This window comes from Sphingobium sp. FW305-3-2-15-F-TSA7, assembly GCF_058787155.1.
On record NZ_JBYSZM010000016.1, the window covers coordinates 1 to 112,050 of the forward strand.

Here is a 112,050-nt window from a genome sequence, read left to right on the forward strand (position 1 = left end):
CCCCTCTCCCGGCCTCGCTACGCTCGACCTCCCTCTCCCCCTAAAGGGGGCGAGGGGAAGTTACCCAACAGCGCACGCTAAACGGAATCCCTGTCACCAGTGGGCGAAAGCCGGACGCTCGTGCTCTATGTCGAAGAAGATTCCGGCTTTCGCCGGACTGACGGCGCAGGTCGCCTCAATTCACCATTCTCGACATCCTGCCAGAACGGCTTCCGATCCGCGCTATCGCGACAGAAATTCGAGCGCGGCCGCATTCACCGCGTCCGGCCGTTCGGTCATCGGCCAATGGCCGACTCCCGAATAGACGATCACGGTCGCGTCGCTGCAGCCGGTCGCGAATTTCAACGCCCCCGAGACCGGGCAGACGCCGTCCTCCGCGCCCCAGATCACAAGAACCGGCTGGTTCAATGCACCAAGGCGGACGGTAAGATCGGGCAATCGCATCGTCCCCAGCACTTCGGGCGGCTGCGTCCGCGCCACCAGCGCACGCGCGGCCACGGCCTCGTCGCTGACGGCGGACCGATCGCTCACGAAGCTTTCCAGCATGGTTCGCATGCGGGCTTCGTCCATCTCGCCCGGCTGCGGCACCAGCATGCGCTGCACCATCGGCTGCGCGAAATAGGTTTCCCGGCTTTCGAGCGCGCCGGGTGCGATCAGCACGGCCCGTGCCACCAGATCGGGATAGCGCAGCGCCGCATCGATCGAGATCGCGCCGCCGAGCGAGTTTCCGAAGAACGCGCTCCGGGTGATGCCAATGTGCGTGAGCGCTTCGACCAGAGCGTCGGTGAAGCGCTCAAGCGGATAGCCATCGTCATCGACCGGTTTGCTGGAGGCGCCGAAACCGATCAGGTCCGGAACCACGACCCGATATCCCGCATCGACGAATGCATCGATATTGGCGTGGAAATGCACCACGCCGCCGGCGCCGAGGCCTGCGCCATGCACCATCACGACGGGCACGCCCTGACCGAATTCGGCCAGGCGGATATCCCCGCCGCTTGCGAGCGGCACATCGCGAAGCCGCGGTTCCGCGCGGATCCTCATTACGACGCGATCCCGGCCGCCTTGCGCTGCTGCTCCCACAGCGCGAATTCCTGCGCCACGCCCTTGTTGCGTTGTTCCATGCCGTTCAGATGATTGGCTTCGGCCCAATCCCAGGAGCGCCGCCGCGCCTCGCTCGACCGCTGGATATGCGGGATCACATATTCGGCGATGAGTTCATAGTGGCGCTTGGTCGCGGGATAATCGGCCCAGTTATGCGCGCAATCGAGAATGGCGCCGAAACCCCCGTTCGATTGCTCCCACAATTTGTCGATGCGCGCGATCAGATCGTCGGGCGTGCCGATCACGGTATGCTGCGCGATCATGGCGTCGATCTGTTCGTCGAGCGTCGCCGCATGGGCGCCCGGCTTGGCCACCGGGAAGGTGGCGACGCGCTGGAAATAGTCCAGCCACTGCCCCAGCCCATGGCGCACATTGGCCCGCGCCTGTTCGCGCGTTTCGGCGATGTGGAAGTTTCCGACCACGCGCCAGTCCGCCCGATTGATCGTCTGGCCGTTCTGCTGCGCCGCATCGCTCCAGATATCATAGGCGGCCTGGAGGGCGTTGAACGCCGCGTCGGACGAGGTGGTCGCCGACAACAGGCCCAGACCATAGGTGCCGGCGATGCGCGGCCCGCCCGGGGAGACCGCCGACGACATGAAGATCTGCGGATGCGGCCGGGTATAGGGAAGGATGTGGCAGCGCGCATCCTTGAGCTCCCAATGATCGGTCTTCATCGTCACCGTCTCGCCGCGCAGCAGCGGCAGCAGGGCATCGAAACCCTGCATGACATTGGTGCGCAGCTCGGTCTGTTCCCGGCCGATCATATGCACGTCCGACGGCAGCGCGCCGGGGCCGAATCCGAACATCACACGGCCGCGCGTCTGATGGTCGAGCTGGATGATCCGATCCGCCGCCATCAGCGGATTGTGATAGGGCAATGAGATCACGCCGGTTCCGAAGCGGATATGCTTGGTGCGTTCGGCCGCGGCCGCGATGAAGATCTCGGGCGAGGCGATCACTTCCACGCCCGCGGAATGATGCTCGCCGATCCATGCTTCGTCGAAACCGAGCCGATCGAGATGCTCGACGAGATCAAGATCGCGATGCAGCGCGAGATGCACGCTCTTGTTCAGATTGGCGTGATAGGGCGCCATGAACGCACCGAACCGCAGACCCTGTTTTTCCAACACCTCGCGCATCGCGCCACTCTCCCATGATGCCGGTCGCTCCTCGACGACGGCTCAGGAAAGTTATGTCGCCCCGTCCAAATCGTCAACCCGGTTTATCTATCGTGAAATTAACCGCCGATTTCCGGGCCCTTGATCAGCCACGGCCGACAAAGGGCATGGTGGTCGGCATGATCATCAGCGACGCGATGTTCGCCTCGACCGGCAGGGCCGCCATCTGCGCGACGGCCTGGGCGACGAGGTCCACGGGGATTGTCGGTTCGCTGGCGATATGGCCGTCCGCCTGCATCACGCCCGACACCATCGCGCCGGTCATGGCCGTCGCCGCATTGCCGATATCGATCTGGCCGCAGGCTATGCCGTGACGGCGCCCTTCGAGTGCCGTCGCCTTCGTCAATCCGCTGACCGCATGTTTGCTGGCGGTATAGGCCGCGGCATCCGGACGGGGCGAATGCGCGGAGATCGATCCGTTGTTGATGATGCGGCCACCCTGCGGATCCTGTGCCCGCATCAGGCGCATCGCGGCGCGCGTGCACAGGAAGACGCCGGTCAGATTCGTGTCGATCACCCGGCGCCAGTCGGCGGGATCGAGGTCCGCGATCGGGGTTGGCGCCATGCCCGTGCCGGCATTGTTGAACAGCAGATCGAGCCGCCCGAAGCGCGCCGAAACATCGGCGAAGAGCCGATCGACCGAGCCGGCATCGGTGACATCCGCGGCAATGGCATGCGCGCCCGGAATCTCGCGGGCGGCGCGATCGATCTTATCCCGGTGTCGGCCGGTGAGGATCACGGCGAAGCCCAGCTTCGCGAGTTCCACGGCAGCCGCCCGGCCAATCCCGCTGCCGCCGCCCGTTATCAGTGCAACCTTCATCCTGCCGCCTCCTCTGTCGATCGCGGATCGGTGGCACCGGCGTCCGCGAAAGTCGATCAAAAAGACATCCGGGTTGACGAATCGATATTCGGCGACTTCATGTGGCGATCGGCAAAGGGGAATGACATGACAGGAAATCGACGCGACAGACGTTCGGCGGCATGGTTCGGCCTCGACAGTCCGACGGGGCTGATCCACCGGTCCTGGCTGCGCAATCAGGGCATCCCGGCATCGATGCTGGACGGCCGCCCCGTCATCGGCATCTGCAACAGCTGGTCGGAACTGACGCCCTGCAACGCCCATCTTCGGGATCTGGCCGATTATGTGAAGCGCGGCGTCTACGAAGCCGGGGGATTGCCGCTGGAGTTCCCCGTCATGTCGCTGGGTGAAACGCTGATGCGGCCGACGACCATGCTCTACCGGAATCTGGTCAGCATGGATGTCGAGGAATCGATCCGCGCCAACCCGATCGACGGGGTGGTGTTGCTGTGCGGCTGCGACAAGACCACGCCGGCATTGGCGATGGGGGCGGCAAGCGTCGATCTGCCGACCATCGTGGTGTCCGGCGGGCCGATGCTCAACGGAAAATTCGAAGGCGCCACGATCGGTTCGGGAACCAGCCTGTGGAGCATGTCCGACGCGGTCCGCGCGGGGCGGATGACGATGGCGGAGATGGCGGGCGTCGAAGCCGGGATCTCGCGGTCTCCGGGAAGCTGCATGACGATGGGCACGGCGTCGAGCATGGCGGCGATGATGGAGGCCATGGGGCTTGCCCTGGCGCAGAATGGCGCGATCCCGGCAGTCGATTCGCGCCGCCGCATGCTCGCGCATGAATCGGGCCGCGCGATCGTCGGCCTGGTCGAACGCGATGTCCGTTTGTCGCAGTTGCTCGTGCGCAGCGCCTTCGAGAACGCGTTGCGGCTGAACGCGGCGCTCGGCGGGTCGACAAATGTCGTGATCCATCTGCTCGCCATCGCCGGGCGCGTCGGCGTACCGCTCGATCTCGACGATATCGACCGCCTCAATCGCGACATACCGCTGCTCGCCGACGTGATGCCGGGCGGAGGCCGGTTGATGGAGGATTTCTATTATGCCGGCGGCGTGCCCGCGGTGATGCGCCGGCTGGGGGAATTGATCGATCGCGACGCCCCCGCCGTCACCGGCACGATCGGCGACATGATCGCGGATGCCCCCTGCTGGGACGACACGATGATCCGGCCGATGGCGGACCCGATCAAGCCCGCCGGCGGCATCGCCGTGCTGCGCGGGAACCTCGCGCCCGACGGCGCCGTCCTCAAACTCTCGGCCGCGACGCCCGCCCTGCTGACGCATCGCGGCCCCGCGCTCGTGTTCGACGGCGTCGCCGATCTCAAGCGCCGCATCGACGATCCGGCGCTTGGCGCCACCGCAGACAGCGTCCTGGTCCTTCGCGGTGCGGGTCCGCGCGGCTATCCCGGCATGCCGGAGGCGGGCAGCCTTCCCATTCCGGCGGCGCTTCTGGCCCAGGGCGTCAGCGATATGGTGCGCATTTCAGACGCGCGGATGAGCGGCACCTCGGGCGGTACGGCGATCCTTCACGTCACGCCGGAAGCCGCCATCGGCGGACCGCTGTCACTGGTCCGCGACGGGGACATGATCGAGCTCGACGTCGCGGCACGGCGCCTGCACCTGGACGTATCGCAGGAAGAACTGGCGCGGCGCGGTGCGGAAAACTGGCAGGCGCCGTCACCGGTCTATGCCGGCGGCTATGCCGATCTCTATCAAATGCATGTGCAGCAGGCAGATCGCGGCGCGGACTTCGATTTCCTGCTCGGCTGCCGGGGTTCGGACCCGCCGCCCGCCTACTGATCGCCAGGGGCGGGCTTTACCCGATCGTCGGCAACCTCAGGAACGGCTGGCCGCCACGGCGCGCGCCTGCCCGCCCGAGCGCGCCGGCCCTTGCTGCGTCACCTCTTCCGCATTCCAGCTATCCTTCGCCAGGTTCGGCGCGGCGGCGATTTCGACCATCACTTCCGCCCATATCTCCATCTTCTCCGGGCCGACCCGTTCCGCAACCGCTTCGAGCACGCTTTCCTGGCAACGATCGAGCGCCGCCTCGAACTTTCGGCCGGCGGGGGTGAGCTTTACCGATTTGGCGCGCCGATGCAGCGGATCGACCTCGACCTGCACCAGATTTGCGCGAAGAAGCCCGTGAATTGATTTGTGAAGCGCCTGTTTCGATGTGCCGTTTCGCACCGCGAGTTCGCTCAGCGAGCGAGCAACGCCCTTGCTCAGGGAATCGAGCACACGATGATGGTTGCGCCACAATTTGCGGCGTATGAGCAGAACGTCTGATTCCTTCGCGACATTCATGAGCGCGAACCAGACGAGATTTACGTAGCGCTTGAGGTCGTCGCTACCACCACTGCTCTGCACGATTCATTGTCCTGTAAGACGAATATCACCCGATGCGATACGGCAGTCGCATGCCGTTGTCGATTGAGCGCCACCCCGCATCGCGAAACCCGCCGAACGACGCGCGGGTCATGGACCAGGTCTATTCCCGGCCCGCCCGGATCGCCGCACCGGCCGCAAAGGGTGCCATGCCCACCAGCAACAGGCTGGCCGCCGCAAGCAGTTTCATGCCGCCGCCGCCGAATTCGCCGAGCGAACCGGCGCCGAAGATGATCAGCGGCACCGCCAGCGGCAGCAGCAGCAGCCCGGCAAGCGCGCCGGCGCCGCGCAGTCCCGCGGTGATCGCGCCGATCGTCACGCCAAGCGCGGCAAGACCCGGCGTGCCGAGCGCCAGCCCCAGTTCCAGCCGCCACAGCGTCGGACCATCGAGATTGAGCAGCGCCGCGGCGGGCAGGGTCGCGATCATCAATGGCGGGCCGAAGCTCAGCCAATGCGCGACGATCTTGGCGGCCGCGACCGCTTCGTCGCTCACGCCGCGTATCGCGATCTGGTCGAGCACGCCTGCCTGCGCGTCGGGCTCGATCAGCCGCTCGATCGGCAGCAGCGCCGCGAGCAGCGCCGCGATCCAGACCACCCCGCCGCCCGTGCGCGCAAGAAGCTGCGCGTCCGGCCCGACCGCGAAGGGGAACAGGATCGCGACCAGCAGGAAAAAGGCGACGGGCAGCAACGCCCCGCCCGCGCGATAGGCCAGCGCGACATCACGGCGCACGAGCAGGAACAGCAGCGTCACAGGCCGATCTCCCGTGCCCCATCGAGCCGGAGCGGCTGATGCGAGGCGGCGAGGACGAGGCCGCCCGCGGCACGATGCGCCGCCATCGCGGCTTCGAGCCGGGCGATCGAATCGACATCCAGCCCATTGCCGGGCTCGTCGAGCAGCCAGATCGGTGCCGCGCTCGCGATGACCCGGGCCAGTGCCGCGCGCTTGCGCTGGCCGGTTGACAGCATTCGCACCGGCACCGGGGCAAGATGCGCGAGGCCCATCGTGTCGAGCCCCTGCGCGACCCGGCTGGCGTCGCCATCGAGCTTCGCCCAGAAAGCGAGTGCCGCGCCAAGGCTCGCCTGACGGTCGAGCGCGCCATTCTCGTCGGCCAGCGCGATACCGCCGACCCGCAGGATATCTCCGGCCACGGGGGTGAGCAGGCCCGCCGCAAGCCGCAACAGGCTCGACTTGCCGACGCCATTGGGGCCGGTCACCAGCGCCGCTTCGCCGGGGGCAAGCGCGAAGCCCAATCCCTCGAACAGCAGCCTGCCGCCGCGCAGACAGGCGACGTCACGAAATTCGAGCCGGGCTTCGCTCACCCGGGCTCGACCTCGCGCACCTGATCCTCCAGCGCATGCATGTCGGCGTCCGACAGGCCGAAATGATGGCCGACCTCATGGATCAGCACATGCGTGACCAATGCCTCGAGCGAGACGCCGGTTTCGACCCATTCGTCGAGCAGCGGCCGGCGATAGAGATGGATGGTGGCGGGCATGTCGCCGGTCGCGGCGGGCTGGCCGATCGGCCGGCCCGAATACAGGCCGGTCAGGTCGAACGGATCCTCGATCCCCATCTCGTCGAGAATCGCCTCTTCCGCGAAATCCTCGACGATCAGCAGCACACCCGCCAGATGGACGCGGAACCCCTCGGGCAGCCGCTCCATCGCGGTGCGCGCCAGCGCCTCGATATCCGCAGCACTCGGCGCGTAGCGCGCCTGTTGACCTGTTCCCGACATGCCGCGACATAAGCAGAATAGCCGGGAATTGCCTAGGGAGAGACGCATGGTGGATCAGCTCAGCGAAGCGGAGCGCGAAGACGCGCTCGACGGGCTTCCCGACTGGGATCACGACGAAGCGCGCGACGCGATCTCGCGCAGCTTCACCTTCGAGAATTTCTCCGAAGCCTTCGCCTTCATGACGCGCGTCGCCATGCTGGCCGAGGCGGCCGATCATCATCCCGAATGGTCCAACGTCTACAACCGCGTCGACATCCTGCTCACCACCCATGATGCGGGCGGGCTCTCCGAACGCGATATCGAAATGGCCGAAGCGATCGACGCGCTGGTGGATTGACCGCCCCTATTCCTTCGCCCCCAGCCGCACGCCGAGCTTCTTGCGGAGCATGCCGGGCATCCAGCGCGCCGCAAACGCCAGCGACTTCGCGGTCTTGCCGATAATTGTATGGACCCTGTCGCCATGCGCGGCATCCCATGCCGCCTGCGCCACCTGTTCGACGGGCGTGAATTCGAGTCCCGCGGCCGCTACATTCTCGCGCGCGGTGCCGTTGCTGCCCGCCGTCACCACGCTCAGCAACGGCGTATCGATGAAGCTCGGCATGATCGAGCGCACCTTGATGCCCAGCGGACGCCACTCGATGTCGAGCGCCTCGGTGAAGCCGCGCACCCCGAACTTGCTCGCCGCATAGACCGCCAGGCCGGGACCGCCATAGATGCCGGCGGCCGAACAGGTGTTGACCATGCAGGAACCCGGCGTCGCCTTGAGCAAGGGCAGCGCCATATGCGCGCCGTTGATCACGCCCTTCAGATTGACGTCGATCAGCCGGTCGCTGTCCTCGGGATTGCTCATCTCGAACTGGCCGCCGCCGGCGATCCCGGCATTGTTGAACAATATGTCGAGCCGGCCGCCGCTCGCCACGGAGAAGCCGTCGAGCGCCGCCTGCCACTGGGCGCGATCGCGCACGTCCATCCGATGCGTGCTCGATCGGCCTTCGGGCAGCATCGCCGCGGTTTCGGCAAGGCCCGCCTCGTTGACATCGGCAAGCCCGACGAACCAGCCACGCTCGGCGAACAGCAGCGCCGCCGCCCGCCCGATGCCCGATCCGCCACCGGTGATGAAGATCGACTTCATGCTCCTCTCCCAATTGAACGCAGCAAACCACAATGACGATGCGGGTGCCAGCCGGATTCCCGCCATTACTTACATAATGGTCAGTTAGATCAAGCGGCACGATGTTCCAGAGCCTTTCCTGGGCGCTTCCCAGCCGAAAAACCGGTTCCCACTTTTTCGGGAAGCGCTCTAGAACATCGCGATGGCCGACGCCCCCGCAGTCCGTTTCGACGCCGTGACCAAGGCCTATGACGGCCGGGCGGCGGTCGATTCGCTGTCGCTCTCGATCGCGCGCGGCAGCTTCGTCGCGCTGGTCGGCGGATCGGGATCGGGCAAGACGACTTTGCTCAAGACCGTCAACCGGCTGGTCCAGCCCGATGGCGGCAGCGTCTCGATCGATGGCGAGGACATTGCCGGCCTCCCGCCGCCCCTGCTGCGCCGGCGGATCGGCTATGTCTTCCAGAATGTCGGGCTGTTCCCGCATATGAGCGTCGCGGAGAATATCGCGATCGGTTTCCGCCTCGATCGCCGCGATCCGGGCGACCGCGTCGCGGCGCTGCTCGATCTGGTCGATCTGCCGCGCGACATGGCGGGCCGTATGCCCGATGCGCTGTCGGGCGGCCAGCGCCAGCGCGTCGGCGTCGCGCGGGCGCTCGCGCTCGAACCCGCGCTGATGCTGATGGACGAGCCGTTCGGTGCGCTCGACCCGGTGACCCGCGATCAGCTGGGCACCGCCTATCGCGCGCTTCATGACCGGCTGGGGCTGACGACCCTGCTCGTCACCCACGATATGGCCGAAGCCTTGCTGCTCGCCGATCGCGTGCTGGTGATGGCGGCGGGGCGCATCGTCGCCGACGCGACGCCACAGGCATTGCTCGCCGGGCGGGCAGGCGCTGGCGCCGATGCACTGGTCGCGGTGCCCCGCGCGCAGGCCGAGCGGCTGCGCCGGCTGGAGCAGCAGGGGTGAGCGAGGCGCTGGCCCGCCTGCCCGGCCTGCTTGCGGCGCATGTCCTGTTGTCGGCGGCGGCGTTGCTGCTGGCGCTCGCGATCAGCCTGCCGCTGGCCGTCGCCGCGGCGCGGCGCCCGGCCCTGGCCCGGATCGCGCTCGGCATTGCCAGCCTGATCCAGACGATTCCCGCGCTGGCCTTGCTGGCGCTCTTCTATCCGATCCTGCTCGGTCTCTCCGCGCTTGTCGGCGGCGGCATTCCCGCGCTCGGCTTTCTGCCCTCGCTGCTCGCTCTCACGCTTTACGCATTGCTCCCGATCCTGCGCAACGCGGTCACCGGCCTGACCGGGCTCGATCCGGCGGTGATCGAGGCGGCCGACGGGGTCGGCATGACGCCGGGGCAGAAATTGCGGCTGGTCGAAGCGCCGCTGGCGGCGCCGGTGGTGATGGCGGGCGTCCGCACCGCCGCGGTCTGGACGATCGGCGCGGCGACCCTGTCCACCACCGTCGGACAGCCCGGTCTGGGCGATCTCATCTTCGCGGGTCTCCAGACACAGGATTGGACGCTGGTCCTCACCGGCTGCCTCGCCTCCGCCGCGCTGGCGCTGACCGCCGATGCGCTGCTCGGGCTCATCGCGCTCGGCCTGGCGAAGCGGCGCCGGTTCCTGGTCTGGACAGGGCTGGTCCTGCTCGCAGGCGGCATCGTCGCGGCTGCCCTGCCCCGGCTGATGCCCGCGTCGGCGCGCGACACGGTGGTGATCGGCGCCAAGAACTTCTCCGAACAATATATATTGGCGCGGCTGATCGGCGACCGGCTGAGCGCGGCCGGATATCGGGTCGAATATCGCGAAGGACTGGGCTCGGCCGTGATCTTCCGGGCGCTCGCGGCGGGCGATATCGACGTCTATGTCGATTATTCGGGGACATTGTGGACCAACGAGATGAAGCGCGGCGACGTGCCCGCGCGCGGCGCGATGATCGCCGCGATCGGCGACTGGGCGAAGCGCGTCCACCACGTCTCGCTGATCGGTCCGCTCGGCTTCGAAAATGCCTATGCGCTGGCGGTGCGCGGCGCCGATGCGCAGCGGCTCGGCCTCAGGACGATCGACGATCTGGCGCGGGTGAGTGCGGAGATGACGCTGGGCGCCGATCTCGAATTTCTCGAACGCCCCGAATGGGCGATGCTGCGCCGCGCCTATCCGCTGCGCTTCGCCGCCCAGCGCGCCTATAGCCCCACATTCATGTTCCGCGCGCTCGAAAGCGGACAGGCCGATGCCATCTCCGCCTTTTCCTCGGACGGGCGGATCGCCGCGATGAAGCTGATGGTGCTGGCCGATCCGAAGGGCGCGATCCCGGGATATGACGCGCTGCTGCTCGCGGCCCCGCGCCGCGCCGGCGATGCGCGCTTCGTCGCGGCGTTGCGGCCGCTGGTGAATGCCATTCCGGTCGAAACCATGCGCGAGGCCAATTATCGCGTCGACCGCGACACCGACAAGCAGAGCCCGCAGGCCGTCGCGCGCTGGCTCGACGCGCGGATCGGCGAACGATAGAAGGCCGCCGATGCGTTCGTCCGTCCTGCGCCTGGTGTTCGCGCCGCTCGTCCTGCTGCTGCTCGCTGTGTCGCAGCCGGCGGCGGCACAGGTGGTCGCCACATTCTACAGCCACGAATTCGGCGAGCATTTCCCGCACGCCTTCTTCACGCTGAAGGGCAAGACCATCGCAGAGGGCGCGCCGGTCGACACCAATTACGGCTTCACGCCCAAATCGGTGACGCCCGCAATCCTGTTCGGTTCGGTCGCCGGCCGGCTCGATACCGCCGACCCCCATTATATCGCGCAAAGCGATGCGCAATTCATGGTGACGCTGACCGACGCGCAATATCGCGCGATGCTCGCGGTGGTCGAACGGTGGCGGGTGCGCAAGAGCCCGAGCTACAATCTGGGCAGCGCCAATTGCGTGCATTTCGTCGGCGAGGCCGCGCAGGCGGCCGGGCTGAAAGTGACCTTTCCCAAGCCGCTGATGAAGAAACCGCGCAGCTATCTCCAGTCGCTGATCGCGCTGAACCCCCAGGTGACCGTCCTCAGGCGTTGATCGCAAGAATCGGGATGTTCCCCTCCTGTTCTTCTGCTATACGCGACTCATGAGCACCGCACAGATCGAGCGCGCCCGCGCCTTCGCCGCCCTTCACGTCAAGGGCGATCCCGTGATCCTCTATAATATCTGGGACGCCGGCAGCGCCCTGGCGGTCGTCAAGGCCGGCGCCAGGGCGCTCGCGACCGGCAGCGCCTCGGTCGCCGGCGCCAGCGGCTTCACCGACGCGCAGGGGCTGCCGATGGACGCGGCGCTCGCCAATCTCGAACGGATCACCGCCGCGGTCGACCTGCCGGTGACGCTCGATTTCGAGGGCGGCTATGCGACCGATCCCGCCGAGGTGGCGGCGAATGTCGCCAGGGTGGCGGCGGCCGGCGGCGTCGGCATCAATTTCGAGGACCAGGTGATCGGCGGCGAAGGACTTCACGGCATCGCCGACCAGTCGGCGAAGATCGCGGCGATCCGTGCGGCGGCAGGCGGCGACTTCTTCATCAACGCCCGTACCGACATCTTCCTGAAGGCCGGGGCCGACACGCATGACGAAGCCATGGTCGACGCGGCGCTGGAACGCGCCCGCGCCTATGAAGATGCCGGCGCCAGCGGCTTCTTCGCGCCGGGCATGAAGGACGAGGCGCTGATCGCGCGGCTGACCGAGGGCACGGCATTGCCCGTCAACATCATGGACTATCCCGGCGTGCCCGACGCCAAACGCCTCGCCGCGCTCGGCGTCGCACGGATCAGCCACGGTCCCTTCCCCTGGCGGCTGGCGATGAAGGCGCTCGAGGAGGGCGCCAGGGCCGCCTTCGCCTGACTATTTTCCGGTGACCCGCTCCAGCGGGTTGCTGTGGCTCCAGACGCGGACCGGCTTGCCGTCCTTGCCCATTTCGAAGGTCAGCGGCTCCGCCAGGCTGTCGTCCGGGCGGATGCGGCGGAAGACATTGCCTTCGACATGGCGATAACGGTCGAGGTCTTCGACCGGATTGCCCGCATAAAGGCCGATGCCGACCAGTTCCTCGCCATAGGGCAGGAAATAGGTGTCATAATCGTAGCCCGGCCGGTTGTAGACGCCTTCATAGATCGAGAGATCCACCTTCGGCGCCGCCTTGGGCGTCGCGGGGGCAGCCGGCTTGTCGGGGAACGCCGCCTTGATGTCGCCCGCGACCAGATCGTAGAGCCCGCGCGTGATCGCCTCCGGGCTGACGTCGTTGACGTTGACCATCGCGATCACTGCGACCTTGTCCTGCGGGCGCATCATCAGGCTGGTGCGATAGCCGGGGCAGTAGCCGCCATGCCCGATCATCGTCTTGCCCTTGTAGGTGTTGACCGCGAAGCCGAGACCCCAGGTCTCGTCTGCCTTGTCCGGCGTCATCCAATGGACGCGCTGCATCTCGCGCAAGGTCGACGATTTGAGCACCGGATCGCCGCCGTCGAGCACGCGGAACTGCCATGACGCGAAGCGGCCGAGATCCTCGACGGTCGAGGCGAAACCCGCGGCCGGTGCGATCGCGTTGACGGTGTAGAAGGGAAAGGCCGCGCGCTCGCCCTTGCCGGTGCGCGCCTTGTATCCCACCGCAAATGCCTTGCCGTGAAGCGCCCGGGGCAGTTCGGACGTGGTGCTCGAAAGCCCGATCGGATCGAGCAGCCGCGCCTTCACATAGGCATGATAATCCTGGCCCGACGCCGCCTCCACCTGCTGGCCGAGCAGAGTCAGGCCGAGATTCGAATATTGGAGATAATCATAGGTCCGGTAGAGATTGGTCTGCTCCGACAGGCGCTTTTTCACCGTGTCGAGATCGGGGAAGGAGGCGGTCGTCCAATAGGGCGTGTCCGATTCGCGCGGCAGCCCCGCGACATGCGACATGATCGCGCGCGCCGTGACCGGCCCGTCGGGCTTGTCGACGTCATGGATGCTGTACCAGGGCAGATAGTCGGCAACGGGCCTGTCGATGTCGAGCTTACCCTGGTCGCGCAGCTGCATCGCGGCGATCGCGGTGAACAATTTGGAGACCGAACAGATGCTGTAGCGCGTCTGCGGCGTCGCCGGCACTTTCGCCGCCAGATTGGCGTAGCCGAATCCCTTCGACCAGAGGATCTTCTGATCATGGACGATCGCGACCGACGCGCCGGGAACCGCTTCCTGCTCCAGATAGGTTTCGAGCCATTTTTCCGCAGCGCGCAATTTGGCATCGAGCTTGGCCTGGCCCGCCGCATCCTGTGCTTGTGCCGGAACGGCGAGACCCAAAGCGACCACCGTCGAAAGGAAATGCCCGAATTTCATGCGTCCGCCCCCTTGATCGATGACCAAGGCTAAGCCGTGGCCATGTCGATGAAAAGTGGGGATTGTTACAATTTGCGACCGAGCCTTTCGCAAAGCTGACCGATCCGTTCCCGGAACGTTCAGCGCGAATCACGCATTGAGTGTGCGTGCCGGCGGTACCGGCTCCCGAATCGGGGGGCGGCCGGCAGGAGAATGAGGAGTAAGATCATGCGTAAGTTGATCATCGGTATCCTGATGGCGGCCACCGTCATGCCGGCGGCCGCAATGGCCCAGTCGCCGGGCGAATTGCGCCGCGACCGCCAGGACGTCCGCGAGGAACAGCGCGAGCTGAACCGCTCGATCCGTCGCGGCGACCACCCGCGCGAAGTCCGCGAACAGGCTCGCGACGTGCGCGACGCCCGCCGCGAATATCGCGAGGACCTGCGCGACCGCGACCGGTCCTGGGGCCGCAACGACTGGCGCAACCATCGCCAGGGCAATCGCGGGCTCTATTCGCGCGGCAACTGGCGGGCGCCGTTCCGCTACCAGCAGTTCCGCGCCGGCGTGCGTATCCAGCCGACCTATTACAATCAGCGCTACTGGATCGCCGATCCCTGGCGCTATCGCCTGCCGCGCCCTTCGATGAACCAGCGCTGGGTGCGCAACTATGACGATCTGCTGCTCGTCGACATCCGTCGCGGCATCGTGATCGACGTGATCCGCGGCTTCTACTGGTAAGGTAGAGCCACGACATGGCGGCCCCGGGAGGACACTCCCGGGGCCGCTTGCCGTTGTGCGACAGGGCGTTATATCCGGGCAATACACGAGTTCCGGAGTCCCCATGACCTTGCTTCCGATCCGCGCGCTGCTGCTCGCTGCAGCGGCCACACTTCCCGTTCCGCTATTTGCCCAGGCCGCACCCGCGCCGGCCGTTGCAGAATCGCCCGACGCCGCGCTCAAACGACTGTTCGCCGAAAGCGACGAGGCCAGCCTGAAGCGCAACCCGATCTCCGCGATCTTCCGCGGCGACCTGCGCTATGCCGACCGGCTCGGCGATTTCGGTTCAGATGCCTATTTCGACGCCGAACGCGCCGCCGCGCAGCAGGATCTGAAGCGCCTGAAAGCGATCGACCGTGCCGCGCTGACCCCAGTCAACCAGATCGCCTATGACGTGTTCGAATATAATACGCTCGACACGCTGGAGACGCTGACCCCCGAATATCTGGCGGTGACCGCGGTGCGGCCGATCGACCATTTCTTCGGCCTGCACGTCTTCTATCCCGGTTTCGCCTCGGGCAAGGGCGCCGCGCCGTTCAAGACGCTGGTCGATTATGAGAACAACCTGAAGCGTCACAAGGATTATATCGCGGCGCTCGACCGTTCGATCGCCCGTTTCCGCGAGGGCATGAAGAGCGGCGTCACCCAGCCGAAACTGATCGTCAACAACATGATCGACCAGTTCGACCTGCAGATCGCGCAGGGCGTGGAAGGATCGACCTTCTACGAACCGGTCAACCAGTTCCCCGCCGGCATCTCCGCCGCCGATCAGGCGCGGCTGAAGCGCGACTATGCCGCCGCCATCCGCGACGGCATCCTGCCCGCCTATGTGCGGCTGCGCGATTTCCTCAAGACCGAATATCTGCCCGCCGCGCGCGAGGGCGTCGGCCTGGTCCATATGAAGGGCGGCGCCTGGCTTTATGAAAAGCTGATCAAGAGCAACACCACGTTGCCGATGACCGCCGATCAGATCCACCAGCTCGGCCTGTCCGAAGTCGCGCGGATCCGCGGCGAGATGGAGACGATCAAGACCAAGGTCGGCTTCAAGGGCACGCTCGCCCAGTTCTTCGACCACATCCGCAGCGATCCCAAGTTCAAGATGACGTCGCGCGACGCGATGCTCCAGGCCTATTACGACATCGGCAAGCGCGTCGATGCGCGGGTGCGCGAGCAATTCTCGACCATCCCCAAAATGCCGCTCGAGATCCGCTATTACGAGGCCTATCGCGAAAAGACCTCGGCGGGCGGTTCGTACGAATCCGGCCTGGCCGACGGCTCGCGCCCCGGCGTCTTCTATTTCAACGCCTATGACCTGCCGTCACGCACGACGCCGGGGATGGAGACGCTCTTCCTGCACGAAGGCGTGCCCGGCCACCATTTCCAGATCGCGCTGTCGATCGAGAATACCGAACTGCCCGCCTTCATGCGCTTCGGCGGCAACACCGCCTATAATGAAGGCTGGGGGCTGTACGCCGAGTCGCTGTGGAAGGAGCTCGGCATGGAGACCGACCCCTATCAGCGCTTCGGCGGACTCGACGACGAGATGCTGCGCGCGATGCGGCTGGTGGTCGACAGCGGCATCCATGCCAAGCGCTGGACCCGCGATCAGGCGATCCAGTACATGCTCGACAATTCGAGCATGGGAAAGACCGACGCCACCGCCGAGGTCGAGCGCTATATCGCGATTCCCGGCCAGGCATTGGCCTACAAGATCGGCCAGCTCACCATTTCGCGGCTGAAGGCCAAGGCACAACAGGCGCTGGGAGCGAAATTCGACCCCCGCGAGTTCCATGCCGAAATATTGATGACCGGATCGCTGCCGATGCCGGTGCTGGAGAAGAAGATCGACGACTGGATCGCGTCGAAGAAATAGGCATTTCGACTCAATCCCGTTCGGGCTGAGCTTGTCGAAGCCCTGTTCTTCTTGGCCACAGAGGCAGAAGAAAGGACAGGGCTTCGACAAGCTCAGCCCGAACGGTTGCGATATCCGTACGAAATTCCGTCCGTCATATTGCATTTCATCGACGCCGATCTGTCGTCGATCGACCAGCGCTCCCCCTATTGCGGCAATGGCGCTATCCGCGCGCGCATCATGAGACCGCAACCGGCCCCGACCTCGCATCCGCTGATCCGCGCGCTGATCGCCACGGCATTGCTGCTGCCGATCGCGGCGCTGCCACTCGCCTATCCCGACGATCGGCCGGCTGAAATGGCCCGCGGCTGATCCCATGCGTCACCCCAGCGAAGGCTGGGGTCTACCAACCAGATCGCGCCATTCCTGTGGGAGATGCCAGCCTCCGCTGGCATGACGGTTTAGGGCAATGCTTCAAACCCGCTTATAGAAGATCGTCGTCGCTTCCGGCGTACCGCCGACATTCAGCGCATAGTCCGGAATGCTTCCGACCTCGACCCAGCCCGTCCGGCGATAGATGCGTTCGGCTGCCGCGCCTGCGGTATCGAGCACGAGCAGGCGCAATCCCATGACACGCGCCTGGATTTCGGCCGCGTCCATCAGCGCCTGACCGGCGCCCTGCCCGCGTGAACCGGGGTGGACGAGCAGCTTGGCGATGTCGCCGCGATGCGGTTGATTGTCGGTGCCGGCGCGGACGACCATCACCGTACCGACCGGCGCATCACCGTCGAACGCGACGAGCAGCGCACTGCCGCCATCGGCGACGCCGGCGCGGCGCGCACGCCAGAAGGCCGTCGCGCGATCCTGCGTCAGATCCGCCAGGAAGCTGACCGAAGCTCCGTCCGCCACACAGGCGAGCAATATCGCGCCGAGCGCGTCCGCATTGGCGTCGATCCACGCGGCATCGACGGTGCGGACCGCGATCACGCCGCCAGCGCCTCGGCGATCAGCTTGCGGCTATTCTCCATGCCGTAAAGCGCGATGAAGCTGCCCATGCGCGGCCCCTGTTCGGCGCCCAGCAGCGTCTCGTACAGCGCCTTGAACCAGTCGCGCAGGTTCTCGAACCCGCCTTCCTTGCCGACGGCATAGACCTCGTTCTGGATCGTCTCCGCATCGGCGTCGGTGGGCAGCGCCGCCAGCCGCGCGTCGAGATCGCTCAGCGCCTTGGCCTCCAGTTCGCTCGGCGCGCGGCGCTTGAGCGTCGGCGCGACGAAATCGCGGTGATAGGCCAGCGCATGGTCGATCAACCGGTCGAGCGCGGGATATTTGGCGGGATCGGCATCGGGCACATAATTGGCGAGATAGCCCCAGACCTGATCCTTGCCGGCTTCCCCCATCACGCCGACCAGGTTGAGCAGCAGGCCGAACGTGACCGGCAGCGCTTCCGACGGAACATCGCCATTGTGGATATGATGGACGGGATTGCCGAGCTTCTGCTCGATCGGCTGGTTCGGCCAATTGGCGCGGAACTGCCAATAATCGTCCACCGCACGCGGGATCACGCCCATGTGCAGCGCCTTCGCCTTGCGCGGCTCGCGATAGATGTAAAAGGCGAGGCTCTCGTCGGGGCCATAGGTCAGCCATTGCTCGAGCGTCAGGCCGTTGCCCTTGGACTTGGAGATCTTCTCTCCCTTCTCGTCGAGGAACATCTCGTAATTGAAGCCTTCGGGCGGGCGGGCACCGAGCACGCGTGCGATCTTCGAGCTTTGCGTGACCGAATCGATCAGGTCCTTGCCCGACATCTCATAATCGACGCCCAGCGCGACCCAGCGCATCGCCCAGTCGACCTTCCATTGCAGCTTGGCCGCGCCCGACAGGATCGACTGCTCGATCGTCTCGCCCTCATCCTCGAAGCGGACGATACCGTTCTCCGCATCGACCACGGTGACAGGTACCTGGAGCACGATGCCCGACTTCTTCGAGATCGGCAGCACCGGCGAATAGGTCACCTGGCGTTCCTTGCCGAGCGTCGGCAGCATTACGCCCATGATCGCGTCATAATGCTTCAGGATCAGCTTCAGCGTCTCGTCGAAGCGGCCCGAGGCGTAGATTTCGGTCGAGCTCATGAACTCGTAATCGAAACCGAAGCGGTCGAGGAATTCGCGGAGCATCGCATTGTTGTGATGCGCGAAGCTCTCATGCGTGCCGAAGGGATCGGGAATCTGCGTCAGCGGCTTGCCGAGATGGCCGCGCAGCATCTCCTGATTCGGCACATTGTCCGGCACCTTGCGCAGGCCGTCCATATCGTCGCTGAACGCGATCAGCCGCGTCGGCACGTCGGAAATCGCCTGATAGGCCTGGCGCACCAGGGTCGTGCGCAGCACTTCGTTGAACGTGCCGATATGCGGCAGGCCCGATGGGCCATAGCCGGTCTCGAACAGGATATGGCCCTTGGCGGGCGCACCGTCGGGATAACGCTTGAGCAGCTTGCGCGCTTCCTCGAACGGCCAGGCCTTCGAATCGATCGCTGCGGCACGCAAGTCACTCACTGGTGTTGCCCTTTCGTTCTTGTTCGTCATAACGGGGTGAATGGCGGCCTCTTTGCCCTATCCCGCGCTGCATGCAAGCCATGCCGGCATCTGGATCGCATCTCCCGACGGGGAGACGCGTGGGATGAGCCGTGGCGAAGCGATCGCGCGCGCCGCCGAAACGCCGATGATCGTGCTCAATGCACCATTGGTCGGCCAACGGCTGGGCTATCCCGAATTGTCGGGACTCGACCTGCTCGAACTGTTCGCCTTCGTCCATCCGGCGCGATTCGCGGTGCCGACGCCCAAGGGGCTGGCGCGCGCGATCGGCCTGGCCCCGCCCAGCGACGACACGAGCGCGGCGGGTTTTCTGCGCAATGCCGCACAGGCCCTGCTCGAACGCCCCGACGATCCGCATTGGATGGAACGCGAAGGCGCGTGGAGCATGGCGCAATCGCTCCACCGGCTGGGCTGGCCCTGGGGCCGCGTTCTGGGCGAGCGCCTGAAACAACCCGAGCGTAGCGAACGCTGGCTGTTCGCGCGGCTGCCGGAATGGGAGGAGAAGGCGCCGCGCGCGGCGCCGCGCACCGTCTCGCTCCCGATATCGGACGTCACCGACCGGCTCGACCTGCTCACCGGCCACGGCGCGGAGGCGCGCCCCGGCCAGCGCGGCTATGCCGAAGCAGTGACCGAAGCGTTCGAACCCCGCGCGCGGCGCGACGAACCCAACATGATCCTGGCCGAAGCGGGCACCGGCATCGGCAAGACATTGGGCTATCTCGCCCCCGCCTCGCTCTGGGCCGAGCGCGCCGACGGCGCGGTGTGGATCTCGACCTATACCAAGGCGCTGCAGCGCCAGCTCAACCGCGAAAGCGAAAGGCTGTTTCCCGATCCCGTGCTGCGCCGTCGCAAGGTCGTGGTGCGCAAGGGGCGCGAAAATTATCTCTGCCTGCTCAATCTGGAGGACGCGCTGCAAGGCGGCTTCAACGGCCGTGCCGCGATCCTGGCGCAGCTCGTCGCGCGCTGGGCCGCCTATTCAGCTGATGGCGACATGGTGGGCGGCGATCTGCCGGGTTGGCTGCCATCACTGTTCCGCCGCAACGGATCGACCGCGCTCACCGACCGCCGCGGCGAATGCGTCTATGCGGGCTGCCCGCATTACCGGAAATGTTTCATCGAGCGCGCGTCGCGGGCCAGCGCCGATGCCGATATCGTCATCGCCAACCATGCGCTGGTGATGGTCAACGCCGCACGCGGGCGCGAAGCGGCGAATCGCCCGAGCCGAATCGTCTTCGACGAAGGCCATCATCTGTTCGACGCCGCCGACGCGATGTTCTCGACCGCATTGTCGGGACAGGAAGCGATCGAGCTGCGCCGCTGGATCACCGGCCCCGAAGGTTCTGCGCGCGGGCGGCGGCGCGGGCTGGCGGCGCGATTGTCCGACGTCGCAAGCTATGACGATGAAGGCAGCCGCGCGATCGTCGCCGCGGTCACCGCCGCGCAGGCACTGCCGTCGGACGGCTGGCTCCAACGGCTGAACGAAGGCGCCCCGTTCGGTGCGATCGAGGCCTTGCTCGCGGCGGTGCGCGGGACGGTTTTCGGGCGCGATGCCGGCGAGGATGCCGGCTATGGCCTGGAAACCGAAATGGCCGAGCTCGACGGCGCGATCGTCGCCGCCGCGCAGCCCGCGGCGGCAGCGCTCGATGCGATCCTGCGCCCGCTGGTGGCGCTTGGCCGCCGGCTGGAAGCGGTGATGGAGGACGGCCCCGACTGGCTGGACGGACAGGCACGCGCGCGCGTCGAAGGCGCGATCGCGAGTCTCGGCTGGCGCGCCGATATGCTCGGCGGCTGGCTGTCGCTGCTGTCGCGGATCGGCGGCCCGGCGGATCCCGATTTCGTCGACTGGCTGGCGGTCGACCGGATCGAGGGGCGCGAGATCGATATCGGCCTGCATCGCCACTGGCTCGATCCGACGCGGCCGGTGGCGGAGATCGTGCTGAAACCCGCGCATGGCGTGCTCGTCACCTCCGCGACGCTCAAGGGCGGCGGCGACTGGGATACCGCCGAAGCGCGCACCGGCGCGCCCCATCTCGCCCATCCGCCGCACCGGTTCGAGGCGCCGAGCCCATTCGACTATGCCGCACAAGCCGAAGTGCTGATCGTCACCGATGTGAAGAAAGGCGATATCGCACAGCTTGCCGGCGCCTTCGGCAAACTGATCGTCGCGGCGGAGGGCGGCACGCTGGGCCTGTTCACCGCGATCCGGCGGCTGCGCGCGGTCCATGCCCGCATCGCCGACCGGCTGGCGCGCGACCGGTTGCCGCTTTACGCCCAGCATGTCGATCCGATCGACACCGGCACATTGGTCGATATCTTCCGCGACGATCCACGTGCCTCGCTGCTCGGCACCGATGCGCTTCGAGATGGCGTCGACGTACCCGGCGATTCGCTGCGCATGGTGGTGATGGAAGGGGTGCCCTGGCCCAAGCCGACCGTGCTCCATGCCGCGCGGCGCCTGGCCGGCGGCGGCAGCGCCTATGACGACCGGCTGATCCGCGCGCGGCTGGCACAGGCGTTCGGGCGGCTGATCCGGCGCACCGACGATCGCGGGATCTTCGTCATGCTTTCATCCGCAATGCCGTCACGGCTGCTGACCGCCTTTCCCGCGGGCACGCCGATCAGCCGCGTGACGCTCGACGAAGCGGCGATTCGCGTGCGCCAGCGACTTTCATCCGTCACGATTTCGGGGCAAGAGGCCGCGGAAAGCATGACGGAGAGGGAATGAAGACGCTCAGCCTGTTGCGGCACGCGAAATCGAGCTGGGACGATCCGGTGGCGCGCGATTTCGACCGCGCGCTCAACAAGCGCGGTATCCGGGGCGCGCGACTGATCGGCGAATATATGCGGCGCGAGGGGCTGGAGTACGACCATATCGTCTCGTCGCCCGCGGTCCGCTGCACCGAGACGCTCGACCATCTCTGGGAAGGGCTGGGCCGTACGCTGCACGCGTCGTGGGACCGGCGCATCTATCTGGCGTCGTGCGTCACATTGCTCGACGTGGTGAACGACCAGCCCGATTCGGCCGCGCATGTCATGATGTGCGGCCACAATCCGGGACTGGAGGATCTGATCCTGCTGCTGGTGCCCGATCGGGCCGGCGACCCGTTGCGCGATGCGGTCGAGGAGAAATTCCCGACCGCGGCGCTTGCCGAAATCCATTTCGACGTCGAGCGCTGGGCCGATGTGAAGGCCGGTACCGGCCATTTCGTCCGGCTGATGCGGCCGCGCGACCTGGATGCCGCGCTGGGGCCTGAAATCGATGGCTGACCCGACACTGCGTCGCGCCACCGCGGCCGATGCGGCCAAGCTCGAGCTGCTCGGACAGGCGACATTCCTCACTGCCTTCGCCTATGATCATCCCGGCGACGCGCTGGTGACGCACTGCCGGGACCAGCATTCATCGGCATTCTATGCCGCCTGGGCCGACAGCGCTGATCATGCGCTGTGGCTGATCGAAACCGAACTGGGTGCGCCGATCGGCTATGCCGCGCTGACTCCGCCCGCGCTCGATATCCCGGTGGCCGATGGCGATCTGGAACTCAAGCGCATCTATACGCTGACCGGCTGGCAGAATGCGGGACTGGGGCGGCGGCTGATGGACGCCGTGACCGCCGAGGCACGTCTGCGCGGCGCAAAGCGCCTATATCTGTGCGTGTACGAGATCAACACCGCCGCCCAGCGCTTCTACGCGCGCCTCGGCTTCGAACGCGTCGGACGCCAGGATTTCAGGGTCGGCGACGTGATCTTCCACGACTGGATCCTGGCGCTGGAGCTTTAGAATCTGCTCCGATAGCGGAGTCGACGCGACAGCGCCGCCGACACGGCGTTTATTCGAGTGAAACGCGACCTTAGCGGTCTGGCGCCGACTCAGGCGTCGGCGAGCGCGCGAGCGAGGTCGGCACGGACCTGCCGCAGCCCCGGCAGCATGCTGACGGCTGGCAGTGTCGCGGGTGCCGGCGTTATGACGGGCGCGGGTGTCACCACGGTCGATACAGGCGCAGGTGCCGATTCCGCCATGGGCGCGGAACGCTGGCTCAGCAGCTTCTGCACACCCTTGATGGTGTAGCCTTCCTGGTTGAGCAGCCGGTTGATCCGCTGCGCCAGCGCGACGTCCTCCGGCCGGTAATAGCGGCGTTTGCCGGCGCGCTGGAGCGGACGAAGCTGGGGAAAGCGCGTTTCCCAATAGCGCAGGATATGCTGAGGCAGACCGAGCGAATCGGACAGCTCGCCGATGGTGAGGAAAGCGCCGGCAGCCTTGTCGCTCATGCCGCGCTCACCCGGCCTTGACGATGCGATCGCGCAACATCTGGCTGGCACGGAAGGTCAGCACGCGCCGCGGCGCGATCGGCACCTCGATGCCGGTCTTCGGATTGCGGCCGACGCGTTCGCCCTTGTCGCGCAGCACGAAGCTGCCAAAGCCCGAAATCTTGACGTTCTGGCCGTCGGCCAGCGCGCCGCACATATGGCCGAGGATCTGCTCGACGAGCTTCGACGACTCGGCACGGGAAAGGCCGATTTCGCGATGCACCGAATCCGCAAGGTCGGCCCTGGTCAAAGTGGGTGCAGCCATCGTGAATCCCTCAGTCTAAGCGCCGATTTTCATCTTATCGTTACAGGGCCGCACGTCAATTCATCGCCGCATGTGCGCAAAGACTGTCTCACCAACGGACAACCGCGGCACCCCAGGTGAATCCGCCGCCCATCGCCTCGAGCACGACGATGTCGCCCCGCTTGATTCGGCCGTCGGAAACCGCGACGTCGAGCGCAAGCGGCACCGACGCGGCGGACGTGTTGGCATGCTGGTCCACCGTCATCACCACCTTGTCGGGCGACAGGCCGAGCTTGCGCGCGGTGGCATCCAGGATTCGGGCATTCGCCTGATGCGGCACCATCCAGTCGACATCGGCGGTCGTCAGCCCGGCGGCGGCGAGTGATTCGCCGAGAACCGAGGCGAGATTGACCACCGCATGGCGAAAAACCTCGCGCCCCTTCATCCGGAGCTTGCCGACGGTGCCGGTGGTGGAAGGCCCGCCATCGACATAGAGGAGCTGGTTATGGCGGCCATCGGCATGGAGCTTGGTCGAAAGCACGCCGCGGTCGCCGTCTTCAGCCGCCATCACGATCGCACCGGCGCCGTCGCCGAACAGGACGCAGGTATTGCGATCCTCCCAGTCGAGGATGCGGCTGAACGTCTCGGCACCGATGACCAGCGCATTGGTCGCCGAGCCCGAACGAATCATGCTGTCGGCAACCGAGACCGCATAGAGGAAACCCGAGCAGACCGCCTGGACGTCGAAGGCGACGCAATCGTCGATGCCGAGCGCTGCCTGGACCTTGGTCGCGGCGGCGGGAAAGGTCTGGTCGGGGGTCGCGGTGGCGAGGATGATCAGGTCGATCGCCGCCGGCTCCATGTTCGCGACCGCCAGTGCCTTGCGCGCGGCATCGGTCGCCAGCGTCGCCGTGGTCTCGTCGGGGCCGGCGATATGCCGGAAACGGATGCCGGTACGTTCGACGATCCATTCGTCCGAGGTATCGACGGTCTCGGCAAGCTCGGCATTCGATACGCGGCGCTTGGGCAGCGCCGATCCGGTTCCCAGAATCGCCGCGCGTCGCGTCATGCCGTTTGTGTCTCCGGGCGCTGATGCGCCTTGAAATTGGCGAGATCCTCACTGATCCGCGCCGTAAGATTGTCACGCACCATCCGCGCGGCAACGCCGATCGCATTGGCGACACCGATCTCGTTGGCGCTGCCATGGCTCTTCACCACCAGCCCGTTGAGGCCGAGAAAGACCGCGCCATTGTGATTGTTGGGATCGAGATGATGGCGCAGCAGCTCCGCGGCGGGCCGCGAGATGATGAAACCGAGCTTGGAGCGCAGCGAACTGGTGAAAGCGCGGCGCAGCAGGTCGGTCACGAAACGTGCCGTGCCCTCGGCGGTCTTGAGCGCGATATTGCCCGAGAAGCCATCGCAGACGATCACGTCGACTTCGCCGCGCGACAGGCGGTCGCCCTCGATGAAGCCGGTGAAATCCATCGGAAGGTGCGTCGCTTCGCGCAACAGCGCGGCGGCATCCTTGATCTCGTCGGTGCCCTTCAATTCTTCGGTGCCGATATTGAGCAGCGCGACGCGGGGGCGCTGCAGCTCCAGCGCCGAACGCGCATAGGCGGCGCCCATCACCGCGAACTGGACGAGATTCTCGGTGTCGCACTCGGTATTGGCGCCGAGATCGAGCATCACCAGATCATTCTCGCCCAGGCTGGGGAGCAATGCGGCAAGCGCCGGACGATCGATGCCGGGCAAAGTGCGCAAGGCGAGCTTCGACATCGCCATCAGCGCGCCGGTATTGCCCGAAGACACGGCGGCGCCCGCCTCGCCCGATTTCACCGCGTTGATCGCGAGACCCATCGAAGTGGTCTTGGCGCGACGAATCGCCTGGCTCGGCTTCTCGGCGCCGGCCACGGTCTCGGGAGCATGAACGATCTCGGACGCGGCGCTGAGATTGGGGTGAGACTTCAGCCCCTCACGGATCTGCGCCTCGTCGCCCACCAGCAGGAAGCGCATCCCGTCATTGGCGCGGCGCGCACGCGCCACACCCGCCAGCATGACCGCGAGGCCCTCGTCGCCGCCCATCGCGTCGACTGCGATCCGCGGCGATGTGGCCACCGGTCAGTGCTCCTCGAAAAGGTGCGGCGTCAGCCTTCGGCCGAGATGATCTCGCGGCCGTTATAGTGGCCGCAAGCCGTGCACAGATTGTGCGGACGCTTCAGTTCGCCACAATTCGGGCATTCCTGAAAGGACTCGACCTTGAGCGCATCATGGCTACGACGCATGCCGCGCTTGGACGGCGAGGTTTTTCTCTTGGGGACAGCCATTGCGGCACCTGTTCCAGTTCTTCAAAGCCTTGGGTGCGACTACGCCTGTGCCATGGATAACCAACGGCATATGAAGGCCGCAGGCCATTGCGGCCGGCTCGTCGCGAGCGAACCGCGCCTATAGCGATTCTGGCCACGGTTGCAAGGGCTCAGCATCCATGCGAGTTTCCGATCGCAACGGACGGGGTGTGCGGAATGATCATATTGCCAGTGACGCTGACGATCGCGGCGGCCGCGGCGTTGCTCAACATATGGCTGGCGATCCGCACGGGCCGCGTCCGCACGAGCGAAAAGGTGTCGATCGGCGATGGCGGCAGTCCGCGACTGCTCGCCCGGATGCGCGCCCATGCCAATTATGTCGAATATACGCCTTTCTTCCTGATCCTGCTCGGGCTGATCGAACTCGGGCGGGGCACCTCGCTCTGGCTGTGGGGAATCGGCGGCGTCTATATCCTTGCCCGTATCGCGCATGCCTTCGGCATGGATGCGGAGAAACCCGGCAAGCTCCGGATGATCGGCATCGCGGTGACCTTCATCGCGTTGCTGGTGCTTGCGATCTGGGCCCTGACGATTCCCTATGTCGGGTTCAAGCCGACCGTGACCGATATCGCCTGAATCGATTCACAACCGGAAGGCGATGCTTTCCAGCCGCCAGCGGTCGTCGAGCCCGGGTATGTCGAGCGTCTTCGCATCGAAATTTTTTGGCGGAACCGCACCGACCACTTCCGCGCGGATATAGCGCCCGGTCTCACGCATCAGGATGCGTGCGCCGGGAAAGCGCTTGCGTAACGCCCTGGCGACTGCAGCAGCCTCCTCCGACGGTTTCGAACTGTCCAATGCGCACGGCACGCCGTCGACCAGTTCGGACGTCGCGACGCGCAACGCCTTGATGCCGTCGGAGATGATGCTCAGCGAGATGACCGCGGCAGCGATCGAATCGGCCCACCACCAGCCCATGCCAAGCCCCGCCACGCCGAGGAAGCCGGCAACGCCGGTCTGCCAATTGGCCTTGTTCATCAGCGCATCTGTGTGGAGCAGCTTGTCGCGCAGCCGTTTCGCCAGCGGCAATTCCATGCGCCCGATGATCAGCGGCGGAATCGTGGCATAGGCCTGCGCCGCAAGCATGAACCAGCCCAGCCAGATATCATGCCCCATGATCCGCGCCGACCCCACCGAGACATGCTCGGCGGAGGCCAGTGCCATCACCGCATCGCGCAGCAGGAACAGCCCGACCGCCGCCAGGGCGACCGCGGCGATCAGGAAACCCAGGCCGTTCACCCGGTCGAAACCATAATGGAAACGCGTATTGGAAGGGCGTATCTCGAACCGTGTGGCGACCAGGAAAGCGATCGGCGGGACCAGGCCGAGCATATCCTCGACCCAGGCGGTTTTCATCGCCTGGCTCGATCCCATCGCCAGCCCCATCGCCGCGATGATGCTGATCGACCAGCCGATATTCCACCATTCGAGGCGGACGGCGGCCGCCATATCCTTGCGGATCTCCACGGGATGACCGCGCCGCTCGCTCACGCGCCGGCCCCTTTGCCATCGTCACGGACCGCGCGCTCGAGCAGCATGATCCAGCGATTCTCGCCATTGCGCGCGATCGGGCTGAGCAGGACCCGGTCCTTGCCGAGCACGGTTTCCGAAATCGGCTCGATCACCATGACGTCGGTGACCCAGGGCGAGCCTTCGGACATGTCGCCGATGACGAGATCGAGCGCGCCCTGGTCCAGCCGGAGCAGCAGCGGTTCCGCCGCCCCGCGCGTCACCACCGGCCTCGCGCCCGTCATCCGGCTCACCCGGTCGAGATAGGTCGCGATCTTCGCGCGATCGCGCGTCTCCGCCTCGCCCGCGACCAGCCCCACGCGCATGACGTGCTCGGCGCGGACACGTTCCAGCGTCCCCGCCACGTCGCGCGGATAATTCTGGCATGACGCCAGCATAAGCATCGGGAGGCAAAGCAAGTATTTCATTGCGCAAGCCCAACGGCCCGCGTGACGAGTCGGTTCCGCTAGAGCAGGTGATCCGATGGAAGCGAATCACCTGCTCTGGCTGTTTGTTTGCCGCGATTTTCGAGTCGTTCGATGATTCCATCGAACTACAAATCGCTCTAGCGGCCGATCACGGCGTCTCCGACAAAGGGATTGCTCCGCCGCTCATGCGCGAAATTGCTCATCGGGCCATGGCCGGGGACGAACGCGGTCTCACCACCCAGCGGCCAGAGCTTGCCGGTGATCGCATCGAGCAGATCCTGATGATTGCCCATCGGGAAATCGGTGCGGCCGATCGAGCCCTGGAACAGCACATCGCCGACGATCGCCAGCTTCGATTCGGGATGATGGAACACGACATGGCCCGGCGTGTGACCGGGGCAGTGGATCACGTCGAACACCAGATTGCCGACGGTCACGGTGTCGCCGTCGTTCAGCCAACGATCGGGCTCGAAGATCTTGCCATTGACCCCATAATTGCGCCCGTCATCCTCAAGCCGGGAGATCCAGAAGCGATCGGCCTCATGGGGCCCCTCGATCGGAACGCCCAGCTCCTTCGCCAGCGTGCCGGCCTCGCCGCAATGATCGATATGCCCGTGGGTGATCAGGATCTTTTCGATCTCGACACCTGCCTGCGCCGCCGCTGCCTTGAGCCGCGGCAGGTCTCCGCCGGGATCGACAAAGGCGGCCTTGTTGGTCTCGGTGCACCACAACAGGGTGCAATTCTGCTGCAGCGGCGTGACCGGAACGATCGCGGCTTTCAACGGAGGCGTGGGCTGGTTCATGCCGCTGGACATGGCGGCGAACGCCATGGGATGCAAGGCGGGGCGGAAGGCGGGACCTTGATCGATATCGACGACATGGCGTTTCGCGGCCACCCACACCGTCATGCTGAACTCGTTTCAGCATCCAGGCATGCGACCGCGCCTCAGTGCGAGGCCGAGCATGGCCCCTGAAACAAGTTCAGGGTGACGGCACGACCTTGTCCGAATGCCATGCCGACGACGACCGGTCCTAAGGCGCGGTCCGTTCGGCATGTGCCCCCGCCAGGATCAGCGCGAACATATTGTCGGGGTCGGTCCATTCCTGGAGCGGCGTCCAGCCGCCGGCGCGCAGCAGCAGCCGGGCGTCGCGCTGGCCATATTTATGGCTGTTCTCGGTGTGGACGGTCTCACCCGCCTTCATTGAAAAGCACGCGCCCTCGATGCCGAATTCGACATCGCGAATCGCCTCCAGATGCATCTCGATCCGGGCATAGAGGTCGTTCCAGACCGCGCGATGACGAAAGGCGTCAACCGGAATCGTGCCGTCCAGCTCGCGATTGATGCGGTGGAGGAGATTGAGGTTGAACGCCGCGGTGACGCCCTGGGGGTCGTCATAGGCGGGAATCAGCACATCCTGGCCCTTCACCCGGTCCATGCCGATCAGCAGCAGCGATCCGACGCCGAGCGACCCGCGCATCGCACGCAGCAGGTCGACCGACGTGCGCGCAACCATGTTGCCGATCGTCGACCCCGGAAAGAAGCCGAGCTTGGGCATGGCCTCGACCGCCGCCGGCAGCGCGATCGGATGGGTGAAATCCGCTTCGACCGGCTCGACCCGCAATCCGGTGAAATCGCGCGCCAGCGCCGCCGCCGATTCGCGGAGAAAGGCGCCTGAAATATCGATCGGCACATAGGCGCCGGGATCGACCGCGCGCAGCAGATGCGGCGTCTTGGCCGAAGACCCTGATCCGAACTCGACCACCGCACGACCGGCGCCGGCAATGGCGGCCACATCGGCGCAATATTTTTCGAGCAGCGCGGTCTCGACGCGTGTCGGATAATATTCGGGCAGCGTCGTGATCTGTTCGAACAGCTCCGATCCGCGCCGGTCGTAGAACCAGCGTGCCGGAATGGCGCGGCGGCGTGTATCGGCAAAGCCCTTGAGCACGTCGGCGCGAAAGGCGGGATCGGCGGTCTCCGCGGGGCGCGGCGGGGCATCCTGCTCGAGCAGCATGTCTAGAGATCCTTCGCGAGCCGAACGCCGGCGAACTGCCAGCGCTGGTGAGGGTAGAAGAAATTGCGGTAGGAGGCGCGCGAATGGCCACGCGGCGTGGCGCAGCTCGCCCCCCTCAGCACGAACTGTCCGCTCATGAACTTGCCGTTATATTCGCCGACCGCACCGGCCGCCGGCCGGAATCCGGGATAGGGAAGATAGGCCGATCCCGTCCATTGCCAGACGTCGCCGAACATCTGGCGCAATCCGGTTCCGGGCGTCCGGTCCCGCGCGGCCGCGCACGGACGCACCGGCCCTGCATGATCGAGCTGGTTGCCCGATGCGGGATCGAGCGCTGACGCCGCACTTTCCCACTCGGCCTCGGTCGGCAGCCGCGCCCCCGCCCAACGTGCAAAGGCATCGGCTTCATAATAGCTGATATGCGCGACCGGCGCCGCCGGCCGGATCGGATGCAATCCATCAAGCGCGAAAGCCGCCCAGTCGCCGTCGGTGCGACGCCAGTAAAGCGGTGCCTCCACCGCCTCACGGCGGACCCAGGCCCAGCCGTCCGACAGCCAATGTTCGGGGCGTTCATAGCCACCATCGTCGATGAAGGCGCGCCATTCGCTGTTGGTCACCGGCCGATCGGCCAGCGCGTGGCGACGCAGCAGGGTCGGATGGCGCGGCCCTTCGCAGTCGAATGCGAAGCACCCCTCCCCCCCATCCAGATCGCACCCGATCTCGACGATGCCGTGCACCCCTTCGATCCAGCGGATCGGCGCGGGTGGCGGGGCCGGGGGATCGCGCTCGGCACGCCACATGGCAGGCGCCAGCGGATTGAGCGCGAGCAGGCTCAAAATATCGGTCTGGAGCAATTCCTGATGCTGCTGCTCATGATGGCAGCCCAGTTCGACCAGCGCGCGCGCGGCATCGGGCAGACCCGGCAGCGCCACCTCCAGCGCCGCATCGACATGCGCGCGCCAGGCGCGGATGTCATCGAGCGACGGCCGGGTGAGCATGCCGCGCATCGGGCGGGCATGACGCGGCCCTTCCACCTCGTAATAGCTGTTGAACAGAAAGGGCCAGCGTTCGTCGTACAGCCGGTAATTGGCGACATGATCGCGCAATATGAAGGTTTCGAGGAACCAGGTCGTATGCGCCAGATGCCATTTGGCGGGCGACGCATCCTCCATCGACTGGACGGTGGCATCGGCGTCCGACAGCGGCGCGGCAAGCGCCTCGCTCAGGCCGCGCACCTGCCTGAACAGCGCATGCAGCACATCGGGAAACGCGGTGTCGAGACGAGTCGCCATGTCACTTCCCCTATTTCCAGGATCCCCTTCGCGCCGGATCGGCTGCAAGATCAGTCGTTTAACGCACAACCGATCCAAGGGGTCCTGCCATATGGCACGCGCCGCTTCTAGCGCGCGAACATATCAAGAACAAGAGCCTTGAACAGGCAGCCTCCGCGATCAGCGCGAGGCGCCGGGAACCCACAATATATCACCGCCATCCGCCGCATTGATCGCGCGCGTCATGACGAAAAGATGGTCCGACAAGCGGTTGAGATAGGCGAGCGCCTGCGGATTGAGACTGACGGCCATGGCCGCGCCGACCGCCGTGCGTTCCGCGCGGCGCGCCGTCGCGCGGGCGAGATGCAATGCCGCCGCCGCCTGGCTGCCGCCGGGCAGGATGAAGCTCCTGAGCGGCTCCAGTCCCTCGTTCATCGCGTCGATCTCGACCTCGAGCCGGGCGACCTGGGCGGGGACGATGCGCAGCTCCATCTCGGACGGCTCGAAGCTTTCGCCGGGCGTCGCGAGATCGGCGCCCAGGTCGAACAGGTCGTTCTGGATACGGCGGAGCATCGTGGCATATTCGCCCGTGCCCAGCGCCGCCACGGCGATCCCGATCGCGCTGTTCGTTTCGTCGACATCGCCGATCGCCTGCATGCGCGGATCGTGCTTGGCCGTGCGCGATCCGTCGACGAGGCCCGTCGTGCCGTCGTCGCCGGTGCGCGTATAGATCTTGTTGAGCTTGACCAGCGGCTCAGCCTTTGCCGCCGGCCGCCACCATCACCAGCACGACCAGGATGACCGCAAGCGCCTGGAACAGGATGCGCATCTGCATCGCCTTGTTCTGCTTGCGCCCCGAAATGCTGGGGCCCGTGCCGTTCAGATCCGCCTCGGTCGTGCGCAGGAAAATCACGATCCCGCGCACCAGCGCGCCGACCGTCGCGATCATGGCGAGGATGAGGAGGATGGCGAGAAAGGTGGTCATTGCCATGATGTAGGCGTTTCAGGCCTCGAATCCAAGCGGCTACAGCAAGCGATATCCGTCGGGAAACTGCCCTTCGCGCATCGCGCCGATCAAGGCTGCGGCATCGGCACCTGCCGCGCGCAAGTCCGCGATCGCGGGCGCGCCGGTGCGCTTGGCCAGCCGTTCGCCCGCCGCCGTGACGAGCAGCCGATGATGGACATAAACGGGCGTCGGCAGGTCGAGCAGCGCCTGGAGCAGGCGATGGACATGCGTCGCCTCCAACAGGTCGCGGCCGCGCACGACGTGGCTGATCGCCTGCGCCGCGTCGTCCACGGTCACCGCGAGATGATAGGAAACCGGCGCATCCTTGCGCGCCAGCACGACATCGCCATGCGCCGCCGGGGTCGCAATATGCGTCGCACCGGCGCCATCAATCCAGTGAAGCGGGCCGGCCTCGTCGATCGCCGACGCCATGGAGAGCCGCCAGCAATGCGGCTCCGCCGCCATCCGGCCGATGCGGGTTTCCGGATCGAGCGTGCGACAGGTGCCGGGATAGACCGGCCCGTCGGGGCCATGCGGTGCGCTGGCGCTCGCCGCGATGTCCCTGCGTGTGCAGAAACAGGGATAGGCAAGGCCACGCCGCTTCAGATCCTCCAGCGCCATCGCGTAAAGCGCGGTCCGTTCGGACTGGAAGACGATTTCCCCTTCCCAGTCGAGCCCGAGCCACAAAAGATCCTCGATGATGCCGGAGACATGCTCGGGCCGCGCACGGCCGGGATCGATATCCTCGACGCGCAGCAGGAAATGGCCGCCGCGCGCCGATGCGAAATCGTGCGCGCATAGCGCCGACCAGGCATGGCCGAGATGCAACCGGCCGGTTGGCGACGGTGCGAAGCGGGTGGCGATCTCGGTCAAACGTCGATCATCCAAATTGGCTCTTGACCGCGAGTCGCGTGAGATGCTGTCATGACCACGTCATCATTTTACCCGATTGGGGCGATGGCAATGGGGGAGCGTGTGGCGTCATGTACCATCCCGACCTGATCCGACATCCGGACAGCTGCCCGGCGCTGGTCCTCAATGCGGACTATAAACCGCTTTCCTATTACCCGCTTTCGCTGTGGCCCTGGCAGACCGCAGTCAAGGCGGTGTTCCTCGATCGCGTGGCGATTGTCGACGAATATCAGCGGGAAGTGCGAAGTCCCACCAGCGTGATGCGGCTGCCATCCGTCATCGCGCTCAAACAATATGTGAAACCGTCAGAGCACCCGGCCTTCACCCGTTTCAACCTGTTCCTGCGCGATCGCTTCCAGTGCCAATATTGCGGCGTCTCGAACGATCTGACCTTCGATCATGTCATCCCCCGCGCACAGGGCGGCCGCACCACCTGGGAAAATGTCGCCACGGCATGCGCGCCCTGCAACCTGAAAAAGGGCGGCCGCACCCCGCGTCAGGCGGGCATGCAGCTTCATATCGCGCCGATCCGGCCGACGAGCTGGCACCTTCAGGAACATGGCCGGTCTTTCCCGCCCAATTATCTCCACGAAAGCTGGCGCGACTGGCTCTATTGGGACATCGAACTGCTGGCTTAGGCAGGTCGCCCTGACGTTGAATCGTTTCGGCTGAAACCACCTGAAATCCGGCCTTTGCGATCTGCAGGCGGTCCAGCGCGCAATGATATTGACCTGACGGTTGTTGCGGTGCAGCAACGTGCCATGCCACGTCCCACGATCAGCCAGAACCCCGATATCCGCTATCTCGGCAAGCTGCTGGGCGACGTGATCCGCGCCTATGGCGGCGATACGCTGTTCCGGCGCACCGAATATATCCGATCGACCTCGGTCGACCGCCATCGCGGGGTGGTGGGCGCCGACGCGATCGATCCGGGGCTCGACGCGCTCGACCTCGACGAAACCACGGCATTCGTGCGCGGCTTCATGCTGTTCTCGATGCTCGCCAATCTCGCCGAAGACCGGCAGGGCATCGCCGCCGAGCCCGGCGCGGACCTGGCGCATGCGCTGGAACGGCTGGCGGCCGAGGGGATCGGGCATGATCAGGCGCTCGACCTGCTCGGCCACGCGCTGATCGCCCCGGTGCTGACCGCGCACCCGACCGAAGTGCGCCGCAAGTCGATGATCGACCATCGCAACCGCATCGCCGAGCTGATGAAGCTGCGCGATACGGGCGCGACCGAAACCCCCGAAGGCGACCTGATCGAGGAAGCGATCCATCGCCAGATCGCGCTGCTCTGGCAGACGCGCACGCTGCGCCGCGAGCGGCTGTTCGTCGCAGACGAGGTCGAGACCGCGCTTGCCTATCTGCGCGATACCTTCCTGCCCGTCCTGCCCGCACTCTATGCGCGCTGGGAACGCGCGCTGGGCAAGCGGCCGGCGAATTTCCTGCGGCCGGGAAGCTGGATCGGCGGCGACCGCGACGGCAATCCCTTCGTCACCGCCGAATCGCTGACGCTGGCACTCTCGCGCTCGGCGGAGTCGGTGATCAGCTGGTATCTCGAGGCGCTGCACGGGCTGGGCGCTGAACTGTCGATCTCGACCGAGCTGGCCGAGGCCAGCGACGCGGTGCTGGCACTGGCCGAGGCGAGCGGCGACACCGCAAAGAGCCGGCAGGACGAACCTTATCGTCGCGCGATCACCGGCCTCTATGCGCGGCTGAGCGCGACGCACCTGACACTGACCGGCAAGGCGCCACCCCGCCCCTCTCCGCTCGCGGCGGAAAGCTATGACGGGCCCGAGGCATTCCGCGCCGACCTGGTCGAGATCGCGCATGGCCTGGCAGGCGCCGGCGGCGGCGCGCTCTCGTCGGGCGGGGCGCTCGGCCGATTGATCCGCGCGGTCGAAACCTTCGGCTTCCACCTCGCCACGCTCGACATGCGCCAGAACAGCGCGGTCCACGAACGCGTCGTCGCCGAATTGCTGAGCGTCGCCGGCGTCGAAGCCGACTATGCCGCGCTCGACGAGGAGGCGCGCGTCGCGCTGCTCCGGCGCGAACTCGCGACGCCGCGGCCGCTGTCCAGCCCGCATTTCGCCTATTCGGAGGAGACCGCGGGCGAACTGGCGATCGTGCGCGCCGCCGCCGAGGCGCATCGCCGCTACGGCGCGGACTGTATCCGCAACTATATCGTCTCGATGGCGCAGGACGTATCCGACCTGCTCGAAGTCCATATCCTGATGAAGGAAGCCGGACTCTACCGGCCCGGCGAGACGCCGCAGGCCGACATCATGGCGGTGCCGCTGTTCGAGACGATCGGCGATCTCGAAAATGCGACGATCGTGATGGGCAAATGGTTCGCGCTGCCGGAGATCGCCACGATCACCACGGCGCGGGGCCATCAGGAAGTGATGATCGGCTATTCCGATTCGAACAAGGATGGCGGTTATCTGACCTCGACCTGGGGCCTGCACGAGGCCAGCCGCGCGCTTGCGCCGGTGTTCGCCAAGGCCGGCGTCGCCATGCAGCTGTTCCACGGGCGTGGCGGCGCGGTCGGACGCGGCGGCGGTTCGAGTTTCGCCGCGATCCTGGCGCAACCGCGCGGCACGGTGCAGGGCCGCATCCGCATCACCGAACAGGGCGAAGTGATCGCCGCCAAATACGGCACGCGCGAGAGTACGGCGGCCAATCTGGAGGCGATCGCGTCGGCGACATTGCTCGCCAGCCTGGAGCCCGAGGCACTGGCCGAGGCGGATCGCGTGCGTTTCGGCACGGCGATGGACACGCTCTCGTCCGACGCATTCCGCGCCTATCGCGGGCTGGTCTACGAGACCGAGGGGTTTCGCGGCTTTTTCCGCCAGATGACACCGATCGCGGAGATCGCCACGCTCAAGATCGGATCGCGCCCGTCGAGCCGCAAGAAGACCGATGCGATCGAGGATCTGCGCGCCATTCCCTGGGTCTTCTCATGGGCGCAGGCGCGGGTGATGCTGCCGGGCTGGTATGGCGTCGGCCAGGCGCTGACCGGGTTCAAGGATCAGGGGCTGTTGCGCGAGATGGTCCAGTCCTGGCCGTTTCTCCAGGCAGCGCTGGCCAATATGGAGATGGTGCTCGCCAAGTCCGATATGGGAATCGCCGCGCGCTATGCCGGGCTGGTCGAGGACAAGGCGGTCGGCGAGGCGATCTTCGGGCGCATCAAGGATGGCTGGCAGGCCGCGCATGACGGGCTGCTGTCGATCACGCGGCAGAGCCGGCTGCTCGCCAAATCGCCTGCGCTCGACGCATCGATCCGCCTGCGCCTGCCCTATATCGAGCCGCTGAACCTGCTCCAGGTCGAACTGCTCAAACGCCACCGTGCAGGCGAGGCCGATCCACGGATCGGCGAGGGCATCCAGCTATCGATCAACGCGATCGCGACCGCACTGCGCAACAGCGGTTAGGGGCTGATTCGGTAGCATGAAGCGCCCACCACACTATTTCTTCGCGGCGCCGCAATAGACCTGCCCCGATCCCACCGCGCTGACGGTGCAGGCGGGGGTGCCACCGATCCGGACTTCGCCCGAGCCGCTTGCCTTGACGCTCGCACTGGTGCGCGCGGCGAGCGCGACATTGCCCGCACTCTCGCTGGTGACACGCAGATCGTTGGCGACGAGCGTCGCGCCGTCGATCGCGGCCGATCCGCGGACAATGGCGCTGGCGGCCTTGGCGGTGCCGGCAATGACGATCGCGCCCGAGCCGAGCAGCGTCAGATCGAGCCGGTCGGCTTCAGCGCGGCCGACCGTCAACCGTCCGGATCCCTCGACCGCGAGTTGCACGAGCGGACCGCGGATACGGTCGATGGTGACGGCGCCGCTACCGCCAAGCGACACCCCGCGCAACTCGCCGGCGGTCAGCCGCACCGTGACGGGCCCCGATTTGTCGTCGCCCGGCCAGCCACCGGTCCAGCCGGTCCGATTGGCACGGATGATCAGCGTGCTGCCCTGAACGAGCACCGATACGCGATCGAGCGCCTCGCGCGTTCCCGACAGCCGCGCGGAGGCGCCGCGCCCGGTGACGACCTCCACCTGATAGGGGCCTTCGACGCGGATGCGATCGAAGCTGGTGATGGTCTCGACGCGCTCGGCCGCGGCCAGCGGACCGGCGGAGGCCATACCGAGAAGGGCAGCCGCGAAATGCCTGATGCTCATGCCGACACCATGACGGCGCGGCACGTGGCGGGCAAGTGTAGAGCATTTCCAGTCAGGTGAGATCACCTGACTGGAAATGCAGAAAACAAAGGAATCCTATTGCTTGGGCGTCGCCGGTGCGACCGGCGTGCAACGGACATCACCCGAGCCGATCTTCGAAACCTTGCATTGGGCATCGCCGATGATGTCGACATCGCCCGAACCGACGATCGAGACGTCGGCGCGTTCGGACACGGCGGCCCTGACGCCCCCCGATCCCGCGACGGAAATGTCGGCGGTGCGCGCCGCGACTCCCACCGCGTCGAGATTGCCCGAGCCGGCGACCGAGACATCGGCCTCGCCCGCAGTGCCCCCGGCGAAGGTCGCATTGCCCGAGCCGGCAACCGAAACATCGAGCCGATCGGTCTCCAATGCGCCCACCTTGAGCGATCCCGAGCCCGCGATCGAGGCCTTGAACTTGGGCGATGCGGCGCGATCGACATCCATGTCGCCGGAACCCGCGACCGATGCGCCGGCGAGCACCGGCAGGGTGACGGTGACGACCGCGCCCTTGTCCTTGCCCCAATTGAAATGGACGCCGTTCTTGCGCTTGCGGCCGACGCGCAACGTGCCGTCGACCACCTCGATCTCGAGCCGATCGAGAATGGCGGTGTCGCCCACCGCCTTGACCGAAACCGCCTTGCCCACCTGGACGATCACATTGTCCGGCCCGCTCAACGAGACCGAATCGAAGCCCGCCGCGTCGAAGCTGCGCGTGCCGGAAACGCCGCTCAGCTTGCCCGCGCTGTTATCGGCCGAGGCCGAACAGGCGGTGGCGAATGCAAGGATCGGAAAGGCGAGATAGCGCATGGCATCGGCTCCTGCTGTATTGTTTCAATAATACAGCTCGGCGGCGACGGTAGCAAGCGCAAAAGAAAAGGCGGCCCGAAAGCCGCCTTCCCCATTGCTGCGATGGACGTTCGGACGCCGTTATTCGCCCTTGTCCTTGTTGTGGATCAACGCCGCCTTGTTGAGGATCTCGAGGATCTTCTGCTGCGCGCCGGGCTCGTCGGTCTCTTCCATCGCGGCCAGTTCGCGTGCGAGGCGGCTGGTGGCGGCTTCGAAGATCTGACGCTCGGAATAGCTCTGCTCGGGCTGATCGTCGGCCCGGAACAGGTCGCGCACGACTTCGGCGATCGAAACGAGATCGCCCGAATTGATCTTGGCTTCATATTCCTGGGCACGGCGCGACCACATGGTGCGCTTCACCTTGGGCTTGCCCTTCAGCGTGTCGAGCGCTTCCTTCAGCGTCTTGTCGGACGACAGCTTGCGCATGCCGACGCTCTCGGCCTTGTTGGTGGGGACGCGGAGCGTCATCCGCTCCTTTTCGAAACGCAGCACATAAAGTTCGAGCTGCATGCCCGCTATGTCGGTGCTCTGCAGTTCGATGACACGGCCGACTCCGTGCTTGGGGTAAACGACATAATCGCCAACGTCGAAGGACAAGGCCTTGGATGCCATGCTTTACAACCTTTCCGTGGAATACCGCCGATATGGAGATGCCGGCCCGCTGCGATAGCCAGTGGCCGGTCCAATCAGGGCTTGCAGGTGGTGAGTCTCCTCTAGCGGCGCGGTGACACCGCGCGCTCGCAGTGAGTCTCTTTAACAGAGTCGCAACAAAAATGCCAGCCCGCAGTCTTTTGTTGCAATGCAGGACAAAGCCGGCCCGGTATCACCCGGCCTGCGCAGAGTCCGGATGATATCGGCGACGCTACGGAAGCGGGGGGCAAGCGCCCCCTATGGCGCGGCGATTCAGTCGCCCGCGCCGGGCTCCGGCGAGAAATATTTGTCGAACTTGCCCTCTTCGCCCTTATGCTCGTCGGCATCCGCGGGAGTCTGGTCGCCCTTGCGCGTGACGTTGGGCCATTGCGCGGAGAAGCTCGTATTGAGCTCGAGCCACTGCTCAAGGCCGTTCTCGGTATCCGGCAGGATCGCCTCGGCGGGACATTCGGGCTCGCAAACACCGCAATCGATGCATTCGCTGGGATTGATCACCAGCATGTTCTCACCCTCGTAGAAGCAGTCCACGGGGCACACCTCCACACAATCCATATACTTACAACGGATACAGGCATCGGTGACGACATAGGTCATGGAACAGCTCCCTCCAATTCGGCCCTGCTATGGATGCGATTCGTCCGCGTCAATATTCCCTGCACTGATGCAAGTCGTTCGCATTTCCTGCGCCGCCGTCGCGAGGTCGGTATAGCAGGCCCGCGCCTCGGGCGCGGGGCCGCGCCGCACCGGCAGCGCATCGATGCGAATCGCGCGAACGCGGTCATGGACGAACAGGCTGACGACATTGCCGACGCGCACCACGGCATGCGCGCGATCGATCCGGCGCCCATCGACGCGGATATGCCCCTGCGCGCAGAGCGCCTGTGCCTGGCTGCGCGTCTTGGTCAGCCGTGCGAACCACAGGAAGCGATCGATGCGCTGCGCCGGCGCCGCGTCACCGGCCATGCGCGACCAGTCTTTCGAGCTCGGCAAAGGCGCTGCCGGGGCGCACCGCCCGATCCGAGCGCGGCTTGACCCGTCCGCGATAGCGCCAGGCCTGTTCATGCGCCTCGAAGCCGAGCAGCCGCATCAGCCGGGCAAGCGCGTCGGCACCCAATCCCATCGACACCGCGAGTGACGGATCGGGCACGAAAGGACGCCTGCCGTCACGCGCGTCATGCGCCGCGCGCGCGATCCGCTCGACCAGGTCGACGCGCAGTGCCTGACCGCCCAATGTCCGGAAATCCGGGCTGGGCGCGACGCCGGAAAGAACGGCGGCGCCCGGCGATGCGAGTGACGGCATGACGTCATTGGCGCGGATCGCGGCCAGCGCGGCGCGCCAGCGCATCGCTTCGGGTTTCAGCAATTGCGGGTGGAACAGGTCGAGCGCACCGATCGCCAGGCCCAGCCGACGCGCGCCGTGACGACCGGGCTTGTCGAGCGCGGCAAGCGCCGCGTCGAGCGTCGCGCGGGGCATCACCCCGCCCGCCTCGGCCAGCGGCGCGAGCAGCGCGCGCAGCGGCGACGGCGTGGCCGGATCCCCCGCGGCGGCGGTCATCCGCGCCAGCGGCTTGATCGCATGGTCGATTCGCCCGGCCAGCCAGCGCGCGAGTCGTGCCGCGATCGCCTTGCGCGCGACTTCGTCGAGCATATCGAGAGCGCGATCGAGCCGGATTTGCGGCGTGAGGAGCGATCGACCGGCAACCGGCTGCGCGACGACATGACCGTCCCAGACGATCGCAGGCCGCTCACCAATGGTCGTGACGAGCGCGATGGCCGCATCGGGCGCATCCGCCAGTGCCCGCGCGCGGCGCGCCAGTTCGCGGCCGAGCCGGCGCTCCGCGACCGCGAGCAGCTTGCGGCGATCGGCCATGCGCGCGTCCGCCGCGACGCTGAAGCGGAAGCCGTCGAGTCGCCCGATCGGTTCGTCGTCGACGCGAACCTCGCCATTTTCGGCGATGGTGACCGGCATCGCGTCGGGATCGCTGCCGATCTCGCGCATCAGCACGGTGGTTCGCCGGTCAACGAAGCGCTGCGTCAGCTTGGCGTGGAGCGCATCGGACAATTTCTCCTCGACCGCGCGGGTGCGCTCGGCCCAATGGACGGGGTCGGCCAGCCAGTCGCCGCGATGCGCGATATAGGCCCAGGTGCGGGCCGCCGCGATACGGTCGGCCAGCGTCTCGACATCGCCCTGGATCGTGTCGAGCCGCGCGATCGCGTCGGCGAACCACGGCACCGGAATATGGCCGGTGCCCTCGCTCAAATGCCTGAATACGCGGCCGACCAGCCGCGCATGATGGTCCGCACCGGTCTTGCGGAAATCGGGCAGGCCGCACGCGGCCCATAGCCGGTGGACCATCGCCGTATCGCGGACGCGTTCGCGAACCCAGGACTCCTGCGCGAGCCGGCGGAGCACCGCCAGATCGACGGCCTCGGGCGCGGCGCGCAGCAACGGCTGGACCGGCCGCGCTTCGAGCGCCGAGATCAGCGTATCGATGCTCGACAGGTCGGGCAGGCCGTCGCGCCAGAACAGATGGTCGAGCGGCGGGAAGCGATGCTCCTCGATCCGTTCGATCTCCTCGGGGGTGAAGGCGATCCCGCCTTCCTCCGCGCCCAGCGTGCCGAAGGTGCCGTCGCGCTGGTGCCGGCCGGCGCGGCCCGCGATCTGCGCCATTTCGGCCAGGGTCAGCCGCCGCCGCCGATGGCCGTCGAACTTGGCGAGGCCGGCAAAGGCGACATGGGCCACGTCCATGTTGAGGCCCATGCCGATCGCATCGGTCGCGACCAGATAATCGACCTCGCCGGCCTGGAACATCGCGACCTGGGCGTTGCGGGTGCGCGGGGACAATGCCCCCATGACCACGGCAGCGCCGCCCTTGGTCCGCCGCAGCATCTCGGCAACGGCATAGACCTCCTCCGCCGAGAAGGCGACGATCGCCGAACGCGGCGGCAGCTTGGACAGCTTGCGCGCGCCGGCATAGCTCAGCGTCGAGAAGCGCGGACGGCCGATCACCTCCGCCTCGGGCACCAGCGCGCGGACGAGCGGCTTCAGGCTTTCCGAGCCCAGGATCATCGTTTCCTCGCGGCCGCGCGCGCGCAGCAGGCGATCGGTGAAGACGTGGCCGCGCGCGGGATCGGCACCGAGCTGGGCCTCGTCGAGCCCCACAAAGGCGACATCCCGGTCGAGCGGCATGCTTTCGGCGGTACAGAGGAACCAGCGCGCCTTGTCGGGCAGAATCTTCTCCTCGCCGGTGATCAGCGCGACCTGAGTCTTGCCCTTGATCGCGACGACGCGCTCATAGACCTCGCGCGCCAGCAGGCGCAGCGGAAAGCCGATCATGCCGCTGGCATGACCGCACATCCGCTCGACCGCGAGATGGGTCTTGCCGGTATTGGTCGGCCCGAGAATGGCGGTAACCGGCGAACGCGCGAAACGGCTCATAAGGCCAAGATCGGCAATCCCATGCGTCAGCGCAAGCACCGATGACAAAGATTTGCGCCCACCGATCGAACCGCACGGCCCGCCGCGATTCCGGGCGATCGGCGGCACCTTAATTTGACTTTAACCCTCTGCCTTCACAGACGTGCTATAGCTCATTGGGAGTCGCGGTGTGCGGGCACCGCTTTTAAGGGGCGCAACTTGTACCAGCGCAACGAACATGGTTTCGGCGACGGAGGCCCGGCCGCGGTCCTTTCGCTCGACAATGCGATCTCGGGAACCGCGCTTGCCCGGCCGTTCGGCCGCAAACTCCAGCCCGACGGCCGGTGGAGCCGGCTCGAGGCGCGGCTGGCCGATGTCGACCTGGTTCCCGATCTCGGCGCAGGCATCGGATCGCGCGAATGGTTCCGCGGGCTCGCGACCTGCGTCGTCCTGATCTCCTCCGCCTGGGCGCTGTCGCCCGGTTTCCGCCCCGTCGCCGGGCTCAGCCCGCAACCGATGAGCCCCGACAGCTGGGACGAGGCCCGCGCGCAGTCGATCGCGCCGCTGGCGCTGGGCGGGGATACCGGGCGCAGAATGTCCTCCACCGACGCGGTCGTGCCGCTGACCGACACGCCCGAACGTCCGTCGATCGAGCTGGTCGCGACGCTCGGGCAGGGTGACGGCTTCAAGCGCGTGCTCGAGCGCGCCGGCGTTGCCGAAAGCGAGTCGGCCAAGGTTTCGGAAATGGTCGCGGGCGCGGTCGGCCTGGGCGACATCAAACCGGGCACGCGCATGGACGTGACGCTCGGACGGCGCGCCAATCGCAATGTCGCCCGGCCACTCGATTATCTCGCATTCCGCGCGCGCTTCGACCTCAGGCTCGAAATCTCGCGCGTCAACGGCGCGCTCGTGCTGACGCGCGTGCCGATCGCGGTGGATCACACGCCGCTGCGTATCCAGGGCCGCGTCGGCGCCAGCCTCTATCGGTCGGCCCGCGCCGCCGGCGTGCCCGGCAAGGCGGTCGAAGCCTATATCCGCGCGCTCGCGACAAAGGTCTCGATCGGCGGCGACGTTCGTCCCGACGACCGGTTCGACATCGTCGTCGAACAGGCGCGCGCCGAAACCGGCGAGGTCGAGATCGGCAAGCTGCTCTATGCCGGGCTCGACCAGGGCCGCCGTCGCATCCAGCTGCTCGAATGGACGATCGGCGGCCGTACCGAATGGTTCGAGGCATCGGGCGTCGGGCAGAAGCGCGGCGTGATGGCAACGCCCGTGGCGGGACGCATGACCTCCGGCTTCGGCATGCGACGCCATCCGCTGCTCGGCTATTCGCGCCTGCACAAGGGCATCGATTTCGGCGCGCCATCGGGTGCGCCCATCTATGCCGCCACCGACGGCGTCGTTTCCTTTGCCGGCCGTCATGGCGGCCATGGCAATTATGTGCGGCTCAACCATGTCGGCGGGCTTGGCACCGGCTATGCGCATATGAGCCGGATCGCGGTGGGCGTCGGCACCCGCGTCCGCCAGGGCCAGGTGATCGGCTATGTCGGATCGACGGGCCTGTCGACCGGCCCGCATCTCCATTACGAGCTCTACAAGAACGGCGTCGCGATCAATCCGCGCTCGGTGTCGTTCATCCAGACCTCGCTGCTCGCGGGCGCCGATCTTGCCGCCTTCCGCGCCAAGCTCAGCAATTTGCTCTCGGTGCGGACGGGTGGCGGCGGCGCGGCGGCACAGCCCGGGCAAACTGCCGCGCGCTGATCGATGCCACTCCCGCTTCGGCGGGAATGACATCGGCAGGAATGACAGGCGCGGGATTTTCGCTTATCGGGCCGGGCCATGACCTTTCCCTTCACGCCCTCGCGTCCGCTCTGGCTGCTCGGTTGCGGCAACATGGCCGGCGCCATGCTCTCCCGCTGGCTCGAATCGGGGCTCGATCCCGCAGCGGTGACGATCATCGATCCCGCACGGACCGAGGCGCCTGACGGTGTCCGCCTGAGCGCCACGCCGCCCGCCAATGCCCCCGCCCCCGCGGCCCTGCTGGTCGGCGTGAAACCGCAGATCTTCGCTCAGGCCGCAGCCACTCTCGACGCGCTCACCGGTCCGGAGACCGTGATCATCTCGATCATGGCCGGGGTCGATGGCGCGACGCTTGGCGATCAATTCGCCAAAGCGGGCGGGATCGTGCGGCTGATGCCCAACCTGCCCGCAGCACTCGGCAAGGGCGTCTCGATCCTCCATGCCAGTCGCGATGGCGCCGATGCACATGGCGTTACCGACGCGCTGGCGCGTCCACTCGGCCTGTCGCTCTGGGTCGACCGCGAGGCGCTGATCGATGCGGGGACCGCAGTTTCGGGATCGGGGCCGGCCTTTGTCTATCGTTTCATCGACGCGATTGCGGCAGGCGCCGAAAATCTGGGCTTCGCGCCCGATCAAGCCGCCGCGCTCGCGCTCGCGACCGTGGGTGGGGCCGCGGCACTTGCCGCCGCGTCGGATGCGAGCCCGGCAGCACTCGCCGAACGCGTGGCCAGCCCCGGCGGCACCACGCGCGCCGGTATGGACGTGCTCGATGCAGACCAATCGCTCAACGAATTGGTCGCGCGCACGCTGCAGGCGGCTTCGGATCGGGCCGCCGAACTGGCGGAAATGGCGCGGAATTAGAGCATCGTGCGGAAAAGTGGGAACCGGTTTTCCGCTTAAAACGATGCGATCACAAATATATAGAGCAAGTTGCGTGATTCAGATATCGCGCAACTTGCTCTAAATCTTGCTGGCCAAGAACTTCATCGCAACGCCGTTCATGCAATAGCGTTTGCCGGTCGGGCGCGGACCGTCGTCGAAGACATGGCCGAGATGACCGCCGCAGCGGCTGCAATGGACCTCGATCCGCAGCACGCCCAGTTCGAAATCCCGGCCGGTGCCCACCGCATTGGGCAGTGGCGCCCAGAAACTGGGCCAGCCCGTGCCGCTGTCGAACTTGGTCGTCGAAGAGAAGAGCGGCAGTGCACAGCCTGCGCAGACGAACGTGCCGACGCGATGCTCCTTGTCGAGCGGGCTGCTGAACGCACGCTCGGTGTGCGCCTGGCGCAGCACCGCATATTGGGCGGGGCTGAGCCGTTTGCGCCATTCGGCATCGCTGAGCGTCAGCGGATAGCGCGCCTTGGGCGCCGCCAGCGCGCGCAGCCCCAGAAATCCGACGCCGGCGCCCACGACCACGGCGGATCCGATCAATGCGCGCCTATCCATCATCGGCCGACTCCATAACGCCTTTCGTTCAATAACGACTGAGCGTGACCGGCAGTTTCCTGTAGCCGTTGACGAAGCACGCCGGAACCCGCTCGGCCGGGCCGGAGACGTTCACCCGCATCCGCCGTTTCGCCATTTCCTCGAGCAGGATCGAAATCTGCAATTCGGCCAGCCGTGCGCCGACGCAGCGATGGATGCCGTATCCGAAGGAAAGATGACGCCGCGCATTCTCGCGATCGACCTTGAGCCGGTCGGCATCCTCGAACACGCTCTCATCGCGATTGCCCGAAATATACCAGAGCGCCAGCTTGTCGCCCTTGGCGATCCTGTGGCCGAACAACTCGCTATCCTCGGTCGCGGTGCGGCGCATATGCGCAAGCGGCGTCTGCCAGCGGATGATCTCCGATGTCGCATTGGGGATCAGGCCGGGATCCGCCTCCAGCTTGGCGCGCTCGTCGGGAAACCGGTCGAGACCGAATGCAAGGCCGGACATCGAGTTGCGCGTGGTGTCGTTGCCGCCGACGATCAACAGCACGAGATTGCCGATGAACTCGTTCTGTTCCATGTGGCTCATCGCTTCGGAATGCGCCATCATCGAGATCAGGTTCGGCTGCGGCGGCGCTGCCGCCTTCTCGGCCCAGAGCCTGGCGAAATAGCCCGCCATCTCGAACATGATGTCGAGCCGCTGCTTGCGCGTTTCCTCGTTATGGACCAGTTCGATATTGCCTGCCCAGTCGGACCAATAGGGCAGCAGCCGGCGATCTTCCCATGGGAAGTCGAACAGGATCGCGAGCATCTGCGTGGTCAGCTCGATCGAGACCGTATCGACCCAGTCGAACTCGCTATCCCAGGACAGCTCGTCGAGCAGGTCGCCGGTGCGATGGCGGATCGATTCGGCGAGCCGCGCGATCTCGCTCGGCGTGAAGGCGGGCGCGACGGTGCGGCGCTGCTCGGTATGTTTGGGCCGGTCCATCGCAATGAACATCGGCATCGCGAAATGCGCCGTCTCCTTCGGATCGGCGAGCGTGATCCCGCCATGTTCCCATGACGAGGAATAGAGTTCGGGCAGCGATTCGACGTGAACGATCGGCTTATAGGTCGAGATCGACCAATAGGGGCCAAAAGCGCTGCTCTCGCAGCGATGGATCGGCGCCTCCGCACGCAGCCGCCGGAACGGTTCCTGCCAGCGATGCTCGGTATAGAGTTCCGCGCGGCTGACATCGAGCGGGTCGGCAGTGTCGAGCGGCGTGGCGGGGGCAAGCGTAGCCATCGGCATTCTCCTGCATCGCGCCCATCGACGGCGCGTTGGGTTTCAGAATGCCACTATTTACACATGTGTCAACGAGTCGGAGACCGCATCGGCCACACCGCCGCCCCGTTCCCGCCCGAACAATCCCTTCAACCCGCCCGAGCCCGATTTGAGCACGCCGCGGCGGAACAGGCGCGCGGCCACGGTGATGGTGAGCGCCACCCAGAAAAGCTGCCAGGCCAGCGCGGCCAGATGCGGCCAGATGCGTGGATCGGCGGCGCCGCGCGCAGCCATGGCGAAGGGCGAACTGAGCGGGAAGATCTCGGCGAACGTTGCGACCATGCTGCCGGGCGAAGAGGCCGCGGCGGAGGACAGGCCGAACATGCCGACCTGGACGATGGTGATGGGCAACGACAGCATCTGGATCTCGCGCACCGTCGAGGCCTGTGCGCCGACCCCCAGGAACACCGCGCCGAGCAGCATATAGGCCATGGTGAAATAGGCCGCGCAGAGCAGGAAGAAGAGTGGAAAGCCGATCGCCGGAACCGATGTGGCGATCGACGCGCCATGGGGCAAATATTGCACCGCCCCACCCGCGATCACGCCCCAAAAGGCGATGAAACACAGCGCGACCCCGAACATGCCGATCAGCTTGCCGAGGAACACCGTTTCCAACGGCACCGCGGCCGCCAGGATCTCGATGACCTTGTTGCCCTTCTCCTCCGCCATCATGCCCACCGCCTGGCCGGCGAGCAGCAATGTCAGGAAGAAGATCACGAACACCGCACCAAAGCCGATGCTCTGCCGGCCGCTGCGGCTCGGTGCCTCACGCGTCACTGCCGAGATGACCGGGCGGCTCAGCCGCTCGCCGGCGGCAATGCCCGCACGATCGTTGCGCAGCGCCTGTTCGGCAAGTTCCGCGAGATAGGGCGCGGAGATTTCGCTGGTCGATGCGCGCAGGATCGTCGGATGGTCGAGCGGACCGTAAAGCACTGCATAGACGTCGGTATCCTTGTCCGCCATCAACGCGCGGGCCTGGGCATCCGGATCGGCCGAGGGCGGCAGGATACGAAGCTCAGCAGGCTTGTTTTCCGCCCGGTAAGAAGCGCGCAACGCGTCGTCTGCGGTGCGCAGCTTGGCGCCGTCGACGCCGGGCACGAGCGCGGCGATCGCCGCGCGCCCGGTGACGTTCGACGCCATCTCCGATGCACCGAGCCCGCCGACCACGGCGAAGCCGATCATGAACAGCGGTGCGAGCAGAAAGACGAGGAAGGTCGGCGTGGCGACCGTCGCGATGAAGTCGCGCCGCGCAATCACCACAGTCTGGCGGATCAGGCGCTTCACTCGACGTCTCCCGCATTCGCGCGGCCGACGATGCGGACAAAGGCATCGTGAAGCCCCGGCCGCTCGATCGACAGGCCGGCAATGCCGTGACCGCGCGCGATCAGCGTCTCCAGCAAGGGCTCTATCCCGCTGTCGGGCACAATGAAGCGCCAGCGATCGTCGCGATGCTCGGCATCGGCGGGCAGCAAAGCTGCCACCCCTTCGCTATCGTTGCGCGGCGTATAGGTCGCGCGCATCGGCAGCATCGCCCGCGCATCGTCGACGGTGCCCTCGAAACGCCTTTTGCCGCCTGCGATGATCGCCAGCCGATCGCAGAGCCGTTCGGCATGCGCCATGACATGGGTGGAGAAGAGCACCGTGGCCCCGCGCGCGCGCTCGGCGACGATCAGCGCTTCGAGCCGTTCCTGATTGACCGGGTCGAGCCCGGAAAACGGCTCGTCGAGTACGATCAGATCGGGCCGATGGACCAGCGAGCCGAGCAGCTGGACAAGCTGCGCCATACCCTTGGAGAGCTTGCGGATCTTTTCGTCCACCGCATGCCCCAGCCCGGCATTTTCGAGCAGCACCGCCGCACGCGCGCGCCCTTCCTTCCAATCGAGTCCGCGCAGCGCGCCCATGAACGCGATCGCCTCGCGTGCCTTCATCGCAGGATAGAGGCCACGCTCCTCTGGCAGGTAACCGACCCTGTCGCCCACCGCGCGCGGGTGCGGATTGCCGAAGATCGCGCGCGAACCGCTATCGGGTTCGATGATGCCGAGCAGCATGCGGAGCGTCGTCGTCTTGCCTGCCCCATTGGGCCCGAGCACGCCGTAGATCATGCCCTCGGGCACCGACAGGTCGACGCGGTCCACCGCGATGCGGCTGCCGAAATATTTGGTGAGCCCTGACGCGCGGACCGCCGGCTGATCGGCCATCAAATCTCCCTGGACGCGTGCCCGCCGATCCGGGACTCCGTCGCGTCGCCGACATAGTGGCGGATCGCGGCGCCGACCGCCAGCCCCGCCACCAGCAGCGTGCAGCCGCCGAACAGCCACCATTTGGCCTGAGTCGCCAACACCTTCGCCCCAATCACGCCGGTATCGCCCTGCAGCATCATCGCGATCAGCACATTCTCGGTCAGATCGACCAGGATCAGCGCCAGGCCGGGTAAGGCGACCAGCAGCTTGTGGCGATCGGCAAGGCGTGCCGAGAGATTGGCGAAGCCGCCGCCATAAGCGAGCGGGTAGATCACATCGAGCGTCAGCGTGATCCACAGATGCGTCGCGCGCTGATCCGCCGTCATCGCCGCCAGCCGCGACTCGTTCGCCGCGGGATCGGACAGCATGTCGAGCAGCGGGCCGCCGAGATGACCGCCGAAATAGCCGAACGCCATGCCCACCAATATCGCCAGGGCAAGAAGAAAGATCAGGAAGCGACCGCTTCCCAGATACGCAATATAGGCCTTCATCGTCCGTTTGTGTCCCCACACACATCCGTGATCGGGCGGATGACCCGGGTTGGTCTCGAACCTTCGACGCGTCTTATGCTAGCAAGCAGTTAGCTTATGATAAACAGCGACTTCTCATCTGCCCTGAAAAAGGAAGCAAATCGGATCGGTTTCGCCGCGTGCGGGATCGCGCGCGCCGACGCCGCGCCCGAAAGCGCGGCACGGCTTGCCCAGTGGCTGGCGGAGGGCCGGCATGGCGACATGATCTGGATGGAAAGCCGCGCGACCGAGCGGGCGCGGCCGCAGGGATTATGGCCGCAGGCGCAATCGGTGATCATGCTCGGGATGAGCTACGCCCCCGGCCTCGATCCGCTGCGGCTGGAGGATGAGGGCGGCATCGGCCGGATCTCGGTCTATGCCCAGGGCGGCGACTATCACGACGTGGTCAAACGCGCACTGAAGGAACTGGCGCGCTGGATCGTCGCGAATGCCGAGGTCGAGGACAACGCCACAGCGGACGTGAAAGTGTTCGTCGATACCGCGCCGGTGATGGAGAAGCCGCTGGCCGAGGCCGCCGGAATCGGCTGGCAGGGCAAGCACAGCAATCTCGTCAACCGCGCGCATGGCAGCTGGCTGTTCCTGGGTGCGATCTACACGACGCTGGTGCTGGCTCCCGACACACCGGGCGGCGGCCGCTGCGGATCGTGCGATGCCTGCCAGCGCGTCTGCCCGACCGATGCCTTTCCGGCGCCCTATCGCGTCGATGCGCGGCGCTGCATCTCTTACCTCACCATCGAGCATAAAGGGCCGATTCCCGAGGAATTCCGCGCCAAGCTCGGCAATCGCATCTATGGCTGCGACGACTGCCTGGCGGTCTGCCCCTGGAACAAGTTCGCCGCGACGGCGGCGGCGAATCGTGCCTTTCTGCCGCGCGCCGAACTCGCCGCGCCCGCGCTTGCCGATCTGCTCGCGCTCGACGATGCCGGATTTCGCCAGGTCTTTGCCGGCTCCCCGATCAAGCGGATCGGGCGTAGCCGCATGGTGCGCAACGCCGCGATCGCGGCGGGCAATAGCGGCGATCCGGCCCTGCTCGCCCGCTTGACGCCGCTGATGACGGACGAGGATGAGGTGGTGGCCGAAGCCGCGCGCTGGGCGGTCGACAGCCTCGAGGCTCAGCGACGCACGAACGACGCGACGCAGGAAGCGCGATCGATGTCCGAGCCGTCGAGCTGCCGCGCATCGACATAGGTCACCACCGGCTCCTGACCGTTACGGCGCGCATAGAGATAGGTATCGAGCACGCAGACGCCGCTGCCGAACTGGAGCTTGCGGGCATTGGCCTCGCGCACGTCCTGGTCGGGCTTGCCGAACATGCTGGTTAGCGATTTCGCGGTCTGCCCCATCACGCGTTCGAGCCCGGCGACCGGAATCGGGACGGGACGCGATGGCGGCGGTACGGGGGCTGCCACCGGCCGCACCGGCGCGGCGCCACATCCCGCGAGCAGCGCCAACGCAGCGCCACACGCCCAGCGGGCTATCGTCATTCTTTCCTCCCGTGAAACAGATGCGTCGCCATCGCCGCACCCAGGATCGGCGCCAGCAGGCCGACGACAGGAACCACGAACAGCCCGGTGACGACAAGCCCCAGTATGAAGCGGCTTGCACGCGTCGTCCCGAGCCAGCCCCGGACCGCCGCCGGGTCCATGTGCCGGACGGCGACCATCTCCCCCAGATCGCGTCCGAGCAGCAGCGCGTTGACCGCCGCGAACAACGCCACGGTGCCGATGCCCGTGACCAGCAGGGCGAGATAGAGCGGCAATGCCGCCAGGTTGAACAGCAGCGCACGCCCGGCCGAGGCGAGCCCCATCCGTAGCGATCGCGCGACCGATATGGGGCGAACCCCGGCCAGTGCATCCGGATAATGGCGGCGCTCGACCGCCTCGACCACGGCGTCGGCGAACAGGCCGATCACCGCGATCGCGACGACGCGGAACAGCAGCCAGGCGGAGATGACCGCGATCAGCGCGGCGCCGGCGGCCGCCGCGAAACCGCCGTCCACGCCCCACCCCCATGATGCGGCGAGGCTGCTCGCCCCCCACCAAAGCGCCACGCCGAGCAGCGCGAAGATCGCCAATGTGACGAAAAGGGTTTTCCCCAGGACTTTCAGGATCGGCGGATCGCCGAGCTGGCCGAGCGAAGACAGGAAAGCGCGAAGCATCGGCATGGGATGCGGCATCGTGCCCGGCCCCGTCAACGTGTGTCCCGTCAACGTGCGGTTGCACCGTCCCCCCTCCCCCACTAGACGCCGGAAAATATACGCATCGCGCAGGAGTTTCCGAATTGAGCCAGCCCAGCCATGATATCGTCGCCATCGGCAATGCGATCGTCGACGTGATCGCCCGCGCCGACGATGCCTTCATCGCGCAGGAAGGCCTGGCCAAGGGCTCGATGCAATTGCTCTTCACCACCGAAGAGGCCGAGGCGCTTTATGCCAAGATGGGCGCCGGCCTGGAAGCGAGCGGCGGATCGGCGGCGAACACCGTCGCCGGGCTCGCCGCACTCGGCCGCAAATGCGGCTTTATCGGCCAGGTCGCCCCCGATCAGCTCGGCGCGGTGTTCGCGCACGACATCCGCGCGCAAGGCGTTTCCTTCACCACCGAGGTCCGCGCCGAGGCCGAACCGCCGACGGCGCGCTGCCTGATCCTGGTGACACCCGACGGCCAGCGCACGATGAACACGTTTCTGGGGGCTTCGCAGTTCCTGCCGGCGGCGGCGCTCGACGAGGCGCTGATCGCCGATGCGGCGATCCTCTATCTCGAAGGCTATCTCTGGGATCCCGCGGAACCCCGCGCCGCGATGCGCAAGGCGATCGCGATCGCGCGCGGCGCTGGCCGCAAGGTGGCGTTCACTTTGTCCGACACCTTCTGCATCTCGCGCCATCGCGCCGATTTCGTGAAGCTGATCGAGGATGGCGATATCGACATCCTGTTCGCCAATGAAGCCGAGATCACCGCGCTGACCGAGCTCGACGATTTCGAGGCAGCGGTGGCCAAGGCGAGCGCCAGCGTGCCGCTGCTGGTGGTGACGCGCAGCGAAAAAGGCGCGATCGCGATCAAGGACGGCGCGCGCTTCGCGGCGCCGGCCGAACCGATCGATGCCGTCGTGGACACGACCGGCGCGGGCGACCTGTTCGCCGCCGGCTTCCTGGCCGGGCAGGCCGAGGGCCGCTCGGTCGAGGACAGCCTGACCATGGGCGCGATCTGCGCTGCCGAGATCATCTCGCATTACGGCGCGCGGCCGGAAGCGGATCTCAGGGAGCTGATGACGAAGCGCTTCGCCTGACGCCGTCGTAATTCGACACATCGCGAAGACAAAAAAAGGGGAGGCCGAGGCCTCCCCTTTTCTTTGATTGCTCAAGCCCGATCAGAGCTTGGGCCCGATCAGAGCTTGGGAACCGGCGGCACCGGCTGCGGCGGCGCGTCGGCATCGGTTTCATGCACTTCGTCATGGCCCAGGCCGACATGGCTCCGGCGACGACCGTAGAGGAAATAGACGACGAGGCCGATCGCCGCCCAGCCGAGGAACATCAGCTTGGTTTCGTGACCGAGGCTGATGAACAGATAGACGCAGCCCGCCACCGCGATCGGCGCGGTGACCATGACGGCAGGCGTCCGGAAGGGACGGCGGCGGTCGGGATCGGTCCGGCGCAGGATCAGCACCGCGATCGACACCGCGGCAAAGGCGAACAAGGTGCCGCTGTTCGAGATATCTGCCAGCTTGCCGACCGGGAAGAAGGCCGCGAACAATGCGACGAAGATGCCGGTCAGGATGGTGATGACGTGCGGGGTGTGGAACTTCGGATGGATCTTCGAGAAGACCGGCGGCAGCAGGCCGTCACGGCTCATGACGAAGAAGATGCGGGTCTGGCCGTACATCATCATCAGAATGACCGAGGGCAGCGCCAGGCCGGCCGCGAGGCCGATCAGGTTGCCGATCTGCGGCCAGCCGATTTCACGCATCGTCCAGGCCAGGGCTTCCTTGGAGCAAACCACCGCTTCGCCGCCCGTGCTCGCGGCATGGGCAACGCAGGCCTTGGCCAGCTCGAGGCTGCCCGGGGGCAGTGCGGCGCCATCGGGGCCGAGCAGAGGCTGGGCACCGACGCTGCCGATGACGCCGGCGGCGACCAGCAGGTAGAAGATCGTGCAGATGGCGAGCGAACCGATCAGGCCGATCGGCATGTTGCGCTGTGGATTCTTGGTTTCCTCGGCGGCGGTCGAAACCGCGTCGAAGCCGACATAGGCGAAGAAGATCGAGGCCGCGGCCGCCGAGACGCCGGCAAAGCCGAGCGGCGAGAAGGGCGTGAAATTCTCCATATTCATCGCGGGCACCGCCAGGACGATGAACAGCGTCAGCGCGGCGACCTTGATCGCGACCAGGATCGCGTTGACGAACGCGCTTTCCTTGGTGCCGATCACCAGCAGCCAGGTGACGAGACCCGCGATCGCCATCGCCGGCAGATTGACGATGCCGCCATCATAGGGACCGCGCACCAGCATGTCCGGTATGTCTATGGAAAAGGCATTTTCCAGCAGTCCGACCACATAGCCGGACCATCCGACCGACACCGCGCCGGCCGCGACGGCATATTCGAGGATCAGCGCCCAGCCGACCATCCAGGCGATCAACTCGCCCATCACCGCATAGCTGTAGGTATAGGCCGAGCCCGAGACCGGCACCATCGCCGCCATTTCGGCATAGCAGAGCGCGGCGACCGCGCAGACCACGCCGGCGATGACGAAGGCGAGCATCATGCCCGGCCCCGCCTTTTGCGCGGCTTCGGCCGTCAGCACGAAGATTCCGGTGCCGATCACGGCGCCGATGCCGAGCATCGTCAACTGGAAGGCACCGAGAGAGCGCGTCAGCGCCTTTTTCTCGGCGGTGGCCAGAATTGCATCGAGTGACTTGATGCGCCCAAATATCATCAATGATTCCCCCGCGCTTTTCCAAGCGCTTCCCTGGTGTTTGTGTTGGCGGCGGAGCCTAGTGGCTAATGGCCCGAGCGCAATAGTCTATCTCGCGATCATCGGCCCTAACGGTTTGCCCGCGAAGATATGGATGTGCAGATGCGGGATTTCCTGCCCGCCATCCATGCCGATATTGGCCAGCAGCCGATATCCGGGCTCGACCAGACCCGCCTCGCGCGCGACATGGCCGACCGCGCGGATGAAACCGGCGATCTCCGCATCCGGTGCATTGGTCGAGAAATCGTCCCAGGACACATAGGCGCCCTTCGGAATCACCAGGATATGGTGCGGCGCCTGCGGATTGATGTCGTGAAAGGCGAGCGCATGATCGTCTTCATAGACGGTGCGGTTCGGAATCTCGCCGCGCAGGATCTTCGCGAAGATATTCTGGTCGTCATAGGGCCGGGTGGCATCGATCGGCATGTTCGCTCCTCGGTTCAGTCCTTCGGTCTCGCCGCTTTCTCGGCCAGCCCTGAAACGCCTTCGCGCCGATCGAGTTCGGCGAAGACATCGGCGAAGGACAGGTCGAAATCGGCAAGCAGCACCGAAAGATGGAAAATCAGATCCGCCGCTTCGGACGTGACCGCGGCGCGATCGCCCGCGATCGCCGCGATCACGGTCTCCACGGCTTCCTCGCCCAGCTTCTGCGCCATCTTGGCGCGGCCCTTCGCGGTCAGCTTCGCGACATAGGACGTATCGGGATCGGCGCCGCGCCGCGCGCGGATCACTGCCTCAAGCCTGTCGATCGCGTCGCTCATGAGCGTGCGTCTGCCGCGACGGGCGCATCGTGTAAAGGTGCGCGGACGGGAATGCCGGCGGCGGCGAGCGCGGCATGCGCTTCCGCGATGCTGTGCTGGCCGAAATGGAAGATCGAGGCGGCAAGCACCGCGCTGGCATGGCCCTCGACGATCCCGGCGACGAGATGGTCGAGCCCGCCGACACCGCCGCTCGCGATCACCGGCACCGTCACCGCATCGGCGATGGCGCGGGTGAGCGCGAGATCATAGCCGTCGCGCGTGCCGTCACGGTCCATCGAGGTGACGAGCAGTTCGCCGGCGCCGAGCCCGGCGAGGCGGATGGCATGTTCGAGCGCGTCGATGCCGGTTTCGCGCCGGCCGCCATGGGTGAAGATCTCCCACCGTCCGGGCGCCACGTTGCGCGCATCGACCGATGCGACGACGCACTGGCTGCCGAAACGGTCGGCCATGTCGGCGACGAGTTCCGGCCGGGCGACGGCCGCGCTGTTGACCGCGACCTTGTCCGCGCCCGCCAGCAGCAATGCGCGCGCATCCTCCGGACTGCGGACGCCGCCGCCGACGGTCAGCGGCATGAAACAGACCTCGGCCGTGCGGCGAACCATGTCGAGCAAGGTGCCGCGCCCTTCATGGCTGGCCGAGATATCGAGAAAGCAGAGTTCGTCGGCGCCCGCCGCATCATAGGCGCGCGCCGCCTCGACCGGATCGCCCGCGTCGCGCAGGTCGACGAAATTGACGCCCTTCACCACGCGGCCGTTCGCCACATCGAGACAGGGGATGACGCGCGCGCGGACCGTCATTGGCGCTTCACACCCGCGCGACCGACAGCGCGGCCGCCAGGTCGAGCCGCCCGTCATACAGCGCGCGTCCGGTGATCACGCCCTCGATCCCGTCCTTGGCATGGATGGCGAGCATCCGGATATCGGCAATGCCGGCAACGCCGCCGCTCGCGATCACCGGGATGCTGCAGCTGCGCGCCAGATCGACGGTCGCCTCGACATTGCAGCCCTTGAGCAGTCCGTCGCGGCCGACATCGGTGAACAGCAGCGCGGCCACACCGGCATCTTCGAACCGGCGGGCCATGTCGACCACCGAAACGGTCGAGACATCGGCCCAACCCTTGGTGGCGACCATGCCGTCGCGCGCATCGACCGCAACGACGATGCCGCCCGGGAAATCCCTTGCAGCCGCGCGCACGAGATCCGGATTGTCGAGCGCGGCGGTGCCGATCACGATCCGCGCGACGCCCAGGCCGAACCAGCGCTCGATCGCGGCGCGGTCGCGGATGCCGCCGCCGAGCTGAACGTATCCCGGGAAGCGCTCGACGATCGCCTTCACCGCTTCGCCATTGACCGACTGCCCGGCGAACGCCCCGTCGAGATCGACGACATGAAGATGCTCGGCCCCCGCCTCGGCGAACAGCATCGCCTGCGCGGCGGGATCGTCACCATAGATGGTGGCGCGATCCATATCGCCTTCGGCGAGACGGACGACCTGGCCGCCCTTCAGGTCGATGGCGGGGAAAACGATCAGGCTCATGGTTTCCAGTCCAGAAAGCGTTCGAGGAATTGGAGCCCGTAGCGCTGGCTCTTTTCGGGGTGGAACTGGACGCCGATCATCGTGTCGCGACCGATCGCCGCGGTCACCGGGCCGCCATGATCGGTCAGCGCCAGCACGTCCGTGCCTTCGAAAGCGAAACCGTGGAGGAAATAGGCCTCGCCGGCTTCGAGCAGGCTGTGCTCGACCACCGGCGTCACGCTGTTCCAGCCCATATGCGGCACCTTGAGCGCCGAATCGGCGGGGTCGAGCGCGACGACCCGGCCCTTGATCCAGCCCAGCCCCTCATGCCCGCCCAGTTCCTCGCCGCGATCCGCCATCAACTGCATGCCGACACAGATGCCAAGAAACGGCCGTCCGGCACCGCGCACCACTTCGTCGAGCACATCGCGCATGCCAGGCACCGCATTCAACGCCGACGCACAGGCGGCATAGGCCCCGACGCCGGGCAACACGATCCGGTCCGCGGAGCGCACGACCGCCGGATCGGCGGTGACCACGACGCCTTGTGCGCCCGCGGCCTTCAGCGCGTTGTGGACGGAATGGAGATTGCCCGCGCCATAATCGATCAGCGCGACGGTTTCAGCCACCGGTACCCGAGCCCCCAAGCGTGCCCTTGGTCGAGGGAATCGCATCGGCCTTGCGCGGATCGATCTCGACCGCCTGACGCAGCGCGCGCGCGAGCGCCTTAAACGCGCTTTCGATGATGTGATGGTTGTTGCGCCCGTAGAGATTCTCGACGTGCAGCGTGATTCCGGCGGCGCCCGAAAAGGCGTGGAACCAGTGTTCGAACAATTCGGTGTCCATCTCGCCCAGCCGGGGCTGGCTGAACGCCGCTTTCCACACCAGGAACGGACGGCCGGAAATGTCGATCGCGGCGCGCGTCAGCGTCTCGTCCATCGGCGCATAGGCAGTGCCGTAGCGCGTGATGCCGCGGCGATCGCCGAGCGCCTGGCTCACCGCCTCGCCGATCGCGATCCCCGAATCCTCGGTGGTGTGATGCTGGTCGACATGCAGGTCGCCCGCGATCTTCACATCGAGATCGATCAGCGAATGCCGGGAAAGCTGTTCCAGCATGTGATCGAGGAAGCCGATCCCGGTCGAGACCGTGTAGACGCCGGTGCCGTCGAGATTGACGGTGACGTCGATCTCGGTTTCCTTGGTCTTGCGGGCTATGGTCGCTGTGCGCATGATGCGCCCCTATAGCGCGCCGGAATGCTGGCGCAATCACTTGACCAGCCGCGCGTCTGCGTTCACCACGGCGCGATGAGCGACGACACGCCCGATAGCCTGATTCCCTATGACGAGATCGTGCAGGAAGCACTGCGCGCGGTCGTCGGCCGCGTATTGGGCGAAGTCGAGCGCTCGGGCGGCCTGCCCGGCCAGCATCATTTCTACATCACCTTCAAGACCGGCGCGCCGGGTGTCGATATTCCCCGGCACCTGACCGAGCGATTCCCCGACGAAATGACCATCGTCCTGCAGAATCGCTTCTGGGACCTGAAGGTCGCCGAAGACGGTTTCGAAGTGGCGCTCAGCTTCAACCAGGTCGCCTCGCACCTGGTCATCCCGTTCGCCGCGGTCACCGGCTTCCACGATCCCGCGGTCAATTTCGCGCTTCAGTTCCAGGCGCAGGGTGACGAAGGCGGAGATGCCGAACACGAAGCGGAGAATGACCGCCCCGTCGCCGTGCCGGTCGAGGACGGTTCGAACGTCGTGACCGTCGATTTCGGACGCAAGAAATAATCGCACGCGTCGGCCCATTCGGGCTGGCATAACCCGTTCTCCCGCGCCATTTGCCTCTCCTGAAACCATGACGGAGGATGGCATGAACGCCACGCGCACCGAAACCGACAGCATCGGGGCTATCGAGGTTCCGGCCGAGGCCTATTGGGGCGCGCAGACGCAGCGATCGATCGAGAATTTCCCGTTCGGTGAGACCGAGCGGATGCCGATCGGCATCGTCCATGCGCTGGCGCTGGTGAAGCAGGCAGCGGCGCGCGTGAACCGCGCGCATGGCCTTCCGCACGAAATCGCCGACGCGATCGAGACTGCGGCCGCCGAAGTTGTCGCAGGCGAGCATGACGACCAGTTCCCGCTCGTCATCTGGCAGACGGGTTCGGGCACCCAGTCCAACATGAACGTCAATGAAGTGATCGCCGGACGCGCGAACGAGTTGCTTGCCGGTACGCGGGGCGGCAAGTCGCCCGTCCACCCCAATGATCATGTCAATATGGGCCAATCGTCGAACGACAGCTTCCCGACCGCGCTCCACATCGCGGCGGCGCGCGCCGCGACGGGCGCGCTGATGCCCGCGCTGGAACGGTTGCGCGGCGCGCTCGATAAAAAAGCGAAGGACTGGGATCATATCGTCAAGATCGGCCGCACCCATTTGCAGGATGCGACGCCGCTGACGCTCGGCCAGGAATTTTCCGGCTATGCCAATCAGCTCTATCGCTGCCGCAACCGGATCGAACCCGCGGTGAACCACGGCATGTGCCAGCTCGCCCAAGGCGGCACCGCGGTCGGCACCGGGCTCAATGCGCCGGCGGGTTTCGGTGAGGCAATCGCCGCCGAGCTGGCGACGCTGACCGGCCTGCCCTTCTTCACCGCCGAGAACAAGTTCGAGGCGCTGGCGTCCAACGACCCGATCGTCCATCTCTCCGGCACGCTTTCGACGCTAGCGGTCGCGCTGACCAAGATCGCCAACGATATCCGTCTGCTCGGATCGGGGCCTCGGTCTGGCATCGGCGAATTGATCCTGCCCGCAAACGAGCCCGGCAGCTCGATCATGCCCGGCAAGGTCAATCCCACCCAGTGCGAGATGCTGACGATGGTCGCGGCGCAGGTGATCGGCAATCACCAGGCGATCACGGTGGGCGGACTGCAGGGTCATCTCGAGCTCAATGTGTTCAAGCCGATGATCGGCGCCAATGCGCTGCGTTCGATCCATCTGCTCGCGGTCGGCATGGAGAGCTTCGCCGAACGCACCGTCGACGGGATGGAAGCCGACGAGACAAGAATCGCCGAACTGGTCGACCGATCGCTGATGCTGGTGACCGCGCTGGCGCCCGAGATCGGTTACGACAATGCCGCGAAGATCGCCAAGCATGCGCATGAGCACGGATTGACCCTCAAACAGGCTGGGCTGGCGCTCGAGCTGGTCGACGAGCCGACCTTCGACAGGCTGGTCCGGCCGGAGACGATGATCGGGCGGTAAGAAAATCCCCCCTCCCGCTTGCGGGAGGGGAAAATAGGATCACCGCACCGTCATCAGATGCACGCCCGATTCGGCCTGCTCGAACACGCACCGGCGCCCCAGGAAACGCTCGATGATGTCCGCCGCAGTCAGCGCATGCTGGCTCGGCTTGACGGTGCTGAAGCTGCAGCCACCCGCCAGCGCGAAGGGCAGCAGCAACTGATCCGCCAGATAGGGGCCGGCAAAGGCGTCGCTTGCCAGATAGCCCTTCATCCGCGCCGCCGCAGTCTTGGCGACCGTTTCGGCCGAGACGCCGAGCTTGCCGAAGCCGCTGACGATCTCCGTCACATGCTCGAAACCGGCTTCGAGCAGCAGGATGTTGCCCGGCCCATGCTCGGCGGGAAGCTCGCGTACCACAAAGACCTCTTCCGACCAGTTGAGCAGCTTGCGCGTGATCGCGATCTCGCGCTGGGCGATCTCGAACGGCAGCGCTGCGAACACCGCGGTCGCCGCGCGATGCAGCGATGCGCCGCGCGTGACGCAATCGATCGGCGATAGCGGCGCCGGTGCGATCTCCACCTCGATCCGCCCGCCGCCGCGCGGGTAGAAGCCGTGCCGCACCAGCCGCGCCTCGATACGCGGGCCCATGCGGTTGACGATCGGCAAGAAGCTGCGCGTGATGAAATCGAACGGCGGCGCCAGCATATTGTGCGTGCCACCCTCGAGCACGAGCCGCGACGGCCCGTCCGCCAGCATCAGCGGCGGCAGGATCGTCTGGAGCACCAGCCCGGTGCTGCCGGCGGTGCCGACCGAGAAACGATAGTCGCCCGGCGAAACGCGGCCGGGGCGGAAGACGACTTCCGACGCGCCGACCGCCAGCCCTTCGCATTCGGCGTTGCCGAGCGCACAGGCCGCTTCGATCGCGGTGACGTGCTGGCGCATCAGGCCGGGCTTCTCGCGCCCGCCGCGCACATTGACGATGCGGAACGGCTGGCCGGTGACGAGCGACAGCGCGCACGCATTGCGCACCACCTGCCCGCCGCCTTCGCCCTCCGATCCATCGATGATGATCATTTTCTGTTTTCCAAATGATAGTTGAGGTCGTGCATCCACCAGAACATCCAGTAATCGGCTTTGCGATCATCCGACGTACGGATGCCGAAATCACCGCCCCCCTTTTCGACGCAAGCGAACGCCGCAGACAATTTGTGCATCCGTCGACCGCCCACCGTCATGTGCAGCATCCCATCCTCCGGTGAGAGGCCGAAACCGTCGAAAGCGGGCGAGTATGAGATCCGCAGTTTCTCGAAGCATGGCTCGATCTTTCGGCCGGCGTTCGGCACGTTCAGTACGGCGTCAGTGACGGGCGCAAGCGTCAGCGTCCGAAAACACTCCTCACCGCCGGACATGCGATCCAGAAGCCCCCTTATCGAGCGGCACCCCGCCGGATCCGCAGACAAATGCCAGCCGCGCCAGTTTCGCCCAGGATCGGCGTAATGCCATATGCACAGCCGCCCGTCCTGGCGCCATTCGTTGACCCAGTTCCTCATGAGAACGGGAAGGATGTGCGCGAAGGGATCACCCCTTCACGCACACCACCTGCTTCAGCGTATGGACGATCTCGACCAGATCGGCCTGCGCGGCCATCACGGCTTCGATCGGCTTGTACGCGCGCGGCGTCTCGTCGATCACGCCTTCGTCCTTGCGGCATTCCACCCCGGCCGTGTCGGCGATGTGCTCGGCGAGCGACACCTCCTTCTTGGCCTGGGTGCGCGACATCACGCGCCCAGCGCCGTGGCTGCAGCTGTCGAACGATTCGGCATTGCCCAGCCCGCGCACGATGAACGATTTCGCGCCCATCGATCCCGGGATGATGCCCATCACACCCTTGGCCGCACGCACCGCGCCCTTGCGGGTGACCAGCACATTCTCACCGAAGTGATTCTCACGCTGGACGTAGTTGTGGTGGCAATTCACCGCTTCCAGCTCGGCATCGAACGGCTTGGCGATCTGCTTGCGGAGCGCACGGATGACGTTGGTCATCATCATCCGCCGGTTGAGCGCCGCATAATCCTGCGCCCAGCCGACCGCCTCGACATAGTCGTCGAAATGATCGGTCCCCTCGGGAAAATAGGCGAGGTCCTGATCGGGCAGGTTGATGTGCCATTTGCGCATGTCCTGCTTCGCCAGTTCGATGAAGAAGCTGCCGATCGCGTTGCCGACGCCGCGCGATCCCGAATGCAGCATCACCCAGACGCGCTGTTCCTCGTCGAGGCACAGCTCGATGAAGTGATTGCCGGTCCCCAGCGTGCCGAGATGCACGAGATTGTTCGTGTTCTTCAGCCGTGGATATTTGTCGGTGATCCGATCGAAGCGGGCGACGAGCGGCGCCCAGGCCTCGACGATCGCCGGGGGCGGATCGCCCCACGAACCCGAGTCCCGCTTGCCGCGCCCGACCGATCGGCCGTGCGGCACTGCCTGCTCGATCGCCGAACGGATGGCTTCCAGAGTGTCCGGAAGGTCGCTCGCGACCAGCGAGGTCCGCGCCGCCATCATGCCGCAGCCGATATCGACGCCCACCGCCGCGGGAACCACCGCACCCTTGGTCGGAATCACCGAGCCGACGGTGGCGCCGATCCCGACATGCACGTCCGGCATCGCCGCGACATGCTTGAAGATGAACGGCATCTGCGCCGCGCGCGAAAGCTGCGCGCGCGCCTTGTCGTCGACGGGGACGCCGCGCGTCCACATCTTGATCGGCACGCCGCCCTCGACATGCTGGTAATCATACATCGTCTCGGTCATCGCGACCTCCCTGGATTTTCTATCAATAGCGCCTCAACGCGGCGACAACGGGATGACGGGACGGCTCCGGCTTATGGGGCTGGCGAGGGAATCGAACCCTCCATCCCAATGGAGTCCCGTCAGGCATTCGCCGCGCTTCGGTTGTTGCCGGCGACGAGTGATGGCGAGACATTTCCCTGAGCTATCCGGTTTCCCGGAGGCGGAGTTGAACCGCCGACCTCCCGCCTGAGCGGGCGCTCTGACCCTGTAGTCCCGCCGGCATTCGCCAGCCTGATTTCATTTCGATCGAACATCGGCGACGAAGTGATGACGAAACATAGGCCCGAGTCCTGATCCCTCTAGACGACGCGCCAATCGGCTTTCGCCGCGCTGGCACGGCCGGATTCGAACCGGCGTCACGAGCGTCCCGTGTAGTTCCGTCGGCATTCGCCGATTTTCGATCACATCCGGCGACCAGATGTTTGACGGACAGTCCCTGCTCTACCGCTGAGCTACGCGCCGGCTGACCGGCGCGGCGGGATTCGAACCCGCGACCTGGGGATTAAGAGTCCATGTAGTCCGTCAGGCATTCGCCCTGATGCAAATTCGTTCACGGCGACGAGTTGGTCGTGAAACAGCCTCATGCTCTATCCATTGAGCTACGGGCTTGCGCCCGGCCGGATTCGAACCGGCAACACTGAAGTCCATGTAGTTCCACTGGCATTCGCCGTGATGTCGACCGGGTCGTGGCGACGAGTTTCAGCGAGACGGCGGTCCTTAAGCTACGTTCCAGCGGCGGGATTCGAACCCGCATCTCCCGTGACCGCATCGCTGCTTTCCCGGGCGCTTTACTCGTCGGACCTGTCTTCTGGTGGATGTAGTCCCGCCAGCATTCGCCACGACCCTGTTGATCAAACCTCCACTTGCCTGATGATGTCGACCCAGTCGCGCGTCTCGCCGGAGACGAAGCGTGCGATCGTATCGAACACCGCGTCGGAGAAACCCCCGACATTCATGATATCGGCGCGGCCCTTCGCCTGGGTCGTGCCATAAGGCTGTATATCGACGCAGACGAGCTTGGCCGCCGGGTTACGGCGCTTCAGCACGCTCCACTCGCGCATCGTCGCGGTGGCGCCGTGACGGCTGGCATCGACCCAGGACTCATTGTCCGAGACGATCATGACCAGATCCACAGCCGCCTTCTCCGCATTGAGCATCGCCAGCGGCGCCGAGACATTGGTCCCGCCCCCACCGATCGCCGCCAGCTTCGCCGCATTGACGGCGACGCGGGCATGCGGCGCGAGCGTCAGCGGCACGACGGCCTCTTCGAACGGGATCACCCGCGTCTGGCGGTTGGTCCGCAGCATCGCCGCCGCGACCAATGCCGCGACATCGATGCACCGCACCTTGGACGAAGCGCCCTTGCGGTAACCCGTCGCCGGCGAACCCATCGACCCCGACACGTCGGGACAGACAACGACCCGGCCCGGCACCTTGGGCACGCAACGGAGCGAAAGCTCCAGTGCATCCTCCAGCGCCGCCTGGACCTTGAGCGGCACGCCCGCATCGACCTGTCCCAGCGCCACCATCAGCTGATAGGGCATGGGCCGGACCTTGCGGAGCGCATCGCCGTTCGACAGTCGCTCGGCGACCAATTCGGTCACGCCATCGACACCGAACGCACCCTTGCGGGCCAGCGTGTTGAGATTCATCCGCAGCGCCTGCCAACCCATCCGCCCGGCCAGCTCGCCCCATTGCTCCGCACTCAGCGGAAAGGCGGTGAGCCATTCGAACGGCACCGACGGCAGGGGAAGCGACGAATCGCGCTTCCACACCTCGAACGCAGCGATCTCGACGGGCAGCGCGGCGACGTCATAGGGTCGACCGATCAGCCAGCCGTAAAATGCCTTGCGCGCGGCGTCAGCCGGCTTGGGGTGAACCATCTTGACGATATCGGCGAGCGACGGATCGTTGCCGGTGGCCGCCGCCATCAGGTCGCGCATCGACGCCTGCTCCAGCCAGCGCTGGACAAGCCGCTTCGGACGCGAGCCCAGCGAGGTGCGGCCGACCTGGCCCGAACGCATGATCTGCACGAAGCTGCGCAGCATGCGGCCATTGTCGATGACGCGCCCGAAGACACGGACCGAGAGATCGGGATCCGCGACCGTCAGATAGGCGGCCAGCACGGCCGGCATATCCTTCATCACACCCGCGGTGCGGGCATGGACCGCCGCCTGCGCGACGAACCAGGGATCGACCGCACGCGCCGCGTCGAGCACATCGGCGAGCTGGCCATCGGCCCGCCCGTAGAAATTGTCGGCCAGCGTGCCGGTTGCCGCAAGCTGGGCAAGCTTCGCCTCGGGCCCATAGGCATAGGCGGGCGCACCCTGGCGGTTCACGGCATCCGCGCGCGGCAGAAGCATCGCGACGGCGGAAGCGAAAAGGCTCTTATTGGCCATGGGCATCTTCCTTGTTCTTGGGGGCGGCCGGCTGATTCCGGCCCCCCCTTCGGCTCCACTGTCGGCACCCGCATAACGCGCCGTCCGACATGCCCTTCATCAGCACATGCCGTGCCAGTTCGATCGGCGCCGCCGAAAATTTCCTATATCGAGCTGATATATAATGATATTTATCCGATTACCGACGGATCATGTGAAATGGCGCCGATCAATCATGGCGGAATTTCATATCGCAACAGCTATCATTTTATCCTACAGGATAGATATGAGACCGCTCGTCGTTATCGGATTCCTGGGATCGACGCTCGATGCGAGCAAGTTCGGCCCGTCGCGCTGGAACAGATGGCGCCCCTCGGTCGGGCTCGCCATGCACGAGGATCTGCGCGTCGATCGTTTCATCCTGCTGCACGGGGAGCGTCATGACCGGCTGGCCGCATATATCGCGGAAGATATCGCTGCGGTTTCACCCGAAACGACGGTCGATCGGCGCCTGCTGAGCTTCGACGATCCCTGGGATTTCGAGGAGGTCTACGGCAAGCTGCTCGACTTCGCGCGCGCCGAGCCGTTCGATCCCGACAGCGAAGATTATCTGATCCACATCACCACCGGCACGCATGTCGCGCAGATCTGCCTGTTCCTGCTGACCGAGGCGCGGTACCTGCCCGGACGACTGCTCCAGACCCAGCCGAAGCGCGGCGCACCGACCGGGGCGCCGGGCAGCTGGAACGTGATCGACCTCGATTTGTCGCGCTATGACAGCATCGCGACGCGCTTCGCGGCGGCGAGCGCGGAAAGCACGTCCTTCCTGAAATCGGGCATCGACACGCGCAATGCCGGCTTCAACCGGATGATCGACGAGATCGAGCAGGTCGCGATCCGGTCGCGCGCACCGATCCTGCTGATGGGGCCGACGGGTGCCGGCAAGAGCCAGCTCGCGCGCCGCATCTACGAGCTGAAGCGGCTCAAGCATCAGGTGAAGGGCCCGTTCGTCGAAGTGAACTGCGCAACGCTGAAGGGCGACGGCGCGATGTCCGCTCTGTTCGGCCATCGCCGCGGCGCCTTTACCGGCGCCGCAGCCGACCGGCCGGGCCTGTTGCGCACCGCCGATACCGGCACCCTGTTCCTCGACGAGATCGGCGAACTCGGGCTGGACGAGCAGGCGATGATCCTGCGCGCGATCGAGGACAAGCGCTTCCTGCCGGTCGGCGCCGACAAGGAAGTCGGCAGTGATTTCCAGCTGATCGTGGGCACCAACCGCGATCTGGCGCAGGCAGTGGCCGAAGGGCGATTCCGCGACGATCTGTTCGCGCGGCTCAACCTGTGGACCTTCACCTTGCCCGGCCTTGCCGAGCGGCGCGAGGATATCGCGCCCAATCTCGATTATGAGCTCGATCGCCATGCCGAACGCGAAGGCGAACGCGTCACCTTCAATCGCGAGGCGCGCGAACGCTATCTTGCCTTCGCGACTGGGGCCGAAGCGCGCTGGCCCGGCAATTTCCGCGATCTCGCCGCCAGCATCACGCGCATGGCGACCTTCTCGCCCAAGGGGCGGATCGACATGGACTGCGTCGACATCGAGATCGCGCGGCTGAAGCGGCTCTGGTCGCCGGGCACGCAGGCGATCGACGATCTCGACGCATTGCTGATGCCCGACCAGATCGCGGCGCTCGATCCGTTCGACCGCGTCCAGCTCGCCCATGTCGTCGAGATCTGCCGGCGCAGCCGTTCGCTGTCAGAAGCCGGCCGCGCGCTGTTCGCGGCGTCGCGGTCGCGGCGGACATCGGCCAACGATGCCGACCGGCTGCGCAAATATCTCGCCCGCTTCGACCTGTCCTGGCAGCAACTGGTCGATTGAGAAACACACGGAAACGCGTCACCTCGGCGGCAGAATGCCCCGTGCGTGCGATTCACCGCCTTCACACCCTTTCCACCCCCGAAACCCCCTGCTAAAGCCCGCCCGACTCCCGCATTTGCGGGCTTTCTCACAACCCGCACGGGCCGCCTGAACGGCGTATCCCCGCCCGTGCCGCACAGCGAAGGGGCAAAAGCATATGACCGCCATTGGCCAGGACACGCTCTCCACCCGCACCGCGCTTTCCGCGGGCGGACAGACGGTTCATTATTATTCACTGGCCAAGGCGGCCGATCAGCTGGGCGATGTCAGCCGCCTGCCTTTCTCGATGAAAGTGCTGCTCGAGAATCTGCTGCGCTTCGAGGACGGCGTCACCGTCACCGTCGAGGATATCCAGGCAATCGTCGACTGGCAGAAGGAGCAGCGGTCCAACCGCGAGATCCAGTACCGCCCGGCGCGCGTGCTGATGCAGGATTTCACGGGCGTTCCCTGCGTCGTCGATCTGGCGGCGATGCGCGACGCGATGAACGCGCTGGGCGGCGACGCGCAGAAGATCAATCCGCTGGTCCCTGTCCATCTCGTCATCGACCACTCGGTGATGGTCGACGAGTTCGGCACGCCCAAGGCGTTCGAGGACAATGTCGAGCTGGAATATCAGCGCAACGGCGAGCGCTATGAATTCCTGAAATGGGGTTCGAAGGCGCTCGACAATTTCAAGGTCGTTCCCCCAGGCACCGGCATCTGCCACCAGGTCAATCTGGAGCATATCGCGCAGGCGGTCTGGACCTCGGTCGACGCCTCGGGTGAGACCGTCGCCTATCCCGACACCTGTGTCGGTACCGACAGCCACACCACCATGGTCAACGGCCTGGGCGTGCTCGGCTGGGGCGTGGGCGGCATCGAGGCCGAGGCCGCGATGCTCGGCCAGCCCGTCTCGATGCTCATCCCCGAAGTCGTCGGCTTCAAGCTGATCGGCACGCTGGCCGAAGGCATCACCGCAACCGACCTCGTGCTCACCGTCACCCAGATGCTCCGCGCCAAGGGCGTGGTCGGCCGCTTCGTCGAATTCTTCGGCCCCGGCCTCGATGCGCTGAGCCTCGCCGATCGCGCGACCATCGCCAACATGGCGCCCGAATATGGCGCGACCTGCGGTTTCTTCGGCATCGACGACAAGACGCTCGACTATATGCGCCTGACCGGCCGCAGCGAGGAGCAGATCGCGCTGACCGAGGCCTATGCCAAGGCGCAGGGCATGTGGTGGTCGGCCGATGCGCCCGATCCGGTGTTCACCGACACGCTCGAACTCGACATGGACAGCGTCCGCCCGAGCCTGGCCGGCCCCAAGCGCCCGCAGGACCGCGTCTCGCTCGACGCGGTGGACGAAGTGTTCAACGGCGACCTGTCCAAGGTCTATTCGAAGCAGCGCCCGACACGCGTCGCGGTCGAGGGCCGGGATCATGACATCGGCGACGGCGACGTCGTCATTGCCGCGATCACGAGCTGCACCAACACGTCGAACCCGTCGGTGCTCGTCGCCGCGGGCCTGGTGGCGCGCAAGGCCAATGCGCTGGGCCTGAAGCCCAAGCCCTGGGTCAAGACCTCGCTCGCCCCCGGCAGCCAGGTCGTCACCGACTATCTCGACAAGGCCGGCCTGACCGCCGACCTGAACGCCGTCGGCTTCAACCTGGTCGGCTATGGCTGCACCACCTGCATCGGCAATTCGGGGCCGCTGGCCGCGCCGATCTCCGCCGCGATCAACGGCAACGACATCGTCGCCGCCTCCGTCCTCTCGGGCAATCGCAACTTCGAAGGCCGCGTCTCGCCCGACGTGCGCGCCAACTTCCTCGCCTCGCCGCCGCTCGTCGTCGCCTATGCGCTGAAGGGCACCGTGACCGAGGATATGATCGAAACGCCGATCGGTCAGGGCACCGACGGCCAGGACGTGTTCCTCAAGGATATCTGGCCGAGCAACGCCGAGGTCCGCGAGGTCATGGACGCCAATATCGATCGCGGGATGTTCATGGCGCGCTATGCCCATGTCTTTTCGGGCGACGAGAAGTGGCGCGCGATCGAGGTCGAGGGTTCGGACACCTATAGCTGGCGCGCGGGCAGCACCTATGTCGCCAACCCGCCCTATTTCGAGGGCATGAGCATGACGCCCGCCCCGGTGCAGGACATTATCGAGGCGCGTCCGCTCGCGATCTTCGCCGATTCGATCACCACCGACCACATCTCGCCCGCGGGTAGCATTAAGGCCGACAGCCCGGCCGGCATCTTCCTGCAGGAGCATCAGGTCAGCAAGGCGGACTTCAACAGCTATGGCGCGCGTCGCGGCAACCATGACGTGATGATGCGCGGCACCTTCGCCAATATCCGCATCAAGAACGAGATGCTGCCGGGCGTCGAAGGCGGCTATTCGGCCTATAAGGGCGAGCAGATGGCGATCTACGACGCCGCCATGCGCTACAAGGCCGACGGCACGCCGCTGATCGTCATCGCAGGCAAGGAATATGGCACCGGTTCCAGCCGCGACTGGGCGGCAAAGGGCACCAACCTGCTGGGCGTCCGCGCCGTCATCGCCGAGAGCTTCGAGCGTATCCACCGTTCCAACCTGGTCGGCATGGGCGTGCTGCCGCTGCAGTTCGCCGATGGTGTCGACCGCCAGACGCTGGGTCTGAACGGATCGGAGAGCTTCACGATCGAGAATGTCTCGGCGCTCCGCCCGCGCCAGACCGTCACCGTCAAGCTGACGCGCGCCGACGGCTCGGAGGAAAGCTTCGAGACGCTGTGCCGCATCGATACCGTCAACGAGCTCGACTATTTCCTCAACGGCGGCATCCTGCCCTATGTGCTGAGGAAGCTGGCGGCTTGATTATCGGCCGGCGCGGGGCGATCGCGGGCGGGCTTGCGCTCGCCCTGATCGGCCCCGCCGCCTTCGCACGGGAGGGGACACGCATGTACGGCATGATCGGCAAGATCACCGCGAAACCGGGCCAGCGCGACGCACTGGCCAGACTCCTCCTCTCCGGTTCGGACGAGATGCCGGGCTGCCTCAGCTATATCGTCGCCGAAGACGCGACAAACCCCGACCTGATCTGGGTCAGCGAGGCCTGGGACAGCGAAGCAAGCCACAAGGCATCGCTGGAGATTCCGGCGGTACGCGCTGCGATCACCGAAGCGATGCCACTGATCGCGGGATTCGACACCGCAGCGACGACACGTCCCCTTGGCGGGATCGGGCTGCCTCCCCAAGGCTGACCCTGCGGTGCTAGAGTGCCCCCTTCACCTTTCGGGAGGGGACGGCATTTGAGAAAACCCCAGACGGTCGCCGCGCTGACCGAACTTGGCCGGGTCCGGCTATCGAAATCCTTCTTCATGCGCGATTTCCTGCATTCGGAGATCGCGGCGATCCACGGGATCGCGAACGTGCCGGACGATCCGGATCTCGCCATCGCCGCGGGCACGCGGCTGTGCGAGGAGTTGCTCGAACCGCTGCAGGACGCGTTCGGCCGCATCGCGGTCCGCGGCGCCTATCGCTCGGCCGAAGTGAACGGGCTCGGCAACCGGCTGATGCGCAAAGGCGCCAAGGGTTATAATTGCTCGATGAACGAGGCGAGCGCGGCCGACCATATCTGGGACCGGCGCGATGCGCGCGGCTTCATGGGCGCGACCGCCTGCATCGTCGTTCCCGGCTTCATCGAACGCTTCAACCAGCCCGGCGACTGGACGCGACTCGCCTGGTGGATCCACGACCATCTCGATTATTCGAATCTGTGCTTCTTCCCGATCAACTGGGCGTTCAACATCCAGTGGCACGAGATGCCGGTGCGGCGGATCAACAGCTTCGTCCGTCCGCGCGGCTGCCTGACCAAACCCGGCATGGCCAATCATGACGGCAGTCATGAGGAAGAATGGGCGGGGATATTGCCCTGAGCCTTATTTCCGCTTGGCGGCGCTCCGCTCGCGAACGGCCTTGAATTCGGATCCATCCTTCCAGCCGGGCCAGTGACCCGAACCCGCCAGCTCGACGGCGATGCGGCGAACCAGGTCGATATCCATCACCGCACCGTCGAGATTCCAATCGGGGCTCCAGGCGTCGCAGGGCTGGTGGTAGCATTTTCCGGTATAGTCATCGACCCAGCGCTGCCCCGCGGCACGGCCGCCCGCAACCATGTCCGATGCGCCGGCGAGGCTCATCATCAGCAGCACGGGCACCCCGCGCTTGGCAAAGGGAAAATGATCGGCGCGATAGAACAGCCCGCGTTCGGGCAGGCTTTCCGGCGTGACGGTGCGGTCCTGCGTGGCGGCAAGGCGCGCCAGATCGTCCTCGAGCATCGTCTGACCCTGCCCGACCAGGATGACGTCGCGTGCGCGGCCCGCGGTCTGGAGGACATCGACCGTCAGGTTCGCGACCGTCCGCTCGAGCGGATAGATCGGGTTGGTCGCATAATATTCGGAGCCGAGTAGCCCACGCTCCTCGGCGGTCCAGGCCGCGAAGACCAGGCTGCGCGCGGGCGGCGGGCCGGCCTTGAAGGCGCGCGCGATCTCGAGCAGCGCGGCGATGCCGATGGCGTCGTCATTGGCGCCCGCACGAATCGTCCGCCCCTGTGCGTCGGGCGCGCCGATGCCATAGGCATCCCAATGCGCGCCGAGCATCACCGTCTCGTCGGGCCGCACGGCGCCGGGGATTTTGGCCAGGATATTGCGGCTCTGCACCGTCTCGCGCGTCACGGGAATATCGGCGGAGAAGTCCAGACCGGCCAGCGGCACCGGCCTGAAATCGGCGCGGCGCGCGGCGACGCGCAGCGCCGCCAGATCGAGCCCGGCATCGCGGAACAGCGCCCTCGACGCCTCGCCGCTCAGCCAGCCCTGCAGTCTCAGGCTCGTCACCTTGTCGGCTGGCCGGACAATGTCGTAATTCTCGCCGCCGGCGCTCACCACGACATTCCAGCCATAGCCGACACCCGCCATGTCATGGACGATCAGCGCGCCGATCGCGCCGCGCCGCGCGGCTTCCTCGAACTTGTAGGTCCAGCGCCCATAATAGGTCATGGTCCGCCCGCCGAACTTGCCGACGGCATCCTCACCCGCCGCCGCCTCGAAATCGGGATCGTTGATCAGGAAGACCGCGATCTTGCCCTTGAGATCCGCGCCCTTGAAATCGTCCCAGCCGCGTTCGGGCGCATCGATGCCATAGCCGACAAAGACCAGAGGCGCGCCGTCGACCAGTGCGCGATCCTTCGGCTGGAGCGTGCTGAGATAGATATCCTTCGCCGTGGCGAGCGGACGAAATTGTCCGCCGCGCGTCGTGCCGAGCTTTGCGGGTGTGCCGAGCCGGGTGTGGAGCAGCGGCACCGCCTGGGTCCAGCCGCCATCGCTGCCGCCCGGCTCCAGCCCCAATGCCTTGTAGCGTCCGATCAGATAGTCGACCGTCTTGCCCTCGCCCGGCGATCCGGGGGCACGCCCCTCGAACGCATCGGACGCCAGCGTCTTCACCGTCTCGGTGATCCGCCCCGCATCGATCGGATTGTCCTGCGCAAATGCAGGCATCGGCAGGCACAGCGCAGCGGCAAGGACGAGGCGACGAAACATATGGGCATCTCCTGGAACCGATATTGCCCCAGCCTTAGAGCGATTTGCAGTTCGATGGAATCATCGAACGACTCGAAAATCGCGGTAAAACAAAAGCCTGGAGCATGCTGTGATCCGCTGGAGGTGGATCACGGCATGCTCCAGGTTGCCCGGGAGCGAGAGCAAGCACTGATCCGCCTGCCGCGGCCGTTCAGCCCGAGTGCAGCACCGGCCGCCTAGCCTTCGTCATCCATCGAGGAGACGGCCGTTGATCCGCACCCTGCTCATATTGCTCCCGCTTGCCGCGGCGATGCCGGCATCCGCCCAGACGGCGCGCAATCCCCAGGTCGATTATCCGGGCTTTCGCGAACTCACGCTGAAGGTCGAAACCCAGCGCCGCGACCGGCTGATCGATTTCGCGCGCTTCAAGGCGAAGGCCGCGAAATCCGGTACGCTGATTCTCGACGCGCGTTCGGCCGATGCCTATGCGCGGGGCCATATCGCCGGCGCGGTCAATCTGCCCTTCACCGATTTCACCGCCGAAAGCCTGGCGCAGGCGATCGGCCCCGACCGCGACCGCCCGATCCTGATCTATTGCAACAATAATTTCCGCAACGACAAGCCGCCGGTGATGCTGAAATCGCGTCCGCTCGCGCTCAACATCCAGACCTTCATCAATCTGGTCGGCTATGGCTATGCCAATGTCTGGGAACTGGACGATGTGATCGACTTCAACGATCCCAAGGTCGGTTGGGTAACGACGAGTGGGTGAGTTGAATCGGTGGATCAGTTGGACGGATATCATTCCACGCGCCCCAAAGTCCGTTCGTGTCGAGCCCTCGACTGCCCGCCAGGGCGGGCGCTCAGGATGGACTTCGGCCCATAGGCCGAAGTCGAGACACGTAGCGCGGGCCCCAAATGTCCCTCGACTTCTCCGCTTAGCGGAGAAGCCTGTCCTGAGCGCCTGCCTTGGCAGGCAGTCGAAGGGCTCGGGACAAGCGGTGGGGGTTAGCCGTTAGCGCTACTTACCCAGCCTAATCTCATACAGCACCGGCCAGTTCTTGCCCGTCACGAACAGCCGGTCCTTCTTCCTGTCATAGGCAATGCCGTTGGCGACATCGTCGCGGCCGCGCCGGCCCGAATTGGCCGACAGCGCCGAAACGTCGATCCAGCCCTTCACCTTGCCCGTCACCGGATCGATCCGCGCGATCCGGTCGGTCAGCCAGATATTGGCGAAGACCTCGCCCTTCACCCATTCGAGCTCGTTAAGCCTGGGAACCGGGCGGCCGTCCGCCGTCACCTGGATCCGGCGCTTTTCCTTGAGCGTTTCGGGATCGAGGAATCGCAGGAACGGCGTGCCGTCGCTCATCACGATCTCATGATCGTTGCGCGTCAGCGCCCAGCCTTCGCCGCGATATTTGAACGTGCCGATCTTCCGGAACGTCGCGCGATCCCAGATGAAGCCGATGCCGTGCTGCCAGGTCAGGCTGATCAGCTTGCCCTTCCAGTCGACCAGCCCCTCACCGAAATAGCGCGATTCGATCTCCGCCTCGCGCAGCACCTTGCCGTCTTCCAGCCGCACCTCGCGGACGACCGACTGGCCTTCCATCCCCGTGCTCTCGAACAGCCGCCCGTCGAGATAGAGCAGCCCTTCGGTAAAGGCAGTGGGATCATGGGGGAAGGTAGCGACCACTTCCGGCTGTTCGGTGGGAATAGCCCCCGGCGCCGCACCCAACAGGAAAAGCGGCAGCAGGGCGGCAAGCAATCGTCTCATGCGACCGCATCCGCCAACCAGCCCGGCAGAATCGCGCCCGGCGTCGCGGCCAGCGCCTCGACGCGCAACCGCATCACCGCCATGCCGAGTTCGGGATACCAAGCCATTGCGGCATCGCCCGGATCGGCATCAGCCCGGACCACGGCCAGGCGGCGGTTGACCTTCTGGCGCCAGTTCATCCGCGCGGTATTCTCCTGGCCGACATAGCAGCCCTTGGTGAAGCTGACCCCGTTCAGCTCGGCGGCATTGCATTCCAGCCAGAGCGTCTTGTCCTGCCCCAGTTCGGCCGCGCCCTCGGTGACACCCAGCGACAGGCGATGCGCATGCCAGCCCGTCGCCGGCTCACCCGGCGGCGCGATCCAGCGATGGCCGAGGCCGCCCAGGCGCGGATCCTCCGGCGCCTCGGCCTGAAGAGCCCAATGGACGCCAAGCGATTCGTCGCGCGCGATCACGATCTGGCGGCGCAGGCGATAGAGCGACAGACGGCGGATCAGCGCGTCGGCCTGTTCGGCTTCGCAATCGATCAGCACATCCTCGCCATCGGCCCATAGGATGAAGTCGAACAGCGCCTTGCCCTGCGCGGTCAGCAACCCTGCCCAGGCCGGCAAGGGGCCAGTGGCGTCGTTGGTGACGAGGCCCTGAAGAAAGCCGCGGACATCGTCTCCGGAAAGACGGACCACGGCGCGGTCGCTAAGGGTGGTGCCAGTCATCGCCACTAGTTAAGGACGGTCGCGAAGAATCCCAAGCCGGAGCAACAATGACCGCGACAGAAATTACGCGACTGGAGATCAGGCGCCCCGACGACTGGCATGTCCATCTGCGCGACGGCGAGATGCTTGCCGCCGTCGCCGGCCAGACCGCGCGGCAATTCGCGCGCGCGATCGTGATGCCCAACCTGTCCCCGCCGGTGACGACGGTCGCCGGCGCCGCGGCCTATCGCGAGCGCATCCTGGCGACGCTGCCCGACGACGCGGCGTTCACGCCGCTGATGACCAGCTACCTCACTGACGGCGCCGATCCCGACGAACTGACACGCGGTTTTGCCGAAGGCGTGTTCACTGCCGCCAAGCTCTATCCCGCCCATGCGACGACCAATGCCGCGCATGGCGTGACCGACATCCGCGCCATCTATCCGGCGCTCGAAGCGATGCAACGGATCGGCATGCCCCTGCTCGTCCATGGTGAAGTGACCGACCCCAATATCGACATATTCGACCGTGAGGCCGTCTTTATCGAGCGCACATTGTCGGGGCTGGCGCGCGACTTTCCCGCACTCAAGATCGTGTTCGAGCATATCACGACCGCCGAGGCCGCGGATTTCGTGCTGGGCTCCAGCCCGACGATCGGCGCGACGATCACGCCGCAGCATCTGATCATCAACCGCAACGCGATCTTCGCCGGCGGGATCCGTCCGCATGCCTATTGCCTGCCGATCGCCAAGCGCGAGCATCACCGGCTGGCGTTGCGCCGTGCGGCGGTATCGGGCTCACCCAAATTCTTCCTGGGCACCGACAGCGCACCGCACGCGATCGACCGCAAGGAAGCCGCCTGCGGCTGTGCCGGCATCTTCAACGCGCCCTTCGCGCTCGAAAGCTATGTCGGCGTATTCGACGAGGAAGGCGCGCTCGACCGTTTCGAAGCATTCGCTTCGGAGAATGGGCCGCGTTTCTACGGCCTGCCGCTCAACGAGGATCGCGTGGTGCTGGAGAAAGCCCCGGTAACGGTACCGGAGACCGTCGGCACCGGCGCGACATCGCTGGTGCCCTTCCATGCCGGCGAAACGCTTTCATGGCGTTTCGCAGGACGGGTCGGTTGATCCTCAGAAGGGGATCCAGCGTCCCTTCTCGCTGAACTTCATATAACCGATATTGGCGCCGAGCCTCAGGCCGGCGCCAAGACGGATCGGGATCAGCACGACGTCGCCGCGGCGCAGATAGCTCGCGGTGAAGCCGCCGACGAAATAGGCGGTGCCTTCGCCCTGCGGATAGCGGCGATAGAGTTCCTGGCTGTCATAGAGATTGTAGACCAGCACGAAGCTCTTGGATGCGTTGCCGCCCATGTCGAAACCGATCGACGGGCCGGTCCAATAGACCTTGCGTTCGCCCTCCACCTTGTGATGGAGCATGCCCGATCCGTAGCGGACCCCGACGACGATCGCGCCCGAGGCCTCCGAACCGGTGATATAGGCGTTGGGCTCACCCTGATCCTTCAGGATATCCTCGATGATCTTGGCGAGGCCCTGGGCCCCGCGACCGAACACACCCTCCGCGGCGCCGATCAGATCGCCCCTCTGGAAGGTATTGGGCTGTCCCGCCATCGGAGCCGCCGTTGCGGCCGATGCGGATGCCGACGCCGGCTCGGCGACCGAATCAGCGGGGAAATTGGCCTGCGACGACGCGGCTGGCGCAGTATCGCTCGGCATCTGAGTCTGCTGATCGGGCGGCAGCAGATCGGCATCGATCGCCTCGTTGGGATCGACGTCGCGCACCTGCGCAACGGCGGGCACCGCTGCAAACGAGAAGGCCGCGGCAACGATGATCGTGCGCGCGAACAGGGTCTTCAACATCTTCTACCCCCGGAACTATGCATTTCGCAGGTTATCGCCTGATCGCATGAGCCTGCAATGAACGGGCGGCGAAGCGAGTCGATCACGCGCCCACCCGAGTCGGAACCCACGGCATGTCCATCGAAAAACTTCTCAGTCCCCCAGTTGATCACCGTACGCCCCCCCGCTATAGCCGCGCTTCGCTGCTGCTTCGGAGACGTGGGTGAGTGGCTGAAACCAACGGTTTGCTAAACCGTCGTATGGAGAATTCCGTACCGAGGGTTCGAATCCCTCCGTCTCCGCCAGCCAGTCGGCATGATTTCCGTAAATGAGAGAATCGCCGCCAGAACGGCGCAGTTCTGCGCCGTTCGCGGCATGATCCCGTAGCGGGAGAATCCCTTTTGGGGCTCTCAGAGGCGTTTTCTCCCGCTCTTTCTCCGCAGCCATTCCACTACTACGGAATCGCGTTTTCGCCATAAATCGGACGGTCCCGCACCGGGCTCCGATCCATATTTGTCGCCCGTTTGGGTGTGTGAGCTTTTGCGCCCGGATCTCCCGTATATATGGGAGTCTATGGGATAAACCGTTCAAAACGGCCGAGTTCGCCCCATCATCGCGGACTTTATCGCCCGATAATCATGCACTTACACCCAAACTCCCATTGGCCGGAAATGGGAGTTTCTGGACCAAAAATGGGCGACCAATTCGAGCCTATGGGAGAGGCCCCACGCTGGCTGGCTAACGCCCCCGTGTCCACAAATGCCGGCGCTCCAAAAGCTCCCATATGTGGTTCCGAGATCGTTTTGACGAACACTTGGTTGCATATATAATACTGAGTTTTCAATTACTTATGATCACTCTTTGCTTGACGACAGCCTCCCGGAGCGAGATGATCCGGCCTAGGCCCGGGCAACGGACTGGGTCCCTGGAGAGGCGTTTCAACCGGGCGGCACCGCGTCGCGGCAGCCGCGCTTCGCAGCGGGGTCCTCTATGACCGTAAGTATCCGACAGCGGAGTCGCTTCACCGATGCGGCTCCATGTCATCACGCAACACCATTGACCCAGGCTCACGTTCAGCCGGGCCAACCAGAGCTTCAGATCCGGCAGGTCGCGCTCGCTTCGCTGAAGCCGCCGCCACGCAAAGCGCGCAAATACTCCGCGAAGCACCTCGCACAGTTAGAGGCGAGCATTCGGCAGCGCGGCTTCATCGTTCCGATAATCGTCGACGAGGCGATGGGGATCGTGTGCGGGGTCGCGCGATATCTCGCGGCGAAGGCGCTCAAGCTTCAGACCGTTCCGGTCATTCCGATCGGGCACCTCACGCCCGATCAGCTTCGCGCATTCAGGATCGCGGACAACAAGCTGGCCGAGGGCGGCGAATGGGATCTTCCCGAGCTCGCGGTCGAGCTGTCCGAGCTGATGCTTTCGGACGAACTGGAGATTGAGCTGACCGGGTTCAGTACGGTCGAGATCGATTCGATCCTGCTGGGTTCGGACAAGCCGGGCACGCAATCCGAGACGGAGGAGATCGAGGAACCGGACGAGACACCGGCGATCTCGAGGGTGGGTGATGTCTGGATCATCGGCGATCACCGCATGATCTGCGGCGATGCCATGGAGCCGTCGGTCTATGAGCGGTTGATGGGCGGCGAGCTCGCGCGCGCCATATTCGCGGACTTTCCCTACAATGTCGCCATCGCCAATAATGTAAGCGGTCTGGGAAGAGTCAAACATTCCGAGTTCGTCATGGCATCGGGAGAGCTGTCCCGCCCCGAGTTCGTCCGTTTCCTGAGCGACATCATGGCACAGCTGGTGGCATTTTCGATGCCCGGCTCTATCCATTTCGGCTGCATGGACTGGCGTCATCAGCTGGAGATGATGCAGGCGGGCGAGGCGAACTACACCGCGCTCAAGAACCTGCTCATATGGGTGAAGGACAATGGCGGTTTAGGAAATTTTTTCCGGAGCCGGCACGAGCTCATATACGCCTGGAAGGTTGGCAAGGCACCGCATGTGAACAATTTCGGTCTTGGCGAGACCGGGCGGTACCGAACCAACGTCCTTGAATACCCCGGATGCAATACCTTCCGCAAGGGGAGGAAGGAAGATCTCGAAGCGCACAGTACGGTCAAGCCGACCCCGCTGGTCGCAGACCTGATCCGCGACGTCACCAACCCGGGTGAGATTGTACTCGATCCCTGCACGGGCTCAGGCACGACCATTCTCGCGGCCGAGCGGACAAAGCGGCGCGCCCGCTGCATCGAGCTCGATCCCAAATATGTCGACGTCACCATCCGCCGCTGCGCGGCGCGGCTGGGACTGGAGGCCGTCCACGAAGAGACCGGCCTGACCTTCGACGCGCTGGCAGACTCACGCGCCGACGCCGTTTCCACAGATTGCGAAGAGGAGCGGGAAGCATGAGCACGCCCAATATACGCAAGCGCCACCGGACCTGGTCGCCGGCCACCCCGATTGCCCCCGCTCCATCATCAGCCGCCGAGCCGCCCGTCGGATCGACGACCGAATCTCGGGCACCCGATGCGGGCGAGAACGGAGAGGTCACTCGCGTCGGCCACTGCCGCCCTCCGGTCAGCAGGAGGTTCGGACAACCCGGCGGCAACAGGCCGGGCCGCAAAAAAGGATCGAAGAACCGTCGGACGATCTTCAACGAGGAGATGAGTGCCTCGGTAAACGTGAATGGCAAGATGATCGAGAAATGCCGTCTCGGGATGCGGCAGCTCGCCAATGGCATGGCTAAGGGCGACCCGAAGTTTCTTGTGGCCGGACTGAAGCTGGCGATGGAGCTTGATCCGGCGAAGGACGCGCCGCCTGACGCCGTAGAGGTACCGCTCGATACGCATGAACGCTCGGTTTTTGACATCATGAAAGAGATGTTCGGCGCAGGCGGTCCAACCGCTCTGCGCGCCGACGGCAGCCCCGCTGACAAAGGAGGCGACGATGAATAATCATCCAACCGAGCGAGAGCTCTTCGATCAATTGCAGCGCGAATGCCTTTACGCGTTCGCTCTCTCATATTTCCAGCTGGTCGCCGGCAATCGCCAATATCGCCGGGCGCTTCATGTCGAGGCGATGTGCGTAGCGCTGGAAAGCGCGGCGCGCGGGGAGACCAGGCGGCTGATTATCACCGTGCCGCCCCGCTATCTCAAATCGTACACGATCGCGATCGCGTTCGTCGCCTGGGTCCTGGGCAAGGACCCGACCAAGAAAGTGATGGTTGCGAGCTATGGCGCGGATCTCGCCGAGGAACACGCCAACGGGTTCCGCCGGATTGTTCAAAGTGCCACATTCAAACAGATGTTTCCCGGCTTCAGGATCCGGTCGGACACCAGCGACGAGACGTCCACGACACAGGGGGGCGGACGCAAGGCGATCTCGGTGGGCGGCGCCGCCACCGGTCATGGTGCGGACATCCTGATCATCGACGACCTGCTGAAGGCGGGCGATGCCTTGTCCGAGCTTCTGCGCACCAAGGCAAACGACTTCTTCGACACGTCGCTGTTCACGCGCCTCAACGTCAAGGAGGACGCCGTGGTCATCGTTCTCCAGCAGCGACTGCACGAGGACGACCTCGTTGGCCATCTGCTCGAACAGGGCGGTTGGGTCCATATGAACATGCCCGCCATCGCCGATCGCAAGGCGAGATTCCCCCTTTATCTGGGCCGGACGTTCGTCCGCGAGCCGGGCGATCTGCTCGCGCCGGGCCTCGAGGGTCATGTAGCGCTCGAAGAGGCGCGGGTCCGGCTCGGCCGAACCGCCTATCAGGCGCAGTATCTGCTCGACCCGATCCCGCCGGACGGCAACATCATCAGCTGGAGCTGGTTCAACCGATACGAGTATGCGCTCGATCGGGAGGATTATGACTGTGTGGTCCAGTCGTGGGATACGGCCACCAGTGACGACCCGGACGCGGCTTACTCGGTCTGCATGACCTTCGGCCATGATCAGGGGGTCTGGGATCTGCTCGACATCTACCGGGGGCGGGTGAAGTTTCCGGTGCTTTGCCGCAAGGCGATGCAGCTCTATAAAGACTGGCGGCCCGATCGCGTCCTGGTCGAGGACGCCAGTTCGGGCCGGCAGCTCAGCCAGACGCTGATCGAACAGCTCGGCGAGGGCCGCCGCCGGATCATCCCCTACCCTTCGCCGCTCATCGGGAAGGAGGACCGGCTGGATCTCCAGAGCATCAAGATCGAGCGCGGAGATATCTCGCTCCCCAACGAGGCGCCCTGGCTCGATGGATTCAAGAACGAGCTGATGCGGTTTCCGCTGGGCAGGTTCAAGGATCAGGTCGATGCGCTGACCCAGTTCCTGGAATGGACGTCGGGTCCACAGGGACGGAGCGTGCGTCCACGGGATCCGGTAACCGGCGAGCCCGGGAGCGCCATGCGGCCGCGGGGCGGCAACTATAATCGTCGGTTCCAGTCACGGCTTGTCGACCGTTATGGCGACGGTCGCGAGGTGGTCCGCATGGGCTGATCCGGGCCGGATCCATCCAGTATCGGGAGCGACAGCTCCACCCGATACCCCGCCAGCATGGTCGCCACGACCGCTGGCGGGGTAATTTGTTTGAGCGGAGCGTCGGGCAGCAGGGCCGGCTCGTATCCGGCGAACGACCATTTCCACCAGCTGCCAACGCGCCACATCCAGACGCCCGCGCGATTCGCGTCGGTCACCATGATGCCGTCGACCAGCGTCTCCTGATCGAATCGCGATAGACGCCCCCGCTCGGCTACAAGCACCGCATCGACCTCCGCCACCCTTGGTGCCTGCGCCAGGCCATGCGCCTTCTGCCATGCCCGCCTGAATGCCTGCCAGCGCTCGAGCCGGCACGATGCGCAGGGCCGATGCCCCGCCGCCAGCGCGGTCGCCTCATCCGGAAAGAACAGCTCGGTATAGAAGCCCGGCCGCATCAGCTGGCGCCTGATGCCAGGCCAGCGTGGCAGGCAGGTGATCCAGGCTTTCTGCGCGGACTGCCGTACGATCCTGCGATTGGCGTCGTGCAGGCAGCCGCGATTGCCCATGAACATACCGCGTTCGGTTGTGGCGACGATCTCACCGAACGGATTCACCCGATTGCGCAGCGGCGGCTTTGATATCTCAGGCATCGACGCGGGCAAGCAGGCGTGGGCGCAGGCTGTTGGCGAACTGGTTGGCGGCGCGCGCGAGCAGGTCGATCTGACGGTCTTCTTCAGCCTCGTTCCATGGTGCTGGCGAGTGCCATTCGATGGCAATCGATGCCTGATCGCTCTTCTGCTCCCAGACCGGTCCTGACAGCCCTGCTTCGTCGAACTCCTGGTCGATAGCTTCGCGGTCTGCGCTGAGTCGCTCATAGAGGGCGAACCCTTCGGCCCCCTTCAGGCCAAGAAACGCACCGACCTTCTTCTGCGGGATACTGCGCCACACTGTGACATGCACATCGCCCGGCAGATCCATGCGCATCCAGTTGAGCCCGGCCGGGCGCGGCGGGGTCTGGCCGGGATCGTCGAGCTGGAGCCGGGCAAGAAAGCGATCGGAGAAGTCGCGCCATTGCTGGAGCATCTCGGGATCGGCTTTGGTGCCGCTCGCGCGGGGCCGGGTCTCTGGTTCGGGTTCGATCGACGATACGCTGACACCGACCGCTTCGTTGCGGATGACCATGCGTTCGATATTGGTGGTCCTGGCCAGCACCCGCGGCTGGACCACGACCTGCTCGCGGTCCTCGCTGTCGGTGAAGCGATATTGCGCCATCTCGATCAGGCCAAAGGAGAAAGCCAGCGCCCCATGCGCGGTCAGATATTCGCCGAGGCGCGAGGTACCTTCGGTGATGCCGTCGCCGACGATCAGCAGCATGAAGCGGCCGGCCGCCAGATCGCGCGAGACCTGATCGACCAGCCGGGCCTCATCAATGATGGCACCGCTGTCGCGCACCAGTTCATAGAGGACATTGCCCGGTCGCTTCGTCGCGCTCGATATCTGGCGCTGGAGGTCCTCGTATGAGAAGTTGGCGAGTTCGCGGGCATAGTCGAGGATCTGGCCGACGACCTCACGCCGTGCCTGCGGGTTCCGCCACAGCTTGCATTCGACGATCACCAGCCGGCCCTTGTCGTCGACCAGCAGCGCGTCGATGCGGCCGACGCCGGGAATGACCAGTTCTTTCGCGACCGCGATCAGGCTGCCGAAACCCGGATCGATGTCGCGCACGGGCAGCATATCGGGATGGGCGAAGAGCAGGTCACGCAGGGTGTCCTCGCGATTGGCGACACCTTCGGGCTCGCGCGCGACGATCTGCGGGGGACCGGCGGGGTTGAGGATGACGAGGTTGCTCATGACGGGTTCGCCACCGGCACCGTGGGAGCCGCTTCGCCCAGCTTGGCCTTCTCGATCTCGATCGTGCGGCCGTCGCCCAGCGTGAACCGACCTTTGCCCGTGGTCGCGGTCAAAAGCTGCGAAACCACCGACTCGTTCATGCCCTTCAATGTGACGCCATTCAGCTGGACGATCGTCATGCCGGGCGTGAGCCCCGCCAGCGACGCCGGTCCTCCCGGGTCGACCGCTGAGACACGGGTGCCATCGGCCGCAACAGATACGGTGAAGCCGAAGCCCGAGGGCGGCTTGTTGTTCGCCGACATCCCGGATGCGAGCGGGAGGCCGATACGCTTGCAGGCGTCGGGTATCGTTGACCATTCACTCTGTTCGACCACGAAGTCGATGACGGCGTCATTGTCGATGATGACGGCGAACTGGCGACGTCCGACATAGCCCCCGAAGCCGTTGCGGGCATTGACATAGCCGCAGCTCACATAGCCATATTTCTTGCCCGCCAGCGAGGTCTTGAACCAATCCGCCTTGTACCCGTTGGGCCATTCGAACCGGGCGCTCTCGGGATCGAGAAGCTTCGTGCGGATCGCCTGCTCGCCCAGTTCCCTGTAGCGGCCCCAGTCCGGGGCCGGACCGTATTGATAAGGCGGCTCGGGTGCTTTCTTCGCCTCCGCCGGCATGGCGGTGAGTGCAGCCAGCGGGATTGCGCAGGCGCTGGTCCAGCGCCGCGCGCGTGTCGATAGGAACTTCATGACGTCTCCCCAATCGGGCGACGTCCTTGGCTCGGGCCTCTTTCGTCGCGCCTATGTCCTCTCGGAGCGACGGCCGAAGCCGGATGTTCGAAACCTGAAGGAGTCCTACAGGCGCATGCGCCTTTACCGTTGCCGGCTGGACATACGCGCATGCCACCCGGCCGATAAATCGACCGAGGTGACTCCTTTTGAGGTTTCGACGCCCCACCTCCCGGCTTTCACGGGAGGCGGGGTCAGATTGCTCGGTTCGGTGTGGAAGACAAGTCTTTTAGGTGCCGGTGCACGGCGACAGGTCGCTGAAACAGGATAGCCACCTCTGGTTATTTGGTCCGCTTTGGATCAAAGTCGTTCCAAACGAATTTGTGGGGAGGCAGACCATGTCCGACACCGAGAATAATGCAGAGGCCGGAGCTCGCAGCATCGGTGCGGTCGCGCTCGCCGCCGATCTGACCATGGCCTGGCTCTCCAATCCCAACACCAGGGCCGGCGCCGAGGATGTGCCCAGCTTCCTCAAAGCTATGCATGGCGCGGTGGTCGATCTGGCCGCCTCACAAGCGCCCGCGCCTGTAGCCGCTGAAGCCGCGCCCGAATTTACCGCCGCGGTGACGGTGCGGAAATCGCTGGGGTCGAAAGATCACATCATCTCGATGATCGATGGCAAGCCTTATCGTACCTTGCGTCGTCATCTGAGCAGCAATGGCCTGACGCCTGAGGAGTATCGTGTGCGCTACAATCTGAAACCCGATTATCCGATGGTGGCGGAGAGCTATTCGGAAGCGCGCCGGGCCATGGCCAAGAAGATCGGGCTGGGTCACAAGCCTGCACAGAAACCGGCAGCGCCGATGAAGGTTGCATCCAAGACTGCGGCGTCGACGGCCAGTGCTCCCAAATCCGTCAAACCGACGAGGCGAAAGCTCGGAATAGTTTGAGCGGGGATGCCTGGTCGGCTGAGTGATCGTATCGACGATCACTCAGTCATGTTCTTTCTGCATCGCTCCCAAACTTGACGCAGAATGGCAATTTGTGGGCCGGTTCCAAGCTGGCAGCTTTAGAGAATTTGGAGGCTTGAAGCAGACGCTCGCGCTGATTGGCCTTGGATGAGTAGCGCCGATGATCAACCTTTCCCAAGGCACGCAAGTGCGTCAGAAATAATCGCGGAAAATGGGGGTGAGCATGGCGCAGCAGCGAAACATTATGTTGAAGTGGCCGGCTGTCCTGTTGAAGTTTCTGGAAGGACTGCCCGACGACATAGAAGCGGATGTTCGGGCTTATCGAAACGAATCCGGTTTGAGCCTGTCCAGCGCAAAGTGGCCCGCGCCTTTCGCGCCGGCGAACTGTTTGTGCGGGTCCGCGACTTGGTTTGACGCCATCTAGCGGTTTGAATTCAGTCCATTTTGGCTGAATTGGACCAGACCTCGCTTCCAGCATTTTCGTGACACTTAGCCGCCGCAGGGGATAACGTCCGCCCAAGGTCGGGGAGGACCATGAAATGCGCGTCAGCAGAGTCGTCATCAGAAACGTTCGGGCGATTGAATTCGTCGACGTACCCTTGGCGGAGTCCACCACACTCGTCATTGGCGAGAACAACACCGGCAAATCGTCCTTCATCCATGCGATCCGTCTTTGCCTCGATGTGGGGCTCTCTTCCGCCTATCGATCGCTAACGAAGGAAGATATTTATTGCACCGTCGATCAGACGCAGCCGTTTCAGGCTTTCGTTGGCGTCGAGTTCACCGGCTTTCAGGGCAATGAAAACGAGGAAGCGCTCCTTCAAGGGACGCAGATCGAGCCCAACCGTGCACGGATCTTCTATCGGTTTCGCCCCAAGCGCGCGATCCGTGACCTGATCGCGCGGCAAGCGCTGGGCCACCCGCTGACCTTGGACGATTTTAGCTGGGAGCTATTCGGCGGTGGCAACCCGGCGATCGACCTGACGCACATCGCGTGGAACCATGAGAACGACGAGTTGGGGGCGACCTCAGTCGGCCTACAATATCTACAATCTTACCTCGTCGTGTTCCTGCCAGCCCTACGCGACGTAGAAGGGGATTTGCAGCAGCCACGCCGATCCCCGTTGCTTCGCCTCGTGGAGGCCAGTGACATTGCCGTCGTCGAGCAGCAGACAATCGTTGATGCGGTTCGCAACGCGAACAACCTCATTGAGGCGACGCCGACAGTGAGGGCAATCGCGCAATCCATCGATCGGGCGTTCACCGAAGTCACCGGACCAGCGTTCGATCTTGGAATTGAGCTGGGCCTTTCGGCCCCCTCATTTCAATCGATCATCCGCAACCTGATCGTGCTGTTGTCGAACCCGGTCGTGAGCCAGTTCGAGCCTCGCCGGAACGGCCTGGGGCTAAATAACATTCTCTACATCGCCATCCTGATTGAGCAGTTCCGCAAGCGCGCAGCAGCCGGAAAGTCGGCCGGTGAACTGATCCTTGTGGAAGAGCCCGAAGCGCACCTTCATCCGCAACTTCAGGCGACGTTGATGGACGCCATTCGCGGACTGCCGTTCCAGACGATCGCGACCACGCACAGTACGCAGGTCACGGCAGGTGCGCCCTTGTCGTCCTATGTCGTGCTGACACAGCGACCGGGGCAGTCATCGCTCGCAGCGGTCCCCAGCCGCGCGCCCAACCTCACCGAAAACGACCGCCACGACCTGGAGCGGTATCTGGATGCCACGAAGTCAAACCTACTGTTTGCCCGGCGCGTGATGCTCGTTGAAGGCGCAGCAGAACTGATCCTCCTACCGTCGCTCGTGAAGCAGGTGATGGGCGTTGACCTTGAACGAGAAGGCATATCCGTTGTCGCCGTGCATGGTGTCCATTTCGGCCCGTTCTCGCGGCTGTTCGCAGAAGGCTGCTTACCCAAGAAATGCGCCATCGTTGGCGACGCTGATCAGCCGGAAGCAGTCCCGGAAGGTGACGACGTGCCGATCCGACCGAACTTGGCCGAACTCGTAGGCCCGTATGTTCGCGTATATGTCGGCGCGACGACATTCGAGCGCGAAATCACGCTCGAGCAGAATCTGGGAATGCTCATTGCGACGGCGGCCGATCTGGGCGCGCCACGCATTCGCGGTGATCTGGAAACGCAGCAACTTCTCGGTGGCGCCGTGACCGAAGCCATCAAAGACAAGGTGCTACGGACGGCAAAGCGTTTCGGGAAAGGCCGCTTCGCTCAGGTCGCCAATCGCCACGTGGCTCAGGCGGGCGCACTTCCTCAATACATCATCGACGCCGTGAACTGGCTACGGGAGTAAGTCGTGACCAGTCTTACTCCCCAGCAGGCGGCGGCGGTCGCCCACGGCGGCAACATGATGCTCACCGCCTGTCCGGGGAGCGGAAAGACGCGCACGCTGATCGCCAAGCTGGTCGCGGAGATCGAGGGCGTTCGAGGCACGCCCAAGCAAATCTGCTGCATCACCTATACAAACACCGCAGTTCAGGAGATCGAGCAGCGCACGCGGGAGCAGATGCAGCCTGACGACGAGCGCCATTTTGCCGTCTCCACCATCCATGCGTTTTGCCTCAACGACGTGGTCAGACCGTTTGGTTGGCTGAGGCAGGATTTGGCCGCTGGCCGACGCATTCTGACTCGCGAGAACCCCGATTTTGACGTCATCTGCAACGCTGCGGCGGCCCGAGTAAATCTTCTGCAATTGACGATCAACGACTTGGACGCCTTCGAGAATCTGTCCCTCGATTCCAATGGGCAAATTGTCGGTCAGGCCGCCGAAAACGAAGCGGTCGCCCGGGCAGCGCCGTTCTTCTGGGCCGAGTGTCAGGCACGCGGCTACATCACGTTCAACAGCATCATCTACGGAGCCTATCAGCTCCTGCGTGACAATCCGGCAATCGCCGCGGGACTGTGCGCTCGATACCCTTGGTTCCTTATCGACGAGTTTCAGGACACCACCGAACTTCAAATCGAAATCCTGCGGCTGCTCCATCGAACGGGTCGGTCACGGTTCTTTGCGGTCGGTGATTTGGCTCAGTCGATTTTTGGCTTCACCGGCGCCCGGCCAGAGCTGGTCGCGCCATTCGCCCATGACATTGGCGCTCGAACCGACCTATCGCTCTTCGGTAATTTCCGCTCCAGTCAGCGCGTCGTGAATCACGCCGAGCGGCTTTTTGCTCGCGCGCCTGCCATGGTGGCCGTCGGCGACGATCGAAACTATCCGGTCGAGCCGTTTCTCGTTCGAGGCGTGTCCGCCTTCGCCGCCATCACTGAGAATTTTCTGCCAGCCTTGGCGGCGCAGGACATACCAATCGGGTCCGCGACAATTTTGGCGAAGGATTGGAAGTCGCTCATCGCATTGTCGCGACAGCTCCGCGACTTCGGGACGCCCGTCGTAGGCCCAGGTGCTCGGCCCTACCGTCGTTCCCGCCTGTTCGCAGCGTTGGCCGAACAGCTATGCGGCGCGGTTACTGACCCCAGCCCCGAGACGACGCACCAACTTGAACGAGCGTTGTTCCACGCAGTGCAAGAACTCACCGGCAGCGCACGACTGGACATTTTTTCATATGACGGAAGGCGCGTGATCATCCGGCTATTGCGGGAGGCTGAGCGCCTTGCCGCCCTCGGTGGCGGTGCTCTCGCGTGGCTTGACGCGATGTCCACGAGCACGGGGCGTATTCTACAGGACGCGGACTACGTTGGCGCGCAGCAAGCGGGCCTATTCTTTGCGTCAGTGCAGGAAATGAAGGCCGATATGTTCCGTCAGGAGATCGACACGGCCAACCTGAGCATTGATGATCTGGGGCTCTTTGCCAGCCCGACCCGTGCGCTGCGGTTATCGACGATCCACTATGCCAAGGGCCGGGAATACGATGCAGTTGCGTTGATTGGACTGCGAAGCGGAACGTTCCCGTTCTATCGCGCCCGCACTCCCGAAGCGATCGAGGCTGAAAAGCGCCAGTTTTACGTTGGCGTGACGCGAGCCCGGAAACTGCTGATGTATGTCGCCGAACAGGATCGTTACGGCAATCCGCCGAGCATGTTCCTTGGTCCGGCAGGCGTAAATGTCGTGCCGTGAATGGGCGGATATCGAGCAATCGATCGAGGTGGCCGTTCGCGCCATTCATTTGATAACGCGCTTTCGACCATTCGACATCGCTCGCCGAGGCCAGCGCACCATAAGTCGTACAGGTCTGAGCTATCGCGGCGCCCTTGAGATGCTCCAGCGAACGATCGAAGCTGAGCTTCTGCCTTGTCTGGGCGCGTCGTGCTCGCTCCTCGAGAAGCTGCCCAAAAAGTGCGGAGAATGTGATTCCCTAGGATTCGTGGTTGCGAATCCAGTTGTCGATTTCTGTGTCAGTCTTCGACTCCAGGCTCATCATCTCGCACTCCGCGTTCTGTCTGGCCGCGCACATCGTTCGGGGCCATTGCAAGAATTCTGCGGTGAAAGTCGACCGTATGAAAGGTTAAATCCAGCGAGATGCGGAAGCGCCACAACGGTCAATGCCAGCGGCCAGATGGCCGCGAAGGAGATCGGCTCCAGTCCGGACGTCGAGAAGGGAGATGATTTCGTCCACTTGCTGACTGACGCAGTTCACTCCGACAAAGCAATTTGATCCGGATTGGAGGCTTTTTTTGCAGCCTGAAGTGCCCGATCCTCTCATTTCTGCAAGGATTCAGCCGTAAGGCGCGTTCAGCGCTGGATTGTCATTTCGGTAATAATCCAGTCAAAAAAGATCGAAGGCATTTCGGTGGCCGGCAGCGGATTCGCAGCGTGGCCCGCAGATCAGCCTTGTTGCATGGGGGGGTAGGAATGCCGGGACCGCAGGTCGATTCAATCGCAGGGCAGATTCTGTCCGAGCTGCCTCGTCACAAGGGTCTGGACGAGGCGGTCGCCGCAGTCGTGAAGCATCTTTCGACGTTCGTGCCCGATTTCGCCACGAACATGGCTGACGAAATTGCCGAGGCCCGCGCGGCAGTGGCCAGGCAGCTGCAGGATGTCGAGATCCTTCACCGGCACTCCGTGATGCAGAAGCGCGAGCGGTGGTATTTCGGATCGAAGCCGAGTGACAGGCACTGGCCGGCGCTTAAGGCCTACCTGATCTCGAAGGGCATGGACGAAGACGATGTGGAGGCCATCGACGAAGCCTCGAACGAAATTGTCTCGTTGCTGGAGAACCCGAAAAAGGACGATTTCCAGTGCCGCGGCCTTGTGCTGGGTCATGTACAGTCTGGCAAGACCGCCAACATGACCGCAGTCATGGCAAAGGCACTCGACGCCGGTTACGACACGGTGATCATCCTGGCAGGCCTCACGAACAAGCTTCGGTTCCAGACCCAGATGCGGATGTTTCGCGATCTCGTATCCCGACATCCGATCGAGTGGCAGCAGTTGACCCCGAATGTGGAACATCTCGACTTCCGGGCGCCCCCGCAGGGTGGATTCCTCGCGCACACCGACAAGTCGCAGCTGGCGGTGGTGAAGAAGAACCCGGCACCGCTCAAGCAGCTCAAGATTGCCGTGAAGGGAACGCACGCGCTCGCGCTGAAGCGCCTTCGCGTTCTCGTGATCGATGACGAGTGTGATCAGGCAAGCGTCAACGCAGGCAGGGGCGAGTTCGACGTCGCCGCGATCAATGGGCACATCCGCCAGCTGCTCTCGATGATTCCTGCCGTTTCCTATGTCGGGTATACCGCGACGCCGTTTGCCAATGTCCTCATTGATCCATTCCGGACAGACGTCATCAAGGACAAGGCCCTCGATATCAAGGAAAGCGTCCTCGATGATCTGTACCCGCGGGATTTCATCACCGCGCTGCCGTCATCGCCGAACTACTTCGGAACGGAAAAGCTCTTCGGCCGCATACCTGACGACCCCGAAAATGTCCTTCCGGAGGAAGAAGGGCTCGACATGATCCGGGAGATTCCGGACGCCGACGAGCAGGTCATGCAACCGGTCAGTGTCGCGGATCGCGACTCGTTCGAACCTCCGGTTGCACCCAGCCTTGCAACGGCAATCCGCTACTTTCTGGCCTGCTGCGCTGTTCGCCGCGCGCGCGGGGATGCGGGTGAGCACATGACGATGCTCGTTCACACCTCCGCATATGTCGTCGCGCACAACCGGATTGCGGATGCCGTCAGCCAGTGGGTGGACACGATCCGCCCGGATCTGGTCAATCCCTCCAGCGAGGAAGGCAGGCTGCTTGCCGCAGCCTGGACCAGCGAGCAGAACAGGCTGCCGGCGGACATCACGGCAGCACGGGCGGTCACGCTCGACGAGATATTCGAGTATCTCCCATCGGTCCTTGAGACCCTCGAATTCCCGGTCGAGAACGGGGTGAGTGAAAACCGGATCGATTATGAGGGGCCTGCGCGTACCTACATTGTCACCGGCGGCTCCATTCTTGCGCGCGGACTGACGCTGGACGGCCTGATGGTGAGTTACTTCATGCGCGGAGCGCGGCAGTATGACACGCTGCTGCAGATGGGACGCTGGTTCGGCTATCGGAAGAATTACGAGGATCTTCCCCGGATCTGGATGCCTCTCGACCTGAAACTGGCCTTCCGCAGCCTTGCGCGCGTCGAGAGGGAAATCCGCGCCGACATCGGGCGCTACCATGACGAGAACAAGACGCCGATGGATATCGCGGTGCGGATCCGGGCCATCCCGGGCATGGCGATCACCGGCGCGACCAAGATGCGCGCGGCAAGGACATGCGCCATAAGTTACTGGGGCACGCACCGTCAGACGTTCCGCTTCCGTCACCATGACGAGACGGAACTCGAAGGGAACTGGAGCGAGGCGTCGGCTCTGCTCGATGCTGCCACGGACGCCGGTCTGAAGGTGGACGGATGGGCGGCACCGCTGTGGAAGGATGTTCCGCGCGATCTCGTCTTGCGTTTTCTGGAGCGTTACCGCTTCCATCCCGATCATGCCGAACTGCAGCCTGCAGTGCTCCTGCCGTTCCTTCGTCAGGCCGACGAGCGGCTTTCGACATGGAATGTCGGCGTCGTGACATCGGGCAAAGGCCGGCAGGCAACGAAGGCCATCGGGCCGCTCCAGTCGGTCGGCCTCGTGAACCGCGCGCGCCTGAACGACGGAAGCTCCACTGCGGACATCAAGGCGCTGATGTCGAAAACCGATGTATGGCTTGATTGCGCCGGGAAGGCTCCGGCCGGCCGCGGCTGGGACGAGCTCAAGGATCTGCGAAGGGAAGAGCTTGGCCAGCGACCGCTCCTCCTGCTGTATCCGATAGATCGGCTGTCGCCTCCGACCAGGCCGGGTCCGAACCGCGTCGCACTGGACGCTGCAACCGACGTTCTGGGAATTGCGATCGTGTTTCCGGGCAGCGTAACCGAAGGCGGCGAGTTCGTTGCGGTCGAGCTGGCTGGCGACTCGGTAGAGGATATCGAACGCATCGAAGCCGAGGAGGCTGCGGACGTCGAGATGGTCGATGCCGAAGAGGGCAGGTCCGGTGCGGCGGAGGCTGACCGGTGATGGAAGCGTCGCAGAAGACGTCGCGGGCCAGCTGGAGTCTCCTTCGGGCCGGAGGCAACGAGCCGTCCGGGATCAGCATACCTACCCGGGTATCGGACATTGCAAGTGGCGACGGGGCAATCCGCTTTGCTCTTGGCTCCAGGGGCCAGGCACGCCTCCTCCTGCCGCTGGGCGCTGGCGATCGAAAGGGCTCGCTTGCGAGCGCGCCCGCACTTGATGTGCGGGTTTCGGACTATGTGGAGGCCGGACAGCCCCGGCGGTTTCTTGACCTGACCTGTCTCGAAAGCGACCTCGAGAAGGTCTTTGCCGAGGTCACCGATCAGATTCTCTCTCGGATCGCGACAGGGGAAAAATGCCTTAGCGCGGCGCGATCGACGATCGAGGAATTTCGGGCACTGCTTGTCCGCCCGACAACCACCGAGATATCGCAGACGCGGATAGCCGGCCTTGTTGGCGAGCTTCTCGTGCTTCAGCGCCTGCTGAACCGGTCGGCCGACGCCTGGAGGAGCTGGCGCGGCCCTGCGATGGATCGTCACGACTTTGCACGCGGCTCGAATGCGCTTGAGGTGAAGGTGTCGATGGGCAAGGGGCGCAGCAACATCACCATCAACGGTCTCGAACAGCTCACCGAACCGGCAGGTGGCAACCTTTTCCTCCAGCATCTGGAGCTCGAGGCTTCTGCATCCGCCATGCTTTCGGTGGGGAGTCTCGGACGCGCCGTGATCGAGCGTGCCAGCAGGCCGGATCAGCTGCGGGCCCTTCTTGCTGCCGTCGGATGCACGGACATCAACGACCCCGAATGGAACTCTCTGGCTTTCCGGCTCGAAGGGGAGGCGCTCTACGCGGTCACTGACGGTTTTCCGCGCCTTGTCTCGACAAGCTTTCCGGGTAGGAAAGCGCCGGCGGGCGTTTCCCGGGTCTCCTATTCCGTTGATCTTTCCGGCGCCGGCGAGTTCAAAATCGAAGCGTCGCAGCTGTCGGCGATCGAGGGAATGTTCGTGCCATGATACGCTTCAACCTTCACAGTGAGCCCTATGGAGTGACCGGGAATATTGGCGAGAATTTCCTTCGTCTCCTCGGCACCCCAGCCCTGAGCCAGCTGCAGACGGTCATTCGCGAAGCTGTTCAGAACATTGCCGATGCGGCAAAGCTCAAGACCGGACCGGAAATTCTGATCCGCGTGCGAAGCCTGACAGATGCCGAGGCCGGGTGTTTCCGCGAACAGCTCCTGGCTGAGATCCCGGAGGAGACGGGTTCGCGCGACAGCCTGTCGGCGTTTCTCGCGCGCAAGGATCCCGTCGTTCTGGAAATCTGCGATTTTGGCACCACAGGTCTTGGCGGCCCCACACGCGCAGACCGCATTCCGGTTGGCGTCAAGCACACCGATTTCATCAATTTCCTTCGCAACATCGGCACGCCGCGCGATACCGATCATGGCGGCGGGACCTATGGCTTCGGAAAGGCCGCGCTGTATGGCGTAAGCCGTTGCCGAACGATTTTCGTCGATACCGCAACCGGTGAAGGCGAAGAATACGAACGGCGGCTGATAGGCTGTCACATCGGATCGCGCTTCGGAACCGAGGAAGCGGGTATGCTCCGTCAGTATACCGGTCGCCACTGGTGGGGAGTGACTGATCCCTCGGATGGTATTGCCGATCCGGCACTCGGCGACGATGCCGCAGCGCTTTCGGCCGCCATCGGTTTTCCTCTGCGCGACGAGAGCCTTCCGGGCACGTCGATCATGATCCTCGACTTCGAAACCGAGGGCGAAAGTCTGGAAGTCATAGGCCAGCGCATAATCGAGGGGCTGCTCTGGAGTTTCTGGCCGCGCATGATGCGCAGTGCGCCAAAGAAGAAGCGGTTCAGCTGCCGGGTCGTGGCAGGTGACGAGGAACTTGCGGTTCCTGCCCCAGAGGAGTTTCCGCCGCTGGATCTGTACTGCAAGGCGATGCGGGCCGCGCGCAAGGGCGAAGGTAACGACGTCCGGCCGGTAAGCTGTCAGCGGCCGATCAAGACGCTGGGCCGGCTTGCGCTCGAGAAGGGCCTCAGGAGCAAACGAAAGCCCATCGTCGCGAGCGGCAGCCTCTTTCCCCCTGCGGCGCACCACATCGCGCTCATGCGTCCGGTCGAGCTTGTCGTCCGCTACCTCGAAGGCAGCCCGATCCCGGATGAGCGGTTCGAGTGGGCTGGCGTGTTCGTTGCCGACAGCGATGACGAGGTCGAGCGCGCCTTTGCCCTGTCCGAACCCCCGGCACACGACGACTGGGTGCCGGGGAACATGGAGAGAGGACACGCGAAGACGTTCGTGAGGGTTGCGCTGCGCGATCTCGACGCTGCCGCTCGCGAGATGGGCGAGACCGGGTCGGCACGCCTTCCGGGCGAGTCGGACGCACCGCCACTCGCGCGCGTTGCAGGGCGCCTTGGCGCCGCACTTGCCACTATCGGCGGAGATGGTGCTGGCGAACAGCGCCGCAGCAGCGGAGGTGGCGGTGGCGGCCCATCCGTACGTCGTGCTCGCGCTTCCCGTCCGCTGTTCGAGCGTCTGCTTCGTGAGGACGGAAGGACAATCGCGGTCTTCTCAACCGAACTGCAGCAGGACGCAGAGCGCTCCGGGCATTCGCTTGTGGCTCAGGCATCAATCTCGATGGACGGCAGTGCAGCGAAGCTTGATCAGTCGTTCGATCGGCCGGAAGTCATCCGGATCCGCGCAGCCGATGGCACCCTTGACCAGGAGACATCGACGCTGCGTCTCGAGGGAGCCGAGGGCCGGTTCGAGATCCTTGTCAGCGTGCCGCCGGATTGTGCCGTCACACTCGAGGTCAGAATTCTTCAGGCGGATCCAGCATGAGCCAGCGTGTCGCCTATCCCTTTCTTGTGTTGCAGCCTGCATCGGTGCTCGCCTCCGAATGGAAGGTGGCGGTCGGCGACACCGAAATGGCAGAAGCGGGGGAATGGCTCGCCGACTGGGACGCTTCGATTCCCGTGCGTCTCAGTCGCTCCGTCGGAGTGGATTTCGACAGAGCAGCTGACGACCTGGAAATGGAGGTCGGCCAGCTCCATCTGACTGCTGCACTGCGCATCGGGACGGGGTCTGGACGCCTTCCCCGCGCCATGATCACCCGCGAGCGTCGCCTGCTGACCGCGGAGGAGCCCGTCACCGTCTTCGAGACGATTGTCGATGGCAGCGACCTTTCTTCCCTCATCGATCTCGAGGTGAATCTGGTCCTCGCCCGGGACCACTTCACCGGCGGAGACCTGTCACCCCGGCGTGCCGGTGACCGCGTCTGGAGCGACACCATTCGCATCAGGCTGGAGGGCGAGGAGCCGCGACTGCCGATCGAGGTTGCCGATCTCTCGTCCCTGCTCGGTGGCACTGCCGGCCACGCCCCCTGGTACCTTGACTGGTCTCCGCACGACTGGACCCGCGACTTTCATGGCGCCTTGCGGCTTTACCTCAACAGCAGTCACCGCGATCTGATCGCACGGATCGAGGCAGAGGATGCCGAAATCCTTCGTGGCCTGATGGCCGATGTCATGGGACAGGTCTGCGAGGCGCTTGTACGCGACCCCGATGCGGCTGCGATCATCGAGAGCTGCGGCGAGGGATCACTCGGCGCACAAGCGGCCGACTGGGTGCGCAACGCATTCTCCGGGCGAAGCACCAGCCATGCCCGAGCGCTTCTGGAACATCGACCAGGCCTGTTCAGGGCGTCCATCCTGGCCCTCGCCGAACAGCAGGTGGAAGAGAGATGATCACGCTCCTGCCGCGACTTCCAGCACCTGCCGCCGAGCAGATACTCGACCAGTTATTTGCTGCCGGCGAGTTCCGCTGGGGAGGCTTTTCCGCAGAAGCCCTGCCCGGGGCGACACGCTACGCAGCGACCGGCGGATCCGCAATCCTGCCTCCCCGCCTCCGCGAACTTCGAGGCGGACTCGCAGATCTGGCGACGGGTTTCGGGTTCGGCTCTACCGACCGTCGTGGTGAACTTGCCGGCTTCGATGCGGCCCTCGCGCCATGGATGGCAGCTGTGCCCGAGTTTCAGTCGGGCGAAGCCCTGCGCGATGACGTCTGGTGCTTTTTCGGTGTCGCGTTGGCACCGGACATCGTCCATTGGCGCTTCGGTGGATCGCGCGAGCGCTACCTTGGGGGCGTGCGAAACTGCTTTCAGCGGGTCTGGCTGCGCGCCCGGGCCCTCGACCGGGGCGCAGGCCACCCCGACCGATGGGGCCTTCTCGATCAGCTTACCGAGGATGCACTGGTCCAGATCACCGAGCGTCCGAGCATCGGTGCCGACCCGATCCTTGCGCGTGCACTGGCCGAGGGCTGGGTACGCTGCGCGGCGCGGATCGGGCGCGGGCAGATGGAAGCGGTCATGCGACTGGCAACGCTGCGCCTGCGAATCCGGAACGAGATACAGGCGCTGTCACTTCTGGAAGAAGATGAACTTGCCGGCATGGTCGATACGCTGTTCGATGCTGCTGCTCCCGCTCCCACGTCCCCGCAACTCGCCGGACACTGGGTTCGTCAGACAGTCGGCATTGCCAGTGAGGGAGAAGGAGAGGAGGATCCGGCGCCTCTGCCGAAGCCTAAAAGAAGCTGGGCGATCTGGCGGGCTCGATGAGCTGGGCCTTGCCCCTTCGACAGCCGATCGACAGACCCGGACGCTCGCAGGTCGATACTTTCAGCCCCGGCGCGCTGCTGTCTTCTGGAGCACCTCGTTCACGACCTCGGCTATCTGAACGGCCAGAAGTGGCGGAACGGCATTGCCGACCTGAATGAATTGCTCGGTCCGGTTTCCCTCGAACAGGTAATTGTCCGGAAAGGTCTGAAGCCTGGCAGCCTCGCGTACCGTCAGACTTCGGCACTGCAAGGGGTCGGGATGAATGAAATAATGTCCGTCCTTGGAAATGTGGCTTGTGACGGTTGTCGAAGGCGCATTCCATCGCTGGACTCGGAACCGGTCGGAGAATTTGCCCGAGCGCCAGTTGCGGTGATCGGGAGCGAGCTCGTCCGGAAATTCGCCAGCCTTTGGCGACCTCCCGACCTGCTTGGTAAAAACTGTGGCAAAGGCATATCGGGCGAGATCGCCCGCCATGTGGCTGCGCGAATGATGGTTCGGCAGTGAAGTCAGTTTCGGGTCAGTCAGCCACGCAGCGAGTTCATTATTTGTTACGGGCGCAAGCGAGGTTGATCGGCGAGGCGGAACCTCCGAAATCGAACCCAGCTCGACGGCGCGGGCCATCAGTTGCTCGGCAACCCCATCCAGCAGTTCGTCCTCATAAGCGAATGCTGCCTCGGCGGCCGTTCTGAAGGCAGCTTCGGCCGTCTCGCGCCAGTCGCCCGGATCGTCCGATCCGCGACTGATCCCGCTGCGCAACTCGGGCATCCGGTCGATTGCATCCGAGACCGTTGTCGAACTGAGCGCGGGCCTCAGAGTTGGTGTGACGACGTCACTCTCGATGTTCGCTGCCACATCCGCCCTGACACCGAACAGGATCACCCGGTGGCGACATTGCGGAACCCCGAAGCGTTCGGCCTCGAGAACATGCTCGCTTCCACGCCGATCCTGGCGAGATACAAGTGGCAGCAGCCGATAGCTGTCGGAGCCGCCGCCAGCAGCCCGGAGGTCGGCCAGAACACGCGGAAAGATCGCTTCGCCATTCACCCTCGAGGACAGGATGCCCTTGACGTTCTCCATGACAAACGCGACCGGCTGAAGCCGTCCGATGATGCGTATGTACTGCTCGTAGAGGTAGTGCCGGTGATCATCGGATGCGTTGTAGCCACTCTTGCCGCTGTTCCGTGATCGCCCCACCAGCGAATATGCCTGGCAGGGTGGACCACCGATCAGTACGGTCTGGCCGGATGCGTCGTCTCTGATGCGGTCGAGAAGCGGGAAGAGCCTGTCCTCGAACCCTGGCGCCCCGAGTTCGAGCTGTAATGTTTCCTCACAGGCATCTGCCCATTCGTCGGGATGAAGCGCAGTCAGTTCGTCGCGTCCGATTTCGCCCGCGATATACCGGTAATACGCATCGGGGACCGCCGCGCCGAACTGTCTGAAGAAACTCCGGAGGCGAAGTGTCGAGAACGCAGAGCTTTCCTTCTCCACGGACAGGGCTATCTCGAAGGGCCTGTTGCCCTCTGCATCGACAAGACGCGAAAACCCCTCGGCAAGACCTCCCGGCCCGGCAAAGAGGTCGACTACCTTGAAACCGAATGCTTTGCTCATGACATGCCGGGGGTCTACATACCAGGCGCGCCAGGGAGTTAAAGTCGAAATCGCATGGTCGATGTCGTTGATTCCCGCACCCGCTCGCGAATGATGGCCGGCATCCGTGCTCGCAACACGAAGCCGGAGGTCGGACTGCGTCGCGCGCTTCATGCGCGTGGCTTCCGGTTCAGGCTGCATGTCAGGGAACTGCCGGGCAGGCCTGACATCGTACTGCCGAAACATCATGCCGTGGTGCTTGTACACGGCTGCTTCTGGCATCGTCATCAGAAATGCCGCTACGCCACGACGCCGGCTACCCGGACGGAATTCTGGGTGAACAAGTTCGAGCAGAACGTTGCCAGAGACATCCGGAACGCCGCACTTGTTCGCGATGCAGGCTGGCGCCTGGCGACGGTCTGGGAATGTTCCATCCGTGCGAGGGGCGCAGGCGCGGTGGCCGACGAGGTTGCCGACTGGCTACGGTCAGATCGAAACGAGATCGAGATTCCGGCCACGTGATCGCCGTTACGAGCGAAGGCGCTTCACGGCGCGCGAACTAAGCAGAAACTTCGTGGGCCATGCCAAGTGACGGGCACACACGTACGAGTTTTCCGGCGCGATAGACGTAGAAGTCCTTGCCGTATGCTTCGGTAACTTCCCAGATCTGCACTGCACCTGCAGCGTGCACCAGCCTCATTCCTGCGCTTCCCTCTATTCGATGACGGACCAGTTCGCTTCGTTCGCGGACGAAGTCGAGTGGTTTCTTTCGGAACAGATCATTCGCCTTTTGATGCTCCCTGCCGATCGAGCTCCGCGTTCCAGGCTCGATCCTGCGGCCATCGCTGGGAACGGGAGGGGTGGTTATGTAACAGGGTGGCTCTGTCAGACGAATGTGGCATCGGCACAACAAAGGTTGCTAGCTACAATCATGGCGCGCAAATCCCGAGCTAAGTCGCCTGACCTCTTCCGCTATTTCGATTCGTCGCCCGAGGTGAAGGGCTCCGAGAATCGCCCAAACACGTGGGTTCGACCGTTTCCTTCAGATCGTGCCGATTGAAGCTTCCAGCTTTCTGGCAAGCTCAGAAATCCTGCGTTTCAGGCCAATGTGACGGTCGGGGTCGGGCCCTTCACCGGGCGGTTCTGCACCGAGAGCGCCCCGGGGATCACTCACCTGATATGCTTCCAGGACCACCTGCAGCCTGTCTCGTTCCTTGAGCATTTGATCTTTGTCATTTTTCCTCCCGTGCAAGGCCAATATAGGAACTCAGCCCAGTTTATGCAGGCCGCCGTCGCGGGAAACCACCTGGCAACCGTTCAGTAGTATCGGCAGTTTTTTGCATCAAATGCGTCTGCACGGCGATACATCGACTTGGCTCACGGCCCAGAAACATCCTTCCCTGCGCGTTCCACCCGGCGGGCACGCCGCCAGTGGCGGTGAGCAATGCAGCATCCACCCCGGCCCTGGTGGTGCCGGCCAGGATCGCCTCGACCACCGCAGGTGACAGAAATGCCAGCCTCACGACCCGGGTCATCCACGAGGCGGTCACACCCTCCTGCTCCGCCAGCGTGTCGATCGTTACCTCACCCTGAAGCAGGATCCCCCACCAGCGGCGTGCACGCACGACAAGGCGCAGCAGCTTCTCATCGATCGATTCGGATGTCGCGGCGCGGCCATTGTCCTGTACGAGCTGCACCACCCGCCCGGTGCGCGTCAGCCGCACCGAGGTGATGAGGGTGATCGCTGCCATGTCGCTTGCCGCCTCGATCCCCAGCCGCTGCGCGATGGCGGATGGATCAATGTCGACCTCCACCCGCCCAGGCAGCACACGAACCTGCAGCAGGAGGTCGACAAGCCCTGCCCGCTGCCGCGTCGCCAGACCCTGCGTCACCTGGGTGCAGGCCTCGTGCACAGCCCCGATGCGATGCGGCGCGATGTCGGCTTTGAGCCGTGCCACGATATCGAGCGGATCGGCGAACAGGCTCTTCACCTCGCCAATCACCAGTGCCTCGATCTCGCGTGCCGGGATACGGAAACCATGGTTGCTCTTTGCCGATACGCCATGCTGGAGTGCCCGGCTCACATAATAGCGATAGCTGATCCCCTTCTTGCGGGCATGGCTGGCAACCAGCGGGTCCCCGGCCTCATCGACGATCCTGCCCGCAAGAATGCTCGGGCTTGCCTGCCGCACGGTGCGGGCTCCACGGACATGATCGGCAAGCTTTGCCTGAACCCTGTCCCATAGCTCCCGCTCGATCAGCGGCGGGTGCTGCCCTTCATAGGATTTTCCGCGATGCCGGATCTCGCCAATGTAGATGGGATTGGAGAGGATCGCGTAGATCTGCCCTCGGGTGAACCGGCATCCGCCGAATGTCGCACCCGATTTCCTCGCCCGGACTGGAGAGAGGATATTCTCGCGTTCGAGTTCTTCCGCCACCAGCCGGACATTGCCGATATCGAGATAGCGCCGGTAGATATCGCGCACGAGTGTTGCATGCTCCTCGACAATGGCGAGGGTACGGCCATCGGGTTCATAGCCGAGCGGCGGCGTGCCACCCATCCACATGCCCCTGGCCTTGGAGGCGGCGATCTTGTCGCGGATACGTTCGGCGGTGACCTCGCGCTCGAACTGGGCGAATGAGAGCAGCATGTTGAGCGTCAGCCTGCCCATGCTCGTGGTGGTGTTGAACGACTGGGTGACCGAGACGAAGCTGGTACCTGCCGCATCGAATGCCTCGACCAGTTTGGAGAAGTCGAGCAGCGAGCGGGTGAGGCGGTCGACCTTGTAGACCACGACGATATCGATCCGGCCTGCCGCGATATCGGCAAGCAGCCGCTTGAGCGCAGGGCGGTCGAGCGTGCCGCCCGATATGCCGCCATCATCATAGATATCGTCGACAAGCGACCAGCCTTCGCTGGCCTGGCTCATCACATAGGCGGCGCAGGCTTCGCGCTGAGCATGGAGCGAGTTGAAATCCTGTTCCAGCCCCTCCTCGCTCGATTTGCGGGTATAGATGGCGCAGCGCTGTTTCATGCCGCCTGCCTCTTCTGCTTGAGACCGAAGAATGCCGGTCCCGACCAGCGGGTGCCGGTGATCGCGCGGGCGACTTCGCTCAAGGAGCGCCAGCGCCGCTCGTTCCACATCACCGCGCCATCCTCGCCAATGATGACAACATGCAGCTTGCCCTGCCATTCACGGACCAGACGCATGCCGGGCTGGGCATCGGAGGTTTTGGTTTTGGCATTACCAAACTGCTCCAGCCGTTGGCTGGCGTGGCGCAACAGGCCACGATGGGCGCGCTCCTGCAGGGCATAGGCGATTGCCAGCCGCAGCAGCCCGGCGCTCACGCGCGGGACCGGACCGTCCGAGACCTCGGTCCAGCGTATGCGCAGCTGCGCCAGCGACAATGTCACCAGCGCAGCCAGCTGCTCGTCGAGCAAGGCCCGCATCAGCCGGCCTCGGTGATGCGGTAGCGGCGGATGCCGCCCACCTTGTCGCTGGTCACATCCATGCCGGCCTTGCGCAGGCCGGTCATGGCGGCGCGCGTAGTATGCGGCAGCCAGCCGGTGGCGGTGATCATCTCGTCGAGGCTGGCGCCACCTTCGCGCTTGAGCAGGTCGATCAGCAGGCTGCGCTTGGTTACGCGTGGGGCGCCCACTGGCCCGAGTACTGGCGGCGCCCCACCTTCGCCGCTCTCTCCGTCCTGCTCTTCGGCGTTGATGGCGGTGCGGCCCGTGTCGGTGATGACAGCGCCAAACCGGGAGTCGCCATCCTCGCGCCAGGCGGTCGCCTTGGTCGCGGCGGGCCGCTCTGCGGCCAGGCCCTTCTTGATCAGTTGCTCTACCGCCTTCTTCGCGCGACCGGCTTGGTCGCCAACGCTGTCGGGCAGCGGCATCAGGCTGCCGTCCTCACGCTGTAGCGCACTCGCCAGCAGCACAAGCTGCATGTCGTTCAATCGAATCTTCGTCATGCGGGTGTCTCCGTGATCGGAGCGGCACCGCGCCGCTCCCACCACCCACAGCCCTGCCGATCAGCGTCGGTCAGGGCAGGCGGCCGCTATCGGCCGCCGTTGACTGCAGCGACCAATGCTCGACTTTCAATTGAAGTCGAATGGAATATCGGGGAGTAACGAAGAAAGTGCGTAAGTCAGGCGTCGGGTGCGACACCGTCGACGTCGATCAGCCCCTCGGCCACGACCACGCCGGAAATGCGGACGCGTTTTTCAACATGATCGACCGGCACGCGGTGCAGATCGAGCATCCAACGACCACCGAGATCGCGTCTCAGCATGAAGCCGTCCTCCCCGCGTAGCAGGGTGCCGGTCTCTTCGATCCTGGTTCCTATGATGCTCATTATCGAGAGATAGGAACGGTTTCGAACCTTGTCACCCGCGATCAGAGTCGGCCTGCAATTGGATCGAGAGCCGCCCAAAGGAATGATCCTCGCGACTTTGAACGAGTGGCGATGTCTCCCAGCTTACGCCGCCAGTTTTAACCACCAAAAACCCTCTGCGAGAGACACCATGCGACAGACGACATTCTCCCCTCCATCCAACAACAGGAAGCCATGCGAAACTGTTTAGGAAAATTGCATCCATATTGGATAGATGCGTATCCACGCCCTCGCCAACCTTATAACCCTCAGCCATCTTAGGATTTCAAGAGGACGAGGCATTGGGTGCGGATCGCGCAATTTCGATGCTCGACGGCATGCTGTGGCGAGCAGCGCTCGTATCGGCACCCTTGCTGCTTGCGATCCTGCTGGTCGGCGTGATCATCAGCATCGTGCAAGTCGCCACTCAGGTCCAGGAGATGACTCTCACCTTCGTCCCCAAGCTTATTGTGGCGACCCTGGTGCTTATATTCCTCGGCTCTTGGATGATGCGCCAGGTCAGTCAGTTTGCTGAAGGGCTCTTCCTCTCTATTCCGTCGCTGGCCAACTAGGACATTCGCGAGTGATCGAGGAAGCGGCCGGGTCGTTGCTCCTTGCGTTGCTGGGCGCGCTAAGAATCGGCCCCATCTTCGCCTTTGCACCGCCTTTCACTCTCATGCGCATACCAGCGACGATCCGGGTACTCCTTGCGGTTGCGCTCGCGGCGAGCTTCATGGCCTCGTCCGGCAACCCACCACAGCTAACAGGGCAAGTCGGCGAGTTTCTTGCGATGGCGGCAGGAGAGCTCATGCTCGGATTGAGCATGGCACTGGCTCTCCAACTTGGGTTCGCCGCGATCGCAGTCGCTGGCCGAACCCTGGACATTCAAGCCGGCTTCGGATTCGCATTCCTGGTCGATCCGACGACCAAAGCGCAGACCCCCTTGATCGGCGCCCTATTCACTTATGCTACCGCCGCCATATTCTTCGCCACGAGTGGCCCAACTGATCTGGTTGCGGTGTTCGCGGCGTCCTTTTCCCAGATTCCGGTCGGCAGCTTCGCGATGCTGAATGGCATCGGTCCAATGCTGGCCTTCTTCGCCACTGTTTCAATTCTTGGCCTCGGCACTGTCGGGCTCGCGCTCCTCGTCCTCTTTCTCGTCGACCTCGTCATAGCGATGATGTCGCGCACACTGCCCCAAATGAATGTCCTGCTGCTCGGTTTTCAGGTGAAATCCATCGTGACCATGGTCTTGTTGCCGGTCACGCTAGGACTGGCCGGTGGCGCGATCATGCGTATCCTCAGGCTGTCACTGGAAGCCATGCTGGCGCTGGGCTGACCATGGCGGAGCAATCCGAAGAACAGGACAAGAGCGAGCACGCAACGCCGTTCAAACTGGACCGTGCAAGGCGGCGTGGCATGGTCGCACGGGGGATGGATCTTGGTTTCTTCTCCGCTTTGATCGGCTTTGTAATCGCAGCCCAACTCGCGGGTATGGATCTGCTCAATGCCCTGAAAACAAGCATGTGGCGCCATTTCAGCGTGATCATTCCCCGCGCCTCGGAGCCTCTGGTCGTTGAAACCGCCGCGGGGCGAGCTGCAGCAGCGGTTGCAAGCACCTTGATGGTGCCAGGCATTGTAATTCTCGTGATTGTCGTCGTGATCGAGATTGCCCAGCTTCGTGGCCTGGTCTTCAGCGCCACCCCCCTCAAGCCCGATTTTTCACGCCTCAATCCAGCCAAGGGATTGAAGCGACTGCTATCGCTCAGAATGCTCAAGGAATTGGCCAAAAGTATCTCCAAATTGGTGCTTTATTCGATAGCTGCGTTTCTCATCATCCGGTACGAGGCCAGCAATCTGGCGCTCCAGGCAAGCGATGGCCGACAATTAGCCAGCGCGATGGTTGGCGCGGCGGGTCGAGTGTTGCTCCTCTTCATAGTGCTGGCGGCCGCGGTGGCGCTGGGGGATCAGTTGCTCGCGCGGGGTGAGTTCTCCAAACAGATGCGCATGAGCCGCCGTGAGGTGACCAGGGAGGCTCGCGAAAGAGAAGGCGAACCGCGTCAGAAACGGAAACGTCGCCAGATCCTTGCGGAGATTCTCCAACAGGCGAGCGCCGGATCCAATATGAAGGGAGCCGATGTTCTGATCGTCAATCCTACCCACTATGCCGTAGCGTTGCGGTACAGAGCTGAGGGCCCCGATGCGCCCGTCGTTCAGGCTCGCGGCCGCAATCTCTATGCAAAGCGCATGCGCGACACGGCGCGCCGCGAAGGCATCACGATCATTCGTAATCCGAGGCTGGCGCGTGCGCTCTATTATGAAGGGCGAATTGGCGATCCCATCGGCAAGAAGCATTTCGTAGCGGTGGCGGACATCTACATCATGCTCCGCAGGGCCTTGCGGGACGACGCTCGCGAATGATTGGCCGTCTGTATCGCCAGAATCGCGATCTCGTCCTGGTCGGCGGGCTGCTTGCCATTCTGCTCATTCTGTTCGCTCCGATCCCGCCGGCGATCGTTGACCTGGCAATCATCGTCAATTTCGGTTTCGCGCTGACCATCCTGCTGATGGCCTTCTACGTGCGCCGGCCGGTCGATTTCTCGACATTTCCCTCGCTACTCCTCATGGTCACGCTGCTGCGGCTCGGTATCAATGTCGCAGCCACGCGCCTTATCCTTACCGAAGCGGAAGCAGGAGACGTCATCGCCGCTGTCGGTAATTTCGCGGTGGGCGGTAACTATATCGTTGGCATCGTGGTGTTCAGCATCCTGGTGGTCGTCCAGTTCGTGGTGGTGACAAGTGGCGCCCAGCGCGTTTCGGAAGTTGCCGCCCGCTTCACGCTCGACTCCATGCCCGGTCAGCAGATGAGTATCGATGCCGATCTCAACATGGGCCTCATCGATCAGGCGGAAGCGCAAAGGCGGCGCCATGAAATCGAGCAGGAAGCCGCGTTCTATGGCGCGATGGATGGGGCCAGCAAGTTCGTAAAAGGCGATGCTATCGCCGCGATCATCATCTTGCTGATCAACATCATCGCCGGCTCATTGATCGGCATTCTGCAGCTCGGCCTCAGTTGGTCGGAATCCCTTAAACACTTCACTTTGCTGACGATCGGCGATGGCATCGCGGCACAGCTTCCCGCACTGATCGTTTCAGTGGCGACCGGCATCATCGTGACTCGGTCGTCCGCCGATCGCGACCTCAGCACGGAAGTGTTTGCGCAACTTTCATCGATTCCCAGAGTATCGCGGATCGTTGCGATTGCATTGCTCGTGCTCATGCTTCTTCCGGGCATGCCCAAATGGCCGATCGCCATTCTCCTCGGGATCATAGCACTTGCATGGTGGCAATCCCGCCATGTGACGCAGGAGGAAGCGCCCTCCGAGATGACGGTCGACGCGATGGAGGATCTCGCACAGGAAGCCCGCTCCGATGGTCCGGAAATCCTGCTTGGCAGCGACCTTGCGGAAGCCTGGAAGGAACACCGGGGGAGCCTGCTCGATCGCATTTCCGCGGTGCGCAGAGCGCATATGCAGGAGTTCGGTGCTCCTCTACCACCGGTCCGCGTGCTCGACGGGGATGGGCTGGGTCTTTCGGAATATGAGATCCGGTTGTTCGGCACCCGGTTTGGTCTTGGAACAAGCCATCCTGGTATGTTGCTGGCGATTTCGGCAAAAGATCCCAATGCTCGCATCGAGGGGCTGGAAACAATTGAGCCAATGACCGGCCAGAAGGCATTCTGGATCCAGCCGGCGCAAACAGACGATGCCCGGGATCGCGGCTTCTCGGTGGTCGAACCAATCGTTGCACTTACAGCACATTTTGCGGACATCATCCGCGCTGAAGCCGCGCGGCTCCTCTCGCGACCGGTATTCACCGAGATGATTGAAGCGGCCCGCCAACGTCAGCCGAGTCTCATCGAGGACCTCATCCCGACAATCTTGTCGCTTTCGGATGTGCAGCGAGTGATGCGCAATCTACTGGGAGAGGGCGTCTCTATCGCCAATCTCGACCTGATCCTCGAGAATCTTCTGGACCTTGCCCGCAATCAGCGCGACCCGGACGAGCTTTCGGAATTGCTGAGGCAGAGGATCGGATTCGCGATCTGCAACAAACTGCGGGGGCCGCATCGCGAGCTCTCGGTGATGAGCCTCGACCCAAGGCTTGAAAATGACGTGACTGCGAATCTCGGTAGCGCCGGCAGGGGCCTGGATCCGCGCACCGCCGAAGGGTTGGTAAGGCGAATAGCACCAATCGCCGAACAGATGTTCCGCCAAGGCCGAAATCCGGTACTTCTCTGCGCCACCGAAATTCGCAGGGCCATGAAGCTTCTGACACAGCGCGCAATTCCGAGACTGTCGGTCATATCGGTCAATGAAATCCCCGAGCGGATCGATCTGTCATCATTCGATGTTGTAAGGATCGACGGATAGGCCATGCTCGCGTTTGCAATCTCCTGGAATTCTCGCGAGGAAACCGCCTCATGAATGCCACTGACAGCGATAAGCTGGTACGACTACTGACCTATTTGGAGAGCGATCCATTCAACGCCGACCTCCTGACCGAAGCAGTCGAGATATCGCTCGATATTGGGGAGCTTGACCGGGCCGAGGCCTTGAACACGCGCCTGATCGAAGTGCTTCCGATCGACTTTCGAGGTCCTTATTACACTGGCATGATCGCAATGAAGCGCGGCGAGTTCGATAAAGCCGCGGCCGGACTGGCGCGATTGCTCGAGGAGCATGACTATCCGAACGTTCGGTTCGGGCTTGCCTGGTCAAAGGCCATGGTCGGGAGGAAGCATGACGTTCTTCCGCTGCTCGATGACAGGACCATTGAGGCCATTCCCGCCGCCGCGATGCTGAAAGTGCAGGTGATGCACGAGAATGGCGATTTTGATGGGGCGTTCGCTGTCGCTCACCAGGTGATGGCGCTACATCCAGCCGATCCAGGCCTGATGGCGGCGATCGCCACACTGGCGACCGATATGGAAGACATGGAACTTGCTCGGCATTGCGCCCAGCAAGCAGGAGAACACCCGGAAGGCCTGGCGGTCTCCGCGCTGATCGAACTCCAGAGTGGCGATCTCGTGACAGCTCGACATCTGTACGATCGATCAATTTCGATCCGAGACCATAATCCACGCGCCTGGGTTGGACGTGGATTGTCGGCGCTGCTGGCGCAAGCGCCGGAGGACGCGGCGCGAGATATCGATCGCGGCGCGCAGCAATTTGGCGATCATATCGGATCCTGGATAGCGGCCGGCTGGGCGCACTGCCTTGCCGGGGACCTAAAGGCGGCACGCCAGAGATTTGAACATGCCCTGGCGATCGATCACAGCTTTGCCGAAACCCATGGCTCGCTCGCCGTCATCGACATATTGGAGGGCGACCAAGACGCCGCACGTCGCAAAATCATGACCGCGCTCAGGCTGGATCGCGAGTGCTTCGCAGCCGCGCTCGCACAGGTTCTGCTATCCAGCGACGATCCAGCCAAGGCAAGGCAGATTGTCGAGCAAGCCATGCAGACGCCGCTCAACGAAAAGGGGCTGACGATCGCCGGCTATATAGCGGGTCTGTCCGGTCGCTCAGGTGCAACGATCCATTAGAGTCGATCCGGTTCATATTGCACCGGGCGACTCCGAATTCCCTTGTTGGCCGTGATTTCCGAGCCTGCAGATGATTCCACCTGCCTCGAAATCACTCTGGTTATTGCACGATGAGATCCGCATGAAGCGCTCCAGCAGCCTTCAAGGCTTGCAGAACGCTGATAATCCGTCGTGTGTCGACGCGGAGCGTTGTCAGCCCCTGGACGAGATCGCCGATCGTTGTTGAACCAAGCCGGATCGTCGCATCGTTACGCCCCTCTTCAACATCGAGCTTGGTGTTGGAAATAACCAGGCTCGAAACATCCGTTGCAAATCCTGAGATATACGAAGGCTGGGACCCTTCGTTTCGCGTCTCCACCTTAACCCTGATATCACCCTGCGCGATCGCCACTGGGGAAATGGCGACATCCGCGCCAGCAACGACCGTTCCCGTGCGCTCGTTCACGACCACCCGGTACTGCCGCGGGGGACGCACGTGCAGCTTCTCGATTGCCGCGACATAGGCGGCCAATTCGCGCCGATTGGCTGGAGCCCGAATTTGCACGCGATCCGCGTTCTGAACCCATGCGGCCCCAGGACCGTAAAGTCCCTCGACGAGCTGAGCGATGTTCTGAGCGGTGGCAAAGTCGGGTTCGGCCAGGAGAAATGAAATTTCGCCATTGCCGTGAACAATGTCCGCATCGACCGAGCGCTCAATCGACGCCCCTTCCACAATCCTGCCAGTGGTGGGATGATTGCGTTGCATCATGTTAAGCTGCGCGTCGAATTGATAGCCGCCGACGACCAGGGAGCCCTGCGCGAGGCTATAGACCTGTCGATCCGGTCCTTCCAAAGCAGTCAGAAGCAGAGTGCCGCCGACAAGGCTTCGGGCGTCTCCTATGGACGAGACAGTCGCATCGATCTTGTCGCCGATGTTGGCGGAGGCCGGCAGAGTGGCCGTGACAATCACGACAGCAACGTTCCGACTGCTGATATCTTCGTCGGTAACGCTTGTTCCGAGGCGAGAGAGCACATTGCGGAGGGCCTGCCTGGTCACCGCATTGCTGCGGGTATCGCCGGAACCCGCCAAGCCGGTGACCAAGCCATATCCGACCAAGGCATTCTCTCGCCAGCCATCGAATCGACCCAGTGCGTGAAGCGGCACTTCCTGAGCGTTCGCGGGTGCGAACCCAAACAGGGAAAGGCCGAGCACGAGAAGCGACAAAAGATGACGCATCAGCTCAATCCGAGAAAACTGAAGAGACGCTGGATCACGCCAGGTTTCGCGCTCCGCGAGACAAAACCCTTGCCGTTGTAATTGATCTGCGCGTCCGCGATCCTGTTTGACGCAACCCGATCCTCACCATCGATGTCAGCGGCGCGAATGCGACCGCGCACTTCGACAAGCGTTTCCTCGCCATTGATTTTCATGCGCTGGCTGCCGTCGATGAGGAAGTCGCCATTCGGTAGCACCTGAACAATGGCAGCGCTCATTTGCGTGACAAATTTTTCCGACCGGCGCACTTCGCCGCGGCCATCATAGCTCCCGCCGAACGACAAGTCCGCCCGTTCGTCGATCGAGCCCGCGCCGATATGGCCGTTCAATGCCGAGCTTTTCCGCGAGCCATTGAGCATCGTCGAACTTGATTCAGCCGCCTGCACAATCACGACGGTTAACAGGTCACCGACGGCGGTGGCTCGGCGATCCGCACCGAGCGACTGTGTCAAACCGTTTTTATATAGATCGTCGGCCAGCGCCGGGATCGAGAATGTCATTAACGAAATGATAAATATAGCGCGCGTGAAAACGGCGCGATAACTTGACGCTGCCGTTGGGGCAGCAAATATGAACGACATCTCGGTCCCCCTCGCACTCCTCATCTAATTCGAGACGGGCGTAAGCTCATCTGAAGAAGCATCCATTCTGGATCAAATTACAGTCCAATTTGGACCATTATAGATACGAAACGATTACTTAGAAACTTGACCACATCGAATGCCGGAGAAGGAGATTTTCAAGTATAATCAATAGTATAGATATGCCGCATTCATAATATTCCTCCGGCCTCGCGGCACGAGCCCATATGAACCAGAATTCGCTTCCCATCATCGAGCCGCAAGAGCCAAGCCCGATCGGCCCCCATTCGAGGCTCCCTCCATTTTGGATCAAGTTGCAATTGCGCGGTTCGGTGAGCCTGTCCATGACCGCCCAAGGAACGGGGCGTACGGGGTGTAAAAATGGCTGGGGTGTCTGAACTGGCCATTGCTACAATTCAATCCGCGCAGCACCGAATCGAGCAAATCGCCAACAATGTGACCAACATCAATACGCCTGGCTTCCGGAGCATTCGCGTATTCCAGCAGGTCGTTGACAGCAGATCCGGTATTCCAGAAGCCATTTCTTCGGCTGCCAATCCAATCAACTCTCCGGTCATGAGAGTAACTGACCGACCTTTGGATGTTGCCGTTGCAGGAAACGCATTCTTTCTGCTGAGGCAGGGAGATCGGCTCATCCCCGTCTCGTCGGCGCAATTGCATCTGGATGCCAACAAGCAGTTGGTCGATGACCACGGCCGTGTTCTGCAAGCGGCCGGTGGCGGGGATCTCGTCGTTTCGACAGGCAATCCGCAGATCCTCCAAGATGGGACCATCCTGGTTGGCGGGCAGCCCGAGGGACGCGTGGGCCTGTTCGCCATCAATTCCAACGAAGCGGCGGATATCAGGGGCCGGAATGGGCTGAGCGCCGATAGCGTGCCATCCCCATCCGATGATGCGATCGTCCGCCAGGGCATGATCATTCCTTCGGATGTCGATCTTTCAACAGAGATGACCAACCTCACCCAGGCCTCACGCATGGCTGAGACTGGAGCACGAATTTTCAAGGTCGCCGATGAGCTTCTTGGCAGCGCGACGAGCAAACTCGGAGATCTGAGATAATGAGCGGTGCGCTGGAAATTGCTGCAATCGGGATGCGCACACAACAGCGCGCGCTGGACGCGATCGCGAATAACGTATCGAATATGAATACCCCGGCATTCAAGGGGTCGGAGCTGCGCTTCTCAGAGCTCATCAGCGCGGTGGCGACACAATCGACCGACACGCGCTCATCACGGATCGATCCCGTATCGGGCGTCGAGTTGCGGCTCAGCCCATTGATTGATGCGCAGGGAAAATTGCAGTCGACTGGCGATCAGCTCGACATTGCCATTGATGGTACGGGCTTCATGGAACTCATGGGTCCGGCCGGGCAGACATTGCTCTGGCGTGGCGGCAAGCTGAAGGTTCTCGAGGACGGCATATTAGCGACCGCGGCAGGATTTCCTCTCAAGGCCAACATCTCCGTCCCTGAAGATGCCGTCGCCCTGCGTATCGATCGGGCCGGAAAGGTGATGGCAACAGTCGGTAGCACGACGGATGAAATCGAGCTGGGTACCATAAACCTGGTCAAGATCAGCGACCCTACATTGATCGAGCGACTGG

Annotated in this window: 109 protein-coding genes and 2 tRNA genes (1 of these 111 only partly in view); 47 read left to right on the forward strand and 64 right to left on the reverse strand. The window is 64.4% G+C overall.

Features of this window, described 5'->3' with window-relative positions; all coding sequences use genetic code 11:
• Nucleotides 1-222 precede the first annotated feature (222 nt).
• From AC3WN8_RS14120 to AC3WN8_RS14130, 3 genes are all read right to left on the reverse strand, one after another.
• Nucleotides 223-1,044 carry an alpha/beta fold hydrolase gene (locus AC3WN8_RS14120; RefSeq protein ID WP_492670081.1) on the reverse strand — a complete coding sequence of 274 codons (822 nt, stop codon included), beginning with the start codon at nt 1,042-1,044 and terminating at the stop codon, nt 223-225.
• A complete protein-coding gene (locus AC3WN8_RS14125; protein WP_492670082.1) occupies nt 1,044-2,243 on the reverse strand; it encodes an LLM class flavin-dependent oxidoreductase in 1,200 nt (399 codons plus the stop codon). The genes AC3WN8_RS14120 and AC3WN8_RS14125 overlap by 1 nt, the downstream gene beginning before the upstream one ends.
• A 124-nt stretch (nt 2,244-2,367) precedes the next feature.
• Complete coding sequence (locus AC3WN8_RS14130; protein ID WP_492670083.1) at nt 2,368-3,102, reverse strand: SDR family oxidoreductase; 735 nt, start codon at nt 3,100-3,102, stop codon at nt 2,368-2,370.
• Nucleotides 3,103-3,228: 126 nt separating this feature from the next.
• Between AC3WN8_RS14130 and AC3WN8_RS14135 the strand changes: the two genes are divergently transcribed.
• Complete coding sequence (locus AC3WN8_RS14135; protein WP_492670084.1) at nt 3,229-4,950, forward strand: IlvD/Edd family dehydratase; 1,722 nt, start codon at nt 3,229-3,231, stop codon at nt 4,948-4,950.
• A gap of 36 nt (nt 4,951-4,986) precedes the next feature.
• Here AC3WN8_RS14135 and AC3WN8_RS14140 read toward each other — a convergent pair whose 3' ends face one another.
• The 4 genes from AC3WN8_RS14140 to AC3WN8_RS14155 all read right to left on the reverse strand — a co-directional run bounded on the left by AC3WN8_RS14140 (nt 4,987) and on the right by AC3WN8_RS14155 (nt 7,271).
• Nucleotides 4,987-5,517, reverse strand: coding sequence for a MarR family winged helix-turn-helix transcriptional regulator (locus tag AC3WN8_RS14140; RefSeq protein ID WP_492670085.1), 531 nt, complete (start codon nt 5,515-5,517; stop codon nt 4,987-4,989).
• Between the two features lie 121 nt (nt 5,518-5,638).
• Nucleotides 5,639-6,286: a heme exporter protein CcmB gene (gene ccmB, locus AC3WN8_RS14145; RefSeq protein ID WP_492670086.1), complete on the reverse strand. Its 648-nt coding sequence runs from the start codon at nt 6,284-6,286 to the stop codon at nt 5,639-5,641.
• Nucleotides 6,283-6,855, reverse strand: coding sequence for a heme ABC exporter ATP-binding protein CcmA (gene ccmA, locus AC3WN8_RS14150; RefSeq protein ID WP_492670087.1), 573 nt, complete (start codon nt 6,853-6,855; stop codon nt 6,283-6,285). The genes ccmB and ccmA overlap by 4 nt, the downstream gene beginning before the upstream one ends.
• Nucleotides 6,852-7,271, reverse strand: coding sequence for a metallopeptidase family protein (locus AC3WN8_RS14155; RefSeq protein ID WP_492670088.1), 420 nt, complete (start codon nt 7,269-7,271; stop codon nt 6,852-6,854). The genes ccmA and AC3WN8_RS14155 overlap by 4 nt, the downstream gene beginning before the upstream one ends.
• A 46-nt stretch (nt 7,272-7,317) precedes the next feature.
• On the opposite strand from AC3WN8_RS14155, the gene AC3WN8_RS14160 reads away from it, so the two are divergent.
• On the forward strand, nt 7,318-7,608 hold the full coding sequence (locus AC3WN8_RS14160; RefSeq protein ID WP_492670089.1) for a 4a-hydroxytetrahydrobiopterin dehydratase: 291 nt from the start codon (nt 7,318-7,320) through the stop codon (nt 7,606-7,608).
• 6 nt (nt 7,609-7,614) lie between these two features.
• On the opposite strand, the gene AC3WN8_RS14165 is transcribed toward AC3WN8_RS14160, so the two are convergent.
• Nucleotides 7,615-8,403, reverse strand: a complete 789-nt coding sequence (locus AC3WN8_RS14165; protein WP_492670090.1) for an SDR family oxidoreductase — start codon at nt 8,401-8,403, stop codon at nt 7,615-7,617.
• Between the two features lie 181 nt (nt 8,404-8,584).
• Here AC3WN8_RS14165 and AC3WN8_RS14170 point away from each other — a divergent pair, with 181 nt between their 5' ends.
• Genes AC3WN8_RS14170 through AC3WN8_RS14185 form a run of 4 tightly spaced genes read left to right on the forward strand, consistent with a single transcriptional unit; the run spans nt 8,585 to nt 12,230 of the window.
• Entirely contained in the window at nt 8,585-9,349 is a 765-nt protein-coding gene (locus AC3WN8_RS14170) for an ATP-binding cassette domain-containing protein (RefSeq protein WP_492670091.1), read from the forward strand.
• Complete coding sequence (locus AC3WN8_RS14175) at nt 9,346-10,878, forward strand: ABC transporter permease/substrate-binding protein (protein WP_492670092.1); 1,533 nt, start codon at nt 9,346-9,348, stop codon at nt 10,876-10,878. Before AC3WN8_RS14170 ends, AC3WN8_RS14175 begins: the two co-directional genes overlap by 4 nt.
• A 10-nt stretch (nt 10,879-10,888) precedes the next feature.
• A complete protein-coding gene (locus AC3WN8_RS14180) occupies nt 10,889-11,419 on the forward strand; it encodes a hypothetical protein (protein WP_492670093.1) in 531 nt (176 codons plus the stop codon).
• A 49-nt stretch (nt 11,420-11,468) separates the two neighbouring features.
• Nucleotides 11,469-12,230: an isocitrate lyase/PEP mutase family protein gene (locus AC3WN8_RS14185; protein ID WP_492670094.1), complete on the forward strand. Its 762-nt coding sequence runs from the start codon at nt 11,469-11,471 to the stop codon at nt 12,228-12,230.
• Here the strand turns inward: AC3WN8_RS14185 and AC3WN8_RS14190 are convergent, their stop codons facing one another.
• Nucleotides 12,231-13,697, reverse strand: coding sequence for a serine hydrolase domain-containing protein (locus AC3WN8_RS14190; protein ID WP_492670095.1), 1,467 nt, complete (start codon nt 13,695-13,697; stop codon nt 12,231-12,233).
• A 207-nt stretch (nt 13,698-13,904) separates the two neighbouring features.
• Here AC3WN8_RS14190 and AC3WN8_RS14195 point away from each other — a divergent pair, with 207 nt between their 5' ends.
• The 3 genes from AC3WN8_RS14195 (at nt 13,905) to AC3WN8_RS14205 (ending at nt 16,677) form a co-directional block, all read left to right on the forward strand.
• A complete protein-coding gene (locus tag AC3WN8_RS14195) occupies nt 13,905-14,414 on the forward strand; it encodes an RcnB family protein (protein ID WP_492670096.1) in 510 nt (169 codons plus the stop codon).
• Nucleotides 14,415-14,517: 103 nt separating this feature from the next.
• Entirely contained in the window at nt 14,518-16,326 is a 1,809-nt protein-coding gene (locus tag AC3WN8_RS14200) for a DUF885 domain-containing protein (protein WP_492670097.1), read from the forward strand.
• 138 nt (nt 16,327-16,464) lie between these two features.
• Nucleotides 16,465-16,677, forward strand: a complete 213-nt coding sequence (locus AC3WN8_RS14205; protein ID WP_492670098.1) for a hypothetical protein — start codon at nt 16,465-16,467, stop codon at nt 16,675-16,677.
• Nucleotides 16,678-16,779: 102 nt separating this feature from the next.
• On the opposite strand, the gene AC3WN8_RS14210 is transcribed toward AC3WN8_RS14205, so the two are convergent.
• Together AC3WN8_RS14210 and AC3WN8_RS14215 are read right to left on the reverse strand one after the other, a co-directional pair.
• Nucleotides 16,780-17,292 carry a GNAT family N-acetyltransferase gene (locus tag AC3WN8_RS14210; protein WP_492670099.1) on the reverse strand — a complete coding sequence of 171 codons (513 nt, stop codon included), beginning with the start codon at nt 17,290-17,292 and terminating at the stop codon, nt 16,780-16,782.
• Nucleotides 17,289-18,884, reverse strand: coding sequence for a lysine--tRNA ligase (locus AC3WN8_RS14215; RefSeq protein ID WP_492670100.1), 1,596 nt, complete (start codon nt 18,882-18,884; stop codon nt 17,289-17,291). Before AC3WN8_RS14215 ends, AC3WN8_RS14210 begins: the two co-directional genes overlap by 4 nt.
• A gap of 10 nt (nt 18,885-18,894) precedes the next feature.
• On the opposite strand from AC3WN8_RS14215, the gene AC3WN8_RS14220 reads away from it, so the two are divergent.
• The 3 genes from AC3WN8_RS14220 to AC3WN8_RS14230 are packed head-to-tail and all read left to right on the forward strand — an operon-like array spanning nt 18,895 to nt 22,671.
• Entirely contained in the window at nt 18,895-21,618 is a 2,724-nt protein-coding gene (locus AC3WN8_RS14220; RefSeq protein WP_492670101.1) for an ATP-dependent DNA helicase, read from the forward strand.
• A complete protein-coding gene (locus AC3WN8_RS14225) occupies nt 21,615-22,160 on the forward strand; it encodes a SixA phosphatase family protein (protein WP_492670102.1) in 546 nt (181 codons plus the stop codon). The genes AC3WN8_RS14220 and AC3WN8_RS14225 overlap by 4 nt, the downstream gene beginning before the upstream one ends.
• Nucleotides 22,153-22,671: a GNAT family N-acetyltransferase gene (locus AC3WN8_RS14230; protein WP_492670103.1), complete on the forward strand. Its 519-nt coding sequence runs from the start codon at nt 22,153-22,155 to the stop codon at nt 22,669-22,671. Before AC3WN8_RS14225 ends, AC3WN8_RS14230 begins: the two co-directional genes overlap by 8 nt.
• Nucleotides 22,672-22,760: 89 nt before the next feature.
• Here the strand turns inward: AC3WN8_RS14230 and AC3WN8_RS14235 are convergent, their stop codons facing one another.
• The 5 genes from AC3WN8_RS14235 to rpmF all read right to left on the reverse strand — a co-directional run bounded on the left by AC3WN8_RS14235 (nt 22,761) and on the right by rpmF (nt 25,766).
• The gene (locus AC3WN8_RS14235) at nt 22,761-23,159 is read right to left on the reverse strand and encodes a MerR family transcriptional regulator (protein ID WP_492670104.1); all 399 of its coding nucleotides are present in this window, start codon (nt 23,157-23,159) and stop codon (nt 22,761-22,763) included.
• Nucleotides 23,160-23,166: 7 nt separating this feature from the next.
• Nucleotides 23,167-23,463 (reverse strand): integration host factor subunit alpha, encoded by a 297-nt coding sequence (locus tag AC3WN8_RS14240; RefSeq protein WP_492670105.1) that lies wholly within the window; start codon nt 23,461-23,463, stop codon nt 23,167-23,169.
• Between the two features lie 88 nt (nt 23,464-23,551).
• Nucleotides 23,552-24,511 (reverse strand): beta-ketoacyl-ACP synthase III, encoded by a 960-nt coding sequence (locus tag AC3WN8_RS14245; RefSeq protein WP_492670106.1) that lies wholly within the window; start codon nt 24,509-24,511, stop codon nt 23,552-23,554.
• Nucleotides 24,508-25,557 (reverse strand): phosphate acyltransferase PlsX, encoded by a 1,050-nt coding sequence (gene plsX / locus AC3WN8_RS14250; RefSeq protein ID WP_492670107.1) that lies wholly within the window; start codon nt 25,555-25,557, stop codon nt 24,508-24,510. The genes AC3WN8_RS14245 and plsX overlap by 4 nt, the downstream gene beginning before the upstream one ends.
• 29 nt (nt 25,558-25,586) lie before the next feature.
• Nucleotides 25,587-25,766 (reverse strand): 50S ribosomal protein L32, encoded by a 180-nt coding sequence (rpmF, locus tag AC3WN8_RS14255; protein WP_492670108.1) that lies wholly within the window; start codon nt 25,764-25,766, stop codon nt 25,587-25,589.
• 195 nt (nt 25,767-25,961) lie between these two features.
• Here rpmF and AC3WN8_RS14260 point away from each other — a divergent pair, with 195 nt between their 5' ends.
• Nucleotides 25,962-26,381 (forward strand): MAPEG family protein, encoded by a 420-nt coding sequence (locus AC3WN8_RS14260; protein WP_492670109.1) that lies wholly within the window; start codon nt 25,962-25,964, stop codon nt 26,379-26,381.
• A 6-nt stretch (nt 26,382-26,387) separates the two neighbouring features.
• Here the strand turns inward: AC3WN8_RS14260 and AC3WN8_RS14265 are convergent, their stop codons facing one another.
• The 8 genes from AC3WN8_RS14265 to gluQRS all read right to left on the reverse strand — a co-directional run bounded on the left by AC3WN8_RS14265 (nt 26,388) and on the right by gluQRS (nt 32,908).
• Complete coding sequence (locus tag AC3WN8_RS14265) at nt 26,388-27,296, reverse strand: cation efflux transmembrane domain-containing protein (RefSeq protein ID WP_492670110.1); 909 nt, start codon at nt 27,294-27,296, stop codon at nt 26,388-26,390.
• A complete protein-coding gene (locus AC3WN8_RS14270) occupies nt 27,293-27,742 on the reverse strand; it encodes a hypothetical protein (protein ID WP_492670111.1) in 450 nt (149 codons plus the stop codon). The genes AC3WN8_RS14265 and AC3WN8_RS14270 overlap by 4 nt, the downstream gene beginning before the upstream one ends.
• Nucleotides 27,743-27,879: 137 nt before the next feature.
• Nucleotides 27,880-28,545: an MBL fold metallo-hydrolase gene (locus tag AC3WN8_RS14275; protein WP_492670206.1), complete on the reverse strand. Its 666-nt coding sequence runs from the start codon at nt 28,543-28,545 to the stop codon at nt 27,880-27,882.
• A 229-nt stretch (nt 28,546-28,774) separates the two neighbouring features.
• Entirely contained in the window at nt 28,775-29,758 is a 984-nt protein-coding gene (gene egtD, locus AC3WN8_RS14280; RefSeq protein WP_492670112.1) for an L-histidine N(alpha)-methyltransferase, read from the reverse strand.
• Between the two features lie 2 nt (nt 29,759-29,760).
• A complete protein-coding gene (gene egtB, locus AC3WN8_RS14285) occupies nt 29,761-31,050 on the reverse strand; it encodes an ergothioneine biosynthesis protein EgtB (RefSeq protein WP_492670113.1) in 1,290 nt (429 codons plus the stop codon).
• Nucleotides 31,051-31,209: 159 nt separating this feature from the next.
• Nucleotides 31,210-31,779: a cob(I)yrinic acid a,c-diamide adenosyltransferase gene (locus AC3WN8_RS14290; RefSeq protein ID WP_492670207.1), complete on the reverse strand. Its 570-nt coding sequence runs from the start codon at nt 31,777-31,779 to the stop codon at nt 31,210-31,212.
• Between the two features lie 4 nt (nt 31,780-31,783).
• Nucleotides 31,784-32,020 (reverse strand): twin transmembrane helix small protein, encoded by a 237-nt coding sequence (locus AC3WN8_RS14295; protein WP_492670114.1) that lies wholly within the window; start codon nt 32,018-32,020, stop codon nt 31,784-31,786.
• A gap of 33 nt (nt 32,021-32,053) precedes the next feature.
• Entirely contained in the window at nt 32,054-32,908 is an 855-nt protein-coding gene (gene gluQRS, locus AC3WN8_RS14300; RefSeq protein ID WP_492670115.1) for a tRNA glutamyl-Q(34) synthetase GluQRS, read from the reverse strand.
• Between the two features lie 110 nt (nt 32,909-33,018).
• Here gluQRS and AC3WN8_RS14305 point away from each other — a divergent pair, with 110 nt between their 5' ends.
• Together AC3WN8_RS14305 and ppc are read left to right on the forward strand one after the other, a co-directional pair.
• Nucleotides 33,019-33,585, forward strand: a complete 567-nt coding sequence (locus AC3WN8_RS14305) for an HNH endonuclease (protein WP_492670116.1) — start codon at nt 33,019-33,021, stop codon at nt 33,583-33,585.
• A gap of 123 nt (nt 33,586-33,708) precedes the next feature.
• A complete protein-coding gene (ppc, locus tag AC3WN8_RS14310; RefSeq protein ID WP_492670117.1) occupies nt 33,709-36,381 on the forward strand; it encodes a phosphoenolpyruvate carboxylase in 2,673 nt (890 codons plus the stop codon).
• A gap of 33 nt (nt 36,382-36,414) precedes the next feature.
• Here the strand turns inward: ppc and AC3WN8_RS14315 are convergent, their stop codons facing one another.
• The 6 genes from AC3WN8_RS14315 to AC3WN8_RS14340 all read right to left on the reverse strand — a co-directional run bounded on the left by AC3WN8_RS14315 (nt 36,415) and on the right by AC3WN8_RS14340 (nt 42,106).
• Entirely contained in the window at nt 36,415-37,128 is a 714-nt protein-coding gene (locus AC3WN8_RS14315; RefSeq protein WP_492670118.1) for a head GIN domain-containing protein, read from the reverse strand.
• A 96-nt stretch (nt 37,129-37,224) separates the two neighbouring features.
• Complete coding sequence (locus tag AC3WN8_RS14320; protein ID WP_492670119.1) at nt 37,225-37,977, reverse strand: head GIN domain-containing protein; 753 nt, start codon at nt 37,975-37,977, stop codon at nt 37,225-37,227.
• Between the two features lie 120 nt (nt 37,978-38,097).
• Complete coding sequence (locus AC3WN8_RS14325; RefSeq protein WP_489068870.1) at nt 38,098-38,628, reverse strand: CarD family transcriptional regulator; 531 nt, start codon at nt 38,626-38,628, stop codon at nt 38,098-38,100.
• Between the two features lie 291 nt (nt 38,629-38,919).
• Entirely contained in the window at nt 38,920-39,261 is a 342-nt protein-coding gene (gene fdxA / locus AC3WN8_RS14330) for a ferredoxin FdxA (protein ID WP_492670120.1), read from the reverse strand.
• A 27-nt stretch (nt 39,262-39,288) separates the two neighbouring features.
• Nucleotides 39,289-39,630 (reverse strand): RNA-binding S4 domain-containing protein, encoded by a 342-nt coding sequence (locus tag AC3WN8_RS14335; RefSeq protein WP_492670121.1) that lies wholly within the window; start codon nt 39,628-39,630, stop codon nt 39,289-39,291.
• Nucleotides 39,620-42,106, reverse strand: a complete 2,487-nt coding sequence (locus AC3WN8_RS14340) for a helicase-related protein (protein ID WP_492670208.1) — start codon at nt 42,104-42,106, stop codon at nt 39,620-39,622. The genes AC3WN8_RS14335 and AC3WN8_RS14340 overlap by 11 nt, the downstream gene beginning before the upstream one ends.
• 198 nt (nt 42,107-42,304) lie before the next feature.
• Here AC3WN8_RS14340 and AC3WN8_RS14345 point away from each other — a divergent pair, with 198 nt between their 5' ends.
• Both AC3WN8_RS14345 and AC3WN8_RS14350 read left to right on the forward strand, forming a co-directional pair.
• Nucleotides 42,305-43,846, forward strand: a complete 1,542-nt coding sequence (locus AC3WN8_RS14345) for a M23 family metallopeptidase (protein ID WP_492670122.1) — start codon at nt 42,305-42,307, stop codon at nt 43,844-43,846.
• A 78-nt stretch (nt 43,847-43,924) separates the two neighbouring features.
• Complete coding sequence (locus AC3WN8_RS14350; RefSeq protein WP_492670123.1) at nt 43,925-44,746, forward strand: pyrroline-5-carboxylate reductase family protein; 822 nt, start codon at nt 43,925-43,927, stop codon at nt 44,744-44,746.
• 99 nt (nt 44,747-44,845) lie between these two features.
• Here AC3WN8_RS14350 and msrB read toward each other — a convergent pair whose 3' ends face one another.
• From msrB to AC3WN8_RS14375, 5 genes are read right to left on the reverse strand one after another with little or no spacing between them, the layout of a single operon-like run.
• On the reverse strand, nt 44,846-45,334 hold the full coding sequence (gene msrB / locus AC3WN8_RS14355) for a peptide-methionine (R)-S-oxide reductase MsrB (protein ID WP_492670124.1): 489 nt from the start codon (nt 45,332-45,334) through the stop codon (nt 44,846-44,848).
• A 25-nt stretch (nt 45,335-45,359) separates the two neighbouring features.
• Nucleotides 45,360-46,601, reverse strand: coding sequence for a cytochrome P450 (locus AC3WN8_RS14360; RefSeq protein ID WP_492670125.1), 1,242 nt, complete (start codon nt 46,599-46,601; stop codon nt 45,360-45,362).
• Nucleotides 46,602-46,658: 57 nt separating this feature from the next.
• Nucleotides 46,659-47,924, reverse strand: coding sequence for an ABC transporter permease (locus tag AC3WN8_RS14365; RefSeq protein ID WP_492670126.1), 1,266 nt, complete (start codon nt 47,922-47,924; stop codon nt 46,659-46,661).
• Nucleotides 47,921-48,838, reverse strand: coding sequence for an ABC transporter ATP-binding protein (locus AC3WN8_RS14370; protein WP_492670127.1), 918 nt, complete (start codon nt 48,836-48,838; stop codon nt 47,921-47,923). The genes AC3WN8_RS14365 and AC3WN8_RS14370 overlap by 4 nt, the downstream gene beginning before the upstream one ends.
• Complete coding sequence (locus tag AC3WN8_RS14375) at nt 48,838-49,371, reverse strand: hypothetical protein (protein WP_492670128.1); 534 nt, start codon at nt 49,369-49,371, stop codon at nt 48,838-48,840. Before AC3WN8_RS14375 ends, AC3WN8_RS14370 begins: the two co-directional genes overlap by 1 nt.
• A 96-nt stretch (nt 49,372-49,467) precedes the next feature.
• On the opposite strand from AC3WN8_RS14375, the gene queG reads away from it, so the two are divergent.
• Nucleotides 49,468-50,598, forward strand: coding sequence for a tRNA epoxyqueuosine(34) reductase QueG (queG, locus tag AC3WN8_RS14380; protein ID WP_492670129.1), 1,131 nt, complete (start codon nt 49,468-49,470; stop codon nt 50,596-50,598).
• Here the strand turns inward: queG and AC3WN8_RS14385 are convergent.
• Nucleotides 50,523-50,894: a hypothetical protein gene (locus AC3WN8_RS14385; protein ID WP_492670130.1), complete on the reverse strand. Its 372-nt coding sequence runs from the start codon at nt 50,892-50,894 to the stop codon at nt 50,523-50,525. The genes queG and AC3WN8_RS14385 overlap by 76 nt on opposite strands.
• Nucleotides 50,891-51,568 carry an EI24 domain-containing protein gene (locus AC3WN8_RS14390; protein WP_492670209.1) on the reverse strand — a complete coding sequence of 226 codons (678 nt, stop codon included), beginning with the start codon at nt 51,566-51,568 and terminating at the stop codon, nt 50,891-50,893. The genes AC3WN8_RS14385 and AC3WN8_RS14390 overlap by 4 nt, the downstream gene beginning before the upstream one ends.
• Before the next feature lie 122 nt (nt 51,569-51,690).
• Between AC3WN8_RS14390 and AC3WN8_RS14395 the strand changes: the two genes are divergently transcribed.
• Entirely contained in the window at nt 51,691-52,692 is a 1,002-nt protein-coding gene (locus AC3WN8_RS14395; protein WP_492670131.1) for an adenosine kinase, read from the forward strand.
• Between the two features lie 98 nt (nt 52,693-52,790).
• Here AC3WN8_RS14395 and AC3WN8_RS14400 read toward each other — a convergent pair whose 3' ends face one another.
• From AC3WN8_RS14400 to hisB, 7 genes are all read right to left on the reverse strand, one after another.
• Nucleotides 52,791-54,332: an amino acid permease gene (locus tag AC3WN8_RS14400; RefSeq protein ID WP_492670132.1), complete on the reverse strand. Its 1,542-nt coding sequence runs from the start codon at nt 54,330-54,332 to the stop codon at nt 52,791-52,793.
• An 87-nt stretch (nt 54,333-54,419) separates the two neighbouring features.
• Complete coding sequence (locus tag AC3WN8_RS14405; protein ID WP_492670133.1) at nt 54,420-54,797, reverse strand: histidine triad nucleotide-binding protein; 378 nt, start codon at nt 54,795-54,797, stop codon at nt 54,420-54,422.
• 14 nt (nt 54,798-54,811) lie between these two features.
• The gene (locus AC3WN8_RS14410; RefSeq protein WP_492670134.1) at nt 54,812-55,132 is read right to left on the reverse strand and encodes a phosphoribosyl-ATP diphosphatase; all 321 of its coding nucleotides are present in this window, start codon (nt 55,130-55,132) and stop codon (nt 54,812-54,814) included.
• Nucleotides 55,129-55,929: an imidazole glycerol phosphate synthase subunit HisF gene (gene hisF / locus AC3WN8_RS14415; protein WP_492670135.1), complete on the reverse strand. Its 801-nt coding sequence runs from the start codon at nt 55,927-55,929 to the stop codon at nt 55,129-55,131. The genes AC3WN8_RS14410 and hisF overlap by 4 nt, the downstream gene beginning before the upstream one ends.
• A gap of 7 nt (nt 55,930-55,936) precedes the next feature.
• The gene (gene hisA, locus AC3WN8_RS14420; protein ID WP_492670136.1) at nt 55,937-56,668 is read right to left on the reverse strand and encodes a 1-(5-phosphoribosyl)-5-[(5-phosphoribosylamino)methylideneamino]imidazole-4-carboxamide isomerase; all 732 of its coding nucleotides are present in this window, start codon (nt 56,666-56,668) and stop codon (nt 55,937-55,939) included.
• Nucleotides 56,665-57,276, reverse strand: a complete 612-nt coding sequence (gene hisH, locus AC3WN8_RS14425) for an imidazole glycerol phosphate synthase subunit HisH (RefSeq protein ID WP_492670137.1) — start codon at nt 57,274-57,276, stop codon at nt 56,665-56,667. The genes hisA and hisH overlap by 4 nt, the downstream gene beginning before the upstream one ends.
• Nucleotides 57,269-57,877, reverse strand: coding sequence for an imidazoleglycerol-phosphate dehydratase HisB (hisB, locus tag AC3WN8_RS14430; RefSeq protein WP_492670138.1), 609 nt, complete (start codon nt 57,875-57,877; stop codon nt 57,269-57,271). Before hisB ends, hisH begins: the two co-directional genes overlap by 8 nt.
• Before the next feature lie 75 nt (nt 57,878-57,952).
• Here hisB and AC3WN8_RS14435 point away from each other — a divergent pair, with 75 nt between their 5' ends.
• Nucleotides 57,953-58,432 (forward strand): SspB family protein, encoded by a 480-nt coding sequence (locus AC3WN8_RS14435; RefSeq protein ID WP_492670139.1) that lies wholly within the window; start codon nt 57,953-57,955, stop codon nt 58,430-58,432.
• Nucleotides 58,433-58,514: 82 nt separating this feature from the next.
• Complete coding sequence (gene fumC, locus AC3WN8_RS14440; protein WP_492670140.1) at nt 58,515-59,906, forward strand: class II fumarate hydratase; 1,392 nt, start codon at nt 58,515-58,517, stop codon at nt 59,904-59,906.
• 39 nt (nt 59,907-59,945) lie between these two features.
• Here fumC and rtcA read toward each other — a convergent pair whose 3' ends face one another.
• From rtcA to AC3WN8_RS14465, 5 genes are all read right to left on the reverse strand, one after another.
• Entirely contained in the window at nt 59,946-60,959 is a 1,014-nt protein-coding gene (gene rtcA, locus AC3WN8_RS14445; protein ID WP_492670141.1) for an RNA 3'-terminal phosphate cyclase, read from the reverse strand.
• Nucleotides 60,956-61,294: a hypothetical protein gene (locus AC3WN8_RS14450; RefSeq protein WP_492670142.1), complete on the reverse strand. Its 339-nt coding sequence runs from the start codon at nt 61,292-61,294 to the stop codon at nt 60,956-60,958. Before AC3WN8_RS14450 ends, rtcA begins: the two co-directional genes overlap by 4 nt.
• Nucleotides 61,295-61,463: 169 nt before the next feature.
• A complete protein-coding gene (locus AC3WN8_RS14455; protein ID WP_492670143.1) occupies nt 61,464-62,690 on the reverse strand; it encodes an RtcB family protein in 1,227 nt (408 codons plus the stop codon).
• 369 nt (nt 62,691-63,059) lie between these two features.
• Nucleotides 63,060-63,191: transfer RNA gene (locus AC3WN8_RS14460), tRNA-OTHER, on the reverse strand.
• Nucleotides 63,192-63,580: 389 nt separating this feature from the next.
• Nucleotides 63,581-65,128: a vWA domain-containing protein gene (locus AC3WN8_RS14465; RefSeq protein WP_492670144.1), complete on the reverse strand. Its 1,548-nt coding sequence runs from the start codon at nt 65,126-65,128 to the stop codon at nt 63,581-63,583.
• Nucleotides 65,129-65,393: 265 nt separating this feature from the next.
• Between AC3WN8_RS14465 and rtcR the strand changes: the two genes are divergently transcribed.
• From rtcR to AC3WN8_RS14485, 4 genes are all read left to right on the forward strand, one after another.
• Nucleotides 65,394-66,983 (forward strand): RNA repair transcriptional activator RtcR, encoded by a 1,590-nt coding sequence (gene rtcR, locus AC3WN8_RS14470; RefSeq protein ID WP_492670145.1) that lies wholly within the window; start codon nt 65,394-65,396, stop codon nt 66,981-66,983.
• A 196-nt stretch (nt 66,984-67,179) separates the two neighbouring features.
• Nucleotides 67,180-69,852, forward strand: a complete 2,673-nt coding sequence (gene acnA, locus AC3WN8_RS14475; RefSeq protein ID WP_492670146.1) for an aconitate hydratase AcnA — start codon at nt 67,180-67,182, stop codon at nt 69,850-69,852.
• Nucleotides 69,849-70,238 carry a putative quinol monooxygenase gene (locus AC3WN8_RS14480; protein WP_492670147.1) on the forward strand — a complete coding sequence of 130 codons (390 nt, stop codon included), beginning with the start codon at nt 69,849-69,851 and terminating at the stop codon, nt 70,236-70,238. Before acnA ends, AC3WN8_RS14480 begins: the two co-directional genes overlap by 4 nt.
• 48 nt (nt 70,239-70,286) lie before the next feature.
• Nucleotides 70,287-70,913 carry a hypothetical protein gene (locus tag AC3WN8_RS14485; protein ID WP_492670148.1) on the forward strand — a complete coding sequence of 209 codons (627 nt, stop codon included), beginning with the start codon at nt 70,287-70,289 and terminating at the stop codon, nt 70,911-70,913.
• A 3-nt stretch (nt 70,914-70,916) separates the two neighbouring features.
• On the opposite strand, the gene AC3WN8_RS14490 is transcribed toward AC3WN8_RS14485, so the two are convergent.
• Nucleotides 70,917-72,572: a M28 family metallopeptidase gene (locus tag AC3WN8_RS14490; protein WP_492670149.1), complete on the reverse strand. Its 1,656-nt coding sequence runs from the start codon at nt 72,570-72,572 to the stop codon at nt 70,917-70,919.
• Nucleotides 72,573-72,819: 247 nt separating this feature from the next.
• Here AC3WN8_RS14490 and AC3WN8_RS14495 point away from each other — a divergent pair, with 247 nt between their 5' ends.
• Entirely contained in the window at nt 72,820-73,323 is a 504-nt protein-coding gene (locus tag AC3WN8_RS14495; protein WP_492670150.1) for a rhodanese-like domain-containing protein, read from the forward strand.
• Between the two features lie 249 nt (nt 73,324-73,572).
• On the opposite strand, the gene AC3WN8_RS14500 is transcribed toward AC3WN8_RS14495, so the two are convergent.
• On the reverse strand, nt 73,573-74,325 hold the full coding sequence (locus tag AC3WN8_RS14500; RefSeq protein ID WP_492670151.1) for a glutaminyl-peptide cyclotransferase: 753 nt from the start codon (nt 74,323-74,325) through the stop codon (nt 73,573-73,575).
• The gene (gene ygfZ / locus AC3WN8_RS14505) at nt 74,322-75,035 is read right to left on the reverse strand and encodes a CAF17-like 4Fe-4S cluster assembly/insertion protein YgfZ (RefSeq protein ID WP_492670152.1); all 714 of its coding nucleotides are present in this window, start codon (nt 75,033-75,035) and stop codon (nt 74,322-74,324) included. The genes AC3WN8_RS14500 and ygfZ overlap by 4 nt, the downstream gene beginning before the upstream one ends.
• Nucleotides 75,036-75,082: 47 nt before the next feature.
• Here ygfZ and pyrC point away from each other — a divergent pair, with 47 nt between their 5' ends.
• Nucleotides 75,083-76,141: a dihydroorotase gene (gene pyrC / locus AC3WN8_RS14510; RefSeq protein WP_492670153.1), complete on the forward strand. Its 1,059-nt coding sequence runs from the start codon at nt 75,083-75,085 to the stop codon at nt 76,139-76,141.
• Nucleotides 76,142-76,144: 3 nt separating this feature from the next.
• Here pyrC and AC3WN8_RS14515 read toward each other — a convergent pair whose 3' ends face one another.
• Nucleotides 76,145-76,891 carry a DUF1134 domain-containing protein gene (locus AC3WN8_RS14515; RefSeq protein WP_492670154.1) on the reverse strand — a complete coding sequence of 249 codons (747 nt, stop codon included), beginning with the start codon at nt 76,889-76,891 and terminating at the stop codon, nt 76,145-76,147.
• Nucleotides 76,892-77,083: 192 nt separating this feature from the next.
• Between AC3WN8_RS14515 and AC3WN8_RS14520 the strand changes: the two genes are divergently transcribed.
• The 4 genes from AC3WN8_RS14520 to AC3WN8_RS14535 all read left to right on the forward strand — a co-directional run bounded on the left by AC3WN8_RS14520 (nt 77,084) and on the right by AC3WN8_RS14535 (nt 81,364).
• A tRNA-Ser gene (locus AC3WN8_RS14520) sits at nt 77,084-77,175 on the forward strand.
• A 685-nt stretch (nt 77,176-77,860) separates the two neighbouring features.
• A complete protein-coding gene (locus AC3WN8_RS14525; RefSeq protein WP_492670155.1) occupies nt 77,861-79,291 on the forward strand; it encodes a site-specific DNA-methyltransferase in 1,431 nt (476 codons plus the stop codon).
• The gene (locus AC3WN8_RS14530) at nt 79,288-79,836 is read left to right on the forward strand and encodes a hypothetical protein (protein WP_492670156.1); all 549 of its coding nucleotides are present in this window, start codon (nt 79,288-79,290) and stop codon (nt 79,834-79,836) included. The genes AC3WN8_RS14525 and AC3WN8_RS14530 overlap by 4 nt, the downstream gene beginning before the upstream one ends.
• Entirely contained in the window at nt 79,829-81,364 is a 1,536-nt protein-coding gene (locus AC3WN8_RS14535; protein WP_492670157.1) for a phage terminase large subunit family protein, read from the forward strand. The genes AC3WN8_RS14530 and AC3WN8_RS14535 overlap by 8 nt, the downstream gene beginning before the upstream one ends.
• Here the strand turns inward: AC3WN8_RS14535 and AC3WN8_RS14540 are convergent.
• Genes AC3WN8_RS14540 through AC3WN8_RS14550 form a run of 3 tightly spaced genes read right to left on the reverse strand, consistent with a single transcriptional unit; the run spans nt 81,328 to nt 83,937 of the window.
• Complete coding sequence (locus AC3WN8_RS14540) at nt 81,328-81,993, reverse strand: hypothetical protein (RefSeq protein ID WP_492670158.1); 666 nt, start codon at nt 81,991-81,993, stop codon at nt 81,328-81,330. The genes AC3WN8_RS14535 and AC3WN8_RS14540 overlap by 37 nt on opposite strands.
• Complete coding sequence (locus AC3WN8_RS14545) at nt 81,986-83,194, reverse strand: hypothetical protein (protein ID WP_492670159.1); 1,209 nt, start codon at nt 83,192-83,194, stop codon at nt 81,986-81,988. Before AC3WN8_RS14545 ends, AC3WN8_RS14540 begins: the two co-directional genes overlap by 8 nt.
• Nucleotides 83,191-83,937, reverse strand: a complete 747-nt coding sequence (locus AC3WN8_RS14550) for a PDZ domain-containing protein (RefSeq protein WP_492670160.1) — start codon at nt 83,935-83,937, stop codon at nt 83,191-83,193. The genes AC3WN8_RS14545 and AC3WN8_RS14550 overlap by 4 nt, the downstream gene beginning before the upstream one ends.
• A gap of 377 nt (nt 83,938-84,314) precedes the next feature.
• Between AC3WN8_RS14550 and AC3WN8_RS14555 the strand changes: the two genes are divergently transcribed.
• A complete protein-coding gene (locus tag AC3WN8_RS14555) occupies nt 84,315-84,866 on the forward strand; it encodes a Ros/MucR family transcriptional regulator (RefSeq protein WP_492670161.1) in 552 nt (183 codons plus the stop codon).
• 46 nt (nt 84,867-84,912) lie between these two features.
• On the opposite strand, the gene AC3WN8_RS14560 is transcribed toward AC3WN8_RS14555, so the two are convergent.
• Nucleotides 84,913-85,449, reverse strand: coding sequence for a hypothetical protein (locus AC3WN8_RS14560; RefSeq protein WP_492670162.1), 537 nt, complete (start codon nt 85,447-85,449; stop codon nt 84,913-84,915).
• Between AC3WN8_RS14560 and AC3WN8_RS14565 the strand changes: the two genes are divergently transcribed.
• The 7 genes from AC3WN8_RS14565 (at nt 85,427) to AC3WN8_RS14595 (ending at nt 97,023) form a co-directional block, all read left to right on the forward strand.
• Nucleotides 85,427-87,205, forward strand: a complete 1,779-nt coding sequence (locus AC3WN8_RS14565) for an ATP-dependent nuclease (RefSeq protein WP_492670163.1) — start codon at nt 85,427-85,429, stop codon at nt 87,203-87,205. The two genes, AC3WN8_RS14560 and AC3WN8_RS14565, sit on opposite strands and share 23 nt — an antisense overlap.
• A gap of 3 nt (nt 87,206-87,208) precedes the next feature.
• Complete coding sequence (locus AC3WN8_RS14570; protein WP_492670164.1) at nt 87,209-88,981, forward strand: UvrD-helicase domain-containing protein; 1,773 nt, start codon at nt 87,209-87,211, stop codon at nt 88,979-88,981.
• Nucleotides 88,982-89,716: 735 nt separating this feature from the next.
• On the forward strand, nt 89,717-92,401 hold the full coding sequence (locus tag AC3WN8_RS14575; protein WP_492670165.1) for a Z1 domain-containing protein: 2,685 nt from the start codon (nt 89,717-89,719) through the stop codon (nt 92,399-92,401).
• Entirely contained in the window at nt 92,401-93,408 is a 1,008-nt protein-coding gene (locus AC3WN8_RS14580; RefSeq protein ID WP_492670210.1) for a PD-(D/E)XK motif protein, read from the forward strand. Before AC3WN8_RS14575 ends, AC3WN8_RS14580 begins: the two co-directional genes overlap by 1 nt.
• A complete protein-coding gene (locus tag AC3WN8_RS14585) occupies nt 93,405-95,249 on the forward strand; it encodes a hypothetical protein (protein ID WP_492670166.1) in 1,845 nt (614 codons plus the stop codon). The genes AC3WN8_RS14580 and AC3WN8_RS14585 overlap by 4 nt, the downstream gene beginning before the upstream one ends.
• The gene (locus tag AC3WN8_RS14590) at nt 95,246-96,154 is read left to right on the forward strand and encodes a hypothetical protein (RefSeq protein WP_492670167.1); all 909 of its coding nucleotides are present in this window, start codon (nt 95,246-95,248) and stop codon (nt 96,152-96,154) included. Before AC3WN8_RS14585 ends, AC3WN8_RS14590 begins: the two co-directional genes overlap by 4 nt.
• Nucleotides 96,151-97,023, forward strand: a complete 873-nt coding sequence (locus AC3WN8_RS14595; RefSeq protein WP_492670168.1) for a DUF6339 family protein — start codon at nt 96,151-96,153, stop codon at nt 97,021-97,023. Before AC3WN8_RS14590 ends, AC3WN8_RS14595 begins: the two co-directional genes overlap by 4 nt.
• A gap of 60 nt (nt 97,024-97,083) precedes the next feature.
• On the opposite strand, the gene AC3WN8_RS14600 is transcribed toward AC3WN8_RS14595, so the two are convergent.
• Nucleotides 97,084-98,811, reverse strand: a complete 1,728-nt coding sequence (locus tag AC3WN8_RS14600) for a DNA cytosine methyltransferase (protein WP_492670169.1) — start codon at nt 98,809-98,811, stop codon at nt 97,084-97,086.
• On the opposite strand from AC3WN8_RS14600, the gene AC3WN8_RS14605 reads away from it, so the two are divergent.
• The gene (locus AC3WN8_RS14605) at nt 98,725-99,132 is read left to right on the forward strand and encodes a very short patch repair endonuclease (protein ID WP_492670170.1); all 408 of its coding nucleotides are present in this window, start codon (nt 98,725-98,727) and stop codon (nt 99,130-99,132) included. The two genes, AC3WN8_RS14600 and AC3WN8_RS14605, sit on opposite strands and share 87 nt — an antisense overlap.
• Before the next feature lie 755 nt (nt 99,133-99,887).
• On the opposite strand, the gene AC3WN8_RS14610 is transcribed toward AC3WN8_RS14605, so the two are convergent.
• From AC3WN8_RS14610 to AC3WN8_RS14625, 4 genes are all read right to left on the reverse strand, one after another.
• Nucleotides 99,888-101,645, reverse strand: coding sequence for a recombinase family protein (locus AC3WN8_RS14610; protein ID WP_492670171.1), 1,758 nt, complete (start codon nt 101,643-101,645; stop codon nt 99,888-99,890).
• The gene (locus tag AC3WN8_RS14615; protein WP_492670172.1) at nt 101,642-102,061 is read right to left on the reverse strand and encodes a DUF2924 domain-containing protein; all 420 of its coding nucleotides are present in this window, start codon (nt 102,059-102,061) and stop codon (nt 101,642-101,644) included. Before AC3WN8_RS14615 ends, AC3WN8_RS14610 begins: the two co-directional genes overlap by 4 nt.
• The gene (locus tag AC3WN8_RS14620) at nt 102,061-102,582 is read right to left on the reverse strand and encodes a DUF3489 domain-containing protein (RefSeq protein WP_492670173.1); all 522 of its coding nucleotides are present in this window, start codon (nt 102,580-102,582) and stop codon (nt 102,061-102,063) included. Before AC3WN8_RS14620 ends, AC3WN8_RS14615 begins: the two co-directional genes overlap by 1 nt.
• Before the next feature lie 176 nt (nt 102,583-102,758).
• On the reverse strand, nt 102,759-102,965 hold the full coding sequence (locus AC3WN8_RS14625; RefSeq protein WP_492670174.1) for a DUF5818 domain-containing protein: 207 nt from the start codon (nt 102,963-102,965) through the stop codon (nt 102,759-102,761).
• Between the two features lie 320 nt (nt 102,966-103,285).
• Here AC3WN8_RS14625 and AC3WN8_RS14630 point away from each other — a divergent pair, with 320 nt between their 5' ends.
• The 5 genes from AC3WN8_RS14630 to AC3WN8_RS14650 are packed head-to-tail and all read left to right on the forward strand — an operon-like array spanning nt 103,286 to nt 108,591.
• The gene (locus tag AC3WN8_RS14630) at nt 103,286-103,555 is read left to right on the forward strand and encodes a flagellar biosynthetic protein FliQ (RefSeq protein WP_492670175.1); all 270 of its coding nucleotides are present in this window, start codon (nt 103,286-103,288) and stop codon (nt 103,553-103,555) included.
• 11 nt (nt 103,556-103,566) lie between these two features.
• Nucleotides 103,567-104,322 carry a flagellar biosynthetic protein FliR gene (locus AC3WN8_RS14635; RefSeq protein ID WP_492670176.1) on the forward strand — a complete coding sequence of 252 codons (756 nt, stop codon included), beginning with the start codon at nt 103,567-103,569 and terminating at the stop codon, nt 104,320-104,322.
• Nucleotides 104,323-104,324: 2 nt separating this feature from the next.
• Nucleotides 104,325-105,404, forward strand: coding sequence for an EscU/YscU/HrcU family type III secretion system export apparatus switch protein (locus AC3WN8_RS14640; protein WP_492670177.1), 1,080 nt, complete (start codon nt 104,325-104,327; stop codon nt 105,402-105,404).
• Nucleotides 105,401-107,416 carry an FHIPEP family type III secretion protein gene (locus AC3WN8_RS14645; RefSeq protein WP_492670178.1) on the forward strand — a complete coding sequence of 672 codons (2,016 nt, stop codon included), beginning with the start codon at nt 105,401-105,403 and terminating at the stop codon, nt 107,414-107,416. Before AC3WN8_RS14640 ends, AC3WN8_RS14645 begins: the two co-directional genes overlap by 4 nt.
• Nucleotides 107,417-107,466: 50 nt before the next feature.
• Nucleotides 107,467-108,591, forward strand: coding sequence for a tetratricopeptide repeat protein (locus tag AC3WN8_RS14650; RefSeq protein ID WP_492670179.1), 1,125 nt, complete (start codon nt 107,467-107,469; stop codon nt 108,589-108,591).
• Nucleotides 108,592-108,691: 100 nt separating this feature from the next.
• Here AC3WN8_RS14650 and flgI read toward each other — a convergent pair whose 3' ends face one another.
• Nucleotides 108,692-109,807: a flagellar basal body P-ring protein FlgI gene (gene flgI, locus AC3WN8_RS14655; RefSeq protein ID WP_492670180.1), complete on the reverse strand. Its 1,116-nt coding sequence runs from the start codon at nt 109,805-109,807 to the stop codon at nt 108,692-108,694.
• On the reverse strand, nt 109,807-110,427 hold the full coding sequence (locus AC3WN8_RS14660; RefSeq protein WP_492670181.1) for a flagellar basal body L-ring protein FlgH: 621 nt from the start codon (nt 110,425-110,427) through the stop codon (nt 109,807-109,809). The genes flgI and AC3WN8_RS14660 overlap by 1 nt, the downstream gene beginning before the upstream one ends.
• 381 nt (nt 110,428-110,808) lie before the next feature.
• Here AC3WN8_RS14660 and AC3WN8_RS14665 point away from each other — a divergent pair, with 381 nt between their 5' ends.
• Both AC3WN8_RS14665 and AC3WN8_RS14670 read left to right on the forward strand, forming a co-directional pair.
• Nucleotides 110,809-111,507, forward strand: coding sequence for a flagellar basal body rod C-terminal domain-containing protein (locus tag AC3WN8_RS14665; RefSeq protein WP_492670182.1), 699 nt, complete (start codon nt 110,809-110,811; stop codon nt 111,505-111,507).
• Nucleotides 111,507-112,050, forward strand: partial view of a flagellar hook-basal body protein gene (locus AC3WN8_RS14670; RefSeq protein ID WP_492670183.1) — the 5' portion only. It continues 224 nt past the right edge of the window; the window shows 544 of its 768 coding nt (coding positions 1-544); its start codon is at nt 111,507-111,509; its stop codon lies beyond the right edge, outside the window. Before AC3WN8_RS14665 ends, AC3WN8_RS14670 begins: the two co-directional genes overlap by 1 nt.

Coding starts and splice junctions, on each gene's coding strand:
- AC3WN8_RS14120 (WP_492670081.1), bottom strand. CDS start 1,044: ATGAGGATCCGCGCGGAACCGCGGCTTCGCGATGTGCCGCTCGCAAGC.
- AC3WN8_RS14125 (WP_492670082.1), bottom strand. CDS start 2,243: ATGCGCGAGGTGTTGGAAAAACAGGGTCTGCGGTTCGGTGCGTTCATG.
- AC3WN8_RS14130 (WP_492670083.1), bottom strand. CDS start 3,102: ATGAAGGTTGCACTGATAACGGGCGGCGGCAGCGGGATTGGCCGGGCG.
- AC3WN8_RS14135 (WP_492670084.1), top strand. CDS start 3,229: ATGACAGGAAATCGACGCGACAGACGTTCGGCGGCATGGTTCGGCCTC.
- AC3WN8_RS14155 (WP_492670088.1), bottom strand. CDS start 7,271: ATGTCGGGAACAGGTCAACAGGCGCGCTACGCGCCGAGTGCTGCGGAT.
- AC3WN8_RS14160 (WP_492670089.1), top strand. CDS start 7,318: ATGGTGGATCAGCTCAGCGAAGCGGAGCGCGAAGACGCGCTCGACGGG.
- AC3WN8_RS14165 (WP_492670090.1), bottom strand. CDS start 8,403: ATGAAGTCGATCTTCATCACCGGTGGCGGATCGGGCATCGGGCGGGCG.
- AC3WN8_RS14170 (WP_492670091.1), top strand. CDS start 8,585: ATGGCCGACGCCCCCGCAGTCCGTTTCGACGCCGTGACCAAGGCCTAT.
- AC3WN8_RS14180 (WP_492670093.1), top strand. CDS start 10,889: ATGCGTTCGTCCGTCCTGCGCCTGGTGTTCGCGCCGCTCGTCCTGCTG.
- AC3WN8_RS14185 (WP_492670094.1), top strand. CDS start 11,469: ATGAGCACCGCACAGATCGAGCGCGCCCGCGCCTTCGCCGCCCTTCAC.
- AC3WN8_RS14190 (WP_492670095.1), bottom strand. CDS start 13,697: ATGAAATTCGGGCATTTCCTTTCGACGGTGGTCGCTTTGGGTCTCGCC.
- AC3WN8_RS14195 (WP_492670096.1), top strand. CDS start 13,905: ATGCGTAAGTTGATCATCGGTATCCTGATGGCGGCCACCGTCATGCCG.
- AC3WN8_RS14200 (WP_492670097.1), top strand. CDS start 14,518: ATGACCTTGCTTCCGATCCGCGCGCTGCTGCTCGCTGCAGCGGCCACA.
- AC3WN8_RS14215 (WP_492670100.1), bottom strand. CDS start 18,884: ATGACGAACAAGAACGAAAGGGCAACACCAGTGAGTGACTTGCGTGCC.
- AC3WN8_RS14220 (WP_492670101.1), top strand. CDS start 18,895: ATGGCGGCCTCTTTGCCCTATCCCGCGCTGCATGCAAGCCATGCCGGC.
- AC3WN8_RS14225 (WP_492670102.1), top strand. CDS start 21,615: ATGAAGACGCTCAGCCTGTTGCGGCACGCGAAATCGAGCTGGGACGAT.
- AC3WN8_RS14230 (WP_492670103.1), top strand. CDS start 22,153: ATGGCTGACCCGACACTGCGTCGCGCCACCGCGGCCGATGCGGCCAAG.
- AC3WN8_RS14235 (WP_492670104.1), bottom strand. CDS start 23,159: ATGAGCGACAAGGCTGCCGGCGCTTTCCTCACCATCGGCGAGCTGTCC.
- AC3WN8_RS14240 (WP_492670105.1), bottom strand. CDS start 23,463: ATGGCTGCACCCACTTTGACCAGGGCCGACCTTGCGGATTCGGTGCAT.
- AC3WN8_RS14245 (WP_492670106.1), bottom strand. CDS start 24,511: ATGACGCGACGCGCGGCGATTCTGGGAACCGGATCGGCGCTGCCCAAG.
- rpmF (WP_492670108.1), bottom strand. CDS start 25,766: ATGGCTGTCCCCAAGAGAAAAACCTCGCCGTCCAAGCGCGGCATGCGT.
- AC3WN8_RS14260 (WP_492670109.1), top strand. CDS start 25,962: ATGATCATATTGCCAGTGACGCTGACGATCGCGGCGGCCGCGGCGTTG.
- AC3WN8_RS14270 (WP_492670111.1), bottom strand. CDS start 27,742: ATGAAATACTTGCTTTGCCTCCCGATGCTTATGCTGGCGTCATGCCAG.
- AC3WN8_RS14275 (WP_492670206.1), bottom strand. CDS start 28,545: ATGAACCAGCCCACGCCTCCGTTGAAAGCCGCGATCGTTCCGGTCACG.
- egtD (WP_492670112.1), bottom strand. CDS start 29,758: ATGCTGCTCGAGCAGGATGCCCCGCCGCGCCCCGCGGAGACCGCCGAT.
- egtB (WP_492670113.1), bottom strand. CDS start 31,050: ATGGCGACTCGTCTCGACACCGCGTTTCCCGATGTGCTGCATGCGCTG.
- AC3WN8_RS14295 (WP_492670114.1), bottom strand. CDS start 32,020: ATGGCAATGACCACCTTTCTCGCCATCCTCCTCATCCTCGCCATGATC.
- AC3WN8_RS14305 (WP_492670116.1), top strand. CDS start 33,019: ATGTACCATCCCGACCTGATCCGACATCCGGACAGCTGCCCGGCGCTG.
- ppc (WP_492670117.1), top strand. CDS start 33,709: ATGCCACGTCCCACGATCAGCCAGAACCCCGATATCCGCTATCTCGGC.
- AC3WN8_RS14315 (WP_492670118.1), bottom strand. CDS start 37,128: ATGAGCATCAGGCATTTCGCGGCTGCCCTTCTCGGTATGGCCTCCGCC.
- AC3WN8_RS14320 (WP_492670119.1), bottom strand. CDS start 37,977: ATGCGCTATCTCGCCTTTCCGATCCTTGCATTCGCCACCGCCTGTTCG.
- AC3WN8_RS14325 (WP_489068870.1), bottom strand. CDS start 38,628: ATGGCATCCAAGGCCTTGTCCTTCGACGTTGGCGATTATGTCGTTTAC.
- fdxA (WP_492670120.1), bottom strand. CDS start 39,261: ATGACCTATGTCGTCACCGATGCCTGTATCCGTTGTAAGTATATGGAT.
- AC3WN8_RS14335 (WP_492670121.1), bottom strand. CDS start 39,630: ATGGCCGGTGACGCGGCGCCGGCGCAGCGCATCGATCGCTTCCTGTGG.
- AC3WN8_RS14340 (WP_492670208.1), bottom strand. CDS start 42,106: ATGAGCCGTTTCGCGCGTTCGCCGGTTACCGCCATTCTCGGGCCGACC.
- AC3WN8_RS14350 (WP_492670123.1), top strand. CDS start 43,925: ATGACCTTTCCCTTCACGCCCTCGCGTCCGCTCTGGCTGCTCGGTTGC.
- msrB (WP_492670124.1), bottom strand. CDS start 45,334: ATGATGGATAGGCGCGCATTGATCGGATCCGCCGTGGTCGTGGGCGCC.
- AC3WN8_RS14360 (WP_492670125.1), bottom strand. CDS start 46,601: ATGGCTACGCTTGCCCCCGCCACGCCGCTCGACACTGCCGACCCGCTC.
- AC3WN8_RS14370 (WP_492670127.1), bottom strand. CDS start 48,838: ATGGCCGATCAGCCGGCGGTCCGCGCGTCAGGGCTCACCAAATATTTC.
- AC3WN8_RS14375 (WP_492670128.1), bottom strand. CDS start 49,371: ATGAAGGCCTATATTGCGTATCTGGGAAGCGGTCGCTTCCTGATCTTT.
- queG (WP_492670129.1), top strand. CDS start 49,468: ATGATAAACAGCGACTTCTCATCTGCCCTGAAAAAGGAAGCAAATCGG.
- AC3WN8_RS14385 (WP_492670130.1), bottom strand. CDS start 50,894: ATGACGATAGCCCGCTGGGCGTGTGGCGCTGCGTTGGCGCTGCTCGCG.
- AC3WN8_RS14390 (WP_492670209.1), bottom strand. CDS start 51,568: ATGCTTCGCGCTTTCCTGTCTTCGCTCGGCCAGCTCGGCGATCCGCCG.
- AC3WN8_RS14400 (WP_492670132.1), bottom strand. CDS start 54,332: ATGATATTTGGGCGCATCAAGTCACTCGATGCAATTCTGGCCACCGCC.
- AC3WN8_RS14405 (WP_492670133.1), bottom strand. CDS start 54,797: ATGCCGATCGATGCCACCCGGCCCTATGACGACCAGAATATCTTCGCG.
- AC3WN8_RS14410 (WP_492670134.1), bottom strand. CDS start 55,132: ATGAGCGACGCGATCGACAGGCTTGAGGCAGTGATCCGCGCGCGGCGC.
- hisF (WP_492670135.1), bottom strand. CDS start 55,929: ATGACGGTCCGCGCGCGCGTCATCCCCTGTCTCGATGTGGCGAACGGC.
- hisA (WP_492670136.1), bottom strand. CDS start 56,668: ATGAGCCTGATCGTTTTCCCCGCCATCGACCTGAAGGGCGGCCAGGTC.
- hisB (WP_492670138.1), bottom strand. CDS start 57,877: ATGCGCACAGCGACCATAGCCCGCAAGACCAAGGAAACCGAGATCGAC.
- AC3WN8_RS14435 (WP_492670139.1), top strand. CDS start 57,953: ATGAGCGACGACACGCCCGATAGCCTGATTCCCTATGACGAGATCGTG.
- fumC (WP_492670140.1), top strand. CDS start 58,515: ATGAACGCCACGCGCACCGAAACCGACAGCATCGGGGCTATCGAGGTT.
- rtcA (WP_492670141.1), bottom strand. CDS start 60,959: ATGATCATCATCGATGGATCGGAGGGCGAAGGCGGCGGGCAGGTGGTG.
- AC3WN8_RS14450 (WP_492670142.1), bottom strand. CDS start 61,294: ATGTCCGGCGGTGAGGAGTGTTTTCGGACGCTGACGCTTGCGCCCGTC.
- AC3WN8_RS14455 (WP_492670143.1), bottom strand. CDS start 62,690: ATGACCGAGACGATGTATGATTACCAGCATGTCGAGGGCGGCGTGCCG.
- AC3WN8_RS14465 (WP_492670144.1), bottom strand. CDS start 65,128: ATGGCCAATAAGAGCCTTTTCGCTTCCGCCGTCGCGATGCTTCTGCCG.
- rtcR (WP_492670145.1), top strand. CDS start 65,394: ATGAGACCGCTCGTCGTTATCGGATTCCTGGGATCGACGCTCGATGCG.
- acnA (WP_492670146.1), top strand. CDS start 67,180: ATGACCGCCATTGGCCAGGACACGCTCTCCACCCGCACCGCGCTTTCC.
- AC3WN8_RS14490 (WP_492670149.1), bottom strand. CDS start 72,572: ATGTTTCGTCGCCTCGTCCTTGCCGCTGCGCTGTGCCTGCCGATGCCT.
- AC3WN8_RS14500 (WP_492670151.1), bottom strand. CDS start 74,325: ATGAGACGATTGCTTGCCGCCCTGCTGCCGCTTTTCCTGTTGGGTGCG.
- ygfZ (WP_492670152.1), bottom strand. CDS start 75,035: ATGACTGGCACCACCCTTAGCGACCGCGCCGTGGTCCGTCTTTCCGGA.
- pyrC (WP_492670153.1), top strand. CDS start 75,083: ATGACCGCGACAGAAATTACGCGACTGGAGATCAGGCGCCCCGACGAC.
- AC3WN8_RS14515 (WP_492670154.1), bottom strand. CDS start 76,891: ATGTTGAAGACCCTGTTCGCGCGCACGATCATCGTTGCCGCGGCCTTC.
- AC3WN8_RS14525 (WP_492670155.1), top strand. CDS start 77,861: ATGACCGTAAGTATCCGACAGCGGAGTCGCTTCACCGATGCGGCTCCA.
- AC3WN8_RS14530 (WP_492670156.1), top strand. CDS start 79,288: ATGAGCACGCCCAATATACGCAAGCGCCACCGGACCTGGTCGCCGGCC.
- AC3WN8_RS14535 (WP_492670157.1), top strand. CDS start 79,829: ATGAATAATCATCCAACCGAGCGAGAGCTCTTCGATCAATTGCAGCGC.
- AC3WN8_RS14540 (WP_492670158.1), bottom strand. CDS start 81,993: ATGCCTGAGATATCAAAGCCGCCGCTGCGCAATCGGGTGAATCCGTTC.
- AC3WN8_RS14545 (WP_492670159.1), bottom strand. CDS start 83,194: ATGAGCAACCTCGTCATCCTCAACCCCGCCGGTCCCCCGCAGATCGTC.
- AC3WN8_RS14550 (WP_492670160.1), bottom strand. CDS start 83,937: ATGAAGTTCCTATCGACACGCGCGCGGCGCTGGACCAGCGCCTGCGCA.
- AC3WN8_RS14555 (WP_492670161.1), top strand. CDS start 84,315: ATGTCCGACACCGAGAATAATGCAGAGGCCGGAGCTCGCAGCATCGGT.
- AC3WN8_RS14565 (WP_492670163.1), top strand. CDS start 85,427: ATGCGCGTCAGCAGAGTCGTCATCAGAAACGTTCGGGCGATTGAATTC.
- AC3WN8_RS14560 (WP_492670162.1), bottom strand. CDS start 85,449: ATGACGACTCTGCTGACGCGCATTTCATGGTCCTCCCCGACCTTGGGC.
- AC3WN8_RS14575 (WP_492670165.1), top strand. CDS start 89,717: ATGCCGGGACCGCAGGTCGATTCAATCGCAGGGCAGATTCTGTCCGAG.
- AC3WN8_RS14580 (WP_492670210.1), top strand. CDS start 92,401: ATGGAAGCGTCGCAGAAGACGTCGCGGGCCAGCTGGAGTCTCCTTCGG.
- AC3WN8_RS14585 (WP_492670166.1), top strand. CDS start 93,405: ATGATACGCTTCAACCTTCACAGTGAGCCCTATGGAGTGACCGGGAAT.
- AC3WN8_RS14590 (WP_492670167.1), top strand. CDS start 95,246: ATGAGCCAGCGTGTCGCCTATCCCTTTCTTGTGTTGCAGCCTGCATCG.
- AC3WN8_RS14595 (WP_492670168.1), top strand. CDS start 96,151: ATGATCACGCTCCTGCCGCGACTTCCAGCACCTGCCGCCGAGCAGATA.
- AC3WN8_RS14605 (WP_492670170.1), top strand. CDS start 98,725: ATGGCCGGCATCCGTGCTCGCAACACGAAGCCGGAGGTCGGACTGCGT.
- AC3WN8_RS14600 (WP_492670169.1), bottom strand. CDS start 98,811: ATGCAGCCTGAACCGGAAGCCACGCGCATGAAGCGCGCGACGCAGTCC.
- AC3WN8_RS14610 (WP_492670171.1), bottom strand. CDS start 101,645: ATGAAACAGCGCTGCGCCATCTATACCCGCAAATCGAGCGAGGAGGGG.
- AC3WN8_RS14615 (WP_492670172.1), bottom strand. CDS start 102,061: ATGCGGGCCTTGCTCGACGAGCAGCTGGCTGCGCTGGTGACATTGTCG.
- AC3WN8_RS14620 (WP_492670173.1), bottom strand. CDS start 102,582: ATGACGAAGATTCGATTGAACGACATGCAGCTTGTGCTGCTGGCGAGT.
- AC3WN8_RS14625 (WP_492670174.1), bottom strand. CDS start 102,965: ATGAGCATCATAGGAACCAGGATCGAAGAGACCGGCACCCTGCTACGC.
- AC3WN8_RS14640 (WP_492670177.1), top strand. CDS start 104,325: ATGGCGGAGCAATCCGAAGAACAGGACAAGAGCGAGCACGCAACGCCG.
- AC3WN8_RS14645 (WP_492670178.1), top strand. CDS start 105,401: ATGATTGGCCGTCTGTATCGCCAGAATCGCGATCTCGTCCTGGTCGGC.
- AC3WN8_RS14650 (WP_492670179.1), top strand. CDS start 107,467: ATGAATGCCACTGACAGCGATAAGCTGGTACGACTACTGACCTATTTG.
- flgI (WP_492670180.1), bottom strand. CDS start 109,807: ATGCGTCATCTTTTGTCGCTTCTCGTGCTCGGCCTTTCCCTGTTTGGG.
- AC3WN8_RS14660 (WP_492670181.1), bottom strand. CDS start 110,427: ATGTCGTTCATATTTGCTGCCCCAACGGCAGCGTCAAGTTATCGCGCC.
- AC3WN8_RS14665 (WP_492670182.1), top strand. CDS start 110,809: ATGGCTGGGGTGTCTGAACTGGCCATTGCTACAATTCAATCCGCGCAG.